The sequence below is a fragment of the Streptomyces sp. NPDC001407 genome (genome assembly GCF_042895325.1).
Taxonomy (GTDB): Bacteria; Actinomycetota; Actinomycetes; order Streptomycetales; family Streptomycetaceae; genus Streptomyces.
The window spans coordinates 410,565-522,749 of the sequence record NZ_JBIAWF010000001.1; the positions used below are offsets into that span (position 1 = coordinate 410,565).

Annotated in this window: 102 protein-coding genes, 2 tRNA genes and 1 pseudogene (2 of these 105 running past the window's edge); 39 read left to right on the forward strand and 66 right to left on the reverse strand. The window is 72.6% G+C overall.

Annotated elements, in window-relative coordinates; genetic code table 11:
- The 3 genes from aroA to ACFY1P_RS01860 all read left to right on the forward strand — a co-directional run.
- Positions 1–779: the 3' portion of a 3-phosphoshikimate 1-carboxyvinyltransferase gene (gene aroA, locus ACFY1P_RS01850; RefSeq protein WP_361531834.1), read on the forward strand. Its footprint begins 580 nt before the window's first position; 779 of the gene's 1,359 nt are visible here — the last part of the coding sequence; its start codon lies off the left edge, out of view; it ends in the stop codon at positions 777–779.
- A gap of 18 nt (positions 780–797) precedes the next feature.
- Positions 798–1,802 (forward strand): ribosome small subunit-dependent GTPase A, encoded by a 1,005-nt coding sequence (gene rsgA / locus ACFY1P_RS01855; RefSeq protein ID WP_361531831.1) that lies wholly within the window; start codon positions 798–800, stop codon positions 1,800–1,802.
- An 87-nt stretch (positions 1,803–1,889) separates the two neighbouring features.
- Complete coding sequence (locus ACFY1P_RS01860) at positions 1,890–2,213, forward strand: multidrug efflux SMR transporter (RefSeq protein ID WP_361531828.1); 324 nt, start codon at positions 1,890–1,892, stop codon at positions 2,211–2,213.
- Positions 2,214–2,368: 155 nt separating this feature from the next.
- On the opposite strand, the gene ACFY1P_RS01865 is transcribed toward ACFY1P_RS01860, so the two are convergent.
- The 3 genes from ACFY1P_RS01865 to ACFY1P_RS01875 are packed head-to-tail and all read right to left on the reverse strand — an operon-like array spanning position 2,369 to position 6,405.
- The gene (locus ACFY1P_RS01865) at positions 2,369–4,474 is read right to left on the reverse strand and encodes a dipeptide ABC transporter ATP-binding protein (protein WP_390749343.1); all 2,106 of its coding nucleotides are present in this window, start codon (positions 4,472–4,474) and stop codon (positions 2,369–2,371) included.
- Positions 4,455–5,414: an ABC transporter permease gene (locus tag ACFY1P_RS01870; protein ID WP_390749344.1), complete on the reverse strand. Its 960-nt coding sequence runs from the start codon at positions 5,412–5,414 to the stop codon at positions 4,455–4,457. The genes ACFY1P_RS01865 and ACFY1P_RS01870 overlap by 20 nt, the downstream gene beginning before the upstream one ends.
- A 7-nt stretch (positions 5,415–5,421) precedes the next feature.
- Positions 5,422–6,405 carry an ABC transporter permease gene (locus ACFY1P_RS01875; RefSeq protein ID WP_390749345.1) on the reverse strand — a complete coding sequence of 328 codons (984 nt, stop codon included), beginning with the start codon at positions 6,403–6,405 and terminating at the stop codon, positions 5,422–5,424.
- A 191-nt stretch (positions 6,406–6,596) separates the two neighbouring features.
- Between ACFY1P_RS01875 and ACFY1P_RS01880 the strand changes: the two genes are divergently transcribed.
- Positions 6,597–8,300: an ABC transporter family substrate-binding protein gene (locus tag ACFY1P_RS01880; RefSeq protein ID WP_390749346.1), complete on the forward strand. Its 1,704-nt coding sequence runs from the start codon at positions 6,597–6,599 to the stop codon at positions 8,298–8,300.
- On the opposite strand, the gene ACFY1P_RS01885 is transcribed toward ACFY1P_RS01880, so the two are convergent.
- Positions 8,293–8,952: a TetR/AcrR family transcriptional regulator gene (locus ACFY1P_RS01885; protein ID WP_390749347.1), complete on the reverse strand. Its 660-nt coding sequence runs from the start codon at positions 8,950–8,952 to the stop codon at positions 8,293–8,295. The two genes, ACFY1P_RS01880 and ACFY1P_RS01885, sit on opposite strands and share 8 nt — an antisense overlap.
- A 126-nt stretch (positions 8,953–9,078) precedes the next feature.
- On the opposite strand from ACFY1P_RS01885, the gene hisN reads away from it, so the two are divergent.
- Entirely contained in the window at positions 9,079–9,873 is a 795-nt protein-coding gene (gene hisN, locus ACFY1P_RS01890; protein WP_361535274.1) for a histidinol-phosphatase, read from the forward strand.
- A 186-nt stretch (positions 9,874–10,059) separates the two neighbouring features.
- Complete coding sequence (locus ACFY1P_RS01895; RefSeq protein ID WP_361535277.1) at positions 10,060–10,461, forward strand: CBS domain-containing protein; 402 nt, start codon at positions 10,060–10,062, stop codon at positions 10,459–10,461.
- Positions 10,462–10,604: 143 nt separating this feature from the next.
- Here ACFY1P_RS01895 and ACFY1P_RS01900 read toward each other — a convergent pair whose 3' ends face one another.
- A complete protein-coding gene (locus ACFY1P_RS01900; RefSeq protein ID WP_361535280.1) occupies positions 10,605–12,080 on the reverse strand; it encodes a catalase in 1,476 nt (491 codons plus the stop codon).
- 159 nt (positions 12,081–12,239) lie between these two features.
- Here ACFY1P_RS01900 and ACFY1P_RS01905 point away from each other — a divergent pair, with 159 nt between their 5' ends.
- A complete protein-coding gene (locus ACFY1P_RS01905; protein WP_361535283.1) occupies positions 12,240–12,662 on the forward strand; it encodes a Fur family transcriptional regulator in 423 nt (140 codons plus the stop codon).
- An 85-nt stretch (positions 12,663–12,747) separates the two neighbouring features.
- On the opposite strand, the gene ACFY1P_RS01910 is transcribed toward ACFY1P_RS01905, so the two are convergent.
- The 4 genes from ACFY1P_RS01910 to ACFY1P_RS01925 all read right to left on the reverse strand — a co-directional run bounded on the left by ACFY1P_RS01910 (position 12,748) and on the right by ACFY1P_RS01925 (position 18,045).
- Positions 12,748–12,821, reverse strand: a tRNA-Met gene (locus ACFY1P_RS01910).
- A 91-nt stretch (positions 12,822–12,912) separates the two neighbouring features.
- A complete protein-coding gene (locus tag ACFY1P_RS01915) occupies positions 12,913–14,802 on the reverse strand; it encodes a tetratricopeptide repeat protein (RefSeq protein ID WP_390749348.1) in 1,890 nt (629 codons plus the stop codon).
- 238 nt (positions 14,803–15,040) lie between these two features.
- Positions 15,041–15,114: transfer RNA gene (locus ACFY1P_RS01920), tRNA-Met, on the reverse strand.
- Positions 15,115–15,168: 54 nt separating this feature from the next.
- Positions 15,169–18,045: a UPF0182 family protein gene (locus ACFY1P_RS01925; protein ID WP_361527157.1), complete on the reverse strand. Its 2,877-nt coding sequence runs from the start codon at positions 18,043–18,045 to the stop codon at positions 15,169–15,171.
- Positions 18,046–18,190: 145 nt separating this feature from the next.
- Here ACFY1P_RS01925 and ACFY1P_RS01930 point away from each other — a divergent pair, with 145 nt between their 5' ends.
- Positions 18,191–18,781, forward strand: a complete 591-nt coding sequence (locus ACFY1P_RS01930) for a PPA1309 family protein (RefSeq protein ID WP_390749349.1) — start codon at positions 18,191–18,193, stop codon at positions 18,779–18,781.
- Between the two features lie 102 nt (positions 18,782–18,883).
- Here ACFY1P_RS01930 and ACFY1P_RS01935 read toward each other — a convergent pair whose 3' ends face one another.
- The 4 genes from ACFY1P_RS01935 to ACFY1P_RS01950 form a co-directional block, all read right to left on the reverse strand.
- On the reverse strand, positions 18,884–19,975 hold the full coding sequence (locus ACFY1P_RS01935) for a PDZ domain-containing protein (protein WP_361527120.1): 1,092 nt from the start codon (positions 19,973–19,975) through the stop codon (positions 18,884–18,886).
- A gap of 123 nt (positions 19,976–20,098) precedes the next feature.
- A complete protein-coding gene (locus tag ACFY1P_RS01940; protein ID WP_116215901.1) occupies positions 20,099–20,278 on the reverse strand; it encodes a hypothetical protein in 180 nt (59 codons plus the stop codon).
- Positions 20,279–20,520: 242 nt separating this feature from the next.
- Positions 20,521–20,988, reverse strand: a complete 468-nt coding sequence (locus ACFY1P_RS01945; protein ID WP_390749350.1) for a molybdenum cofactor biosynthesis protein MoaE — start codon at positions 20,986–20,988, stop codon at positions 20,521–20,523.
- A 127-nt stretch (positions 20,989–21,115) separates the two neighbouring features.
- Positions 21,116–22,243: an SDR family oxidoreductase gene (locus tag ACFY1P_RS01950; RefSeq protein ID WP_361527125.1), complete on the reverse strand. Its 1,128-nt coding sequence runs from the start codon at positions 22,241–22,243 to the stop codon at positions 21,116–21,118.
- Between the two features lie 195 nt (positions 22,244–22,438).
- On the opposite strand from ACFY1P_RS01950, the gene ACFY1P_RS01955 reads away from it, so the two are divergent.
- Positions 22,439–23,890 (forward strand): zinc-dependent metalloprotease, encoded by a 1,452-nt coding sequence (locus tag ACFY1P_RS01955; protein ID WP_361527127.1) that lies wholly within the window; start codon positions 22,439–22,441, stop codon positions 23,888–23,890.
- Positions 23,887–24,411 carry an NUDIX hydrolase gene (locus tag ACFY1P_RS01960; protein ID WP_390749351.1) on the forward strand — a complete coding sequence of 175 codons (525 nt, stop codon included), beginning with the start codon at positions 23,887–23,889 and terminating at the stop codon, positions 24,409–24,411. Before ACFY1P_RS01955 ends, ACFY1P_RS01960 begins: the two co-directional genes overlap by 4 nt.
- Positions 24,412–24,485: 74 nt before the next feature.
- Here the strand turns inward: ACFY1P_RS01960 and ACFY1P_RS01965 are convergent, their stop codons facing one another.
- The 4 genes and pseudogenes from ACFY1P_RS01965 to ACFY1P_RS01980 all read right to left on the reverse strand — a co-directional run bounded on the left by ACFY1P_RS01965 (position 24,486) and on the right by ACFY1P_RS01980 (position 28,456).
- The gene (locus ACFY1P_RS01965; protein ID WP_361527131.1) at positions 24,486–25,247 is read right to left on the reverse strand and encodes an AIM24 family protein; all 762 of its coding nucleotides are present in this window, start codon (positions 25,245–25,247) and stop codon (positions 24,486–24,488) included.
- Positions 25,248–25,264: 17 nt separating this feature from the next.
- A complete protein-coding gene (locus ACFY1P_RS01970; protein ID WP_361527161.1) occupies positions 25,265–25,948 on the reverse strand; it encodes an AIM24 family protein in 684 nt (227 codons plus the stop codon).
- A 17-nt stretch (positions 25,949–25,965) separates the two neighbouring features.
- Positions 25,966–27,743: pseudogene (locus ACFY1P_RS01975) on the reverse strand (TerD family protein).
- Positions 27,744–27,859: 116 nt separating this feature from the next.
- A complete protein-coding gene (locus ACFY1P_RS01980) occupies positions 27,860–28,456 on the reverse strand; it encodes a M48 family metallopeptidase (protein ID WP_361527135.1) in 597 nt (198 codons plus the stop codon).
- 377 nt (positions 28,457–28,833) lie between these two features.
- On the opposite strand from ACFY1P_RS01980, the gene ACFY1P_RS01985 reads away from it, so the two are divergent.
- Both ACFY1P_RS01985 and ACFY1P_RS01990 read left to right on the forward strand, forming a co-directional pair.
- Positions 28,834–29,958, forward strand: a complete 1,125-nt coding sequence (locus ACFY1P_RS01985) for a ThiF family adenylyltransferase (protein WP_361527137.1) — start codon at positions 28,834–28,836, stop codon at positions 29,956–29,958.
- Positions 29,959–30,000: 42 nt separating this feature from the next.
- Positions 30,001–31,365, forward strand: a complete 1,365-nt coding sequence (locus tag ACFY1P_RS01990; RefSeq protein WP_361527139.1) for an AarF/ABC1/UbiB kinase family protein — start codon at positions 30,001–30,003, stop codon at positions 31,363–31,365.
- Between the two features lie 18 nt (positions 31,366–31,383).
- Here the strand turns inward: ACFY1P_RS01990 and ACFY1P_RS01995 are convergent, their stop codons facing one another.
- The 5 genes from ACFY1P_RS01995 to ACFY1P_RS02015 form a co-directional block, all read right to left on the reverse strand.
- The gene (locus ACFY1P_RS01995) at positions 31,384–31,599 is read right to left on the reverse strand and encodes a hypothetical protein (RefSeq protein ID WP_390749352.1); all 216 of its coding nucleotides are present in this window, start codon (positions 31,597–31,599) and stop codon (positions 31,384–31,386) included.
- Between the two features lie 134 nt (positions 31,600–31,733).
- Positions 31,734–32,060 (reverse strand): hypothetical protein, encoded by a 327-nt coding sequence (locus ACFY1P_RS02000; RefSeq protein WP_361527141.1) that lies wholly within the window; start codon positions 32,058–32,060, stop codon positions 31,734–31,736.
- Positions 32,057–32,419: a WhiB family transcriptional regulator gene (locus tag ACFY1P_RS02005; protein ID WP_116213773.1), complete on the reverse strand. Its 363-nt coding sequence runs from the start codon at positions 32,417–32,419 to the stop codon at positions 32,057–32,059. The genes ACFY1P_RS02000 and ACFY1P_RS02005 overlap by 4 nt, the downstream gene beginning before the upstream one ends.
- A 136-nt stretch (positions 32,420–32,555) precedes the next feature.
- On the reverse strand, positions 32,556–32,852 hold the full coding sequence (locus ACFY1P_RS02010; protein ID WP_390749353.1) for a hypothetical protein: 297 nt from the start codon (positions 32,850–32,852) through the stop codon (positions 32,556–32,558).
- Between the two features lie 142 nt (positions 32,853–32,994).
- On the reverse strand, positions 32,995–35,184 hold the full coding sequence (locus tag ACFY1P_RS02015) for an ATP-dependent DNA helicase UvrD2 (protein WP_361527145.1): 2,190 nt from the start codon (positions 35,182–35,184) through the stop codon (positions 32,995–32,997).
- A gap of 227 nt (positions 35,185–35,411) precedes the next feature.
- On the opposite strand from ACFY1P_RS02015, the gene ACFY1P_RS02020 reads away from it, so the two are divergent.
- Positions 35,412–35,669 carry a mycoredoxin gene (locus tag ACFY1P_RS02020; protein WP_361527147.1) on the forward strand — a complete coding sequence of 86 codons (258 nt, stop codon included), beginning with the start codon at positions 35,412–35,414 and terminating at the stop codon, positions 35,667–35,669.
- Between the two features lie 66 nt (positions 35,670–35,735).
- On the opposite strand, the gene nudC is transcribed toward ACFY1P_RS02020, so the two are convergent.
- The 5 genes from nudC to ACFY1P_RS02045 all read right to left on the reverse strand — a co-directional run bounded on the left by nudC (position 35,736) and on the right by ACFY1P_RS02045 (position 45,936).
- The gene (nudC, locus tag ACFY1P_RS02025; RefSeq protein WP_361527149.1) at positions 35,736–36,683 is read right to left on the reverse strand and encodes an NAD(+) diphosphatase; all 948 of its coding nucleotides are present in this window, start codon (positions 36,681–36,683) and stop codon (positions 35,736–35,738) included.
- 50 nt (positions 36,684–36,733) lie between these two features.
- Positions 36,734–38,128 carry a dipeptidase gene (locus ACFY1P_RS02030; RefSeq protein WP_361527151.1) on the reverse strand — a complete coding sequence of 465 codons (1,395 nt, stop codon included), beginning with the start codon at positions 38,126–38,128 and terminating at the stop codon, positions 36,734–36,736.
- A 47-nt stretch (positions 38,129–38,175) separates the two neighbouring features.
- Positions 38,176–41,913 (reverse strand): UvrD-helicase domain-containing protein, encoded by a 3,738-nt coding sequence (locus ACFY1P_RS02035; RefSeq protein ID WP_390749354.1) that lies wholly within the window; start codon positions 41,911–41,913, stop codon positions 38,176–38,178.
- 70 nt (positions 41,914–41,983) lie between these two features.
- Positions 41,984–45,217 (reverse strand): ATP-dependent helicase, encoded by a 3,234-nt coding sequence (locus ACFY1P_RS02040; protein WP_390749545.1) that lies wholly within the window; start codon positions 45,215–45,217, stop codon positions 41,984–41,986.
- A gap of 314 nt (positions 45,218–45,531) precedes the next feature.
- Positions 45,532–45,936 carry an MGMT family protein gene (locus ACFY1P_RS02045; protein ID WP_361530992.1) on the reverse strand — a complete coding sequence of 135 codons (405 nt, stop codon included), beginning with the start codon at positions 45,934–45,936 and terminating at the stop codon, positions 45,532–45,534.
- A 188-nt stretch (positions 45,937–46,124) separates the two neighbouring features.
- Here ACFY1P_RS02045 and ACFY1P_RS02050 point away from each other — a divergent pair, with 188 nt between their 5' ends.
- The 7 genes from ACFY1P_RS02050 (at position 46,125) to ACFY1P_RS02080 (ending at position 56,721) form a co-directional block, all read left to right on the forward strand.
- Entirely contained in the window at positions 46,125–48,905 is a 2,781-nt protein-coding gene (locus ACFY1P_RS02050; RefSeq protein WP_361530990.1) for a lysylphosphatidylglycerol synthase transmembrane domain-containing protein, read from the forward strand.
- A 243-nt stretch (positions 48,906–49,148) separates the two neighbouring features.
- On the forward strand, positions 49,149–49,544 hold the full coding sequence (locus ACFY1P_RS02055) for a molybdopterin-binding protein (RefSeq protein WP_390749355.1): 396 nt from the start codon (positions 49,149–49,151) through the stop codon (positions 49,542–49,544).
- Positions 49,545–49,564: 20 nt separating this feature from the next.
- Complete coding sequence (modA, locus tag ACFY1P_RS02060; RefSeq protein ID WP_390749356.1) at positions 49,565–50,329, forward strand: molybdate ABC transporter substrate-binding protein; 765 nt, start codon at positions 49,565–49,567, stop codon at positions 50,327–50,329.
- A complete protein-coding gene (locus tag ACFY1P_RS02065) occupies positions 50,326–52,266 on the forward strand; it encodes an ABC transporter permease (protein ID WP_390749357.1) in 1,941 nt (646 codons plus the stop codon). Before modA ends, ACFY1P_RS02065 begins: the two co-directional genes overlap by 4 nt.
- Positions 52,267–52,358: 92 nt before the next feature.
- Positions 52,359–53,924 (forward strand): alpha/beta hydrolase, encoded by a 1,566-nt coding sequence (locus tag ACFY1P_RS02070; RefSeq protein WP_390749358.1) that lies wholly within the window; start codon positions 52,359–52,361, stop codon positions 53,922–53,924.
- 107 nt (positions 53,925–54,031) lie between these two features.
- The gene (locus tag ACFY1P_RS02075) at positions 54,032–55,117 is read left to right on the forward strand and encodes a hypothetical protein (protein ID WP_361530979.1); all 1,086 of its coding nucleotides are present in this window, start codon (positions 54,032–54,034) and stop codon (positions 55,115–55,117) included.
- A gap of 53 nt (positions 55,118–55,170) precedes the next feature.
- Positions 55,171–56,721 carry an alpha/beta hydrolase gene (locus ACFY1P_RS02080; protein ID WP_390749359.1) on the forward strand — a complete coding sequence of 517 codons (1,551 nt, stop codon included), beginning with the start codon at positions 55,171–55,173 and terminating at the stop codon, positions 56,719–56,721.
- 127 nt (positions 56,722–56,848) lie between these two features.
- On the opposite strand, the gene moeZ is transcribed toward ACFY1P_RS02080, so the two are convergent.
- The 12 genes from moeZ to ACFY1P_RS02140 form a co-directional block, all read right to left on the reverse strand.
- On the reverse strand, positions 56,849–58,027 hold the full coding sequence (gene moeZ, locus ACFY1P_RS02085; protein WP_361530973.1) for an adenylyltransferase/sulfurtransferase MoeZ: 1,179 nt from the start codon (positions 58,025–58,027) through the stop codon (positions 56,849–56,851).
- A 79-nt stretch (positions 58,028–58,106) separates the two neighbouring features.
- On the reverse strand, positions 58,107–58,886 hold the full coding sequence (locus tag ACFY1P_RS02090; protein ID WP_390749360.1) for a spherulation-specific family 4 protein: 780 nt from the start codon (positions 58,884–58,886) through the stop codon (positions 58,107–58,109).
- The gene (locus ACFY1P_RS02095; protein ID WP_366002751.1) at positions 58,874–59,788 is read right to left on the reverse strand and encodes an NAD-dependent epimerase/dehydratase family protein; all 915 of its coding nucleotides are present in this window, start codon (positions 59,786–59,788) and stop codon (positions 58,874–58,876) included. The genes ACFY1P_RS02090 and ACFY1P_RS02095 overlap by 13 nt, the downstream gene beginning before the upstream one ends.
- Positions 59,789–59,834: 46 nt before the next feature.
- The gene (locus ACFY1P_RS02100; RefSeq protein ID WP_390749361.1) at positions 59,835–60,962 is read right to left on the reverse strand and encodes a hypothetical protein; all 1,128 of its coding nucleotides are present in this window, start codon (positions 60,960–60,962) and stop codon (positions 59,835–59,837) included.
- Positions 60,959–62,548, reverse strand: a complete 1,590-nt coding sequence (locus ACFY1P_RS02105) for a DUF3492 domain-containing protein (RefSeq protein ID WP_390749362.1) — start codon at positions 62,546–62,548, stop codon at positions 60,959–60,961. The genes ACFY1P_RS02100 and ACFY1P_RS02105 overlap by 4 nt, the downstream gene beginning before the upstream one ends.
- A 168-nt stretch (positions 62,549–62,716) precedes the next feature.
- Positions 62,717–64,330 (reverse strand): ABC transporter ATP-binding protein, encoded by a 1,614-nt coding sequence (locus ACFY1P_RS02110; RefSeq protein WP_390749363.1) that lies wholly within the window; start codon positions 64,328–64,330, stop codon positions 62,717–62,719.
- Positions 64,327–65,316 carry an ABC transporter permease gene (locus ACFY1P_RS02115; RefSeq protein WP_361533524.1) on the reverse strand — a complete coding sequence of 330 codons (990 nt, stop codon included), beginning with the start codon at positions 65,314–65,316 and terminating at the stop codon, positions 64,327–64,329. The genes ACFY1P_RS02110 and ACFY1P_RS02115 overlap by 4 nt, the downstream gene beginning before the upstream one ends.
- The gene (locus ACFY1P_RS02120; RefSeq protein ID WP_390749364.1) at positions 65,313–66,338 is read right to left on the reverse strand and encodes an ABC transporter permease; all 1,026 of its coding nucleotides are present in this window, start codon (positions 66,336–66,338) and stop codon (positions 65,313–65,315) included. The genes ACFY1P_RS02115 and ACFY1P_RS02120 overlap by 4 nt, the downstream gene beginning before the upstream one ends.
- Positions 66,335–68,053, reverse strand: a complete 1,719-nt coding sequence (locus tag ACFY1P_RS02125) for an ABC transporter substrate-binding protein (protein ID WP_390749365.1) — start codon at positions 68,051–68,053, stop codon at positions 66,335–66,337. Before ACFY1P_RS02125 ends, ACFY1P_RS02120 begins: the two co-directional genes overlap by 4 nt.
- A 163-nt stretch (positions 68,054–68,216) precedes the next feature.
- Positions 68,217–68,309: an Ms4533A family Cys-rich leader peptide gene (locus tag ACFY1P_RS02130; RefSeq protein ID WP_311775550.1), complete on the reverse strand. Its 93-nt coding sequence runs from the start codon at positions 68,307–68,309 to the stop codon at positions 68,217–68,219.
- Positions 68,310–68,465: 156 nt separating this feature from the next.
- Positions 68,466–69,779, reverse strand: a complete 1,314-nt coding sequence (locus ACFY1P_RS02135; RefSeq protein ID WP_390749366.1) for a DUF3152 domain-containing protein — start codon at positions 69,777–69,779, stop codon at positions 68,466–68,468.
- Positions 69,772–70,758: an alpha/beta hydrolase gene (locus ACFY1P_RS02140; protein WP_361534603.1), complete on the reverse strand. Its 987-nt coding sequence runs from the start codon at positions 70,756–70,758 to the stop codon at positions 69,772–69,774. Before ACFY1P_RS02140 ends, ACFY1P_RS02135 begins: the two co-directional genes overlap by 8 nt.
- A gap of 143 nt (positions 70,759–70,901) precedes the next feature.
- On the opposite strand from ACFY1P_RS02140, the gene ACFY1P_RS02145 reads away from it, so the two are divergent.
- From ACFY1P_RS02145 to ACFY1P_RS02160, 4 genes are all read left to right on the forward strand, one after another.
- Positions 70,902–71,120, forward strand: coding sequence for a hypothetical protein (locus ACFY1P_RS02145; protein ID WP_361534606.1), 219 nt, complete (start codon positions 70,902–70,904; stop codon positions 71,118–71,120).
- A gap of 199 nt (positions 71,121–71,319) precedes the next feature.
- Positions 71,320–71,955 carry a TetR/AcrR family transcriptional regulator gene (locus ACFY1P_RS02150; RefSeq protein WP_361534609.1) on the forward strand — a complete coding sequence of 212 codons (636 nt, stop codon included), beginning with the start codon at positions 71,320–71,322 and terminating at the stop codon, positions 71,953–71,955.
- A gap of 119 nt (positions 71,956–72,074) precedes the next feature.
- Entirely contained in the window at positions 72,075–72,302 is a 228-nt protein-coding gene (locus tag ACFY1P_RS02155; RefSeq protein WP_215083509.1) for a DUF3107 domain-containing protein, read from the forward strand.
- A 198-nt stretch (positions 72,303–72,500) separates the two neighbouring features.
- The gene (locus ACFY1P_RS02160) at positions 72,501–72,779 is read left to right on the forward strand and encodes a hypothetical protein (protein ID WP_361534612.1); all 279 of its coding nucleotides are present in this window, start codon (positions 72,501–72,503) and stop codon (positions 72,777–72,779) included.
- Positions 72,780–72,842: 63 nt separating this feature from the next.
- On the opposite strand, the gene ACFY1P_RS02165 is transcribed toward ACFY1P_RS02160, so the two are convergent.
- Positions 72,843–73,589 (reverse strand): ferritin-like fold-containing protein, encoded by a 747-nt coding sequence (locus ACFY1P_RS02165; RefSeq protein WP_361534615.1) that lies wholly within the window; start codon positions 73,587–73,589, stop codon positions 72,843–72,845.
- A 516-nt stretch (positions 73,590–74,105) separates the two neighbouring features.
- Here ACFY1P_RS02165 and ACFY1P_RS02170 point away from each other — a divergent pair.
- The gene (locus ACFY1P_RS02170) at positions 74,106–76,322 is read left to right on the forward strand and encodes a DEAD/DEAH box helicase (RefSeq protein WP_390749367.1); all 2,217 of its coding nucleotides are present in this window, start codon (positions 74,106–74,108) and stop codon (positions 76,320–76,322) included.
- 534 nt (positions 76,323–76,856) lie between these two features.
- Positions 76,857–77,717 carry an alpha/beta fold hydrolase gene (locus tag ACFY1P_RS02175; RefSeq protein ID WP_390749368.1) on the forward strand — a complete coding sequence of 287 codons (861 nt, stop codon included), beginning with the start codon at positions 76,857–76,859 and terminating at the stop codon, positions 77,715–77,717.
- A 48-nt stretch (positions 77,718–77,765) separates the two neighbouring features.
- On the opposite strand, the gene ACFY1P_RS02180 is transcribed toward ACFY1P_RS02175, so the two are convergent.
- On the reverse strand, positions 77,766–78,557 hold the full coding sequence (locus tag ACFY1P_RS02180; protein ID WP_361525185.1) for a VOC family protein: 792 nt from the start codon (positions 78,555–78,557) through the stop codon (positions 77,766–77,768).
- Positions 78,558–78,729: 172 nt separating this feature from the next.
- Positions 78,730–79,677: an NYN domain-containing protein gene (locus ACFY1P_RS02185; protein WP_361525183.1), complete on the reverse strand. Its 948-nt coding sequence runs from the start codon at positions 79,675–79,677 to the stop codon at positions 78,730–78,732.
- A 160-nt stretch (positions 79,678–79,837) separates the two neighbouring features.
- On the opposite strand from ACFY1P_RS02185, the gene ACFY1P_RS02190 reads away from it, so the two are divergent.
- Positions 79,838–79,990, forward strand: coding sequence for a hypothetical protein (locus ACFY1P_RS02190; protein ID WP_162890354.1), 153 nt, complete (start codon positions 79,838–79,840; stop codon positions 79,988–79,990).
- A 96-nt stretch (positions 79,991–80,086) separates the two neighbouring features.
- Here the strand turns inward: ACFY1P_RS02190 and ACFY1P_RS02195 are convergent, their stop codons facing one another.
- The 4 genes from ACFY1P_RS02195 to ACFY1P_RS02210 form a co-directional block, all read right to left on the reverse strand.
- Complete coding sequence (locus ACFY1P_RS02195; protein ID WP_301892603.1) at positions 80,087–80,692, reverse strand: MarC family protein; 606 nt, start codon at positions 80,690–80,692, stop codon at positions 80,087–80,089.
- A gap of 198 nt (positions 80,693–80,890) precedes the next feature.
- Positions 80,891–81,754 carry a PHP domain-containing protein gene (locus tag ACFY1P_RS02200; protein WP_361525179.1) on the reverse strand — a complete coding sequence of 288 codons (864 nt, stop codon included), beginning with the start codon at positions 81,752–81,754 and terminating at the stop codon, positions 80,891–80,893.
- 94 nt (positions 81,755–81,848) lie between these two features.
- Positions 81,849–82,490 carry a DUF6758 family protein gene (locus tag ACFY1P_RS02205; RefSeq protein ID WP_366002772.1) on the reverse strand — a complete coding sequence of 214 codons (642 nt, stop codon included), beginning with the start codon at positions 82,488–82,490 and terminating at the stop codon, positions 81,849–81,851.
- A gap of 74 nt (positions 82,491–82,564) precedes the next feature.
- A complete protein-coding gene (locus ACFY1P_RS02210) occupies positions 82,565–83,149 on the reverse strand; it encodes a suppressor of fused domain protein (RefSeq protein WP_390749369.1) in 585 nt (194 codons plus the stop codon).
- Between the two features lie 478 nt (positions 83,150–83,627).
- Here ACFY1P_RS02210 and ACFY1P_RS02215 point away from each other — a divergent pair, with 478 nt between their 5' ends.
- Positions 83,628–84,734 (forward strand): magnesium and cobalt transport protein CorA, encoded by a 1,107-nt coding sequence (locus ACFY1P_RS02215; protein ID WP_390749370.1) that lies wholly within the window; start codon positions 83,628–83,630, stop codon positions 84,732–84,734.
- Positions 84,735–84,739: 5 nt separating this feature from the next.
- Here ACFY1P_RS02215 and ACFY1P_RS02220 read toward each other — a convergent pair whose 3' ends face one another.
- Entirely contained in the window at positions 84,740–85,681 is a 942-nt protein-coding gene (locus ACFY1P_RS02220) for a DMT family transporter (protein WP_390749371.1), read from the reverse strand.
- Between the two features lie 34 nt (positions 85,682–85,715).
- Between ACFY1P_RS02220 and ACFY1P_RS02225 the strand changes: the two genes are divergently transcribed.
- Positions 85,716–86,228, forward strand: coding sequence for a hypothetical protein (locus ACFY1P_RS02225; RefSeq protein ID WP_361525165.1), 513 nt, complete (start codon positions 85,716–85,718; stop codon positions 86,226–86,228).
- Between the two features lie 10 nt (positions 86,229–86,238).
- Here the strand turns inward: ACFY1P_RS02225 and ACFY1P_RS02230 are convergent, their stop codons facing one another.
- Complete coding sequence (locus ACFY1P_RS02230) at positions 86,239–87,084, reverse strand: hypothetical protein (RefSeq protein WP_390749372.1); 846 nt, start codon at positions 87,082–87,084, stop codon at positions 86,239–86,241.
- A gap of 183 nt (positions 87,085–87,267) precedes the next feature.
- On the opposite strand from ACFY1P_RS02230, the gene ACFY1P_RS02235 reads away from it, so the two are divergent.
- From ACFY1P_RS02235 to ACFY1P_RS02245, 3 genes are read left to right on the forward strand one after another with little or no spacing between them, the layout of a single operon-like run.
- Entirely contained in the window at positions 87,268–88,563 is a 1,296-nt protein-coding gene (locus tag ACFY1P_RS02235) for a magnesium transporter MgtE N-terminal domain-containing protein (RefSeq protein ID WP_361525160.1), read from the forward strand.
- Positions 88,553–89,104 (forward strand): DUF1003 domain-containing protein, encoded by a 552-nt coding sequence (locus tag ACFY1P_RS02240; RefSeq protein WP_361525157.1) that lies wholly within the window; start codon positions 88,553–88,555, stop codon positions 89,102–89,104. The genes ACFY1P_RS02235 and ACFY1P_RS02240 overlap by 11 nt, the downstream gene beginning before the upstream one ends.
- A 44-nt stretch (positions 89,105–89,148) precedes the next feature.
- The gene (locus ACFY1P_RS02245; protein ID WP_390749373.1) at positions 89,149–90,309 is read left to right on the forward strand and encodes an Mrp/NBP35 family ATP-binding protein; all 1,161 of its coding nucleotides are present in this window, start codon (positions 89,149–89,151) and stop codon (positions 90,307–90,309) included.
- A gap of 78 nt (positions 90,310–90,387) precedes the next feature.
- On the opposite strand, the gene ACFY1P_RS02250 is transcribed toward ACFY1P_RS02245, so the two are convergent.
- The 6 genes from ACFY1P_RS02250 to sigE form a co-directional block, all read right to left on the reverse strand.
- On the reverse strand, positions 90,388–90,579 hold the full coding sequence (locus tag ACFY1P_RS02250; protein WP_361525151.1) for a YegP family protein: 192 nt from the start codon (positions 90,577–90,579) through the stop codon (positions 90,388–90,390).
- A gap of 90 nt (positions 90,580–90,669) precedes the next feature.
- Positions 90,670–91,359: a hypothetical protein gene (locus ACFY1P_RS02255; protein ID WP_361525148.1), complete on the reverse strand. Its 690-nt coding sequence runs from the start codon at positions 91,357–91,359 to the stop codon at positions 90,670–90,672.
- A gap of 117 nt (positions 91,360–91,476) precedes the next feature.
- The gene (locus tag ACFY1P_RS02260; protein WP_361525145.1) at positions 91,477–91,932 is read right to left on the reverse strand and encodes a sec-independent translocase; all 456 of its coding nucleotides are present in this window, start codon (positions 91,930–91,932) and stop codon (positions 91,477–91,479) included.
- A gap of 106 nt (positions 91,933–92,038) precedes the next feature.
- Positions 92,039–93,532 carry a trypsin-like peptidase domain-containing protein gene (locus ACFY1P_RS02265; protein WP_390749374.1) on the reverse strand — a complete coding sequence of 498 codons (1,494 nt, stop codon included), beginning with the start codon at positions 93,530–93,532 and terminating at the stop codon, positions 92,039–92,041.
- Between the two features lie 154 nt (positions 93,533–93,686).
- Positions 93,687–94,496, reverse strand: a complete 810-nt coding sequence (locus tag ACFY1P_RS02270) for a zf-HC2 domain-containing protein (protein WP_361525140.1) — start codon at positions 94,494–94,496, stop codon at positions 93,687–93,689.
- On the reverse strand, positions 94,493–95,275 hold the full coding sequence (gene sigE, locus ACFY1P_RS02275; protein ID WP_361525137.1) for an RNA polymerase sigma factor SigE: 783 nt from the start codon (positions 95,273–95,275) through the stop codon (positions 94,493–94,495). Before sigE ends, ACFY1P_RS02270 begins: the two co-directional genes overlap by 4 nt.
- A 163-nt stretch (positions 95,276–95,438) precedes the next feature.
- Between sigE and ACFY1P_RS02280 the strand changes: the two genes are divergently transcribed.
- Entirely contained in the window at positions 95,439–96,104 is a 666-nt protein-coding gene (locus ACFY1P_RS02280; RefSeq protein WP_361525134.1) for a class I SAM-dependent methyltransferase, read from the forward strand.
- A gap of 115 nt (positions 96,105–96,219) precedes the next feature.
- Here ACFY1P_RS02280 and ACFY1P_RS02285 read toward each other — a convergent pair whose 3' ends face one another.
- On the reverse strand, positions 96,220–96,387 hold the full coding sequence (locus ACFY1P_RS02285) for a DUF3117 domain-containing protein (RefSeq protein ID WP_003985072.1): 168 nt from the start codon (positions 96,385–96,387) through the stop codon (positions 96,220–96,222).
- Between the two features lie 309 nt (positions 96,388–96,696).
- On the opposite strand from ACFY1P_RS02285, the gene ACFY1P_RS02290 reads away from it, so the two are divergent.
- Complete coding sequence (locus ACFY1P_RS02290) at positions 96,697–97,482, forward strand: enoyl-CoA hydratase-related protein (RefSeq protein ID WP_361525132.1); 786 nt, start codon at positions 96,697–96,699, stop codon at positions 97,480–97,482.
- A gap of 12 nt (positions 97,483–97,494) precedes the next feature.
- On the opposite strand, the gene ACFY1P_RS02295 is transcribed toward ACFY1P_RS02290, so the two are convergent.
- On the reverse strand, positions 97,495–98,085 hold the full coding sequence (locus ACFY1P_RS02295; protein ID WP_361525129.1) for a DNA-3-methyladenine glycosylase I: 591 nt from the start codon (positions 98,083–98,085) through the stop codon (positions 97,495–97,497).
- Positions 98,082–98,480, reverse strand: coding sequence for a DivIVA domain-containing protein (locus ACFY1P_RS02300; RefSeq protein WP_390749375.1), 399 nt, complete (start codon positions 98,478–98,480; stop codon positions 98,082–98,084). Before ACFY1P_RS02300 ends, ACFY1P_RS02295 begins: the two co-directional genes overlap by 4 nt.
- A 106-nt stretch (positions 98,481–98,586) precedes the next feature.
- Here ACFY1P_RS02300 and folP point away from each other — a divergent pair, with 106 nt between their 5' ends.
- Positions 98,587–99,447, forward strand: a complete 861-nt coding sequence (folP, locus tag ACFY1P_RS02305; protein ID WP_390749376.1) for a dihydropteroate synthase — start codon at positions 98,587–98,589, stop codon at positions 99,445–99,447.
- Between the two features lie 79 nt (positions 99,448–99,526).
- Here folP and ACFY1P_RS02310 read toward each other — a convergent pair whose 3' ends face one another.
- Complete coding sequence (locus ACFY1P_RS02310; RefSeq protein WP_361525122.1) at positions 99,527–100,276, reverse strand: TIGR00730 family Rossman fold protein; 750 nt, start codon at positions 100,274–100,276, stop codon at positions 99,527–99,529.
- 66 nt (positions 100,277–100,342) lie between these two features.
- Entirely contained in the window at positions 100,343–101,422 is a 1,080-nt protein-coding gene (dapE, locus tag ACFY1P_RS02315) for a succinyl-diaminopimelate desuccinylase (protein ID WP_361525119.1), read from the reverse strand.
- Between the two features lie 136 nt (positions 101,423–101,558).
- Here dapE and ACFY1P_RS02320 point away from each other — a divergent pair, with 136 nt between their 5' ends.
- Both ACFY1P_RS02320 and ACFY1P_RS02325 read left to right on the forward strand, forming a co-directional pair.
- The gene (locus tag ACFY1P_RS02320) at positions 101,559–102,485 is read left to right on the forward strand and encodes a hypothetical protein (RefSeq protein WP_361525116.1); all 927 of its coding nucleotides are present in this window, start codon (positions 101,559–101,561) and stop codon (positions 102,483–102,485) included.
- 288 nt (positions 102,486–102,773) lie between these two features.
- On the forward strand, positions 102,774–103,187 hold the full coding sequence (locus ACFY1P_RS02325) for an ATP-binding protein (RefSeq protein WP_361525113.1): 414 nt from the start codon (positions 102,774–102,776) through the stop codon (positions 103,185–103,187).
- A gap of 263 nt (positions 103,188–103,450) precedes the next feature.
- On the opposite strand, the gene dapC is transcribed toward ACFY1P_RS02325, so the two are convergent.
- Together dapC and fdxA are read right to left on the reverse strand one after the other, a co-directional pair.
- Positions 103,451–104,548 (reverse strand): succinyldiaminopimelate transaminase, encoded by a 1,098-nt coding sequence (gene dapC, locus ACFY1P_RS02330; protein ID WP_361525111.1) that lies wholly within the window; start codon positions 104,546–104,548, stop codon positions 103,451–103,453.
- A gap of 100 nt (positions 104,549–104,648) precedes the next feature.
- Positions 104,649–104,978 (reverse strand): ferredoxin, encoded by a 330-nt coding sequence (gene fdxA, locus ACFY1P_RS02335; RefSeq protein ID WP_030366150.1) that lies wholly within the window; start codon positions 104,976–104,978, stop codon positions 104,649–104,651.
- Positions 104,979–105,092: 114 nt separating this feature from the next.
- On the opposite strand from fdxA, the gene ACFY1P_RS02340 reads away from it, so the two are divergent.
- Together ACFY1P_RS02340 and ACFY1P_RS02345 are read left to right on the forward strand one after the other, a co-directional pair.
- On the forward strand, positions 105,093–106,091 hold the full coding sequence (locus ACFY1P_RS02340) for a GNAT family N-acetyltransferase (protein ID WP_361525107.1): 999 nt from the start codon (positions 105,093–105,095) through the stop codon (positions 106,089–106,091).
- A 71-nt stretch (positions 106,092–106,162) separates the two neighbouring features.
- Positions 106,163–107,008 carry a transglutaminase-like domain-containing protein gene (locus ACFY1P_RS02345; protein ID WP_390749377.1) on the forward strand — a complete coding sequence of 282 codons (846 nt, stop codon included), beginning with the start codon at positions 106,163–106,165 and terminating at the stop codon, positions 107,006–107,008.
- 463 nt (positions 107,009–107,471) lie between these two features.
- Here the strand turns inward: ACFY1P_RS02345 and ACFY1P_RS02350 are convergent, their stop codons facing one another.
- The 5 genes from ACFY1P_RS02350 to ACFY1P_RS02370 form a co-directional block, all read right to left on the reverse strand.
- Positions 107,472–108,569 (reverse strand): PP2C family protein-serine/threonine phosphatase, encoded by a 1,098-nt coding sequence (locus tag ACFY1P_RS02350; protein ID WP_390749378.1) that lies wholly within the window; start codon positions 108,567–108,569, stop codon positions 107,472–107,474.
- A gap of 99 nt (positions 108,570–108,668) precedes the next feature.
- Positions 108,669–109,310 carry a response regulator transcription factor gene (locus ACFY1P_RS02355; protein WP_361525099.1) on the reverse strand — a complete coding sequence of 214 codons (642 nt, stop codon included), beginning with the start codon at positions 109,308–109,310 and terminating at the stop codon, positions 108,669–108,671.
- Between the two features lie 334 nt (positions 109,311–109,644).
- Positions 109,645–110,853, reverse strand: a complete 1,209-nt coding sequence (locus ACFY1P_RS02360) for a sensor histidine kinase (RefSeq protein WP_390749379.1) — start codon at positions 110,851–110,853, stop codon at positions 109,645–109,647.
- A 36-nt stretch (positions 110,854–110,889) separates the two neighbouring features.
- On the reverse strand, positions 110,890–111,633 hold the full coding sequence (locus ACFY1P_RS02365) for an ABC transporter permease (RefSeq protein ID WP_361525096.1): 744 nt from the start codon (positions 111,631–111,633) through the stop codon (positions 110,890–110,892).
- Positions 111,630–112,185: the 3' portion of an ABC transporter ATP-binding protein gene (locus ACFY1P_RS02370; protein ID WP_361525093.1), read on the reverse strand. 398 nt of this gene lie beyond the right edge of the window; 556 of the gene's 954 nt are visible here — the last part of the coding sequence; the start codon falls outside the window, past its right edge; it ends in the stop codon at positions 111,630–111,632. The genes ACFY1P_RS02365 and ACFY1P_RS02370 overlap by 4 nt, the downstream gene beginning before the upstream one ends.

Below are 112,185 nucleotides of genomic sequence, written 5' to 3' on the forward strand. Positions count from 1 at the left end.
CGCGCTTCAACCAGGGCGTCGAGGTGCGGCACACCGGTGCCGTCCTGCCGTCGATGCCGCACATCCGGATGACCGTGGACATGCTGCGCATGGCGGGCGCCCAGGTCGACACCCCGGAGTCGGGCGGCGAGGCCGATGTCTGGCGGGTCTCCCCCAGCGCGCTGCTGGGCCGCGACCTCGTCGTGGAGCCCGATCTGTCCAACGCGGCGCCGTTCCTGGCGGCGGCCCTGGTCACCGGCGGCCGGGTCACCATCCCCGACTGGCCCGAGCGCACCACCCAGCCCGGTGACGCGCTGCGCGAGATCTTCACCGCCATGGGCGGCGGCTGCGAGCTGTCCGACGCGGGCCTGACCTTCACCGGCACCGGCCGCATCACCGGCATCGAGGCCGACCTGCACGAGGTCGGCGAGCTGACCCCGGTGATCGCGGCGGTCGCGGCGCTCGCCGACTCCGAGTCCGTCCTGAGCGGCATCGCGCACCTGCGGCTGCACGAGACGGACCGGCTGGCCGCGCTCGCCAAGGAGATCAACGAGCTCGGCGGCGACGTCACCGAGACCGAGGACGGCCTGCGCATCCGCCCGCGCCCGCTGCACGGCGGTGTCTTCCACACCTACGAGGACCACCGGCTGGCCACCGCGGCGGCCGTGATCGGCCTCGCCGTCGACGGCGTCCAGGTGGAGAACGTCGCGACGACCGCCAAGACCCTGCCGGACTTCCCGGAGCTGTGGGCCGGGATGCTGGGGCCCGTCGCGGGGGCGACGACGGTGTCGAGAGTCTGAGAAGAGCGGAAGAGCACCATGCGCCGCTACGGCAAGAACCCCGACGAGGACGACATCCGCGTCCGCCCCAACCGCAAGGGCAACCGGCCCCGCACCAACATCCGCCCGAAGCACGAGGACGCCGCCGAGGGCTTCGTCCTCACCGTCGACCGGGGCCGGCTCCACGTCCTCGTCGAGGACCGCACCATCATCGCGATGAAGGCGCGTGAGCTGGGGCGCAAGGGGGCCGTGGTCGGGGACCGCGTCGCGGTGGTCGGTGACCTCAGCGGCGCCAAGGACACCCTCGCGCGGATCGTCCGGGTCGAGGAGCGCTCCTCGGTGCTGCGGCGCACGGCCGACGACGACGATCCCTTCGAGCGGGTCGTCGTCGCCAACGCCGACCAGCTCGCGATCGTCACCGCACTCGCCGACCCCGAGCCGCGCCCCCGCCTGATCGACCGCTGCCTGGTCGCGGCGTACGACGCGGGCCTGGAGCCGCTGCTCGTCCTGACGAAGTCGGACCTGGCCTCGCCGGACAAGCTGCTGGAGTCGTACGGCGCGCTGGGCGTGCCCCATGTGGTCACCAGCCGCGAGGAGCTGGCGAGCGGCGGGGCCGCCGAGCGGGTCCGGGAGCGGCTGACGGACCGGGTCACCGCCTTCGTCGGTCACTCCGGGGTCGGCAAGACCACGCTCGTCAACGCCCTGGTCGAACGGCAGCGGGCCACCGGTCACGTCAACGCCGTCACCGGCCGCGGCCGGCACACCACCACCTCGGCGCTGGCCCTGCCGCTGCCCGACGGCACCGGCTGGGTCATCGACACCCCGGGCGTGCGGTCCTTCGGCCTGCACCACGTGGACCCCTCCCGCGTCATCCTCGCCTTCCCCGACCTGGTGCCGGGCACCGAGGACTGCCCGCGCGCGTGCAGCCACGACGAGCCGGACTGCGCACTGGACCAATGGGTCGAGGACGGACACGCCGATCCGCAGCGCCTCTACTCCTTGCGACGGCTGCTTGCCACGAGGGAGCGGCGCGAAGGCGATTGATCGCCTACGTTTGCGAGTGACCGCCGATGGCAAGTGCAACAAGCACACCGGTACGGACGGCGGTCACGGAGACTCGGGAGGCAACTGATGGCGTGGCTGCTGGTCGTGGTCGCGGGCCTGCTGGAGACCGGCTTCGCCGTCTGTCTCAAGCTCTCGCACGGTTTCACGCGGCTGTGGCCGACGATCGCGTTCGCGTGCTTCGCACTCGGCAGCTTCGGGCTGCTGACCCTGTCCCTGAAGAAGCTCGACGTGGGCCCGGCGTACGCGGTGTGGACGGGCATCGGCGCGGCCGGCACGGCGATCTACGGCATGATCTTCCTCGGCGACCTGGTCTCGACGCTGAAGCTCGTGTCGATCGGCTTGGTGATCCTGGGCGTGATGGGCCTCCAGCTCTCCGGTTCGGCGCATTGAGCAGTCTGCTGCCCCTTACGCCGGGGTCCTCACCGTTGCCGAGTGCGGCTCTTGAACACCCTTCGGGTGTGTCCTCAATCTCCGGACGGGCTGATTCGCGCGCCCCGAAGCCGGGGCTTTGCCCCAGACCCCGCAACACGCTTCGCGCGTCGTCCTCAAGCTCCCCCAGCTACCTCCCCCAGACTCCGTCCGGGGGTCTGGGGGCTTGCCCCCAGTTCCGGGAAGGGGCGGGGCTGGGGAAAATGACACGCCACCTCCCCCACCGGCCGTTCCCCCTCGCACCGCGCACGCGCCCCCTCATCCAGCCCCGCGTACACCGGGCACCGCCCACGGAAAGCGCACCCGTCGAGTCGCAGCACAGGACTCGGCGGGTCCCCCGCCAGCAGAAGGCGCTCCCGGGACCGCTCCACCGCGGGGTCCGGCACCGGCACCGCCGACAGCAGCGCCTGCGTATAGGGGTGCCGGGGCCGCGCGAAGACCTCCTCCACGGGGCCCGATTCGACCGTGCGGCCGAGGTACATCACGCTGACCCGGTCCGCGATGTGCCGTACGACGGACAGGTCGTGGGAGACGAAGAGATAGGCGAGCCCGAGCTCGTCCTTGAGCGTGCGCAGCAGGTTGAGGACGCCCGCCTGCACGGACACGTCCAGCGCGGACACCGGCTCGTCCAGGACCAGCAGGCGCGGTTCCACGGCGAGGGCGCGCGCGATGCCGATCCGCTGCCGCTGGCCGCCCGAGAACTCGTGCGGGAAGCGCGCCGCGTGTGCTGCCTCCAGGCCGACCAGGCGCAGGAGTCCGGGGATCCGGCGGGCCACCGCGCCCCGGCCCACGCCCTGCGCGCGCAGGGGTTCGGCGACGATCTCGCCGACGGGCAGCCGGGGGTCGATGCTGGCCATGGGGTCCTGGAAGACGATCTGCACGGAGCCGCGCAGCTCCTTGACCTGACGCTTCGTCAAGTCCCGGGTGTTCCGCCCCAGCACCTCGATCTCGCCCGCCTCGGGGGCCGCCAGCCGGAGGATCTCCAGCAGGGTGGTGGACTTGCCGGACCCGGACTCGCCCACCAGCCCCAGCGTCTCGCCGCGCCGGATGTCGAGGTCCACCCCGTCGACCGCGTGGACGCTGCCGGCTCGCCGCCTGAACGCGGCTCCCTTGAGCAGGGGGAAGGTCTTGGTGAGGCCCTCGACGCGCAGGACGGCGGGGAGTTCGTCGCGGGGCGCCGTGGTGCGTGCGGGCGCGGGCCCGTCCACGGCGTAGACGTCGGTGGCGGTCAGGCCGCGGGCGGCGATCTCCGGGGCCTTCACGCAGGCCGCGCGGTGTTCCGGCGGGCCCGTGAGGGCGGGTTCGGCCGCCCGGCAGGTGTCGTCGGCGAGCGGGCAGCGGGGCGCGAACGCGCAGCCGCGCGGCAGCAGCCCCGGCTCGGGCGGCGCGCCCGGGACCGGGGTGAGCACCTGGGCGCCGGGCCGGGGCACGGCGCCCAGGAGTCCCATGGTGTACGGCATGCGGGGCGCGCCGAAGAGCTGGGCCGCGGGCGCGCTTTCCACGATCCGGCCCGCATACATCACGGCGACCCGGTCGGCCATGCCCGCGATCACGCCGAGGTCGTGGCTGACGAGCAGCAGGGCGGCGCCCGTCTCGCGCTGGGCGGTCCGCAGGACCTCCAGGATCTGTGCCTGCACGGTGACGTCGAGGGCGGTGGTGGGCTCGTCGGCGAGGATGACGTCGGGGTCGTTGGCGATGGCCATGGCGATCATCGCGCGCTGGCGCATGCCGCCGGAGAACTCGTGGGGGTAGGCGCGGGAGCGGTGTTCCGGGTCGGGGATGCCGACCAGGTCGAGGAGTTCGACGGCGCGGCGCCGGGCGTGCGCGCGGCCGACGTCCTGGTGGGTGCGTACGGCCTCGGCGATCTGGTCGCCGACGCGGTGGACCGGGGTGAGCGCGGAGAGCGGGTCCTGGAAGACCATGGCCATGCGGCGGCCGCGCAGCGCGGACAGCTCGCGGTCCCCCGCCCCGATCAGCTCGGTGCCGCCGGCCCGTACCGAGCCGCGGACGCGTGCCGTGCGGGGCAGCAGGCCCATGGCGGCGAGGGCGACGGTGGACTTGCCGGAGCCCGACTCGCCGACCAGGCCGAGGACTTCGCCGCGGCGCAGCGTGAGGTCGACGCCGCGCACGGCGGGCAGTTCCCCCGCGGGTCCTTCGAAGTCGACTCGCAGGTTCTCGACGGCGAGTGCGGGGGCTTCCGCGTCAGCGTGCGGCGCGGTCATGGGTGGTTCCCTTCCGGCGCCGGCGGCGCCTGTGCTGTCCCGAGGTGGGGTCCAGTGCGTCGCGCAGCCCGTCGCCGAGGAAGTTCACGGCGAGGACGAAGAGGACGAGCAGTCCCGCCGCGAAGAAGAACATCCACGGGTAGGTGACCGCCGCGTCGGAGCCGTCGGCGATGAGCGTGCCGAGGGAGACGTCGGGCGGCTGGACCCCGAACCCGAAGTACGACAGGCCGGTCTCACTCATCACCGCTCCGCCGACGGCGATGGTCGCGTCGACGATCAGGAAGGACGATACGTTCGGCAGGATGTGCCGGAAGATGATGCGCAGCGGGTGTACGCCCATGAGTTCGGCGGCGCGGACGAAGTCGCGCTCCTTGAGGGAGCGGGTCATCGACCGGACGACGCGGGCGGTGATCATCCAGCCGAAGACGGCGAGGAGCCCGACGAAGGCGAGCCAGCCGGTGTCGCGCAGCCGGGGCGAGACGATGGCGATGATCAGGAACGCGGGGAAGACCAGCAGCAGGTCGACGAAGAAGGTGACGAGCCGGTCGGTCCAGCCGCCGAAGTAGCCGGCGCAGGCGCCGACCAGGGAGGCGAGGACGGTCGCGAAGAGCGCCACCAGCAGCCCGATGAGCAGGGATTTCCGCAGTCCGTGCAGCACTTGGGCGTAGACGTCCTGCCCGATGCGGTTGGTGCCCCACCAGTGGTCCGCCGAGGGTGGCTGCCGCAGTGCGCTGTAGTCGATGTCCGTGTGGCTCCAGTGGGTGAGGTGGGGGCCGCCGAAGGCGAGCAGGAAGAGCAGCAGGAGGACGGCCGCGCCGATGACGGCGTTGCTGCTCGCGGCGAAGCGGCGCAGGGCGACGCGGGTCCGGCCGGCGGGTGCGGGTGCAGGTGCGGGCTCCGGCCGGACGGTGGCGTCGGGCGGGGTGGCGGTGGTCGTCATGGTGTTCCTAAGCGGTCCGGACGCGGGGGTCGAGCGCGGCGTGGAGCACGTCGGCCAGGAAGCCGGAGAGCAGCACCATCACGGCGGCGAACACGTTGACCGCGACCACGGAGTTGACGTCGCTCTTGCCGATGGCGTCGATGAACCAGGAGCCCATGCCGTGCCAGCCGAAGATCTTCTCCGTGAAGGCGGCGCCGGTGAACAGCGCGAGGAAGCCGTAGGCGAAGAACGTCGACATGGGGACGAGCGCCGTGCGCAGCCCGTGCTTGAGGACCGCCTTGCCGCGCGTCAGACCCTTGGCGCGGGCGGTGCGCAGGAAGTCGGAGCCGAGGACGTCGAGCATCGTGCCGCGCTGGTAGCGGCTGTACGCGGCGGCGGTGCCCAGGGCGATGGACAGGGTGGGCAGCAGCAGGTGGACGGCGCGGTCGCCGAGCAGGGTGGTGGTGGAGCCGGTGAGTCCGGGGGTCTTCTCGCCGGTGAAGGAGATGAGTTCGCTGCCCGCGCTCTGGTTGAGCTTCATCGCGCCGGTCTTGAGCAGTACGGCGAGGAGGAAGGTGGGCGTGGAGAGCAGCAGGAACGCGAAGAGGGTGACCGCCCGGTCGGAGAAGCGGTATTGCCGTACGGCTCCCCAGGCGCCCGCCAGGACGCCGGCCAGGGTGCCGAGTACGGTGCCCGCGAGGAGCAGCCGCAGGCTCACGCCGATCCGGCGCGCGAACTCCTCGCCCACGCTGCCGCTGTCGATGGTGCGGCCGAGGTCGCCGCGCACGGCGTGGGAGGCCCAGGTGGCGAAGCGGTCCATCAGCGGCGTGTGGTCGTTGATGCCGAGCGCGGTCAGCTGGGCCTCCACCGGCGAGGCGGGCGGCGGCGGTTGACGGCCCTCGAAGTAACCGCGCGGGGACAGCGCGAGCGAGGAGAGGACGTACGACAGGAAGACTGCCACGGCCAGGAGAACGGCGTAGTAGCCCAGCCGTTTGGTCAGGTAGGCGAGCACGGTGCGTGACGCTATCCGGCGGATTCGACGGCTCCGTTGCCCCGCGTGGCAGCAATGTGTCGGGTGGGATAAATGCACTGGCCCGGGGCTTCGCGGGCCTGTCGGCGGCTTCGCGACGTGCTTACGGTGACCGGACTCCGCCCAGCCGCCGTCCGCACCGCGCCGTGCGTACCGACGAGAGGAATTCCGTCATGCTCAAGGCCGTCAGAGCCGCCGCCGTCGCCGCCGCGACCGTCTCCGCCGCCCTGGTGCTCAGCTCCTGTGGCAGCGGTGGGGACGGCTCCTCCGACGACGACGGCGCGCGGGCGAAGGCGGCCCCCGCGGCCGGTGCGCAGGACCTCAATCCGCACCCGGTGGGCGACCTGAAGCAGGGCGGCGTCCACAAGGTGTCGATCGAGCAGTGGATCAATCAGTTCAACTCCAACCAGACGGACGGCACCCAGGGCGACGCCGCGTCGATCACCCAGCTCGTGGAGCCCGACCTCTTCACCCTCGACGCCAAGGGGGTGCCGCGGGCCAACCCGGATTTCCTGGAATCGGCCGAGGTGACCTCCACCGGCCCGCAGGTCGTCACCTACCGGCTGAACCCGAAGGCCAGGTGGTCCGACGGAAAGCCCTTGGGCGCCGATGACTTCGAGGCGCAGTGGAAGGCGCTCAACGGCACGGACGACCGCTTCCAGGTGGCGAGCACCAGCGGCTACGACCAGATCGGCAAGGTCGAGCGGGGCAAGGACGAGCACGAAGTGCGCGTCACCTTCAACACCCCGTTCGCCGACTGGCAGAGCCTCTTCGACCCGCTGCTGCCCGCCTCGCTCAACGCCACGCCGGACAGCTTCAACAAGGGCTGGACGGGCCGGATCCCGGTGACCGCGAACGCCTGGAGGATCGGCGGGTACGACAGGACGGCGAAGACCATCACCGCCGTGCCGGACCCGGCCTGGTGGGGCGAGAAGCCCAGGCTGGACAAGTACATCTTCTGGGCCATGGACGGCACCGCCAAGGTCGACGCCTACCTCAACAAGGAGATCGACGACACCAGCGCCGCGGCCCCCGAGGCGTACCAGCGGCTGAAGCGGGACAAGGACACCGACTTCCGCGTCGGCGCCCGCTGGGACCAGGTCACCCTCAGCCTCAACGGCGGCCGGGGCCCGCTCCAGGACATCAGGGTCCGCCAGGCAGTCACGCTCGGCGTGGACCGCGAGGCGCTCGCGAAGGTCGCGGGCAAGGACCTCCCCTTCCGCCCGCAGGTGGTCGGCAACCACTTCTTCATGCCGAACCAGGAGGGCTACCAGGACAACGCGGGCACCTTCGCCAAGCGCGACGTGGAGCGCGCGAAAAAGCTCCTGGAGGAGGCCGGCTGGCACCAGGAGGGCACCGCGGGTCCGCGTGCCAAGGACGGCAAGCCGCTGTCCCTGGAGTACGTCATGCCGGCCGACGCCGCCGGCCTCGCCGAGGACCAGGCCAAGCTCACCCAGCAGATGCTCGGCGAGATCGGCGTCAAGGTCGAGCTGCGCAAGGTGCCCGGTGACGACTACTTCGACAAGTACGTCCACCGCGGCAACTACGACCTGACGCAGTTCCGGCAGGTCGACCGGATCTACCGCTCCAGCTCCTACCAGGACTACCGCCTGCCGCAGGGCGCGAACTCCTTCGGCAACTACGGCCGCGTCAGCTCGCCCGAGGTCGACAGGCTGCTCGTGGAGGCGTCCCGGACCACCGACGCGAAGCGGCAGATCGCGCTCTACAACCAGGCCGACGCCAAGGTGTGGGAGCTCGGCCACTCCCTGCCGCTCTACCAGCGCCCGCAGATCATCGCCGTCCGCAAGGGTCTGGCCAACACCGGCGCGCCCGGCCTCGGCGACGAGAACCCCGCCCTCATCGGATGGCTCAAATAGTGCGCTCACCCTCCGTGGTGCGTTCCCCGTAGCTCAGAAGGGCGCGGACCAGACGGGCGACTTGTCCGGCCGCCTCCTCGTGCGAGGCGGCCGGGGCGAGCACGTAGGACAGCGTCAGCCGGACGGCCGCCTCGCAGGCCCACAGCACCGTCTCCGCACCGGGCCCCTGCCCCGCCCGCCCCAGGTCCGCCGTGACCGCGTGGGCCGTACGGTCGCGGATCCCGTCGGCCAGCGCCCAGGGCGTGGGGGTGCCGCGCGCCGGTGCGGGCCCGGACGGGCCGCGCGGGGCGGGCACCGCGGGGGCCGCGACGGCGGGCAGCCGCTCGCCGCGGCAGCCGGTCAGCGCGGCCCGTACGAGGGGGTTGGCGCGGGCCGTGCGCAGGATCCAGCCGGTCGCCGCGGCGCAGCGGTCACCGGCGTCGGCGGTGGGGCCCGCGTCGGCCAGGGCGCGCTCGACACCGGCGAGCAGGGCGTCCGCCTCGCGGCGCACCAGGGCGCGCGCGAGGCCGGCCTTGCTGCCGAATTCGTTGTAGAGCGTCTGCCGGGACACCCCGGCCGCGGCCGCGACGTCGACCATCCGGACCCCGCTCCAGGGCCGTCGGTCGAGCGCCGCGTAGGCCGCGTCCAGCAGGAGTTCTCGTGCCGCGGGCATCGTCGCCTCCCCGGCCGTGCGGCCGCACGGCGGTCGTGGCCACAGAATTGACGCGCGTCCGGACGGTGTCAAGAGCCCCGGGCGGGCCGTCGAGGTACTGAGGGCGCCCACAGGTACTGTTCAGCCATGTCCGACTACCACGATGATCTGCGCCTGGCCCACGTCCTGGCGGACGCCGCCGACGCGGCGACCATGGACCGGTTCAAGGCCCTCGACCTGAAGGTCGAGACGAAACCGGACATGACTCCGGTGAGCGAGGCGGACAAGGGCGCCGAGGAGCTGATCCGCGGTCAGCTCCAGCGCGCGCGGCCGCGCGACGCCGTGCTGGGCGAGGAGTTCGGCAGCGAGGGCACGGGCCCGCGCCGCTGGGTGATCGACCCCATCGACGGCACCAAGAACTATGTGCGCGGGGTGCCGGTCTGGGCCACGCTGATCTCCCTGATGGTGCAGGTCGAGGGCGGCTTCGAGCCAGTCGTCGGGGTGGTCTCGGCGCCCGCGCTGGGCCGCCGCTGGTGGGCGGCGAAGGGCTCGGGCGCCTTCACCGGGCGCAGCCTGCTCTCGGCGAGCCGGCTCCAGGTCTCGCGGGTCGGCCGGATCGAGGACGCGTCGTTCGCGTACTCCTCGCTGACCGGCTGGGAGGAGCGCGGCCTGCTGCCCGGCTTCCTGGACCTGACGCGCGACTGCTGGCGGACGCGCGGCTACGGCGACTTCTGGCCGTACATGATGGTGGCCGAGGGCTCGGTGGACATCTGCGCCGAGCCGGAGCTGTCCCTGTGGGACATGGCGGCGAACGTGGTGATCGTCGAGGAGGCGGGCGGCCGCTTCACCGGCCTGGACGGCCGGCCGGGCCCGCACAGCGGTGACGCGGCGGCGTCGAACGGACTGCTGCACGACGAGCTGCTGGGCTATCTGCGTACGTAGGCCGCACCCGCCCGGTTCAAACACGGGCGCGGGAGCGAGGCGAAGCGGAGTTCCGGCTCCGCGCGCCTCTTGTTGTGTCCGCGCGGACGTGTGACGATGAGGAGCCCCACGCTTGTGAATTTGTGAATGCCTTCTCGAGGGAAGGGTGTTCACCGTTCACAGTCGCCTAGGAGGTGGCTTTCGACCATGCTCGTCCGCGACGCCATGAGCACGGTGGTCCTCACCATCGGCCCCGCGCACACCCTTCGGCAGGCCGCGCGGCTGATGTCCGCGCGCAGGATCGGCGCGGCAGTCGTGCTCGACCCCGACACCTGCGGGCTCGGCATCCTCACCGAGCGCGACATCCTCAACTCCGTCGGCGCGGGCCAGGACCCGGACCGCGAGACCGCCCACGCCCACACCACCACCGACGTCGTCTTCGCGGCCCCCGAGTGGACGCTGGACGAGGCCGCGGCCGCGATGGCGCGCGGCGGCTTCCGGCACCTGATCGTCCTCGACGGCCAGGGCCCGGTCGGCGTGGTGTCGGTGCGCGACATCATCCGCTGCTGGGCACCCGCCCGGGACCGGGCGGGCGCCCTGGCGCACTGACGGCCCGCCAGACCCCCGCGCGCGGACAGCCGGAGAGGCCGGAGCCCATTGGCGTCCGGCCTCTCCGGTTCTTTCGGCAAGCCGCTGGTGGGACGACCCCGGCCGGTGCACCGCCGTGACGGCGGATCAGCCGGCCGACGGGGTCAGCCGCGCAGGGCCTGGACCGCGGCTTCCAGCCGCTTGCCGAAGTCGGGATCCGCCTGACGGAAGTTGTTGACCGCCCGCTCGACGATGTCCTCGCGCGACACCTTGGCGATGAAGCCCGCGAGGTTGTCGACGAGGCGGCCCTTCTCCGCTTCCGACATCAGCCGGTAGAGGTTGCCCGCCTGGACGAAGTCGTTGTCCTCGGCGTGCGAGGGGGTCTCGATGTTGCCCGTGGCGCCGGTGACGGGCAGCGGCTGCCACAGCGGACGGCCGGTCTGCGCCGGACCGCCGAAGCTGTTGGGCTCGTAGTTCTTGGCGCGGCCGTGGCGGCCGTCGTAGGCATAGCCGTCGCGGCCGTACGTGCGCGCCTCGGTGGCGTGCGGGCGGTTCACCGGCAGGTGGTCGGCGTTGATGCCGACGCGGTAGCGGTGGGCGTCGCCGTAGGCGAAGAGACGGCCCTGGAGCATCTTGTCGGGCGACGGGCCGATGCCGGGGACGAAGTGCGCCGGGGAGAAGATGGACTGCTCGACCTCGGCGAAGATGTTCTCCGGGTTGCGGTTGAGCTCCAGCTTGCCGATCTCGATCGGCGGGTAGTCCTCGTGCGGCCACACCTTGGTGAGGTCGAACGGGTTGAAGCGGTACGTCGCCGCTTCGGCCGCGGGCATGATCTGCACCTGCACGGTCCAGGACGGGAAGTCACCGCGCTCGATGGCCTCGCGCAGGTCGCGCTGATGGCTGTCGGGGTCCTCACCGGCGAGCTTGTTGGCCTCGTCCTGGGTGAGGTTCTTGATGCCCTGGTCGGTCTTGAAGTGGTACTTGACCCAGAAGACCTCGCCGGCCTCGTTGTTCCACTGGTAGGTGTGCGAGCCGTAGCCGTTCATGTGGCGCAGCGTGGCGGGGATGCCGCGGTCGCCGAACAGCCAGGTCACCTGGTGCGTGGACTCCGGCGACAGGCCCCAGAAGTCCCAGACGTTGTCCGCCTCCTGCGAGCCGGTGTACGGGTCGCGCTTCTGGGTGTGGATGAAGTCGGGGAACTTGATGGCGTCCCGGATGAAGAAGACCGGGGTGTTGTTGCCGACGAGGTCGTAGTTCCCCTCTTCGGTGTAGAACTTCAGCGCGAAACCGCGGGGGTCGCGCACCGCGTCGGCCGAACCGAGGTTGCCGGCGACGGTGGAGAACCGCAGGAACGTCTCCGTCTGCTTGCCGACCTCGGAGAGGAACTTCGCCCGCGTCCACTGCGAGACGTCGCGGGTGAGCGTGAAGGTGCCGTACGCGCCGGCGCCGCGGGCGTGCACGATGCGCTCCGGGATCCGCTCGCGGTTGAAGTGCGCGAGCTTCTCCAGCAGCAGCTGGTCCTGGATCAGGACCGGGCCGCCGATGCCTGCGGTCTCGCTGTTCTGGTTGTCCGCGACCGGAGCTCCGGACTCCGTGGTCAGCGGGCCCGCATTCGTCCTGGCCTCGCCCTGAACCGACACGTTCGCCTCCGTCTGATCGTCCTGCCACCTTGGCCTGAGCCGAGATCGATCCTACATTGGACTCTGTCTAAGTCAAGATGCTTCCCATGGCGATATCGGATCCAGGGGTGGACGAGGGCCGCTGCTACGCTGGTCCTATCTGACTGATAGGTGAATGGCATGAGTGACCTGCTGGAACGGCTCCGAGGACGCGGCTGGCGGCTGACCGCGCAGCGACGCGTCGTCGCCGAGGTCCTCGACGGGGACCACGTGCACTACACGGCGGACGAAGTGCACGCCAAGGCGGCGCACCTGCTGCCGGAGATCTCGCGCGCGACGGTGTACAACACCCTCGGGGAGCTGGTCTCCCTGGGCGAGGTCCTGGAGGTGAGCACGGACGGCCGCGCCAAGCGCTACGACCCGAACGCCCACCACGCGCACCAGCACCTGGTGTGCTCCCGCTGCGGCACGATCCGCGACGTCCACCCCTCGGGCGACCTGCTCGCGGAGCTCCCGCAGGAGGAGCGCTTCGGCTTCCAGGTCGCGGCGGTCGAGGTCACCTACCGCGGCATCTGCCCGAACTGCACGTCCGCCGCCGGGTGAGGGCGGCGGGGTGAACCGGGTGAGGGCGGCCGGGTGAACACGACAAAGGCCCGGATCCTCGAGGATCCGGGCCTTTGCCCTTGAGTAGCGGGGACAGGATTTGAACCTGCGACCTCTGGGTTATGAGCCCAGCGAGCTACCGAGCTGCTCCACCCCGCGTCGGTAAACCAACCTTAACCCGCCCGGCGCAGCAGAAGCAAACGGCTCTGCTGCCGCCGGCCGGAGGGCGAGGCGCCCCGGCCGGCGGCCCTCAAGCGGTCAGCTCCTGCTGGAGCGCGTCCCGCAGCCGCGCGGCCCGCTCCGCGACCTCCGCGGGCCCCAGCCGCACGGCGCAGTCGCACCAGTGCCGCCCCTCGGTCAGGTCGCCGCGCCGCGCCGCCAGCAGGGCCAGCCGCAGCGCCGCGCGCCCGTGCCCGGCCTCCGCCGCCCGCGCCCACCAGAGCGCCGCCTCCGGCTCGCTGCCCTCGCGGGCGAGCAGCAGCCCGAGGTTGAAGGCGCCGTTGCGGCTGCCCGCCTCGGCCGCCTCGCGGTACCAGTGCGCGGCCTCGACCACGTCGCCCCGTTCGGCGACGAGCATGCCGAGCCGCACCTGGGCGCGCCGGTGCCCCTGCCGGGCGGCCCGGCCGTACCACTCCTCGCACTCCTCGTGCGCGTGGTCGTCGCGGTCGAGCAGCGAGCCGAGCCGGAAGGCCGCCTCGGCGCTGCCGCCGCGCACGGCGACTCTCAGGTGGCGCTCCGCGGCCTCCTCGTCACCGTCCCGCAGGAGGGCGATGGCGACCTGGAGGGCGGCTTCGGTGTGCCCGGCGGTGGCCGCCCGCTCGTACCACTGGAGGGCCATCCGCTCCTCGTCGCGCCCGGCGTAGAGGATGCCCAGATTGAACGCGGCGTCGACGCTGCCCGCCTCGGCCGCCTTGGAGAACCACGGCTCGGCACCGGCCGCGTCGCCGCCCTGGAGCAGCAGCACGGCCAGCGCGTTGGCCGCCTCGCGGTGCCCGGCGTAGGCGGCGCGGCGGTACCACTGCTCGGCCTGTGCGGTGCGGCCCTGCTCGGCGCAGAGCAGCCCGAGGTTGTACGCGCCGTTGACGTCACCGTGGTCGAGCGCCGTGCGGTACCAGCGCTCGGCCTCGCCGGACTCGCCGCGGTCGGCGTGCATGGCGCCCAGCGCGTTGGCGGCGTTGCCGTCGCCGTCCTGGGCGGCGCGGCGCCACCAGACGGCGGCGCTCTCGCAGTCACCGGCGTCGCGCAGCAGGAAGCCGAGCGCGCACGCGGCACGCGACTCGCCGTCCTTGGCGGAGGTCAGATACCAGCGCGCGGCCTCCTGGGTCTCGCCGCGGCCCTCCAGCAGCGTGCCGAGGTGCAGGGCGGCGCGGCGGTGGCCGCGGGCGGCTGCCTGCCGGTACCACTGCTCGGCCTCGCGGGCGGGCCCGCCGTCACGGCTGTCCGCCGCGGCGGCGCGCAGCTCGCGGACGGAGGTCTCCACACCGCCGGGGCCGGGGCCGAGGCCGCCCGCGAGCCCGCCGGCGCGGGCACGGGGCGCCCTGCCGTCCAGGATGCGGGCCAGGCGGTACGCGGCCTCACGGTGACCCCGCTCGGCGGCGGCGCGGAACCAGCGCTCGGCACCGACGTCGCTGCGGTGCTCCAGCAGGTCGGCCAGGGCGTAGGCCCCGAGCGCGTGCCCGGATTCAGCCGACTGGCGCAGCCAGTATTCGGCGGCGGGCTCGTCGCCGCGCTCGCGGTGATAGCGGCCGAGAGCGTGCGCGGCGGCGGCGGAGCCGGCGACGGCGGCGATCCGCCACCAGCCGGCGGCCTCGTCGCCGTAGCCGCGCTGGTGCAGCAGCACGCCGAGGTTGTTGGCGGCGGAGCGGTCCCCGTCGGCGGTGGCGGCCCGCAGGTGGCGCTCGGCGCCGTCGAGGTCGCCACGGCGCAGCAGGAGCGCGCCGAGCATGCTCAGGGCGGCCGGGTCACCGGCCTCCGCGGCCCGGCGGCGCGCGGTCTCCAGCTCGAGGTCGGCGGGGTCGCCCGCCTCAGCGGTCGCCGCCTGCGGCCCGTACGCCGTCAGATCCCGCTCGCTCCCGTCACCGGGAGCCTCTACAAGCCGACGTGTCTCCCACAGCCTCGTCCTGTCCCCCATAAGCCCCATCGTCGCACCACCCGCAACCCGCGTACACCTGGTATGCCGCAGCCAGTGAGGTCACTTCAGCGTTTTGTCGACTTCCCGACTTCCCGACACGACGGGGCTCCAAACTCTCCACAGAAGCCCCGCACACAACCCGCACACACCGCGCCCTCCCGGACACCTCGCGGTACTACTGACCGCTCGGACCCGGGCACACGACAAGGCCCGGAGTCCGAGGAGGACTCCGGGCCTTGTCTTTGAGTAGCGGGGACAGGATTTGAACCTGCGACCTCTGGGTTATGAGCCCAGCGAGCTACCGAGCTGCTCCACCCCGCGCCGTTGTGTGACAACCGTACCACGACGGCGCGGGGTGGATCTCCCGAAAGGGCGTCAGCTGCCCGGCTTGCCGTTCTTGTCGGAGCCGCCGGTCTCCGCCTTGGCGATCCGGTCGAGGGCGTCCTTCAGGTCCTTCTGCGCCTTGCCGTACGCACCCCAGTCCTTGTCCCCGAGCGCCTTCTGACCGGCGTCGTAGGCGTCCTGGGCGTCCTTCACAGCCTGCTTGACCGTCTGGTTCGCGGGCGGCTGGCCGGACGGCTGGCTCGGCGGCTGCTTGGTGCCGTTGTCCGGGGCCTTCCCGCCGAAGACCTCGTCGAGGGCCTCGTCGAGGGTGTCCTTGAAGGCGATCTTGTCGCCGTAGTTCACCAGCACCTTCTTGAGCAGCGGGTAATTCGTGCCCGCGCCGCGCAGATAGACCGGCTCGACGTACAGCAGCCCGCCGTCCAGTGGCACGGTCAGCAGATTGCCGTACTCGACCTCGGAATCGCCCTTCTTCCAGATGTTGATGGCATTGGCGACGGCGGCGTCACTGTTGAATTTGCTCTGCGCCTGCTGCGGACCCCAGACCGTGGTCTCGGACGGCAGCTTCAGCACTCTGATGGCGCCGTAGTCCGGGCTCTTCGCGTCGGCGTCGACGGCCATGAACGCGCCGAGGTTCGGCCGGCTCTTCGGCGTGAAGGTCGTCGTCAGCGAGAAGGTCTGCTTCTGCTGGTCCGGCATCTTCATGCTGAGGTAGTACGGCGGGACCGCGTTGCCTTCCTTGGTGGTCGGGTCGTCCGGCACCTGCCAGCGCTCGCTGCCGGTGTAGAAGGTGCCGGGGTCGGTCACGTGATAGCGGGTCAGCAGCTCACGCTGCACCTTGAAGAGGTCCTGCGGATAACGCAGGTGGTCCATCAGGTCGGAGCTGATCTCGCTCTTGGACTTCACCGTGCCCGGGAACGACTTCATCCAGGTCTTCAGCACCGGGTCCTTGGTGTCCCACTGGTACAGGCTGACCGTGCCGTCGTAGGCGTCGACGGTCGCCTTGACGGAATTGCGGATGTAGTTGACCTGGTTCTGCTGGGCCACCACCGAACGCTGTCCGGTCGTCAGCGAGTCCGCCGTGGTGTCACCGAGCGTGGTGCGCGAGGCGTACGGATAGCCGTTGGTCGTGGTGTACGCGTCCACGATCCACTGGATACGGCCGTCCACGACCGCCGGATAGGCGTCGCCGTCGATGGTCAGCCAGGGGGCGACCGCCTCGACGCGCTCCTTGGGCGTGCGGTTGTAGAGAATCCGCGAATTCTTGCCGATGGCGCCGGAGTAGAGCATCTTCGGCTCGCCGAAGGCCACGGCGTAGGCGGCGCGGTTGACCGGGTTCGAGAGGTTCACACCGCTCTTGCCCTGATAGGTGTAGCCCTTCTCGCCCTGGTCGCTGGAGTAGTCCAGCTCTGCCTGGGGGCCGCCCACGATCGAATACTGCGTGGTCTTCTCGCCGTAGTAGATCCGCTGCTCGTACTTCTTGAGCATGCCCTCGGTCGGCAGGTTCTTCTCGGTGAAGTCGGGCTCGCCCTCACCGGTGATGGAGGTGCCGTTCGCGGTGATGGCGCCGTAGCCGTGGGTGTACTTGAAGTGGTCGTTGATCCAGTTGCGCTCGGGAATTCCCTTGATGTTCAGCTCGCGCAGACCGATGACCGTGTCCTGCTCCTTGCCGTCCTTCTTGTAGCGGTCGACGTCGAGCGTGGACGGGAACTGGTAATAGCCACGCACCTGCTGTTGCTGCTGGAACGTGGGCGAGACGATATTCGGGTCCAGGAGACGCAGGCTGGCCGTGTCGTTCACGGCCGCGCGCAGCTTGTCCTTGTCCTTCGGGTCGCTCTTGCCCGCGTAGTCCTTCACATCGGTGCCGTCGATCCCGTACGCCTCGCGGGTCGCCGTGATGTTCTTCTTGATGTACGGCGCTTCCTTGGCCTGCTCATTGGGCTGGACCTGGAACTTCTGCACGATCGCCGGATAGAGCCCGCCGATCAGCACCGCGGAGAGCACCATCAGACCGAATCCGATGACCGGCAGCTGCCAGGTGCGGCGCCACAGCGTCGCGAAGAACAGCACGGCGCAGATCAGCGCGATGATGAAGAGGATCGTCTTGGCCGGCAGATAGGCATTGGCGTCGACATAGCGCAGGCCGGTCCAGCCGTCGGTCGACTTCAGCCCGCTGGACTTCACGGCCAGGCCGTAGCGGTCCAGCCAGTACGCGATGGCCTTCAGGCCCACGAAAAGACCGAGCAGCACGGAAAGATGCCCGGTGGCCGCCGAAGTGGCCCTGCCGCCGGGGCTGGTGAGCCGCAGCCCGCCGTAGAGGTAGTGCACCAGGGCGGAGGCGATCAGCGAGAGGACGACGGCCGCGAAGCCGAAGCTCAGCAGAAAGCGGTACCACGGCAGGTCGAAGGTGTAGAAGGCGATGTCCTTGTGGAACTGCGGGTCCTTCTGACCGAAGGGCACACCGTTGATCCACAGGAGCCAGGTGCGCCACTGCCCGGCCGCGGAGGCGCCCGCCACGAGCCCCACGAGCGTGGAGACCGCCAGCAGCGCCCACTTCTTGTACGGCGCGATGCTCATCCGGTAGCGGTCGAGGTTCTGCTGCTCCATCGACATCGCGCTCAGCGGCGGCCGCAGCCGGTGCGCCAGCCAGATGTTGATCCCCACCGCGAGCGTCATCAGCACGCCGAAGACGGCGAAGAGGCCGACCTTGGTGCCGAGGGTGGTGGTGAAGACGGAGGAGTACCGCACCGAGCGGTACCAGAGCCAGTCCGTCCAGAACCCGGCGAACATCACGAAGAGCATGACCAGCGCGGCCAGTACGCCCAACGTCATCAGCAGGGTCCGGATCCGCCGGGACGGGCGGCCGACTCTGATCCGTGGCCCTGTCGGGCCTCCGCCGCGGTCCGGCATCTGGAAAGCCAAGGTGCGCACCTCGAAGTTCGCTGTCAGTGGAGCTTGTCGATCAGGGCCCAGCGATCCTAGGGCCCAGTGTGGCAACTTACCGAGGCTTTACTCAGTTCCCATTTTTGGTCACTCTCAGGGCACGATATTGAGCATGTCCAGCACTTCCAGCATTCCCGACCCCGCCGACTCCTCCGAGCCCGCGCTGCCCAATACCCCCATGGCGGCCAGCCCGCTCACCCGTGCCGTGCTCGAGATCGACGAGTACGCCTCCACCCTGGGCTGGGATCAGCCCGCCCGGCTCTTCGCCCTGGTCGACACCGCCAAGCTGCGCGCCCAGGAGCCCGGCCTGGCCTCCCAGCTCGGTCTCGACGAGACCGCGCAGTCCTCGCTCACCCCGATCGAGCAGGACGAGGTGCCGGCCGGCACGGCCCTGGACAAGTTCCTCGGCACCATCGCCTGGCCGGACGCCGTGACCGGCTGCGCCCTGACCGTGGAGCGCCTGATGCTCCCGCCGTCGGCGGAAGGCACCGTGCCCAACGGGCTGAACGAGAAGCAGCTCGCCAAGTGGGTCGCCGCGCACCCGGAGCGCCAGGAGGTCCGGATGACGGTCGCGGTGCTGCGCGACGGCGCCCGCGAGTCTGCCGTGCGGCTGCGGGAGAAGGACTCCCCCACCGAGGTCCTCACCGGTGCCGACCTGGTCCCGGGCCTCGCGGAGGCCCTGGCGGCCACCTTCGAGGACTAGCCCTCGCGGCTCCGCCGCCGGGCGGGCCCGGTCACCGGGTCCGTCCGGCGGGAGGGAACTTCACGTCCGGCGGACGGAGCGCCCGGCGGGAGGGAGCGTCCGCTACTTGCCCGCCGTGCACTGCGTCAGGCCGGCCGTGTCACCCTTGCGGATCTTCTGCAGGGCGCCGAGGGCGTCCTTCATCGTGTCGACCTTGACCAGGGTGAGCCCCGAGGGCTTGTCCTTCGCGGCGGCCGCGCAGTTGTCCTTCGGCGTCAGGAAATACTGAGCGCCCTTGGAGCGCGCACCCACCGTCTTCATCTCCACGCCGCCGATCGGCCCGACCTTGCCGTTGTCGTCGATCGTGCCCGTACCGGCGACGAACTTCCCACCGGTCAGGTCGTCCGGGGTGAGCTTGTCGACTATCCCGAGGGCGAACATCAGCCCGGCGCTCGGCCCGCCGACGTCCGCCAGCTTGATGTCGATCGGGAAGGGGAAAGTGTGGTCGGTCGCGGCCTGGATGCCCACGACGGCCCTCTTGTCGTCGGTGGCCTTGGTCGTGGTGAGGGCGACGGTGTCCTCACCCTTGGGCTGCCGCTTCTCCTTCTCCGCCGCGGCCGCTTCCTTGGCCGGGACGATCAGGAAGGTGACCTTCTCGCCGGGCTGGTGCTTGGTGACCAGCTTGGCGACGTCGCCGGGCTGCTTGATCTCCGTACCGTCGACGGACTTGATCACGTCACCGGCGTGCAGCTTGCCCTCCGCCGGGCTGCCCTTGACGACGGACGACACCACGACGCGGCTGCCGACCGGGATGTCCAGCTGCTTCAGGGCAGCGACCTTGGCGCTCTCCTGAGACTGGCTGAACTCCTCGGCCGTCTCCTGGTTGAGCTCGTCGGGGCTCTTGTCGTCGGGGTAGAGCGTGCTGTGGGGGACCACCAGATTGTCGTGCCCGAGCCAGCCGGTGATCGCCTCGACCAGATTCATCCGGTACTGCGAGCCGGTCACCCGGACCGTCGTCATGTTGAGGTTGCCGGTGGTCGGATAGGTCTTGTGCCCGGAGATCTGGAGCACCGGCTCGCCGTCGTGCTCACCCAGCGTGTTGACCGTGGGGCCCGGGGACATCTCCGCGTACGGCACGGGGATCAGCACACCCACGCAGAGCAGCGCGATGAGCGTCAGGAGGGAGGCGAGCATCGTCGCAGTGCGGCGGGGCATGGAACGACAGTACGGGACGGGTCCGACAGTCCACCTTCGGGGCGGTCCGTACGGGGAAGCAGTGCGGGGCGCACCTCACGCGCGGGGGCGCCCGGGGTCATCCGAGCGCGGTTCCGGACGGCGCTAGGAGACGCCGCTGCCGGTGTCCGAGCGCTCCATCGCCTCCCGGAAGCGCGCATACCCCGCGAGCTCCGCGACATCGCCGGATTTGCGGTTGCGGGCCGCCCAAGCTGCCCAGCTTCCCCACATGACGGCGACGATGACCGCGGCGACGGGAATCAGCAACCACACGAGCGCTGCCATGCCACCCTCCCGGCCCCATGCACCACCATGACTGACTGATGAGCAGATTAATCGTCCGTTCCCTCAACGCTCACGTCAGGGGGCCGGTTACGCAACCGGGGGCGGTCCGTGAGGGGTTGACGCGAGTGACGGGAGGGGACTGTGCCACCAGTTCTTCCAGCTCGACGGCGCTACGAGCTACCTCCCCCGGACTCCGTCCGGGGGTGCCCCCAGAGGTGCCCCAGCGCTCCTGCTCGACGGCGCTACGCCCCTACCCACTCGTCCGTCCCGTCCGCGAACGTCTGGTGCTTCCAGATCGGCACCTCGCGCTTGAGGTCGTCGATCAGCCGGCGGCACGCCTCGAACGCCTCCGCCCGGTGCGGGCACGACACCGCCACCACGACGGCCAGGTCGCCCACCGACAGCTCGCCGACCCGGTGCACCGCGGCGAGAGCCCGCACCGGGAAGTCCGCGGCGACCTTCTCGGCGATCCGGCGCAGCTCCGCCTCCGCGGACGGATGCGCGGAATAGCCGAGTCCGGTGACATCCGTACCGCCGTCGTGGTCACGCACCGTGCCCACGAACAGCGCGGTGCCGCCCGCCGCGGCGTCGCCGGCGGCCGCGAAGACCTCGTCCACGGACAGCGGGGTGTCGCGGATCGCCAGCAGGCGGATCGGGTCGGTGGCGGCGAGCTCGCCGGGGTGCTCGTAGATCGGTGCCATACGGTCCATCGTGCCGCACCCGGGCGAGCGCCCGGGCATGGGTGTTCGACAGACCGCGTGCGCGCTCCACTGGAGGCTCCTCCAGCCGTACGCGGGGTGTGCACCCCGCGGGCTCCCGCTCGGCCCGCACGCGGCGCTACAGCCTGCGGCGTGCCTTGCGGGCGCGGCGCACCAGGGCGGCGGTGCCCAGCAGTGCCACGGTCGCCCCCGCGGCGCCCGCGGCGGTGGCGTCCTTGCGGCCGAGCCTGCGGCCCGCGACCGTATGGCGCCCGGCGACCTCCTCCAGCAGCTCCGCGAGGACCTCTTCGTTCGTCCAGCGCGGCCGCCAGCCCGCGTCGTGCAGCCTGCTGCCGCTGACGACCCACGGGTGCATCGTGTATTCCAGGTCGCCCGCCGGGGAGGGCGTCAGCCCCAGGCGGTGCAGCCGGGAGGCCGCGCCGAGCGCGACGGCCGAGGGCAGCTCCATGCGCCGGATGCCGGTGAGCTCCTCGACCTCCTCCTGTTCCAGCCAGCCGTCGCAGCCCACCGCGAGCTCGCCCTCGGCCTTCTCCAGGGCGGCGAACTCCAGCGCGCTCACGAGGTCCTCCACGTGGCAGAACTGCCACGTCGGCCGGGACCCGGCGACGACCAGGAGGCGGGGCGATTCGAAGTAACGCGTCAGGGCCGTGTCGGTGCCGCCGACGAGGACGGCGGGACGCAGCACCGTGACGTTCAGCCCGGGGTGCGCGCGGGGCGCCCGCCGGGCGAGCCGCTCTATCTCCAGCAGGTCGCCCACACCCGTGGCCTCCGCGGTCGCGCGCAGCTCCGCGTCCTCGGCGAGCGGCACGTCGTTGTCCGGCAGCGCGCCGTAGACCATCGCGGAGGTGCACAGCACCACGCGGTGCACTCCGGCGGCCGCGGCGGCGGTCAGCACGGTCTGGGTGCCCCGCACGTTGTAGGCGGTGCGGGCCGCCGGGTCGCCCTCCAGGTCGAGGTCGAGCGCGAGGTGCACCACGACGTCGGCGCCGCGCAGCTTCTCGGCGATCACCGGGTCCCGTACGTCCAGGACGTGCCACTGCGCCTCGGAGACGTCGCCCCGGCGCTCGTCGATGGCGACGACCTGCTTGATCTCCTCGGAGGCGGCGAGCCGCTGCGTGAGCAGCGCGCCGACGCCGCGGGCGGCACCGGTGACCGCGACGACCGGCCGACGGCGGGCATGCGGGCTCGTACTGTCACGCGCGGAACCGTTTCGCGCTGCGCGAACTTCTCGGTCAGGGGAACTCACCGGGCATCTCCAGCGGTTGTCTTCAGTACGTACGGGTCATGACACGTACGTACCAGGTGACGTCCATCCTGCCGCAGGCCCAGGGTCGGCGAAGCACCAAGCCCGGATACGGGCGGGGGTGTCTACGCTGGGTGGTGTTGTCGGGCATTCGCCGCCGGTCCTGAGAGCCGGCGGCCCTACGAGCCGAGGAAACCCGTGAGTGACACCCCATTCGGATTCGGTCTGCCGCCGGAGGAGCCGGAGAACGGCGGCGACGGCAAGAAGAAGGGCGAAGGCCAGGGCGGCCAGGGACCCGCGAATCCGTTCGGGTTCGGCGGCCCCGCGGGCGCTGGGGACAACCCCTTCGCCGCGATGTTCGGTTCCCTGAACCCGAACGACCTGGGCGCGGCCTTCCAGCAGCTCGGGCAGATGCTCTCCTACGAGGGCGGCCCGGTGAACTGGGACATGGCCAAGGACATCGCCCGGCAGACCGTCGCGCAGGGCACCGCCGACGGCGGCAAGGATGCCAGCGTCACCTCCGGTGAGCGGGCGGCGGTCGAGGAGGCCGTGCGCCTGGCGGATCTCTGGCTGGACGGCGTGACGTCGCTGCCGTCGGGTTCGGGCACGGCCGTGGCCTGGAGCCGCGCCGAGTGGGTCGAGGCGACCCTGCCGGTGTGGAAGGACCTGGTCGACCCGGTCGCCGAGCGCGTCGGCGCGGCCATGGGCGATGTGCTGCCCGAGGAGATGCAGGCCATGGCGGGCCCGCTGCTCGGCATGATGCGGTCCATGGGCGGCGCCATGTTCGGCACGCAGATCGGCCAGGCCGTGGGCGTGCTCGCGGGCGAGGTCGTCGGTTCCACCGACATCGGCCTGCCGCTCGGCCCCGCGGGCAAGGCCGCGCTGCTGCCGGTGAACATCGCGGCCTTCGGCTCGGGCCTCGGTGTGCCGCAGGAGGAGGTGCGGCTGTATCTGGCGCTGCGCGAGGCCGCGCACCAGCGTCTGTTCGCCCACGTGCCGTGGCTGCGCTCGCACCTCTTCGGTGCGGTCGAGGGCTACGCCCGGGGCATCAAGGTCGACACCTCCAAGCTGGAGGACGTGGTCGGCCAGCTCGACCCCTCGCACCCCGAGCAGCTGCAGGACGCCCTCCAGCAGGGCATGTTCCAGCCGCAGGACACCCCCGAGCAGAAGGCCGCCCTGGCCCGTCTGGAGACGGCCCTCGCGCTGGTCGAGGGCTGGGTGGACGCGGTCGTGCACGCGGCCGCCGCCCCGCACCTGCCGTCGGCGGGCGCGCTGCGCGAGACCCTCCGCAGGCGCCGGGCCACCGGCGGTCCGGCGGAGCAGACCTTCGCCACGCTGATCGGCCTGGAGCTGCGCCCGCGCCGGCTGCGCGACGCCTCCCGGCTGTGGGCCTCGCTGACGGACGCGCGCGGTCTGGAGGGCCGTGACGGCCTCTGGGAGCACCCGGACATGCTGCCGACGGCGGCCGACCTGGACGACCCGGACGGCTTCGTCCACCGCGAGCACCTGGACTTCTCCGAGCTCGACAAGATGCTGGGCGAGGCGGCCGGCGGCTCGGCCAAGCCGGACCTGAAGAAGGACTCCGGCACGGAGCCCGGCGAGGGCGAGGGTTCCGCCGACGGTTCCGGCGAGGGCGACGACAAGAAGTGAGCCTGCACGAGAACGCCGTCCTCGTCCTGAAGGAGTACGAGGACCAGCAGGAGCTGCGCGGGCTCTATCTGGACCACCTCGCCGCGCACCCGGACGGCATGTGGAAGGCGTGCGGTGCCGGGCACATCACGGCGAGCGCGCTGGTGATCGACCCGGCGGGCGGGCGCGTGCTGCTCACGCTGCACCGCAAGCTGCGGATGTGGCTCCAGATGGGCGGCCACTGCGAGCCGGGCGACAGCACGCTCACGGAGGCGGCGCTGCGGGAGGCCACGGAGGAGTCCGGCATCGCGGGTCTGACGCTGCTGCCGGGCGGCCCCGTGCGGCTCGACCGGCACCCGATCCCGGCGCCCTGCCACTGGCATCTGGACGTGCAGTACGCGGCGCTGGTCCCCGAGGGCGCCGCCCCGGCCATCAGCGACGAGTCGCTGGACCTGCGGTGGTTCGCGTACGACGAGGTGGCCGCCGTCGCGGACGCCTCGGTCGTCCAGCTGCTGGAGCGGACGCTGGCGCGGCTGGCCTAGCGGGCCGAGACATGTGTAAGGGGCGGTCGCCATTTGCGACCGCCCCTTACACATGCCGCCACTTGCAGACGGGCTCAGCGGTTGGACCAGATGTTGCCCTGGTTCTGGCCGTGCGCGCCCTGCTGGCCGATGCCGTACTGCGCCATCAGCCCCTGACCGATCTCCGCGCCCTGCGGCGGGAGCAGCTCACTGGGCTGGACGAGCGCGTGGCCATGGCCCTGGAAGTTCAGCTCCCAGCCCTCCCCCGTGCTGCCCCGGCGCCGCCAGACGCTCGACGAGGAGGTGGGCGCCTGCATCTGGACGACCAGGGAGGTCGACCAGGCGACGACGGCGTCCGCGTCGGCGTTGACGTACTTGTCCGGGGTGACCTGGAGCATCAGCGGCTGGCCGGAGGTCATCAGGGCGACCTTGCCCTGTCCGCTGATGACGAGGTTGTACGCGCCGGTGCCGGAGATCCCGAACTGGCTGTCCACCGCGATGGTGTCCCAGTGCAGGGTGGAGTCCAGCGCGAGGACGTAGGCGCTGTCGACGGTGAGGCCGTTGTGGTCCACGTCGACCACATGGATGTGCTGGGCGAGGTTGGCGAAGTAGACCGTGCCCTGCCCCGAGCAGCGCATCAGGTCCAGGCCCTCGCCCGTGTGCGCCTGAGTGGTGCGCTGACCGCGGGACTGGTATTCGCCGTCGAACTCCATCATGCCCTGGTAGGCGACCATGGAGCCCTTCCGGGCGAGGACGTCGTCGTGGCCGGTGAGGGAGACCCGCAGCAACTGCGGGTTCTGCAGGGCGTAGCGCTCCTGCGTCTGTGCTTCGGTGTGGCCGAAAAGCGGGCTCTGCATGCTGTCTTCGCTTCCCCTCAGCCCCGCGCCCGGAGCCGGTCGGTGCTGTCCTCGCTGGGCTGTACGACCACGAATCCCTGGCCCGAGAAGCCCAGTTGATAGGCTTCCCCGCTGCCCCGGCCGATCATGGAGGAGGCCTTGAAGCTGCGCTTCCCCTTCATCTTGAGGCCGGTGGACCAGGCGACGAGCGCGTCCGGGTCCACATAGGTCTCGTCGTCCCCGCGGCCGCAGTCGACGACGATGGGGGTGCCGCGGGAGGTGAGCGCCACCCACCCGGTGCCGGAGATGGCCACGTTGAACAGGCCCTGACCGGCGAACTTCGCCATCCCCTTCACCCGCTGCACGCCCCACTGCAAGTGGGCGTCGAAGGCGAGGATGTTGGTGCCGTTGACGGAGAGCGAGTCGCCGTCGAGCTGGAGGCAGACGACGTTCGCGCCGTAGTCGGCGAGGTAGAGCAGCCCGTCGCCGTGGCACTTCATCAGCGGCATGCCCTCTCCGGTGAGCCACTGGGAGGCCATCTGCCGGAGGGCGGGCGGGTTCGCCTCGTACTGGACGTAGCCCTCGTACGCGATCATCGAGCCCGTCCGGGCGAACAGGTCCTGGCCGGACCGCATGGCGACCTTCAGCATGCTGCTGCCGTGGTTCTCCATGCGTGCCGCGGCGGGGGTCGGGGCGTAGCCCGCGAACGGGGTCTGGTTCATGGTCATTTCGGGCTCCCTCAGACCTCGTAGGGCTGGACGACGATGAAATTGCCGGGCGCGCCGCGGAATTGGAGATTCACGGTCTCGCCACTGTGGCCCGGGTAGGCGTTGCGGCGCAGCCGCACCTGGCTGGAAATGATCACCTGTGCGGCGGCGGACCAGGCGACGATGGCGTTGCTGTCCGCGTACGTCGTGGGGGTGACCGGCAGCACCACGGGAACACCGTGGGTCTTGACGACGACGGTGCCGTGGCCCTGGAACTGCATGGTGAACAGGGCGCCGCCGGGGATGCCGTGGCCCTCGATCCGGCGGACCTCGTGCTGGAGCGACTCGTCGAAGGCGAGCACCGAGTCCGCGGAGACGCAGATGGCGTCGCCCTGGAGCTCGATGGGGTGCACGTGGGAGGCGTTCTCGGCCAGGAACACCTGTCCGCGGCCGTGCAGCGCATCAGCTGCATCTCCTGGCCCGTGACGCCGCCCATGATGCGCCCGGCGAAGCCCGCGCCCTTGTAACCGAAGTCGACCTTGCCCTGGTAGAGCACCATGCTGCCCTGCCGGGCGAGCACGGGCTGCTGGTCGACACCGAGGTCGACGCGGATGAGCTTGGGGTTCTGGAGCGTCCACCGCTGACCGGTGGGCACTTCGCGGTACTTCTCGAGAGCCGCCTGGACCCCGCCCGACGCGGCGGCGCCGGGCACGCCCTGGGCGTACGGCGCGGGCTGGCCGGGGTAGGGCGCGCCCTGGTGCGGCGCCTGCGGCGGGCCGCCGTAGGGCTGCTGCGGCGGGCCGGGATAGCCGTACCCGCCGGGCGGCAGGCCGTGGGGAGCGTGCTGGCCGGGTACGCCCGGGGGACCGGGCGGCGGCGGGAGCTGGCCGGCGTGGCCGCCGCTGTGCCCGCTTCCGTGCCCGCTTCCGTGCTCCGCGAAGTATCCGGGCGGGGCGATCGGCGCGGCGAGCGTGGGTGCCGCGTGCATCTGCTGGGGCGTCGGCGGCGGGGTGCTGCCCGGCGGAGGCGGGAAGCCCTGGTGGGGCGGCGGGGTCTGCTGCCGGTACGCGGGCGCGGGCGCCGGAGGCGGCGGGGTCTGGAAGGGCGCCTGCGGCACGCTCGGGGCCGGGCCCTGCGGGGCCGGGGCCTGCTGGGCGGATGCCTGCTGGGCGGATGCCTGCTGGGCCGGAGGGGCGAAGGCGGGGGGCGCGGTGGCCTGTGCCGGGGGCGCGAAGGCGGGGGCGGCCGCCTGGGGCGCCGCCGGGGCGGGCTCGGGCTCCTCCTCCAGCACCTCGCCGCCGAAGTTCCTGAGGAGCGCTTCCAGTCCGCCGTCGAAGCCCTGGCCCACGGCGGCGAACCGCCAGACGTCCTTCATATAGAAGTCGCCGAGCATGACCGCGCGTTCGGTGCTGAATTCCGCACCGGTGAAGGAGTAGCGCGCGACTTCCTCGCCGCCCGCGACGACACGGAGATAGCCGGGGCCGATCTGGGACATCTGCCCGGCGCCGTCGATGGTGGCCGTGAAACTCAGCTTCCGCACCTGCGCGGGAATCCGGTCGAGGGTGACGCGGAAGGATTCCGTGTCACCGGCCTGTGCGCCGAGTTGCGAAATCGCGCCCTCGGGCGACGCCGGCTGGTTGAAGAAGACGAAGTACCGGTCGTCGGACAGCCGCTCCTGGGCGTCGAGGCCGAAGCAGCTGATGTCGAAGGTCAGACCGGGACCGGCGATCTGCACACCCACGTACAGATCGGTCCCCGCCGTCAGGTCACTGATCTTGGCCTTGTGGCCGCGCTGGAATTCCCTGGCCATGCGTAACGACCGTCCCCCATCCGAACGTGTGATGAATGCGTCGCGTCAGGCTAACGGCTCGGCCCGGCCCTTACGGCTCCGGGCCGTTCGCGCCCGGACCCCGAACGCCGTCCGCGCTATTCGCTGCGCGCCGCGGGAAGATGGGGCAACCGGTCGGCGGCGACCACACCTTCGAGGTATCCACGGGCGCGCTCGGTCCGCGGATATGCCTCCAGGAGCCGCCAGAATCCGGGCCCGTGGCCGGGGACGAGCAGATGTGCCAACTCATGGAGCAGCACATAATCCACGACGTACTCCGGCATGCCCTGCAAACGGTGCGAGAGGCGGATGCTGCCCTCGGCCGGGGTGCAGGAACCCCATCGGGTGTTCTGGTTCGTCACCCAGCGGACCGTCTCCGGCCGAGCCCGGCCACCGAGATACTGCGCCGAGAGCCGCCCCGCCCGGTCGGCGAGCTCGGCGTCGCCGAGCACCCGCTTGCTCTCCTGGGCGGCGAGCTTGTCGAGCATCACCGTCACCCAGCGCTGCTCCTCCGCCTCAGACATCCGGGCGGGGATCAGCACCACCGTACGGTCGCCCTCGCGGTACGCGGAGACCGTTCTCCGGCGGCGCGCGCTCCGTCTGACCTCGACCGCACTGGTCTCCGGTCCGCCGGTGAGCGGGCTCGGAATGCTGCGCGGTGGTCTTGCGGCACTGTGCAGAGGATCGACGGGCACGCCCCGACGTTACCCGCTGGCGGCGCGTGAAGTCCCGCCCATCGCTCCTTGTCGGGGGAAAGACACCGGAGAGTGCACGGCTTGTACGACAATCACCCCGCTCCTGTGGATAACTTCGCACGGCCCACCGCCCGGCGGCCCATTCTGGAGGCCGACGGAGGGGGAAGACCATGCGGACGAACGCAACGACGGGCGCGGAGACGGGTGCGGAAGCGACGCGAGACGGCGCCGTGGGCGGGGCCGCGGCGGGCGGCGGCCCCGCGCGGAGGGCCACGGGGGCCCGGGGTGGCCTTGAGCGACGGTCGTCCTCACCCCCGGGCCCCGCTCCAAGAGCCCTCACCCCGCCGGCTCCCGCCCAGCCGGACTCCGCGCATCCGATGCTCAAGCCCGCGCTGCGGCGGAGCTGGCGCAATCGGGACACGGTGCAGTTCGGCGTGGCGCCCGCGCACGCGGTGGCGGTCGGCCCGGTGGACACGGCGACGAGCAGCTTCCTGCCCCTGCTGGACGGCACGCGCGGCATGCCGTTGCTCAGGGAGGAGGCCAGGGCCGTCGGACTGCCCGAGGGCCGGGCGGACGCCCTGGTCGAGAGGCTGACACGGGCCGGGCTGCTCGACGACCCACGGGCCGGTGGCGAAGGTGCCGCCGCGCTGCGCGACCAGGGTCCGGCGCTGGAGCGGCTGCGACCGGACCTCGCTTCCTTGTCGGTGCTCCACGCCGGCGCGGGGGCGGCGATGGGGATCATGGCCGCCCGCCGGGCACTGCGGGTTCAGGTGCGCGGCGCCGGGCGAGTGGGGTCGGCTGTGGCCGCGCTCTTGTCGGCGTCCGGGGTCGGCCAGGTCGACGTCCAGGACGGCGGCTGTGTGGAGCCTTGGGACGCAGGGCCGGGCGGCGTGGGGCCCGAGCGGATCGGGGAGCGCCGCGACGGCGCCGCCAAGCAGGTGGTCCGGCAGGCCGCGCCCGCGCCCCGGCCACGGGCCCGGGGAGGAGCTGGTGCCGAGCCCCCGCTGGCGCTGGTGGTGTTCGCCCCGCGCGACGGGCTCGCCGCCTACGCCCCCGACCCGGCGGCCGCGGAGGAGCTCATCCTGTCCGGAACTCCCCATATGTACGCGGGCGTCCTGGAAGCCACCGGAGTGGTGGGGCCGTTGGTGCTGCCCGGCGGGTCGGCATGCGCGGGCTGTGTGGAGCTCGGGCGGTCCGAACGGGATCCGGCCTGGCCCCGAATGCTCGCCCAGTGGCGGTCCGGCCGTGTCGCGGGGGTACCGTCGTGCGACATGGCACTGGCCACGGTTGTGGCGGGGCTGACCGTGGGGCGGGCGCTGTCCTTTCTCGACGGTGGGTCCCCGGCGAGCGCGGGGGTGCGGCTGGAGCTGGCCCTGCCGGGCCCGGCCTGGTCCCCACGGCCCGTCGAGCCGCATCCGCGGTGCCCGTGCGGCGCGGCGGGATCTTCGGATCCCGGATATGCCTCGGCCGCCGGGGTGCCGCACGGGACAATGAGCAGGTAACCGCCGTCCGCGGCGTGGCTGTTCGGCTAGTTGGAGGGGCGCATGTCTGATCTACCCCGCAAGGCGGTCACTCGTACCGCCAAGTTGGCGGCGCTGCCATTGGGGTTCGCGGGGCGCACGGCGCTCGGGCTCGGCAAACGCATCGGCGGCCGGCCCGCGGAGCTGATCGCCACGGAGTTGCAGCAGCGCACGGCCGAGCAGTTGTTCGCGACCCTGGGGCAGCTCAAGGGGGGTGCGATGAAGCTGGGCCAGGCGCTGTCCGTCTTCGAGTCGGCGCTCCCCGAGCAGGTGGCGGGCCCGTACCGGGCGGCGCTGACCAAGCTTCAGGAGGCGGCCCCTCCGATGCCGACGAAGTCGGTGCACGCGGCGCTGGCGGAGCGGCTCGGGCCGGACTGGCGGGATCTGTTCGAGGAGTTCGAGGACCAGCCGGCGGCGGCCGCGTCGATCGGGCAGGTGCACCGGGCGGTCTGGCACGACGGGCGCGAGGTCGCCGTGAAGGTGCAGTATCCGGGCGCGGGCCAGGCGCTGCTCTCCGACCTCACCCAATTGGGGCGCTTCGCCCGGCTGCTGGGCCCGCTGATCCCCGGCATGGACATCAAGCCGCTGATCGCCGAGCTCCGCGACCGGGTGGCGGAGGAGCTGGACTACGAGCTGGAGGCCCGTGCGCAGGCAGAGCACGCGCGGGAGTTCGCGGGCGATCCGGATGTGACCGTTCCGCAGGTGGTGCACCAGAGCGATCAGGTGCTGGTGACCGAGTGGATGGAGGGGGTGCCACTGTCCGAGGTGATAGCGGAGGGCACCCAGGAGCAGCGGGACCGGGCCGGTCAGCTGCTGGCGCGCTTCCTCTTCTCGGGCGCGGCGCGCACCGGACTGCTGCACGCCGATCCCCATCCGGGCAACTTCCGGCTGCTGACCGGTGACGCCCCCGACGGCCCGCCGGAGAAGTGGCGGCTGGGCGTGCTGGACTTCGGCACGGTGGACCGGCTGCCGCAGGGGCTGCCGCCGACGATCGGCACGGCCCTGCGGCTGACGCTGGACGGCGAGGCGGAGGCGATCCACGAGCTGCTGCGGGACGAGGGGTTCGTCAAGCCGGAGATCGAGCTGGATCCCGGGGCGGTCATGGACTATCTGCTGCCGATCATCGAGCCCGCGCAGGTGCCGGAGTTCACCTTCACCCGGGGCTGGATGCGCGCGCAGGCGACGCGGATCGCCGATCCGCGCTCGCCCGCCTATCAGCTGGGGCGGCAGCTCAATCTGCCGCCGGCGTATCTGCTCATACACCGCGTGACGACCAGCACCATCGGGGTGCTCTGCCAGCTGGGTGCGACGGTGCGGCTGAGAGACGAGATGGAGGCGTGGGTGCCCGGCTTCGCGGCGGCCGACGAGAGTCAGGAGACACCCGCCTGACGGGCCGGAGGCAGGCCCTCACCACCAGGACGAGTCGAGCCGGCTCTCGATCGCTCTGAGGTTGGCGCGGGCGCAGTCGTCGCAGAAATAGCGGCGGCTGCCGTTCTCGACGGAGCAGGTCCAGGTCGGCGGCGTACCGTCGGCGGCGGTGCCACAGCGAGCGCACGTCACGGGCGTGGCGTTCTCGGTGGCCTCAGGGTCCAACTGCACTGATTCATGCGTCTTCTGGTCCACTCCCAGACGATATCCCCGTGGACGCGCCGCGAGGGGACAACGCACCCAACGCCCCGCGGGGCCGGTCCGTTCGGACCGGCCCCGCGGGGATCGGGATGAGCTCCGGGTGAGCCCTGGGCCTTGGCCGGGCACGCTCAGTGCATCACGGCCATGGCCAGCGCGCGGCGGGCGCGCAGCGAGGCGCGCTCGGCGCGGCGCTGCATCCGGCGGGCGCTGACCAGCCGGACGGCCCTGCGTTCGGATTCGGCGGCCCGGAGGCGTTCGTGCATATGGGCACGGGCCAGGGCTTCTGGGATGAGTTGCATTTCGAGGTTCCTGTTCTGGCGCGAGGCGGTCGCGCCGGAGATGTCACGGGTGGGGGCTTCGGAGCCGAACGGCTCGGTGGCGGGGCGGTGCATGGTCGGATCCTGCTTCTTGGGGTCGTGCGTGGTGGGGCGGTCGATGGTGCCGAAGACGTTCATGCGGCGACCGGGTTCTTGCGCGGACGGCCACGGGGCCGCTTGCGGGCCACCACGACGCCCTGGACGAAGAGCTCGCCACCCCAGACGCCCCACGGCTCACGCCGGTCCAGAGCACCGGCCAGGCATGCCTCGCGGAGCGGGCAGGTCTGGCAGAGCGACTTGGCGTACTCCACGTCGGCCGGGGTCTCGGCGAAGAAGACCTCGGGGTCGTAGCTGCGGCAGGGGACGGGCGTGCCCAGGTTCTCGATGGCGTCGTCGAGGTCGGTGAGGGCGGTGAGGGGGGTCAAGGAGTCCTCCGTGGGGACAGGCGGGGGGATCAGGTCGGTCGCTACTGACGGGGTGTGTGCCTTGAGTTGCACGGTGTTTGTTCCTCGTCTTGTCTTCCGGCTTGTGGCCGGGCTGGTTCCCCCCGCACGGGCGAGGGGGCAAACAAAAGGGCCGCGGATCCCGGTGTGGGTTCCGCGGCCCTGGAAGGTGCCGACCTGATCATGCCGATCAGGCTGGATCTCTCCAGGGTTCGAGCCCACGGAAGGCCCACATCGTGAGGTGCTGCTGCGCGTTCAGGGATCCGGCGCCGTTGGTCGTCGCCTCAATGGCATAGGCCTGAGCCTGTGCCGCTGCTGCTGCCCTTACCGCGGACGCCTTGATCGGTCGCTCATTGACCGGGGCAAAGCCTGCGTGGAACAGACCGGTGCCCTGGAACAGGGAGAGGGAGCCGACAGTGGTGCCGAGGGAACGGGTGGCGACGACCGGGCGATCGGTCATTTTGTTGCTGGTCTTGAAGCTGATCATTGGTCTCCGCCTCCTCTCGGCGTCTAAGGGGACTGGTCGAAACCAGTCCGGACGGTTCAGTACAGCACGGATCCACCGGAACTCGAAAGAGCCGCTGTCTCCGTGCTCGGAAGGCTATGGGTATGCCGTCCGCGTGCGCAAACTATTTTTCCGGAGTTTCTTCCGAGGCGTCTTCGCAGGTCGCCTCCCCGCCCGCGCACAGGGCCAGGACGTCCGCGCCGAACCTCTCGAGCTTCCGCCTTCCGACCCCTGAGATGCCCGCGAGCTCCGATTCGTCTCCCGGCACGGCCTCGGCGATCGCCAGCAGCGTCTTGTCGGTGAAGACGCAGTAGGCGGGCTGGCCCAGCAGGCCCGCCTGCCCGGCCCGCCAGTCGCGCAGCCGCTCGTACAGCGCCTCGTCCAGCTCGACGGGGCAGTCCTCGCAGCGCATCAGCTTGATCTCGCCCGCGTCCGTCAGGGTCTTGCCGCAGACCCTGCACCGCGCGGGCCCCCGGCGCCTGCGCCGGTCGGCGCGCTCGACGCCCGCGCCGCCGCCCGTGAAGGCGGCGGGGCCTCCCCCGCCGGAGCGGGCGACGGAGCCGGGGCGCAGCCCGGTCAGGAAGCGGGTGGGGCGGCGGGTCGCCCGGCCGCCCGGGGTGCGGGACAGCGCCCACGACAGGGAGAGATCGCGGCGGGCCCGGGTGACCCCCACATAGAGGAGGCGGCGCTCCTCCTCGACCTGTTCGTCGGTCTTGGCGTAAGTGATCGGCATCATGCCCTCGGCGAGCCCGACGAGGAAAACGGCGTCCCACTCCAGGCCCTTGGCCGCGTGAAGTGAGGCGAGAGTCACACCTTCGACGGTCGGCGCGTGCTGGGCGGCGGCCCGCTCGTCGAGTTCGGCGACGAGGTCGGACAAGGTGGCCGCCGGTCTGGCCCGTACGAAGTCCTCCGCGAGCCGCACCAGGGCCGCCAGCGACTCCCAGCGGTCCCGGACCGCCCCCGAGCCCGCGGGGGGCTCAGCGGTCCAGCCACGGGTGCCGAGCACGGCCCGCACCTGGGAGGGGACGTCGTCGGCGTCGGCGAGCTGGGGGTCCGAGTGCCCTCCGGCGCGGGCGGCGCCGCGCAGCAGCAGCGCGGCCTCGCGGACCTCCGGGCGCTCGAAGAACCGCTCGGCGCCGCGCAGCTGATAGGGCACCCCGACGTCGGCGAGGGCCTGTTCATAGACCTCGGACTGGGCGTTGATGCGATAGAGGATCGCGATCTCGCTGGCCGCGACCCCGGAGTCGATCAGCTCGCGGATCCGGCGCGCGGTGCCCTCGGCCTCGGCGGGCTCGTCCGCGAACTCCGTATAGCGGGGCTCGGGGCCCGCGGGGCGCTGCGAGACCAGCTCCAGCCGGTGCTCGGCGGCCCGGCCACGGGCCTGCGAGAGGAGGCCGTTGGCGAGGTGGACCACCTGGGGGGTGGAGCGGTAGTCCCGGACGAGCTTGACGACCGTCGCGCGCGGGTGGCGGGTGCGGAAGTTCAGCAGGTGGTCGGGGGTGGCGCCGGTGAAGGAGTAGATGGTCTGGCTGGCATCGCCGACCACGCAGAGATTGTCACGGTCGCCCAGCCACAGCTCCAGGAGCCGCTGCTGGAGCGGGCTGACGTCCTGGTACTCGTCGACCACGAAGTGCTGGTACTGACGGCGCACGGTCTCCGCGATGTCGTGCCGGTCCTGGAGGACGCCCACGGTGAGCAGCAGGACGTCCTCGAAGTCGATCACGCCGCGGTCGCGCTTGAGCTGCTCGTACGTCCCGTAGATCCGGCCGATCTCGGCGGGGTCCCGGGGGGCCTCGCGGCCGGCCTTGGCGGCGGCGGGGGCATAGTCCTCGGGAACGGTCTGGGTGACCTTGGACCACTCGATCTCGCCCGTGACGTCCCGCAGTTCATTGCGGTCGAGCCGGACGCGGCAGCGGGCCGCGGCCTCCGCGACGAGCTGGACCTTCCTCTCGAGCAGGCGCGGCACCTCGCCGCCCACGGCCTTCGGCCAGAAATACTGGAGCTGGCGCAGCGCCGCCGAGTGGAACGTGCGCGCCTGGACGCCGCCCGCGCCGAGCTGGCGGAGCCGGCCGCGCATCTCCCCGGCGGCGCGGTTGGTGAAGGTGACGGCGAGCACACTGGCGGGCTGGAGCACCCCGGAGCGAACGCCGTAGGCGATCCGGTGGGTGATCGCGCGCGTCTTGCCAGTGCCCGCTCCGGCCAGCACGCACACCGGACCGCTGAGCGCCGTGGCCACCGCGCGCTGCTCGGGATCGAGCCCGTCGAGCACGGCGTCGGCAGAGTCCGGGACCTGCGGGAAGAGGGTTGCTGTCACCCCGCCATGCTGCCAGGTCGGCAGGGGCGACCGGGAACGTCGTCCACAGGGCCGGCCCTCCGGTCATATCAATGGCCGGAGTCGTCCGGAGTGACGGACAGGACCGTCTCGCGGGTACCGGGCGGCATGGTGCCCGGCGAGGCGCGGGATTCACCGGGGAATGGTCCCGCACAGGTGCGCGTTCTACGACTGGCACCACACCCACCACCGAAGGAGCACGAGGACGCATGTCGGGCACCGTGACGATGTACAGCACCACCTGGTGCGGCTACTGCCGCCGGCTGAAGAGCCAGCTGGACCGCGAGGGAATCGCGTACAACGAGATCAACATCGAGCACGACGCCGAATCCGCGGCCTTCGTGGAAAAGGCGAACGACGGCAACCAGACCGTCCCGACCGTCCTGGTCGTTCCCGAGGGCGGCGGCGTTCCGGTCACCATGACCAACCCGTCGCTCGCCCAGGTCAAGCAGGCACTGGCCTCCTGACCCGGGCCCGGCCGCGGGGCACCGGCTCCAGGGAGCCGGTGCCCCGGCCGGCTCAGCTCCACCGGCTCAGCTCCAGGCGGGGCCCTGCGGCAGCGGCTCGCCGTACCAGAGCTCCAGCAGGCGGGCCGCGATGGAGATGCCGGTGGGCGGCAGCACCTCGCCGGAGGCGAAGCCCGCCCGCAGCTCCTCCCGCGAGAACCAGCGGGCCTCGTGGATCTCCTCGCCGTCCACCTGGATGTCCGCGGACGTGGCCCGCGCCATGAAGCCCAGCATCAGGCTGGACGGGAAGGGCCAGGGCTGGCTGGCGACGTACTCCACGTCACCGACGACCACGCCCGCTTCCTCGGCGACCTCCCGCCGCACCGCCTGCTCGATGGACTCGCCCGGCTCGACGAAGCCCGCGAGCGTCGAGAAGCGGCCCTCCGGCCAGTGCATCTGCCGGCCCAGCAGCGCCCGGTCCTGCTTGTCCGTGACGAGCATGATGACGGCCGGGTCGGTGCGGGGGTAGTGCTCCGCGCCGCAGGCGGGGCAGCGGCGGATGTGGCCCGCGGCCGCCACCACCGTGCGCTCGCCGCAGCGCGAGCAGAAGCGGTGCAGGCGCTGCCAGTTCTCCAGGGCCACCGCGTGCACCAGCAGTCCCGCGTCGCGCGGCGAGAGCAGCAGCCCGGCCTCGCGCAGCCCGGCGGGGCGCGCCGACTGGTCCATGCGCCCCGGCAGCGCGTCCTTCTGGAGGGCGAAGTAGGCGATGCCCTTCTCGTCCTGGCCGAGGAAATAGCGGTGCGTCTCGGTGACCGGCGCCTCGAACGCCGGGGTCATCACCAGCTCGGTGCGGCCGTCGGGGGTGTCGTCGACCAGCACCTGCCCGCCGGAGACCACGAAGACTCTCGTCGAAGGGTGACTCCACGCCGCGGCAAGCCATGCCTCGTCGAGGCGGTGGTGCGCGGCGCGGTCGATGCCGCTGTCCCCACTGAGCGTGATGGGCCGGGCGGCTGACAGATCGGTCCAGGTGGTCACGGCTGCTTCCAACTCCCCCTGCGGATGGTGGTGTACGTCAAGAGCGCGAGCTACCGGTCGCTTCCGGCCAGGTCGGACCAGAGGTAGGCACTGGTCTCGACGCCCTTCATGAGGAGGTCCAGCTCGACCTTCTCGTTGGGCGCGTGCCAGCCGTCCGACGGCACCGAGATGCCGAGGAAGAGCACCGGCACCCCGAGCACGTCCTGGAGGTCGGCGGCCGGGCCCGAGCCTCCCTCGCGCGTGAAGCGGATCTTCTGCCCGAAGGCGCGGCCCATGGCCCGGACGACCGACTGGAGGTACGGGTGGTCGAGCGGGGTCAGGCAGGGGCGGGTCACGCCCCAGAAGTTGATCTCGTGGCGGATGCCGTCCGGCAGGGTGTCGGCCACCCACTGGCGTACGGCCTGCTGCACGCCGTCGGTGTCCTGTCCCGCGACGAGCCGGAAGGACAGCTTCAGCTGCGCGGTGGACGGCACGATCGTCTTGCCGCCGGGGCCCTGGTAACCGCCGCCCATGCCGTTGACCTCGGCGGTGGGGCGGGCCCAGATCCGCTCCAGGGTGGTGTAGCCCTTCTCGCCGAGGGACGCGTGGGAGTGCGCGATGCGCAGCCACTGCTTCTCGTCGAAGGGCAGCTCGGCGAAGAGCTCGCGCTCGCGGTCGGTGAGCTCCACGATGCCGTCGTAGAAGCCGGGGATCGCGACCTTGCGGTCCTCGTCGTGCAGGGCGGCGGCCAGGCGTGCCGCCTCGGTGGCCGGGTTGGGCACGGCGCCGCCGAAGGAGCCCGAGTGGATGTCCTGCTCCGGGCCGTACAGGTCGATCTGGCAGTCCGTGAGGCCACGCATGCCCGTGCAGACGGTCGGGGTGTCCTCGGACCACATGCCGGTGTCCGAGACGATCACCGTGTCGCACGCGAGGCGGTCGGCGTGGGCGCGCACGAGGGCCGGGAAGTGCGGCGAGCCGGACTCCTCCTCGCCCTCGACGATCAGCTTGAGGTTGACCGCCGGTGCGGTGCGGCCGGTCGCGGCGAGGTGGGCCCGCAGGCCGAGGGTGTGGAAGAAGACCTGGCCCTTGTCGTCCGCGGCACCGCGGGCGTGGAGCCGGCCGTCCTTGACGACGGGCTCGAAGGGCTCGGTGTGCCAGCCGTCCTCGCGGGCGGCGGGCTGCACGTCGTGGTGGCCGTAGACCAGCACGGTCGGGGCGTCCGCGTCGCCGGAGGGCCACTCGGCGAACACGGCCGGAGCGCCGTCGGTCTCCCAGACCTCGACGGTCGGGAAGCCGGTCGCGGTGAGCTTCCCGGCCAGCCAGTCGGCGCTGCGGCGCACATCGGAGGCGCGGCCGGGGTCGGCCGACACGGAGGGGATGCGGAGCCACTCGACGAGGTCGTCGAGGAAGGCGTCGCGGTGCTCGTCGATATACGCGCGGACAGCGCTGTCCGGGGTGTCGCTCATGACATCGAGCCTATCCGGCCACGCGGCGTGACCATGACCGGGCTTGTTCACGCGCGCTCCCCGAGCAGGAGCTCTTCGAGCCCGGCGCGGTCCGGCAGGCCCTCGGGGCGGACGGTCTCGCCGTCGCGCACGTACACGAAGGCGGCCGTGACGGCGGACAGCGGCAGGCCGTGCTGTTCCGCCCAGGCGACGCGGTAGATCGCGAGCTGGAGGGGGTCCGCGTCGTGGGCGCGGCTCGTCTTCCAGTCGACGATCTCGTAGGTGTCGCCCTCGGGGCCGCGCTCGCGGTAGACGGCGTCAATACGGCCGCGGATCACTCGGCCCGAGAGGGTGAGCTGGACCGGTGCCTCGACGCGGTACGGAGTGCGGTGGGCGTACGGGGTGCGCTCGAAGGCCTCCTTGAGCGCGGCGAGGTCGCGTTCGTCGGCGATCTCCGGCGCCTCGGCGCCGTCCTCCGTGGCGCCGGGCAGCTCGTCGGGCCCCAGCATGGGCAGGGGCAGCTCCTCGAACCGGGACTCGATCCAGGCGTGGAAGCGGGTGCCCCGGCGGGCCGCGGGCTGCGGCGGACGCGGCATCGGCCGGGCCAGCTCGTGGGCGAACCCGTCCGGGTCGGCCGCGAGCCGCACCAGCTGCGAGGCGCTCAGGGCGCCGGGCAGGACGACCTCGCGCACGCTCGCGCGTGCCCGGCGCAGCTCTCCGGCGAGCGCGTCCAGGTCGCGGTCCCACGACCCGACGAGCCGGGCTTCCTCGGGCGCGAGCGCGTGCCGGGCGGGCGGCTCGCCGAGGTGGTCCCGCGGGTGGTCGCCGCCGTCTTCCGGCCGTACGCGCGCGGGGGCGCCGTCCAGGTGGTCCGTTCCCCCATGGCCGGCGGTACCGGCCGGCCGCGCGGGGCCGTCCTCCGCGCGCACACGCTCCTCGCGTGCGCGCGCGTGCCCGTGCCCGGCGGGCAGCTCGCCGGGGCGGTCCTGCGCGTGGTCGTGGCCGTCTTCCGGCCGCACGCGCTCGTGGGGCGCCGGGCCGTCGTCTGCCCGCGCGTCCTCCTCGCGTAGGCGCGCGTGCTCCGCCGTCCCGTCCTCGTCCGGCGACTGTCGGGGGGCGGGCAGGGTGGTCTCCGGGCGTGTGGTCGGCAGCGCGTCCCAGTCGGTGAGGTCCTCGTCGGCCGGCGGGCCGGGATGCTCCTCGTAGAGGTCTTCCTCCGGCGGCGGCCAGTCCGGGTCGTGGACCGGCTCCGGCTCGGGGTGAGGGGCGGGCTCGTCGGCGCGGGCCGCCATGCGGGCCAGGTGGGCCAGGACGGCGTCCGCCGCCGCGCGGCGGCGGGCCAGCGAGGCGGGGTCGAGGGGCAGGGGCCAGGAGTGGTCGGTCTCCGGCTCGGCGAGGGCGGGGTTCTCCGCGCCCTCCTCGGGCTCCGCCGCCCAGACCTCGATCTCGCCGTGGCCCGCCTCGCAGTGCTCGCGCAGGGCCTGGAGGAAGTCGGAGGGGCCGCGCGGCTGCTTCTGGCTGGGGCCCCACCAGTGGCCGGAGCCGAGGAGCAGGGAGCGGGGGCGGGTGAAGGTGACGTAGCCGAGGCGGAGTTCCTCGGTGCGCTGGTGCTCCTTCATGGCGGCCTTGAAGGCGGCCAGGCCCTTGCTGTCCCACGCCCCGACGTCGGGCAGGGTGTCGGCGTCGCCGCGCAGGGCGTGCGGCAGGACCTTCGCCTGGGCGGTCCACGACTCGCGGGACTGCTCGCTGGGGAAGGTCTTGGTGACGAGCCCGGGGACGGCGACCACGTCCCACTCCAGGCCCTTGGACTTGTGGGCGGTGAGGACCTTGACGGTGTTCTCCCCGCCGGGCAGGGAGCTGTCGAGGCCCTTCTCGTACTGCGCGGCGGTGCGCAGGAAGCCGAGGAAGGCGAGCAGATGGGCCTCGCCGTCGACGGAGGCGAAGCCCGCGGCGATGTCCAGGAAGTGCGAGAGCGTCTCGCGCCTGCGGGCGGCCAGCGCGTGCGGGGAGGCGGACAGCTCGACCTCCAGGCCGGTGGTGGCGAGCACCCGGTGGAGGACGTCCATGAGCGGGTCCGCCAGCGAGCGGCGCAGGTCGCGCAGTTCGGCGGCGAGGCGGGCGAAGCGGACGCGGGCCTCGGACGAGAAGGGCAGGCCGGCGTCCTGGCCCGCCCCCGGCTCCTGCCGGGAGGGGCCACCGGCCGTCAGGAAGGAGTCGAGGGCGTCCGCGAGGGAGATGACCTCGGCCGGGTCGACGCCCTCGACGGCCTCGGCGAGCCTGCGCTCGGGGTCCTCTCCGGCGCCGCCGTAGGGCACGAGCGTGCGGGCGAGGCGGCCGAGCAGCGCGAGGTCGCGCGGGCCGATGCGCCAGCGCGGGCCGATCAGCAGCCGCACGAGCGAGGCGTTGGCGGTGGGGTCCTGGAGGACCTCGCAGACGGCCACGAGGTCGGCGATCTCGGGCAGGTGCAGCAGCCCGGACAGGCCGACGACCTCCACGGGGACGTCCCGTGCGACGAGCGCGCCCTGGATCTGCGCGAAGTCGGTGGCGGTGCGGCACAGGACGGCGATGTCGCCCGGCCGGGTGCCCGTGCGCACCAGATGGGCGAGGGAGTCGGCGAGCCACTCCAGCTCCTCCGCGTGGGTGGGCAGCAGGGCGCAGCGCACCACGCCCTCCCGCTCGGCGCCGGGCGCGGGCCGCAGAGCCTCCACGCCCGCGTGGCGGGCGCGCAGCGGGGCGGCCAGGCCGTTGGCGAGGTCGAGGAGGCGCCCGCCGCTGCGCCGGTTCTCGCTGAGCGCGAAGCGGCGGGCGGGGGTGCCGTCGGCGTGCGGGAAGTGGAGCGGGAAGTCGTCCAGGTTGGCCACGGAGGCGCCGCGCCAGCCGTAGATCGCCTGGCAGGGGTCGCCCACGGCGGTGACGGCGTGGCCGGTGCCGCCGCCGAAGAGGCCGGACAGCAGGAGGCGCTGGGCGACGGAGGTGTCCTGATATTCGTCGAGGAGGACGACCGCGAACTGCTCGCGCATGATCTGCCCCACCTCCGGCCTGCTGCGGGCCAGCTCGGCGGAGAGGGCGATCTGGTCGCCGAAGTCGAGGAGGTCGCGCTTGCGCTTCTCCTCGCGGTACGCCTCGACGAGGTGGAGGAGTTCGAGCCGGGCGCGGGCGGTGTCGGGCACCCGCCGCAGGTCGGCGTTGGAGAGCTTGGCGCCCTCCAGGGTGCTCAGCAGCTCCGTGTCGAACGCCCGGAGCTCCGCCGCCCGCACGAGGTGCTCGGCGAGCTCGCCGTCGAGGGCCAGCAGGTCGGAGACGAGGTCGCCGAAGGAGCGGGTGAGGGCGGGATACGGGCCCGGGGAGGTGCGCAGGACGCGGGCGGCGAGCTGGAAGCGGGTGGCGTCGGCGAGCAGCCGCGCGCTGGGCTCCAGGCCGATGCGCAGGCCGTGCTCCTTCAGGAGGCGGCCGGCGAAGGCGTGGTAGGTGGAAATCTGCGGCTCGCCCGGGGCCTGGTCGAGGTCGCCGGGCGTGGGGTCGGGGTCGGTGACGCCGGCCTCGACGAGAGCCTTGCGCACGCGCTCGGACAGCTCGCCCGCCGCCTTGTTGGTGAACGTGAGGCCGAGGACCTGCTCGGGGGCGACCTGCCCGGTGCCGACGAGCCAGACGACGCGGGCGGCCATGACGGTGGTCTTGCCGGACCCGGCACCGGCCACGATGACCTGCGGGGCGGGCGGCGCGGTGATGCAAGCCGTCTGCTCCGGGGTGAACGGAATGCCGAGCAGCTCCTTGAGCTGCTCGGGGTCGGTCAGGCGCGGGGTCACACGAAAACGCTAACCGGGGCCACTGACAATCCGGCACCGCCGCAGGTCAGGGCCGGTGGCCGCCGCTCGTTCACTCCACCACCTGCCGGCCCTCCGGCCGCGCCGTGCAGGACGCCCGGAACGAGCAGTGGGTGCAGTGCGCGCCCGGCCGTGGGGCGAAGCGCTCCTCCAGGACCCGGCCCGCCGCCTCGGCGAGCAGGTCACCGATCCACGCGCCGCCGTCCAGCGGGCCCTGCGCCTGCACCTTGGGGACGGCCTCCCCGCCGTTCTTCTTGGCCGCTCCCTGCCGCAGCTGTACGAGTTCGGCGCCGCCCGCGACGGGCCGCTCGCCGTCGAAGAGGCCGTCGACGGCGCCCTGTTCGACCGCGAGCTGGTAGACGGCGAGCTGCGGGTGGCGGGCGACGTCGTCCGCGGAGACCGTGCCCTTGCCGGTCTTGAAGTCGACGACGTAGGCGCGGCCGTGGGCGTCGGCCTCCACGCGGTCCATGGAGCCGCGGATGCGCACCAGGTGACCGGCGGCCTTGAGGGTGACGTCGAAGGGGTGCTCCGTGGCGACGGGGCCGCGCCCGCCGCGCTCCATCACGTGCCAGCGCAGGAAGCGTTCCAGGGCCGCGCGGGCGTTCTCCTTCTCCTGCACCGACTTCCAGGGCGCGTCGAAAGCCAGCGCGTCCCACACGGAGTCGAGGCGCTCCATGAGGACGGCGAGGTCGGCGGGGGTGCGCCCGGCGGCGACCTCGTCGGCGAGGACGTGCACGACGTTGCCGAAGCCCTGGGCGGCGGTGGCGGGGGCGTCCGCCTTGACCTCCCGGCCGAGGAACCACTGGAGCGAGCAGGTCGCCGCCGTACCCGCCAGCTGTCCGACGGCCGAGCCGGACAGCGCGACGGGCAGCGTGCGGTCGCGCAGCGGCACCTCGCTGTGCGTCGTGTCGTGCAGGCCCCACCAGCGGTACGGGTGGGCGGCGGGGACGAGCGGCTGGCCCTCGTCGTCGTGGAGGGCCGCGAGCCGGGCGAGGCGCTCCGCGGCGGCCGCCCGCAGCGCGTCCGACGCCCGCGGGTCGACGGTGGTGGCGCGCAGCTCGGCGACCAGCGCGGCGACGGCCAGCGGGCGGCGCGGGCGCTGGCTGACATCCACGGGCTCGACGCCCAGCTCGGCCAGGAAGCGGGAGGGCTGGTCGCCGTCCTCGGCCGCCGCCTTGACGGCGGTGACGACCAGACGCTCGCGCGCGCGCGTGGCGGCCACGTAGAACAGGCGGCGCTCCTCCGCCAGCAGGGCGCCGGGGCTGAGCGGTTCGGCCAGTCCGTCGCGTCCGATGCGGTCGGCCTCCAGGAGCGAGCCGCGGCGCCGCAGGTCGGGCCAGAGGCCCTCCTGGACGCCCGCGACGACCACGAGCCGCCACTCCAGGCCCTTGGAGCGGTGCGCGGTCATCAGGCGTACGGCGTCAGGGCGCACGGCCTTGCGGGTGAGGGTGTCCGCGGCGATGTCCTGGGCCTCAAGCTCGTCCAGGAAGTTCAGGGCGCCCCGGCCGCCGGTGCGTTCCTCCGCGCGTGCGGCGGTCTCGAAGAGCGCGCAGACGGCGTCCAGGTCGCGGTCGGCGTTCCGCCCGGCCGCGCCGCCGCGGCGGGCCGCGCGCTCCAGCCGCTGCGGCCAGGGGGTGCCGCTCCACAGCTCCCACAGGGCCTGTTCGGCGGTGCCGCCGGCCGCGAGGAGTTCGCGGGCGGTGCGCAGGAGCGCGCCCAGGCGCTGCGCGCCCCTGGCGTACGCCGTGTCGTGGGTGACGAGGCGTTCGGGCCGGTCGAGGGCCTCGGCGATCAGGTCGTCCGAGGGCCTGGGCACGGTGCGGCCCGCGGCCCGCTCCTCGTCCCTGAGCGCGCGGCCCAGGCGGCGGAGGTCGGCGGCGTCCATGCCGCCGAGCGGGGACGTGAGGAGGGTGAGGGCGGTCTCGGCGTCGAGCCGGGGCTGTTCGTCGCCGTTCTCGTCCCGTGCCGCCGGTTCGGCCACCGCCCGCAGCGCGGTCAGCAGCGGAGCCACCGCCGGTTCGTGGCGCAGCGGGACGTCGTCACCGTCTATCTCCACCGGAACGCCCGCGGAGGTGAGGGCGCGCCGCAGGCTCGGCAGGGAGCGGGAGCCCGCGCGCACCAGGACGGCCATCTCGCGCCAGGGGACGCCGTCCTCCAGGTGCGCCCGGCGCAGGATGTCGGCGATGTTGTCGGTCTCGGCGCCCGCGGTCGGGTAGGTGTACGCCTCGACCCGGCCGCCGTCGCGCACGGCGGCGAGCTCCCGGTGCGCGCGTACGGCCTGTGCCGGAAGGCGGGTCAGCGGCATCCGGCGGGTGAGCAGCCGGGTGGCCGCGAGGAGGCCGGCGGCGGAGCGGCGCGAGGTGGTGAGCACCTCGACGGGTGCCGGTGTGCCGTCCCGTCGGGGGAAGGCGTCCGGGAAGTCGAGGATGCCGTTGATGTCGGCGCCCCGGAAGGCGTAGATCGACTGGTCGGGGTCGCCGAAGGCGACCAGCGTCCGGCCGCCGCCCGCGAGGGCGCGCAGCAGCCGCACCTGGGCCACGTCGGTGTCCTGGTACTCGTCCACGAAGACGGCGTCGTAGCGCTGCGCGAGCCCGGCGCCGGTCCCGGGCCGCTCGGCGAGCAGCACGGCGCGGTGGACGAGCTCGGCGTAGTCGAGCACGCCCCGCATGTCGAGCAGGTCGAGGTATTCGGCGAGGAAGGAGGCGGCCGCGCTCCAGTCGGGGCGCCCGGTGCGGGCGGCGAAGGCGCCGAGCGCGTCCGGGCCGAGCCCGAGTTCGCGGCTGCGGGCGAGCACCGCGCGCACCTCGTCGGCGAAGCCGCGCGTGGTCAGGCAGGCGCGCAGTTCGTCGGGCCAGCGCACCGCGCCGCGCCCCTCGCGCTCCAGCTCGGCCTGTCCGGCGAGCAGTTCACGCACGACGGCGTCCTGCTCGGGGCCGGACAGCAGGCGCAGCGGGTCGACGAACAGGTCGGCGTCCTGGTGGGCGCGGACCAGGGCGTAGCAGTACGAGTGGAAGGTCGTGGCCTGCGGCCCGCGGGCGGTGCCGCCGAGCCGGGCGGCCATCCGGTCGCGGAGCTCGACGGCGGCCTTGCGGCTGAACGTCAGGACGAGGACGCGCTCCGGGTCGGTGCCCCGCCGCACCCGGTCCGCGACGGCCTCGACCAGGGTGGTCGTCTTGCCCGTGCCCGGGCCCGCGAGGACCAGCAGCGGCCCTTCCCGGTGGTCAACCACGGCGCGCTGACGTGCGTCCAGCTCAGGAGGGGCCGTGGGGCCCGGCCGGGTCCGCACGAGGCGGTAGGCGCCCTGGGCGGGCCGCTGTGCCGGTCGCGGGCGGACGGCACCGGCCGTGCCTGGCGAAGACGGGGAGGAGCTCACGTGGGTTGCCGGTCCTGGTGGGGGTGCGGGGTCGTGCGGCGGGGTGCGCCGGGCGGCCGGGAAGGGGGCCCGGCGTGACGGCGGTTGTCGACGCTACGCCAGACGGCACCCGAGGCGCAGGGCGTACCGCGGGCCGGCGCACGGCCGCACGCCCCTCACCCGTTCGGGTCAGCCCTTGGGCGCACTGGCCACGGTGTGGTCCGGGGGCACCCGGGCGGCCGATGCTGTCAGGTGTGAGGAGTCACATCGGCGGGGCCGTCGCCCTCGGGGAGGCCGTCCCAGCGCGCCCGTGCCATGGCGAGCCGGGGCACGTGTCCCTGCGCGGAGCGGCCGGCCTCCCGCAGCGGGGTGCCCTCCTCGCGGTAGTGGGCGAGCGCGCGCAGCTCGTGGCCGGGCAGCAGGGCGCCGTCCGAGCGGACGACGCGCCACCAGGGCACCGCGCCGCCGTAGAGCGCCATGACGCGCCCCACCTGACGGGGCCCGCCCTCCCCCAGCCACTCGGCGACGTCGCCGTAGGTCATCACCCGGCCGGGCGGAATCCGCTCCGCGACGGCCAGCACCCGTTCCGCGTACTCGGGAAGCTCGGCGGTCTCTCCCCGGCCCGTGTGTACGTCCTCGCTCACCCGGCCCATCCTGCCGCACCCCGCCGGTGGCCGGTCCGCCACCCGCCCTCTGGCAGTCCCGCCCGCGCATACGGCAAGATCACCCAGAGTGCGTATCCGTACTACGGGGCGTACGATCCGGAGTCCGCGCCCCCGAAATACACCCTGATGCCCCCTCGCCCGGCGGGGCCATGCCACCATCTTCCGGGCGGTGACTGGTGATACGAGACCAAGACGAGAAGACGGAGCGACAGCAGGGCGCGGAGCCTCGAGGAGGCGACCGCGCCCCCGAAGCGCTGTCCGGCTCCGGTGACCCCGCGGCCGAGCCTCCCGTCGAACAGGCGGCACCGGCGTCCCCCGAGGGGGCTCGCGGCGGTTACGACTGCGATGACGGCGAGGCGCACATCGACCAGGTGTCGGGTGACGAGCCGCTGCTGCCCGCCCGCGTCCACCGCCCGGCGGACCTGGTGCGGCTGTTCCTCGGCATCGTCGGCATCGCCCTGGTCCTCGCCCTCGCGGCCTTCGCCCACGGCACCACGCAGGGCCTGGAGAAGGACATCGGCGACAGCACCGGCCGGGCGCCGCAGCTGCTGGCGAACTTCGCCGGGCTCGCCGCCAACATCGCCATCTTCATCGTCCCGGTGGCGTTCGCCATCGAGCGGCTCATCAAACGCGACGGGCTGCGCATCGCCGACGGCGTCCTCGCCGCCGTCCTGGCGCACGGCGTGTCCCTCGCCACCGATCTCTGGGTGGCCGACACGGCACCGGCGTCGATCCGTGACGCGCTGACCCAGCAGGCGCCCACCGGCGGCCTCACCGATCCGGTGCACGGCTATCTGGCCCCCGTCATCGCCTATATGACGGCCGTCGGAATGTCGCGACGGCCGCGCTGGCGGGTCGCGATGTGGGCCGTGCTGCTGCTGGACGCCTTCGCGGTGCTGGTGAACGGCTACACCACACCGTTCTCGATCGTCACCACCGTGCTGATCGGATGGACCGTCGCCTACGGCACGCTCTACGCCGTCGGCTCGCCGAACGTCCGGCCCACCGGCCGCCACCTCCTCGCCGGGCTGCGCCGCGTCGGCTTCAAGCCGGTCACCGCGCTGCGCGCGGAGGAGAGCGCCGACGCCGTCGGCACCGAGCACTCGTACCCGCACGACCGGGGCCGCCGCTACATCGTCACCCTGGAGGACGGCCCGCCGCTCGACGTCACGGTCGTCGACCGCGAACAGCAGGCGCAGGGCTTCTTCTACCGCCTCTGGCAGCGGCTGGCGCTGCGCGGCATCACCCAGCCGCGCAGCCTCCAGTCCCTCCGGCAGGCCCTCGAACAGGAGGCGCTGCTCGCCTACGCGGCCATCGCCGCGGGCGCCAACGCCCCGAAGCTGATCGCCACCTCCGAGCTCGGCCCGGATGCCGTGATGCTCGTCTACGAGCACATCGGCGGCCGCACCCTCGGCGCGGTCCCCACCGAGGAGATCACCGACGAGCTGATGGCCGGTGCCTGGCGTCAGGTGCACGCCCTCCAGTCGCGGCGGATCGCCCACCGCAGGCTCGACGGCGACGCCCTTCTGGTGGATCGTTCCGGCAACGTCGTCCTGACCGACCTGCGCGGCGGGGAGATCGCGGCGGGCGACCTGGTGCTGCGCATGGACGTCGCCCAGTTGCTGGTGACCCTCGGGCTGCGGGTCGGCGCCGAGCGCGCCGTGGCCACGGGCGTGGACGTGCTCGGCCCGGACGCCATCGCCGACAGCCTGCCGCTGCTCCAGCCGCTGGCGCTCACCCGCATCAGCCGCGCGACCCTGCGCCAGCTCGCCCGGGAACGCGCGCAGCGGGAGCGTGACACCGTCCTGGAGGCGGCGCGCGCCGCCAAGGAGGCCAAGGAGGCGCGGGCCGCCGAGCCGGGCTCGCAGGAGCTGCCCGCCGAGGACCGCAAGGCGCTCAAGGCCGAGCGGCAGGCCGAGAAGAAGGCCATGGAAGAGGCCCTGGAGGAAGCGCGCGAGGAGGACCTGCTCGCGCAGATCCGCCGCCAGGTGCTGCTGATCCGGCCGCAGGCCCCGATAGAGCCGGTGCGGCTGGAGCGCATCAAGCTGCGCACGCTGCTCAGCTTCGTGGCCGGTGCCTTCGCCGCGTACTTCCTGCTGTCGCAGTTCACCCACGTCCAGTTCGGCGACCTCGTCGACCGGGCGAACTGGGCCTGGGTCGCGGTCGCCGTGGCCTTCCAGGTGCTGACGTACGTCGCCGCCACGATGAGCCTGCTGGGCTTCGTGCCGGAGAAGGTCGCGTTCGGACGCGCGGTGCTCGCGCAGGTCGCGGGCTCCTTCGTGAAGGTCGTCGCCCCGGCGGCGGTCGGCGGCGTGGCGCTGAACACGCGCTTCCTCCAGCGCGCGGGCATCCGGCCCGGCCTGGCCGTGGCGAGCGTGGGCGCGTCCCAGCTCTTCGGCCTGGCCTGCCACATCCTGCTGCTGCTGTCCTTCGGCTATGTGACCGGTACGGAGCGCAGCTCGTCGCTCGGCCCCTCGCGGACGATCATCGGCGGGCTGCTGACGGCGGCCGTGCTCGTGCTCGTCGTGGCGGCGGTACCGGTGCTGCGGAAGTTCGTCTCCACGCGCGTGCGGTCGCTGTTCGCGGGCGTCATCCCGCGCATGCTGGACGTGCTCCAGCGGCCGCAGAAGCTCTTCGCGGGCATCGGCGGCATGCTGCTGCTGACGGCGGCGAACGTGATGTGCCTCGACGCCTCGATCCGCGCGTTCGGCGGCGACCTGAGCTACGCCAGCATCGCGGTGGTCTTCCTGACGGCCAACGCGCTGGGGTCGGCCGCGCCGACACCCGGCGGTGTGGGCGCCGTCGAGATCGCGCTGACCGGTGTGCTGACGATCGCCGGACTGCCGGCGGAGCAGGCCACTCCGGCGGTGATCCTCTTCCGCCTGATGACGCTGTGGCTGCCGGTGCTGCCGGGCTGGGTCTCGTTCAGCTATCTGACCCGCAAGGGAGCGATCTAGCCGACCGGGGTGGGGTGCCCGCCGTTGCCGGGGCTCCGCCCCGGATCCCGGTCGCGGGCCGGACCGGCCGACGGGCGCCGCAAGCGAGAGCAGGCCTGTACCGGTCGGGCCCCCGGACGAGTGCCGTCGCGCCCTGCCGATGCGCACTGCCCACCCCAAAATCCCGACGCCCCCATCGCATCTGCCAGGCGATCCCCCACATCGGCCTTGCACATGCGACCCACCGGCCCATACCGTGCGCTCATGCAGACCTACACCATCGGCCGGGCCGCCAGGCTCCTCGGAGTCAGTCCCGACACCGTGCGGCGGTGGGCCGATGCCGGGCGGGTGCCCACCTCGCGGGACGACGCCGGGAAGCGGCACATCCGCGGGTCCGACCTCGCGGCCTTCTCGGTGACGCTCGCGGCCGAGGCGGGCGAGGACGAGGAAGCGGCCTACACCACCGCCCGCAACGCCTTCCCGGGCATCATCACCGCCGTCAAGCTCGGCGACGTCGCCGCCCAGGTCGAGATCCAGGCCGGCCCGCACCGCCTCGTCTCGCTGCTGACGCGGGAGGCCGTGGAGGAGCTGGGCCTGGCCGTCGGGATGGAGGCCGTGGCCCGGGTGAAGGCCACCAACGTGCACATCGACCGCGCTTGACCCGGCACCTGGAGAACCCGATGCACCGCACTCCCCTGCGCGCCGCCCTGGCCGCCGCGCTCCTCCTCCCGCTCGTGGCCGCCTGCGGCAGCGACGGGGACAAGAAGGACGCCAAGTCCTCCACGACCCTCACCGTGCTCGCCGCGGCGTCCCTGACGGACGTCTTCAAGCAGGCCGGGGCGGCGTACGAGAAGGACCACCCGGGCACCAAGGTGAACTTCTCCTTCGCCGGCTCGCAGGAGCTCGCCGCGCAGGTGCGCCAGGGCGTGCCCGCCGACGCGCTGGTCACCGCCGACACCACGACCATGGACGGCCTCAAGGCCGACACCGGCAAGCCGGCCGTCATCGCGAAGAACCGGCTCACCATCGCCACCGCCCAGGGCGACCCGAAGGGCGTCAAGGGGCTCTCCGACCTCTCCCGGAGCGACCTCAAGGTCGTGCTGGCCGCCCCCCAGGTGCCGGTGGGCCGCTACAGCCGGAAGGTGCTCGACCAGCAGCACGTCAAGGTCAAGCCGGTGTCCCAGGAACCGAACGTCCGGGCCGTCCTCAGCAAGGTCTCGCTCGGCGAGGCCGACGCGGGCATCGTCTATCTCACGGACGTGGCGGCGGCCAAGGGCAAGGTCTCCACGGTCACCGTCCCGGACGCGCAGAACGCCGTCGCCTCCTACCCCGCCGCGACCCTCAAGAGCTCGAAGCACACCGAGGAGGCCGCCGACTTCGTGAAGTGGCTCGGCTCCGACGAGGCGCAGAAGCTGCTGCGCGCGGCGGGCTTCCAGCAGCCGTGACCGGCAGGACGCGCCGGGGGCGCACGCCCTGGGCTCTCGGGCTGCCCGCCGCGCTGGCGGTGGGCTTCCTGCTCCTGCCGCTGGCGGGCATCCTGGCCCGTACGCCCTGGGCCACCCTTCCCTCGCGCCTCGGCTCGCACGAGGTCACCGAGGCGCTGGGGCTGTCCCTCCTGGTCTCCGGCTGGGCCCTGTCGCTGTCCCTCCTGCTCGGCGTCCCGCTCGCGTGGCTGCTCGCCCGCGTGGACTTCCCCGGCAAGGCGCTGGTGCGCTGCCTGGTGATGCTGCCGATGGTGCTGCCCCCGACGGTCGCGGGTGTGGCCCTGCTCCAGGGTTACGGCCGCAGAGGTTTGCTGGGCCCCTGGCTGGAGTCCTGGTTCGGCGTCACGCTGCCGTTCTCGACAGCGGGCGCGGTGCTGGCCTCCGCCTTCGTGGCGATGCCGTTCCTGGTGATCAGCCTGGAGGGCGCGCTGGCGGGCCTCCACCCCCGTTACGAGGAGACGGCGACGTCCCTGGGGGCGACCCCGCTGCGGGTCTTTTGCACCGTCACCCTCCCCATGGTCATGCCGGGCCTCGTCGCGGGCGCGGCGCTGAGCTGGGCGCGGGCGCTGGGCGAGTTCGGCGCGACGATCACCTTCGCGGGCAACCTCCCGGGCACCACGCAGACGCTCCCCCTCCAGGTCTATCTGCTGCTCCAGGACGACCCGGAGAGCGCGACGGCGGTGTCCCTCCTGCTGCTGGTCATCGCCACAGCGGTGCTTCTCTCCTTGCGCGGACGCTGGCTGACGGCCAGGAAACCGTCCGCGCGGCAGCAGCCGGCGGACGCGCCGCAGCCTCCCGGGCAGGCGATACGGACGACCGAGGCCGTACAGCAGGCGGCCCCGGCGGACCCGGACCGCGCCACGCACCCCCTGCGCGCCACGGTGACGGGCGCGACGACGGCGGAGCTCAGCGCGGAGCCCGGCACCACCATCGCTCTCGTCGGCCCGAACGGCGCCGGCAAGACCACCCTCCTCCGCGCCCTCCTGTCGCTCACGGCCAGAGCCGAGGCCGCCCCTCTGACCATTGGCGGCACGGACGTCTCCAAACTTCCCCCGCACAAGCGGCGCATCGCCTGGGTCCCCCAGGACAACGCACTCTTCCCCCACCTCACCGCCCTCGCCAACACGGCGTACGGCCTGCGCGCCCAGGGCGTACCGAAGGCGGAGGCGCACCACGCGGCCCGGCACTGGCTGGACCGCCTCGGTGTGGGCGGCCTGGCCCACCGCCGCCCCGGTGAACTCAGCGGCGGCCAGGCCCAGCGCGTGGCCCTGGCCAGGGCTCTCGCCGCGCGCCCCCGCCTCCTGCTGCTGGACGAACCGCTGGCCGCGCTGGACCAGGCGACGCGCACCCAGGTGCGGCACACGCTGCGCACCCACCTGGCGGACTTCCCGGGTGTCTGCCTGATCGTCACCCACGACCCCGTGGAGGCCGTGTCACTGGCCGACCGGGTCCTCGTCCTGGAGGGCGGCCGTACGGTGCAGTACGCGTCGCCGGTGGAGCTGACCCGGCACCCCCGTTCGCCCTGGGTGGCGCGGATGCTGGGGCGCAACGCCTGGCAGGGCACGTCCACGGCGGAGCGCACGCTGCTCCTCGACGGCGGTGCGAGCCTCGTCGCCGCGGATCCGCTGCCGGGGGAGGCCACGAGCGGGCTCGCCGTCGTGGGCCCGGAGGCGGTGTCCCTGCACGTCGAGCAGCCGGGCGGCAGCCCCAGGAACGTCTGGCCGGGCACGGTCCGCGAGATCACGGCGCAGGGCGGGCGGTTGCGCGTCCTGGTGACGGGTGAACCGGACGTGGTCGCCGAGATCACGCCGTCCGCCGCGGCGGAGCTCGCGCTGAAGGAGGGCCTGCCGGTGTGGGTGAGCGTCAAGGCCACCGAGGTCACGTTCGTGGCCCTGTGAGCCTGACGGCGCCACGCGGGGCGGTCGCCCCGGTGGCCCACTACTAACCCGTACGCCCGCACCGCGCGCGCCCCTCACCGGCCGCCCGGACGATGGCAGTCCAACGCCTGCCGTCGACCCCCGGGAGTGCCGCTGTGTCCAGACCGTTCAGGGCCGGGGGCCTGCTCACCACCGTGTTGCTGACCATGGCGGCGGTCACCACGGCCGCCGGTTGCGGCGGGAGCGACGACAAGCCGGTGGCGAACGTCTCGGACGGCCAGAAGCCGGCGTGGAAGGCGTGCCCCGCACCGAGCGGCAGCCAGGGCGGCACGACGAACAAGGCGCCCGGCGGCGAATGGGAGTGCGCGACCCTGAAGGCACCGCTCGACTACGCGGCCCCCAAGGGCGAGACGATCGACATCGCGATGATCCGCGCGAAGGCCACGGACCCGGCCCACCGGATCGGCTCGCTGGTCTTCAACTTCGGTGGCCCCGGCGGCTCCGGGGTGACCACACTCCCGGCGTTCGCCGACGACTACAAGAAGCTGCGCACGCGCTACGACCTCGTGAGCTTCGACCCGCGCGGGGTGGGCCGCAGCAGCGGGGTCACCTGTCTGAGCGACAAGGAACTCGACGCCTACTACGCGGCCGACGTCACCCCGGACACCAAGCAGAAGGAGAAGGCCCTCGTGGACCGGGTGGCGGGTTACGCCGCCGCGTGCGCGAAGCACTCGGGGAAGGTCCTGCCCTACGTGGGGACGACGAACGCCGCCCGCGACATGGACCTGATGCGCCAGGCGCTGGGCGAGGAGAAGCTGCACTACTTCGGAGTGTCGTACGGCACCGAACTCGGCGGCGTCTACGCGCACTTGTTTCCGGCCAGGGTGGGCCGCGCCCTCTTCGACGGCGTCGTGGACCCGACGAGCGACCCCGTGCAGGGCGCCCTCGGCCAGGCGAAGGGCTTCCAGCTCGCGCTGGGCAACTACATGGAAGCCTGCGTGAAGACATCCGACAACTGCCCCACCGAGCAGCAGATCAGCGACCTGCTGAACCAGCTGGACAGGAAGCCGATCCCCGGCGCGGGCGGCCGCATGCTGACGCGTTCCCTCGCCACCGGCGGGATCGCCCAGGCGCTCTACTCCAAGGACTTCTGGGACTACCTCACCGAGGGCCTGGAGGACGCCGGGAACGGCGACGGCAGACTGCTGCTCTCGCTGTCGGACTCCATGAACGGGCGCGGCCAGGACGGGCGTTACAGCTCGCTCCAGTCCTCCCTCAACGCCATCACGTGTGCCGACTCCGCGCAGCGCTACACCGCGACTGAGATCGAGGGCAAGGTGCCGGAGTTCCGCAAGGCGTCCGCCGTCTTCGGCGACTTCATGGCCTGGAGCCTCACACAGTGCACCGGCTGGCCCGTCAAGGGCGAGTGGCAGACGCCCGACGTGAGCGCGCCGGGCGCGGCACCCGTCCTCGTCGTCGGCAACACCGGTGACCCCGCGACTCCTTACGAGGGAGCGCACCGGATGGCGCAGCAGCTCGGGAAGGGCGTCGGGGTGGAGCTGACCTTCCGCGGCCAGGGGCACGGCGCCTACGACAGCGGCAACGCGTGCGTCAAGGGGGCTGTGGACGCCTACCTGTTGGAAGGTACGGTTCCCCAAGCCGGTAAGATCTGCTCATAGCACACATAGCACTATCACCCGTGGCCCGAACGACATGGATCGAATGTCAGTGGCCCGCACTACGATCGCCCGCACAGCAGTTCCGTGACGGACGGTCGGGGGACAAGGTGTCGTACAGCACGCTTCGCGACGGCGGCCGCAGCGGCCGCAAGGGCCGGGTCCTGACCGGTCTCCTGGCCATCGCCGCGCTGGTGGCCGCCCTCGTGGCGCTCTGGCAGACCCAGTCCACCCCGCTCGCCCGGCGCTCGTACTGCTGGGGCGCCTGGTCCGAGGACGGCGGCCTCTTCCACCGCGGCGACCACGACCGCGTCGCCTCGGAGAGCGCGCCCGCGCCCGGCCGCCCCACCGGCGTGTGCACGCTGCGCTGGCGCGGCGGCCAGGGCGCCGGGGCGTACGAGCAGCGGGTCGAGCTCCGCCTGGGCACCGGGCCCGACGAGGCCGTGGCGCGCCGCGCCTGGCTCGACGGCCTCTTCGAAGGAGGCGACACCGCGCTCCCCGGCCGGCTGCCCGGCTTCACGGCGGCGGGCTCCGGCGCCCTGGTGCTGCCCGCGAGCTGCGACGTGCGCGGCAGACCGTCCGTCGTGACCTTCACCAGCTCCTACACGGGCACGGCCGGGCGTGCCACCCGCCCCGGATTCCCCGACGGCGCGTCCCCGGCGAACACGGGGGCGTTATTGGTGAGCGCCGCCAACCGGGCAGCCAAGGCGTCGGGTTGCTCGTCGGCGCCACCCATGCGGCTGCACGCGCGGGCGACGACGACCAGGCCCGTACGGGTGAAACCCAGCGCGTCGCCGGGGCGTTGTGCCATCCCCGGTCTCGGGGACGCGAGCACCCCGGACGACCGGCTGACCGACACCGTGGGCAGTGTCCACGACGACTTCCAGACCTGCGGGGTCTTGGGCGACGGCCAGTGGGCCGCCCGCTTCACCATGGTCGGCAGGCCCAGGATCGTCGCCCTCTTCGACGGCCTCACCGGCGACAGCCCGCCCGGCCCCGGCTGGCGGGCGCACGGCCGGATCGACGCGACCGGCGCGCTGATACGTGCCGACTGCGACGGCCGCGCCACGGTCTTCACCATGCGCACGGGCCCCGGCCGCACCCACACCGGCCTGGACGACCCCCGCCGGTCGTTCCCGGCCTTCGTCGACGCGGTGGGCGAGCGCATAGGGTGTGCGCGCCTGCGCGCCCGCTGAGCGCTCCCCCCGCCACGAGGACGGCGGGCCCCTCGCCTCGTAGAGTCGGTGGAATGACTCCCCTGCGGCCACGGGCCGGCGCCCTCCTTCCCACCGCGCTCGCGGTCCTCCTCGCCACCGCCGGGTGCGGTGGCGGTGGCGGCGGCGGGTCGGACACCACGGACGCCAAGGGCACCGGCGCACCCTCGGGCACCCAGGCGGCCCCGCGCTGGTCGGCGTGTGCCGCGCCCACCGACGCCCAGGGCGGTGACGGCAAGGCGCCCGGCAAGGAGTGGGAGTGCGGCAAGCTCGCCGTCCCCCTGGACTACGCCAAGCCGGACGGCGAGAAGATCGACCTGGCACTCATCCGGGTGAAGGCACGCGACCAAAATCACCGGATCGGCTCCCTGGTGTTCAACTTCGGCGGACCGGGCGGCTCCGGGGTGACGACCCTGCCGGGCCTGGCAGCCAGCTACGAGAAGCTGCGGGAGCGCTACGACCTCGTGAGCTTCGACCCGCGCGGCGTGGGCGACAGCGCGGGCGTCAAGTGCCAGAGCGACCAGGAGCTCGACGCCGCCGCCCAGATCGACGCCACCCCGGACGACGACGCGGAGCTCCGCACGACCCTGGCGGCCAACAAGGCCTACGTGGACGCGTGCGCGAAGAACTCCGCCAAGCTGCTCCCCCACGTGGGCACCGTGAACGCCGCCCGCGACATGGACCGGCTACGTGCCGCCCTGGGCGACGACAAGCTGCACTACTTCGGCATCTCGTACGGCACCGAACTGGGCGGCGTCTACGCCCACTTGTTCCCCAAGAACGTGGGCCGGGCGGTCCTCGACGCCGTCGTCGACCCGACGCAGGACCCCGTGCAGGGCAGCCTCGGGCAGACCAAGGGCTTCCAGCTCGCCCTCGACGACTACCTCAAGGACTGCGCCACCCGCACCCCGCAGGCCGGCTGCGTCCCGCAGGAGCGCATCACCGCCCTGCTGAAGGACCTCGACGCGAACCCGCTGCCCACCACGCAGGGGCGCAAGCTCACCCAGGACGAGGCCGTCAACGGCATCGCGTCCGCGCTCTACTCCAAGGACACCTGGCGCTATCTGACCTCCGGCCTCCGGGAGGCCACCACCAAGGGCACCGGCAACACCCTGCTGGTGCTCTTCGACGCCCTCAACGGCCGCAACCCCGACGGCCACTACAGCAACCTCCAGGCGGCCAACCGGGCCATCTCCTGCGTCGACGCCGAACAGCGCTACACGGTCGACGACGTGAAGAAGTACCTCCCGCAGTTCCGGGCCGCCTCACCGGTCTTCGGGGAGAGCGCCGCCTGGTCCCTGCTCGGCTGCACCGGCTGGCCGGTCAAGGGCAGCTGGAAGACGCCGGACGTGAGCGCCCGGGGCGCGGCGCCGATCGTCGTCGTCGGCAACACCGGTGACCCGGCGACGCCTTACGCCGGTGCGCAGCAGATGGCCCGTCAGCTCGGCAAGGGCGTGGGTGTCGAGGTGACGTACAAGGGCGAGGGGCACGGGGCGTACAACAGCGGCAACCCGTGCATGGTCGACGCGGTCAACGGCTATCTCCTGGACGGCAAGGTCCCGTCCGAGGGGACCACCTGTTCGTGACAGGAAACCGCGAAACGCCGGACAGGCGACCAACAAGCCCGTCCGGCGTTCGAGGACTCCGCCGCGAAGCGGTGGTGCGGGAACGACGGCCCGCGGAGGACCACCCGCACCAGCCGAAAACCCCGGACTAATACACCGGCTTCTCCGGCTCGATCTGGTTCACCCAGCCGATGACGCCGCCGCCCACGTGCACCGCGTCCGAGAAGCCCGCGGACTTCAGGACGGCCAGCACCTCCGCGGAGCGGACACCCGTCTTGCAGTGCAGGACGATCTTCTTGTCCTGCGGCAGGTCCTGGAGGGCGTTGCCCATCAGGAACTCGTTCTTCGGGATCAGCCGGGCGCCCGGGATGGAGACGATCTCGTACTCGTTGGGCTCGCGGACGTCGATGATGTCGATGGTCTCGCCGCCGTCGATCCACTCCTTGAGCTGCTTGGGAGTGATCGTCGAGCCCATGGCCGCTTCCTGGGCCTCCTCGGAGACGACGCCGCAGAACGCCTCGTAGTCGATGAGCTCGGTGACCGTCGGGTTCTCCCCGCAGACCGCGCAGCCGGGGTCCTTGCGGACCTTGACCTGGCGGTAGGTCATCTCCAGGGCGTCGTAGATCATCAGTCGGCCCACCAGCGGCTCGCCTATCCCGGCCAGCAGCTTGATCGCCTCGTTGACCTGGATCGAGCCGATCGAGGCGCACAGCACGCCCAGGACGCCGCCCTCGGCGCAGGAGGGCACCATGCCCGGCGGCGGGGGCTCGGGGTAGAGGCAGCGGTAGCAGGGGCCGTGCTCGGACCAGAAGACCGACGCCTGGCCGTCGAAGCGGTAGATCGAACCCCAGACGTACGGCTTGTTCAGCAGGACGCAGGCGTCATTGACGAGATAGCGGGTGGCGAAGTTGTCGGTGCCGTCCACGATCAGGTCGTACTGGGAGAAGATCTCCTTGACGTTCTCCGCCTCCAGGCGCTCCTGGTGGAGGACGACGTTCACATAGGGGTTGATCCCCTTCACCGAGTCGCGGGCGGACTCCGCCTTGGAGCGCCCGATGTCGGCCTGGCTGTGGATGATCTGCCGCTGGAGGTTGGACTCGTCGACCTCGTCGAACTCCACGATGCCGAGCGTGCCCACGCCCGCCGCCGCCAGATACATCAGCGCCGGCGACCCCAGACCGCCCGCACCCACACAGAGCACCTTGGCGTTCTTCAGCCGCTTCTGCCCGTCCATCCCCACGTCCGGGATGATCAGGTGGCGGGAGTACCTGCGAACCTCGTCAACGGTGAGCTCGGCAGCCGGTTCGACTAGGGGTGGCAGCGACACGGGGTCTCCGTAGGTCGGACGGAAGGGTCGTCCCCGCAGGTGCGGGGTGCTCTTCGGCGTAACACTGCCACGCCCCGCCTCATTCCGAGACACCAGGTCCGATGCGCGAGACGAGATCGTCCCAGTAGCCGGGCATCACCTCCCAGGGGTCCGATTCGTCCTGATCCGAGCGGTCGGTGAGGTAGACCGTGCCCGCGCCCTGCCCGCGGGCGGTGCGCAGGGCCTCGTCCAGGTGCTGCCGGGGCACGCCGTGCACGAGGTGGCAGAAGCGCTCCGGCGGGTGGGCGGCCGTCCAGTCGGGCACCCGCGAGCGGCGGTACGCGGACCACGGCCCCCGGAAGGTCACCAACTGGTCGGCGAGACCGGCGTAGGCGGGGCAGGGGTGGGTGCCGTGCTGGAGCACGACATAGGCGCGCTCCAGCAGCGTGCGCAGGCCCGCGACGGTGCGCCGGGTACCGGGGAGCGCGGCCGGGTCCGTGGGCGCGGCGTCCACCGAGAAGCCGTCCACCTTGTACCAGTTGAGGTAGCGCTGGGCCTCCGACAGCAGCTCCGCGAAGGGCCGCTCCCCGAAGGCCGCGTCCAGGTGTCCCAGAATGCGGACGCCCGCCTCGCGCAGCCGGCCGGCGGCGGCGAGGCAGTGCGGGTCCGGGCGGGTGCCGGGGCCGCCCGACGCCTTGCCGCACTCCCCCAGCGCCCCGGTCCCGAACACCACCCAGTCCACGGGCACATCGGGGCGCACGAGCTCGCCCCACTCGGCGGGCGCGAGCAGCGGGTGGGCAAAGCCGGGTACGCCGAAGCGCAGCGGCCGGGCGGCTGCGTGCGCGGCACGCCGGTGGCCCGAGGGGCTCAGATGCGACACGCCGCCTCCATCCAGATGTCGGCCAGTGATTCCTCCAGCCCGATTCTGGGGCGCCAGCCGAGCCGGTCGCGGGCGGTACGGACGTCGGCCTGCTGCCAGCTGCCGCAGCCGTCCGGATAGGGGTACGCGGGCGGGGAGCCCAGGTGCGGGTCGTCCAGCTCGTGCAGGGCGCCGCCGAAGCCCGCGACCCTGGCCAGCAGGGACGCCGCGTCCCGCAGGCGCACCGCGCGGCCGGTGCCGATGTTGACGGCGCCCTGGGCGGCGGACAGGGAGGCGGCGTGCACGGCGCGGGCGACGTCCCGCACGTCGACGAAGTCCCGCTGCACGCCGAGGCCGCTGAGCTTCAGCTCGCTGTCGCCGCTCTGCATGGCGCGCCGCATGGCGTCGGCGAGCCGGCCGAGCGGCGACCCGGCGGGCGTGCCGGGTCCGACGGGCGAGAAGACCCGCAGGACGATGGCGTCGAGCCCGGAGCCCAGCACGAGTTCGGTGGCGGCGAGCTTGCTGACGCCGTACGGGCCGCCGGGGCGCGGCACGGCGTCCTCGGCGGTGGAGGAGCCGGGCTGCGAGGGGCCGTACTCGGAGGAGCAGCCCACCTGGACCAGGCGGGCGCCGCAGCCGCTGCGGCGCAGCGACTCGCAGACGGTGGCGACCGCGACGGTGTTGTGCCGGGTGAGGTCGCGGGCGCCGCCGCGGGTGGCGCCCGCGCAGTTGATCACGACGCCGGGGTGGACGGCGTTGAGGAAGCGGGTGAGTGCTCCGGGGCTGCCGCTGGCGAGGTCGAAGCGGACGTCCGCGTCGTCGCCGCGGCCGAGGGCGGTGAGCTGGACGGCGGGGTCGGCGAGCAGCCGGTCGGCCACGTAGCGGCCGAGGTAGCCGTTGGCGCCGAGCAACAGGACCCTCATCGGTCGCGCCCTCGCTCTCGCCCGGCGGTGCGGGTGGGGTGAACGGTCATCTTGCTTGCTCCTCTGACGGGGTGTGCGGCTCGGGGTGCGGTGGCCGGGCCGGGGCCCCCGGTGCCTGCGGCAGGGGGGAGGTGCCCGGGTCGGCGGGGTCGGTGAGGCCGGTGGCCGCGGTCGCGGCCCGCCGGTGGGCGGAGGCCCGGGACAGCGCGGGGAGGGCGTGGCCCAGCAGGACGAGCGCGGGCGCGGCGCAGGCCACGAGGGGTATGACGGCGGGGCCGTGGGCGCAGGCGGCTCTGGCGAGCGCCCCCGCGGGCCCGCCGCCGCCCGGCAGCCAGGCCCCGAGCAGGGGCACGGCTTCGGCGGCGCAGGCGGTGAGGACGGCGAGGGCGGCCGCTCTGGCGCAGCCGCGCACGGCCGCCAGCCGGGCGAGGAAGAGCAGCCCGCCGAGTGCCGTGGTGGCGGCGGGCGTGGCCGCGGGATACGGGAGGGCGTGCCGGTCCAGTGCGGCGTGCAGGGCCCACAGGAGCGCGAGCAGCGCGCCGAGGAACAGCCCGGTCGCGGTCACGAGGACGGGCCAGGCGCGCGTACGGAACGCCCCGAGGGTGCGGCTGACCGTCAGGGCGTGGCACACGCGCACGGCGTACCAGCGCGCGCACCAGGCGGCCAGCGCGACGGCGCAGGCCAGTGCGACGGCGGTGGGGGCGGCGGCCGCCAGCGCGCGCGGCAGGTCGAGCCGGACGGCCGGGTGGCCGTCGAGCAGCACGGTGAGCAGGGGGTCGCCGAGGAGTGCGTAGGCCACCAGCCAGAGGGCCGCGCACCGCCCGGCGGTCCACCAGCCGTCCGGGCCCGGAGGGGGCGCGGGGGCGGCTCGCCCGGGTGCCGCGGGTCCGCCGGAGCTCCATGCGGCCGGTGCCGGGTCGCGGCGCACGCGCGCGTAGAGCTCTTCGGCGAGGGAGAAGACGTCACGGTGCCGGCAGTCCGCGGCCACGCGTTCGGCGATGCCCCGGGCCTCCAGGACCGCCGCGATCTCCAGCGGGTCGACCGCCCGGACGCACAGTTCGCGGTGGCGGTGCAGGAGCGCCTTCACCGGGTCGGCGGGTGCCGCGGTGGTGGTGCCGGCGGAGGGTATGCCGGCGGCCGTCGGTGCGCTGCTGTCGCGCAGGGGTGTGCTCATCGGCGGCCCGCCCAGGTGGGTGCCTGGCGCGGGGACCAAGAGAGCGGGGGGTGCGCTCCGGCGGCGTGGGCGAAGGGGACCGCCGGGTCGGCGGGGGCGTCCTGCCGCACCGGTGCGTGGGAGATGAGTTCGAGGTAGATGCCGCCGAAGGCCGTCACGTGCCGTTCGACGGTGAAGAGTTCGAGGGCCCGGGCGCGCGCGGCCGCGCCGAGGCGGGCGCGCCGCTCGGGGTCGCGCAGGAGGGCGAGGCAGGCGTCGGCGAGCTCGCGGGGGGCGCGCGGCGGGACGACCAGGCCGGTGCCGCCGATGACTTCGCGGACGGTGCCGGCGTCCGGTGAGACGGTGGCGCGCCCGCAGAACATCGCCTCCACCAGCGGCAGCGGGAAGCCGTCCGCGGCCCCGGCGAGTACGACGCTGCCCGCCGCGTACGTCTCCGGGCTCGCGGCCTCCTCGAAGCGGACGCCGTCGGGCGGCTGGTTGCCGGGCAGCGGGCTGCCGACGACCCGCAGCCGGACGCCGGGCTCGACCTCGCGCACTATGTCGAGGGCCTCCCACAGATACGGCTCGGTGCGCCCGCCCGCCCACACGAGCGTGCGCCCGTCGTCGACGACCGTGCCTTCGGCGCCCTCGCCGACCTCCTCGAAGGGCCGCTCGTCGACTCCGGGCGGCACGGTGCGCAGCCGTTCGCGGTCGGCTCCGCAGCGCTCCTGCCAGCGCCGCACCTGGGCGTCGCCGGGGGTGACGAGGTCGGCCTGGCGGTAGACCTCGGCGGTCAGCAGCCGGTGGAAGGCGGCGAGCAGGGTGCGTACGGGCAGGGAGAGGCCCGCGGCGCTGGCGGCGCTGTTGAGGTAGTAGGCGCGGAGCCGGACCTCGTACTCGGTGACGAGGAGCGGGGTACCGAAGAAGCGCTTGGCCAGCAGGCCCGGGAGTGCGGCGGGCCCGGCGGAGGTGGCGTGGCAGAGGTCGACGGCGGCGAGCCCCCGGTCGCCTTCGGTGGCGCCGTACCAGTCGAGGGAGAGCGGCCGCAGCGCGCGCTCCAGCAGCGCGGAGGCGGCGAGCAGATCGGCGACGCGGGTGCCGTAGACCGCGGGGTGTGCGCCGGGCGCGCGGCAGGCCGACTCCAGTGCGCGCAGGGCCTGTTCGGAGCGGAGGGCCGGGCCGAGTCCTCCGGCGTCGTACGCCAGGTCGGCGAGGCCGTGGAGAGCGTCGGCGAAACGGTACGCCTGATCGCTGGAGCAGCCGGTGGGACCCGAGTCGTCGGCCGGGTCGGAGAGGGGCGCACCGACCGAACCGACGGCCGCCGCGAGCTCCGCGAAGTGCTCGCCGAACCGGCGCCGTTCGCGCTTGCCGTACGCCCCTCCCGGCGCCCCCTCCAGGGCCTCCGGCGGGTCGCCCCACAGGGGGGCCGTGCGCACCCGCCGGACCTGCTCCGGCAGGCCGTACCACCCGCAGCGCTCCTGGCGGGCGCCCCGGCTCAGCGCATAGATCTCGAACTCGTGCCCGGCCAGCCCGCGCACCAGTTGGTCGCACCACTGACCGCCCTCACCCGCGGCATACGGATACCCACCCTCCGTGAGGAGTCCCACACGCACGCACGCACCCCCGTCTGTCCACTGTGGCCACGCCGGCCGCTGCCGTACGGCAGCGGGAGCACGCTATGCGCGCCGCCACGGGGCGCGACGGACGGTTGTCCGTCGCGCCACCGGAAGGGGTGAACAGAGGTGACTTTCCCGGAGATGGGACGTTGCTTCGCGCTATGCGGCGGCTTCCTCCTGTTCGAGCCGCGGCACGGCCGCCAGGAGGCCCTGAGTATAGGGGTGCCGGGGGTTCTCGTAGACGGTGTCCGCCGGTCCCTCCTCCACGATCCGCCCGCCGCGCATCACGATCAGCCGGTCGCTGACCTGGCGCACGACGGCGAGGTCGTGGGCGATGAAGACGAGGGCAAGCCCGAGGTCGCGCTGGAGCTCCCCGAGCAGCTTCACGACCTGCGCCTGGGTGGTGACGTCGAGGGCGGACACCGGCTCGTCGCAGACGATGAGCTTGGGCTCGGGCGCGAGCGCCCGCGCGATGCCGACCCGCTGCCGCTGGCCGCCGCTGAACTCGTGCGGATAGCGGTCGTAGGCGCCGGGGTCGAGCCCGACCCGCTCCAGCAGTTCGCGCACCCGGGCGACGATCTCGGCGTCCGTGAGCTTCCCGGCCACGCGCAGCGGGTCGGCGATGGACTCGCCGATGCTGCGGCGCGGGTTGAGCGAGGAGACGGGGTCCTGGAAGACCATCTGAAGCTCGGAGCGGAAGGGCCGCAGCCGGCCCGTACCGAGCCCGCCGATGTCCCGCCCCTGGTAGCGCAGTTCACCGCCGGTGGGCTCCAGCAGCCGTACGAGCATCCGTCCCAGTGTCGTCTTGCCGCTGCCGGACTCCCCCACGACGCCGACGGTCTCCCCGGCACGCACGGTCAGCGAGACCTGGTCGACGGCGGTGACGGCCCGCTTGCCGCGCCCGAACTCCCGGGTCAGGCCGGTGGCTTCGAGCAGGACCGCGTCGTCGGTCTCCGTCGGGCGTACACCTGGACGGCGGACGTTTATCCGCGGGACGGCCGTCAACAGGTCACGTGTGTAGTCCTCGCCGGGCGCGTCGAGGATCTCGCGGACCGCGCCGCGCTCGACGGCCCGGCCGTCCTTCATCACCAGCAGTTCGTCGACACTGTCGGCGGCCACGCCCAGATCGTGGGTGACGAGGATCAGACCCATGCCTGTCTCGGCGCGCAGTTCGCGCAGCAGGCCGAGGATCTGCGCCTGCACGGTCACGTCGAGAGCGGTGGTGGGTTCGTCGGCCACCAGGAGGCGGGGCTCGCAGGCGAGCGCCATCGCGATGAGGGCGCGCTGGCGCATGCCGCCGCTGAACTCGTGCGGGCGCGAGCGCGAGCGCCGGTGCGCGTCCGGGATGCCCACCCGGTCGAGCACCTCGACGGCGCGGGCGCGGGCGGCGCGCCGGCTCGTGCCGCGCCGGTGGACGCGGTGGACCTCGGCGATCTGGTCGCCGATGGCCTGATAGGGGTCGAGCGAGGAGAGCGGGTCCTGGAAGACCATGGCCGCCACCCCGCCGCGCACCTCCCGCAGTTCGGCCTCGCCGGCGGTGAGCAGGTCGTGGCCCGCCACCCGTACGTCACCGGTGACGCGGGCGCCGGTGGAGCGGTGGAGCCCGAGCAGCCCGTACGCCACGGTGCTCTTGCCGGAGCCGGACTCGCCGACGAGGGCGAGCGCCCCGCCCTGGGCGAGCTCGAAGGAGAGCCCGTCCACGGCGCGTACGAAGCCGTCGCCCGTGGGGAAGGAGACGGCGAGGTCGGTGACCTTCACCAGGGGTTCGGTCATCGCAGGGCCACCCTTCGGTCGGCGACGGCGTAGAGCAGGTCGCCGACGATGTTGGCGATCACCACGGCGGCGCCGATGAGCATGACGAGGGCGACGACGACCGGCAGGTCGACGGTCTGCACCGCGCGCACGAGGAGTTGTCCGATGCCGGGCAGGCCGAACATCGTCTCGGTGAGCATCGCGCCGCCCAGCATCGACCCGAAGTCGACGGCCGACATCGCGATGACGGGCGCGATCGCACCACGCAGCGCGTGCTTGCCGATGATCGCGCGCTCGGTGACGCCGTAGGCGCGGAAGGTGCGCACGTGGTCCTCGGCGAGGGTCTCCAGCATGGCGCTCCGCGTCATCCGGGCGTACTTCGCGGATTCGAGCAGGGCGAGCGCGACCCAGGGCAGCAGCATGTTCCAGGCCCACTGCTCGGGGTCGTCGGTCAGCGCCACGTAGGACGGGAAGGGCAGCCACTCCAGATACGCGCAGAAGACCATCAGCAGCGCGAGGCCGCTGATGAAGACCGGGGTCGCGATGCCGGCGAGGGTGAACCAGGTGAGCAGGCGCTCGACGATTCCGCCGCGCCGGGCGACGGACAGCAGGCCGGTGCCGACGCCCAGCAGCAGCCACAGCACCATCGCGCCGGACGCGAGGGAGAGGGTGGCGGGCAGGCGCTGCGCGATCAGATCGGTGACCTGCTGGTCGTTCTGGTACGACAGGCCGAGGCAGGGCGCCTCGCAGTGGGTCACGCCGGTGCCGGTGGAGTAGTCGTGCCCAACGAAGATGCTCTGGAGAAAGTGCCAGTACTGCACGTACACCGGGTCGTCGAGGCTGAGTTGGTCCCTCACCTGGCGCAGCTGTTCGGGGCTGCAGCGCGGTCCGCACGCGAGCTTCGCGGGGTCGCCGGGGGCGACGTAGAAGGTCGCGTAGATGACCACGGAGATCACCAGGAGCACGAGGACGGCGCCGAGCGCGCGGCGCAGGAAGTAGAGGGTCATGCCGTCCCTCCCGCCGCGGGGCCGGCGGCCTCGCGCTTCCTGGCACGGCCGACCCGCAGCCGGGAGGCCTCGCGCGGGTCGAGCGCGACGCGCACGGCGTCACCGAGGACGGTGAAGGCGAGCGTGGTGACGAACAGCAGCAGCGCCGGGAGCACCACGTACATGGGGTCCGCGCGGAACCACGTCGTGGCCGACGAGAGCATCTGCCCCCAGGAGGGGGTCGGAGGCTTGACGCCGACGCCGAGGAACGACATGGACGCCTCCAGGACGATGTTGGACGGGAGCAGGTAGACCGCGTAGGTGATCACGGGTGCGGCCAGTCCGGGCAGCAGTTCGCGCCGGGCGATGCGCCAGGTCGAGCCGCCGGCGAGCCACGCGGCCGACACGTAGTCGAGCTTCTTCAGGCTGAGCGCCTGGGCGCGGACGACCCGCGCGAGGCCGCCCCAGGCGATCAGGCCGATCACGAGGATGAGCAGGACGGGCCGGGGGAAGTCGGTGGGGACCACGGCCGTCAGCGCGATCGCGAAGACCAGCAGCGGCAGCGCGATCATCACCTCGGTGATCCGGCTGAGCAGGCTGTCCACGAAGCGGTTGCCGAGCGCGGCGGCGATCCCCACAGTGACGGCGACGAGCACCTGCACCAGGGTCGCGCCGACGGCGACCATGAGCGAGACCCGGGCGCCGTACAGGAGCCGGACGAACAGGTCGCGTCCGGTGCCCGGTTCGACGCCGAGCCAGTGGTCGGCGCTGACGCCGCCGAAGGAGCCCAGCGGGACGCCGCCGCGCGCGGAGTCGACCAGGGTGTCGTGGTAGGCGTTGACGTCCTGGCCCTCCAGCGCGGCCAGCAGGGGCGCGCCGAGGGCGAGGAGGACGAGCAGGCCCAGCAGGGCGGCGGCGACCAGCGCGGACTTACGTGCGCGCAGCCGCCGCCACACCTGCCGGGCGCCGGAGGCGGCAGCCCCTGCGGGGGTCACCGCGGGAGTCACCGCCCCCGGCTCCGTGGTGCCGACGATGTCCGTCACTTGACCGCGACCTGCGAGATGTCGAGGACGCCGGTCCAGTCGCTGATGACGACGTTCTTGACGTCCTTACCGAAGAGGCGCTTGTAGACGGGGTGGAAGAGCGGCACGGTCAGGGCCTGCTCACCGATCGCCTTGTCGAGCGCGCCCCAGCGCTTCGCGGCGGCGCCGAGGTCGGTGATCTTGTTGATGCCGTCGATCTCGTCGTTGACCTTGGAGTCGTCGAGCTGGGCCGAGTTGTAGTTCGAGCCGTCCTTGACGATCTGCCGGCCGTCGAAGATGGGGGCGAGGAAGGGACCGCCGGACGGCCAGTCGGCGCCCCAGTGGCCGAGGAAGAGGTCCGGCTGCGTCGCGACCTTGTGGACCTTCTCGTCGTAGTCGTTGAACTCCAGGCCCTGGAGCTTGACCGTGATGCCGGCCTGCTTGAGCGCCGCCTGGACCGCCGTGGCGATCTCGGGGCTGGTCTCGAAGTCCTGTGCGGTGGAGTGCGTGAGCGTGATCTCCAGGCCGTTGTCGTAACCGGCCTCCTTCAGCAGCTCCTTGGCCTTCTCCGGGTTGCCCGTGGCGCCCGCCGGGAAGGGGTCGTAGGGCGTGTAGCCGAAGGACTTCTGGTTGGGCAGGAAGGTCGTCGCCGGCTCGGCGAGCGAGGAGCCGCCCGCCGCGTTCACCACGCTGGTGCGGTTGATCGCGTAGGCGATCGCCTGGCGGACCTTGGGGTTGTCGAACGGCTTCGCCTTGGGGTTGAAGGCGAGGTAGTTGGTGTAGCCGAAGTGGCCGGTGCCGACCCGGTCGGCGAGCTTCTTGTCGCCGGTGACCTGCGCGAGTTCGGCCGGACCGAGGTTGTTGTCCGTGGTGATGGCGGCGGCGTCCGCGCCCTGGCCGCTGGCGAGCCGCTGGTTGATGACCGCGGAGTTCAGGCCCGCCTGCACGTCGATCGTGTCGGGGTAGGCGTGGCGCTCCTTGTCGGTGTCCTCCGACCAGTTGGTGTTGCGCTCCAGCACCAGGTGCTCGCCGTCGCCCGTGTTCTTGACGACCTTGTACGGGCCGGAGGAGACCGGGTGTTCGGCGTACTTCGCACCGGCGTCCTTGGCCTTGGGCACGGGGGCGAACTGGGTCTGGGTGGCGACGAAGGGGAAGTCGCCCTCGGACTTGCGCAGGTGGAAGACGATGGTCCGGGCGTCCGGGGTCTCGATGGAGTCGAGGCCCTTGGGGTTCTTGTAGACGCCCTGGTAGTCCTCGCCGCCGACCAGCCAGTCGCGCAGGTAGGGGGCGCCGCCGGAGAGTTCGGGGGCGAAGGAGCGCTCGATGCCGTACTTGATGTCGGCGGTGGTGATGGGCGAGCCGTCCTCGTACTTCAAGCCGTCCTTGAGCCGGAACGTCCAGACCTTGGCGTCGTCGCTGGGCGTGCCGGTGTCGGTGGCGAGGTCGGGCACGACCTTGGTGCCCTCGGCGCCGTTCGCGCGGTGGCGGGTGGTGAGCGTGCGGAAGACGAGCGAGGGGACGTTGCCGCCGCCGGAGGTGTAGAGCCGGGCGGGGTCGAACTGCTTCTGCGGCTGTCTGTTGAGGACGGTCAGGGTGCCGCCCTTCTGCGGCGTGCCGCCGGCGCCGCCCTTGGCGTCGCCGCTCTTCTCCGGACCGCACGCCGCCGCGCCTCCGAGCAGGGCCACACTGACGGCTGCCGCGGCGACGCGGCGGGATATGGCGGGAAGTTGACGCATGACGAGGAGAGCCTTTCGCGGGACACGAGGGGACGAATGCGAGCGGAATGCACCCACGGAAGGCGGTTGAGGAGCGCGCGGACGAACGCGGGACCGCCCCCGGCGGACGCGACGCTAATGCGCGAGGGCGCAACGCGGAAGTACGCGGGGGAAAAGAGCGGTCTCAGCGACAGAGAATGTCGGCGACTGCGTGCGCGGCCACGCCGATCAGCGCCAGCTCGAAGCCGGCGTTCTCGGAGGCGTGGTGGTGCGACATGCGTAGAAGATTGAACGAATTTTCGCCCGGCAGCAAAGGTGTCTCAGCAACAGAGATGAAACGTCTCGGGCAACGAGACATTGGATCATGACATGCCGGACATGGCAGGAGCCGGGACGGATGCGGGCCGGTTCATGGAACCGGCCCGTCCGCCGCTCATGCCGTGGGGAAGGGCCAGGGGTTCGGCCGGCAGGTCAGCCCGTTCTCCGACTTCAGGAACTTCGTCTGCTGCATCATCACCGGCGCGAGGGCGCCCTCCTTGGTGCAGCCCTCGTGGTCGTGCCCGAGCCGGTGCCCGACCTCGTGGTTGATCAGCATCTGCCGGTACATGAGCATCTTGTCGCCGTACGTCTGGGCGCCCTGCGCCCACCGATAGGCGTTGATCATGACCCGGTCGGTGGCCGCGGAGTCGCAGGAGACGTTGTCCTCCGTGGTGTCCAGGCCCGACTTGGCGCACCATGCCGCCGTCGTGCCGGGGCTGGCGAGGGTGATGACGAAGTCGGCGTGCCCGGAGGAGACGCGTTCGAAGGTGCGGGTGCCGCCGTGGCCCCAGCTGCGGTCGTCGTTCAGCGTCCGCTGGACGGCCTCCGCGAAGAGCGCGCCGTCGAGCGGAAGGCCCTTTTCCACGTCAACGCGATACCGCAGCACTTCACCCTTACCAGGGGCCTTGTCGTGGCCGCCCACGGTCTCGAAATCACCCGATCCGTGGGCCTTCTCGTCGAGCGGGTACTTCCGGGCCATCTGCTCGTCGTAGCCGGCCCGCGCCACGGCGCCGCCGTCGGGCGTCGGCCTGCTGTCGGAGCGGGAGGCCGCGTCCGGGCTGCTCCGCTCGACGTCCGCGGACCGCGCCTGCGCCTTGCTGTCCGTGCTGTCGTCCACCTGACCTGCGACGATCACCGCCAGCACGGCCGTCACCAGGGCGGCGGCGACGCCGGTGGCGGTCCGCGCCACGCCCTGGCCCGACTTCTCGGGGGTGGCCCGGCGCCGTGAGGCCACGCCGCTCGCCTCGGGCCGCGGCGCGGGCACGCGCGCGGGGACCACGGTGGCGGCGGGTGCGGCGGGATCCGGGGCCGGGGCGGCGGGCGCCGCGGGCGGGCCGCCCTGCCAGTAGGCCGCGGAGGCATACCCCGAGGGCTGCTGGGCAGACTCCGTCAGGGGCTCGTACTCAGTGGCGTATCCCGGGGTCCAGGAGGCTCCGTAGCCTGCCGGCCGGCCCGCGCCCTGGCCGCGCTGCACGCCGATGACGCCCCAGCCGACACCCTGCGCCCGCGTCTCGGGATGACCCCCGGCCGCGGACGGCTCTCCGGACGGGGTGCGCGCCCCGTCCGTACTGACGCCCTCCGGGGAGGGCTCCTCGGCGGCGTCGGCCCCCTCGGCAGGCGGGGCCGATCGGCGTCCCGTCCCCCCCTCGGCCCCGGCGGCCGGGAGCCGGCGGGTGGGATGGGAGGCGCGTGCGCTGTGCTTACCCACGAGGCGTAGCGCTCCGTTCAGCAGTGGCGGCGGTGTCCGTGAGGAGGTCGCGGAAGGCACGAGCCACCGCGTCCGGGTCCTCCATCATGGCGACATGTCCTGATTCCAGGAGCGTCAGCAACCGCGAGTCGCGGAAAGTCTTGCTCGCGCGGTGTGCCATGCGGAAGGAGACGAGGTGGTCGCGCTTTCCGTAGACGAGCAGCGTAGGGGCAAGCACCCGCTCAGCCTGACGCCACAGCGAATGCTGGCCACCGAGTGTGTACGAATCGACTATGCCGCGCGCGGCCCGCGCCATGACGTCCCAGAAGTAGGGCAGCTCCAGCCGCCGCTCGAATTCCGCGACGGCACGTTCGAACTCCTCCGGTGTCACTCGTCCGGGGTCCCCGTAACAGAGCGCGAGCACCTCGCGGGTGCGCCTCTCGGGTGTCCAGTCCTTGGTCGCGCGGGCGAAGAGGGAGACGATCCCCGGCACGGCGAGCAGTCCGGTGGGCACCGCCGTGCGCTGCGGGCGCAGCTCGGGGAGGGCGGGCGAGATCAGGGTGAGCGTGCGGACCAGGTCGGGGCGTACGGCGGCGACGCGCGTGGCCACCGCGCCGCCCATCGAATTGCCGAAGAGGTGCACGGGTCCGCGCCCGGCGGCGTCCAGATACCGGATGACCACGCGGGCGCAGCCGGTGATGGACAGGTCCCGGTCGTCCGGTGGCGGTGAGTCACCGAAGCCCGGCAGGTCGAGGGCCTCGCCGTCGACGTGGCCGGAGAGCCGGTCCATGAGCCCGGACCAGTTCTGCGAGGAGCCGCCGAGCCCGTGCACGTAGAGCGCGGGCGGCAGCCCCTCCTGCGCGGGCTTCCGGGAGCGCACCGCCAGGGTGACGCCCGGCAGCGTCACCGTGCGGACCTCCTCGCCCCGGCTGACCCACGAGGGCCGCCCGGGCGGCACCACGGGAACGGCGCGGGCATCCGGCGACTCGGTCGAAGACATGCCGGCAATGTTACGAGACGATCACGCCGGGACTCCTGTGGCGGGCGTCACAGATCACCTGGCGTCGCGGGGCCGCCTCTCCTAGGCTCGTACCACGCAGTAAGAGGGCTTCCTCCCTGAACCTCCCTGAGAAGGGGTACCGCATGACCGTTGATCCGTCCGATCCGGACACGTTCGAGGAAGAGACCGACACCTCGGAGTTCGATGTCGAGGCTCCGGAGGCGGACGCCGCCGAGCAGCACGCCGACATCACCCCGCACCGGGACGACCCGCTGTCCCACATCGACCCGGGGGCCGCGAACGAGGCCGACCGCGCCGAGCAGGCCCGGGTGGTGGAGCTGGACGAGGACGACTACCGCTGAGGCGCAGCCCGGAGCGTCCCCTTCCGGGCGATACCGGGGGACGCGGGAGTGACGTGCGCGTCAATTGTCGGGATTTTGTTGACTTCCCACAGCGTCCGGTACATGAAATTCTCCGCTCCGACCACGCACGGCCCGGTTACCCAAAAGTACGATGGCGGGCGCGGTGCACACCGTGCAGGGAAAAATCATGGGAGGCGGCGTGACAGCCATCGAGCAGACCGAGGCGCGGCCGCGTGGCACGCGTCTGCCGCGCCGAGCCCGACGCAACCAGCTGCTGGGCGCGGCCCAGGAAGTCTTTGTCGCACAGGGTTACCACGCCGCGGCGATGGACGACATCGCCGAGCGCGCCGGTGTCAGCAAGCCGGTCCTCTACCAGCACTTCCCCGGCAAGCTGGACCTCTATCTGGCCCTGCTGGACCAGCACTGCGAGGCCCTGCTGACCGCGGTCCGCACCGCGCTCGCCTCGACCACCGACAACAAGCTGCGCGTGGCGGCCACCATGGACGCCTATTTCGCGTACGTGGAGGACGAGGGCGGCGCCTTCCGGCTGGTCTTCGAGTCGGACCTCACCAACGAGCCGGCCGTGCGCGAGCGCGTCGACAAGGTGTCGCTGGAGTGCGCGCAGGAGATCAGCGACGTCATCGCCGAGGACACCGGCCTCTCGAAGGACGAGGCGATGCTGCTGGCCGTCGGGCTGGGCGGCGTCTCCCAGGTCGTGGCCCGCTACTGGCTCTCCAGCGAGAGCTGCGTGCCGCGCGACACCGCGGTGCAGCTGCTGACGTCGCTGGCGTGGCGCGGCATCGCGGGCTTCCCGAAGAACCCCGCCGAGCACTGAGCGGCCCTCCCCGCCGGGCGGTGTTCGCTGCCAGCGTGGACGCACCCGCTCGGCTCGCGTCCGTACCGGGCTAGTGTGTGGAACGTACGGGACCCCAAACCTTCGGAGGGACATAAGCCGTGGAGGTCAAGATCGGCGTGCAGCACGCGCCCCGCGAGATCGTTCTCGAGAGCGGGCAGTCTGCCGAAGAGGTCGAGCGCGCGGTTGCCGACGCGCTCGGCGGCAAGGCGCAGCTGCTGAGCCTGGTGGACGACCACGGCCGCAAGGTCCTGGTTCCGGCCGACCGCCTGGCCTATGTGGAGATCGGCGAGCCGACCGCCCGTAAGGTCGGTTTCAGCGCGCTCTGAGCGAGCGCGCACGCGCGTGCGAACGGCGGGGCCCCGGTGGGGAATTCACCGGGGCCCCGCCGTTGTCATAGCCGATGTCACAGCCGACAGGAGCGGCCCCGCGGAGGGTTGCCGGGCCCGTCCGGGGGGTAGTACGGCTTCGACCGATTTGCACCTGCTCCTCGATCTCGCACGATCTCGGCACGGGAGGAAGTGACCATGATCCTCTGGGAAGCGCTCGGCTCGGTCCTCATCGGCCTCGCCGTCTCCTACGGAGCCCTGCGCTGGCTGCCCGCGCGGTACGGGCAGTTCCGCCCGCGGAGCCTGGCGCTGGCCACGGGTCCGGTCGCGGCGCTCTTCGGCGCCCTGATCGCCCACTCCGTGCTGGGCCCCGGTCACACCCCGGCCGTCCTCGCCGTCTCGCTCGGCGTGTCCGTCGCGCTGCTGTCCCTGCTGGTGCGGCAGGGCGAGCAGCCCCGCCGGTCAGCCACCGCCTGACCCGGGCCCGCCCGGCTCCGGGGGCGCGTCGTGCGCCGCGTGCGGCCGGACGGGCGAGGCGGATCAGGCGGCCAGGCCCAGCGCGGCCATCCGCTTGGTGTGCGCCTCGGTGATCCGGGAGAACATCTTGCCGACCTCGGCGAGGTCGAAGCCGTCGGCCACGCCGCCCACCAGCATCGTCGACAGCGCGTCACGGTCGGCCACCACGCGCTGCGCCTGCGAGAGCGCCTCGCCCATCAGCCGCCGCGCCCACAGCGCGAGCCTGCCGCCCACGCGGGGCTCCGCCTCGATCGCAGCGCGGACCTTCTCGACCGCGAAGCTCGCGTGGCCGGTGTCGTCCAGCACGGTCAGCACCAGGGCGCGGGTGTCGGAGTCCAGGCGGGCGGCGACCTCACGGTAGAAGTCACTGGCGATCGAGTCGCCGACATACGCCTTGACCAGGCCCTCCAGCCAGTCCGAGGGCGCCGTCTGGCGGTGGAACTCGTCCAGCGCCGCCGCGAAGGGCTGCATCGCGCCGGTCGGGTCCACGTCGATGGCCGTCAGGCGGTCGCGCAGCCGCTGGAAGTGCTGGAACTCCGCCGCGGCCATCTTCGCCAGCTCAGCCTTGTCGTCCAGCGTCGGCGCCAGCTTGGCGTCCTCCGCGAGCCGTTCGAAGGCGGCCAGCTCGCCGTAGGCGAGGGCGCCCAGCAGATCCACCACCGCCGCCCGGTACTGCGGGTCGGCGGCGGCCCGGGACCAGTCCTGGGCGGCGATTCCGGTGTGGGCGGCTGCGGGCTCGGTGGCGTTCTCAGCGTTGTCGGGCGTCTCCATGGAGCGCACAATAGCTCGCCCGACAGCAGGGGGAAGGCCCTGGTCAGCCAGTTCCTCCTCATCTGTCCGAAGGATTGTCCGGACACACATGCGTGTTTCCGGGGTACAGTGGTAATGCGCCTGCCGAGTATTCGGCGGGCTGTCCCATGCTGTGTCTTCCGGTGGCGTCACTCGCCCGGCCCCCGGATCTCCAGCGGATGCCCGGTCGGTGGCCCGATCGGCTTCCAAAACCGACCGCCCTCCGTGCGGCACATGCGAGACGCATGCGCCTGGAGGGATCCGCTCGCGGCACGTGTGCAAGAGCGAAGGCAGTGGTCCCGCGCGTCACCCGGCTTCCCCAGGCCGGACAGTAACCCGGCGCGGTACGTACGACCCCCTTCGCCGCCTCGCGCCGCGTCTCACAGAAGAGGCAAGATCCTGTCTACTCTCTCCACCTTCCGAGAAATCGGGATTCTTCCCGAGACCGCCGAAGCCCTTGAAGCCGTCGGCATCGTCCATCCCTTCCCCATCCAGGAGATGACGCTCCCCGTGGCCCTGTCGGGCTCGGACGTCATCGGCCAGGCCAAGACCGGCACCGGAAAGACGCTGGGCTTCGGCCTCCCCCTGCTGGAGCGCGTCGTCGTCCCCGCGGACGTCGAGGCCGGCCGGGCGAAGCCCGAGCAGCTCACCGACGCCCCGCAGGCGCTCGTGGTCGTCCCCACCCGCGAGCTGTGCCAGCAGGTCACCAACGACCTCCTCACCGCCGGCAAGGTCCGCAACGTCCGCGTGCTCGCGATCTACGGCGGCCGTGCCTACGAGCCGCAGGTCGAGGCGCTCAAGAAGGGCGTCGACGTCATCGTCGGCACCCCCGGCCGCCTGCTCGACCTCGCCGGCCAGAAGAAGCTGGACCTCTCGCACGTCAAGGCCCTCGTCCTGGACGAGGCCGACGAGATGCTCGACCTGGGCTTCCTGCCCGACGTCGAGCGGATCATGATGATGCTGCCGGCCAAGCGTCAGACGATGCTCTTCTCGGCCACCATGCCGGGCGCCGTCATCAACCTCGCGCGGCGCTACATGTCGCAGCCCACGCACATCCGCGCCACCGCGCCGGACGACGAGGGCCAGACCGTCGCCAACATCACGCAGCACGTCTTCCGCGCGCACAACATGGACAAGCCGGAGCTGGTCGCCCGCATCCTCCAGGCCGAGGAGCGCGCCCTCGCGATGGTCTTCTGCCGTACGAAGCGCACGGCCGCCGACATCGCCGACCAGCTGGCCCGCCGCGGCTTCGCCTCCGGCGCGGTCCACGGCGACCTCGGCCAGGGCGCCCGCGAGCAGGCGCTGCGCGCCTTCCGCAACGGCAAGGTCGACGTGCTGGTCTGCACCGACGTCGCCGCCCGCGGCATCGACGTCGACAACGTCACGCACGTCATCAACTACCAGTCCCCCGAGGACGAGAAGACCTACCTGCACCGCATCGGCCGTACGGGCCGCGCGGGCAAGTCGGGTACGGCCGTCACCCTCGTCGACTGGGACGACATCCCGCGCTGGAAGCTGATCAACAAGGCGCTGGACCTGCCGTTCGACGAGCCGGAGGAGACGTACTCCACCTCCCCGCACCTCTACGAACTGCTGAACATCCCCGCGGGGACCAAGGGCATACTGCCGCGCTCCGAGCGGACCCGTGCCGGGCTCGCGGCGGAGGAGATCGAGGACCTCGGCGAGACGGGCGGCCGCGGTGCCCGTGGCCGCGGCCCGAAGCAGGCCGCCGCCGCGGTGGAGGAGGAGCGCCCCGCGCGCACCCGCACCCCGCGCCAGCGCCGCCGCACGCGTGGCGGTGCGACGGCGGGCGCGGAGGCGCCGGCCGCCGCCGTCGCCGCGACGCCCGTGGCCGAGCGCCCCGCCGCACAGCCGGTGGCCGAGGGTGCTCCCGAGACGCCCTCGAAGCCGCGCCGCCGTCGCCGTACGCGCCACAGCGCGTCGTCGGCCGCCGCCCCCACGACGACGACCGCGGCCGCTCCGGCTCCGGCTCCCGTCGCGGCTGCCGCTGCCGAGCCCGAGCAGCCGCGCCGCCGTCGCCCGCGCATGGTGAAGCCGCTGTCCACGGACGCGTCCGAGCCCGGTTTCCAGACCGTCGAGACGGCGGCCAGGGCCCTGGCCGCCGCTTCCACCACGGCCACGGCCACGATCCCGTCCCAGGCGACGGAGCCGGCTCCGGCCGAGCGGAAGCGCGTCCGCAAGACGGCTGCGCCGAAGGCCGAGGCTGTCGAGGTCGCCGAGGTCGAGGAGAAGCCGAAGCGGACCCGCAAGGCAGCCGCACCCAAGGCCGAGGCCGTTGAGGTCGAGGAGAAGCCGAAGCGCACGCGTAAGGCGGCTGCGCCGAAGGCCGACGCCGTCGAGGCCGAGGACAAGCCGAAGCGGACCCGCAAGGCGGCTGCGCCGAAGGCCGACGCCGTCGAGTCGGAAGAGAAGCCCAAGCGCACCCGCAAGGCGGCTGCGCCGAAGGCCGACGCCGTCGAGGCAGAGGAGAAGCCCAAGCGGACCCGCAAGGCAGCCGCACCCAAGGCCGAGGCCGTTGAGGCTGAGGAGAAGCCGAAGCGGACCCGCAAGGCAGCTGCACCCAAGGCTGACGCCGTCGAGGCCGAAGAGAAGCCGAAGCGCACGCGCAAGGCGGCTGCGCCGAAGGTGGATGGGGCGGAGGCTCCTGTGAAGCGGACGCGTAAGGCGGCGGCGCCGAAGGTTGCCGCGAGCTGACGCTCTGCTTCTGACGACGGCCGGTCCCCTGTGGGGACCGGCCGTCGCGTTTTCCGGGTGCGGGTCCGCTGCGCTTGCGGCGGGCTTTGTTCCCCCACCCCGCCCCTTCCCGAAACTGGGGCGCTGCCCCAGACCCCGAACTGGGGGTCCGTTGCCTCCCCCAGCTACCTCCCCCAGACTCCGTCCGGGGGAGGTAGCTGGGGGAGTTTGAGGACACCGCGCGGAGCGCGGTCAGGGGTCTGGGGCGAAGCCCCAGTTTCGGGAAGGGGCGGGGTAGGGGAAGAACGCGCAGGCGAAGCCCCCCACGCGGCGGAGCCGCACATCAGATGCAGCCGGGAAGGGGCGGGGTAGGGGCACAAAGCGCCGCAGGCACCAGCCGGGGCACGCGCCCCCACGCGGCGGACCCGTACATCAGACGCAGCCGGGAAGAGGCACCGGCTGAGGAACAAGCCCGCCCCAAGCGCAGCGGACCCGCACCGAGAACCACCCCACCCCCCAACCCCACCGCCCCCACCCCACCGCTAGCCTCACCCCATGAGTCGCCCACCCTTCCTCACCCTGCCCCCGCAAGCGGAAGCGCGCGCCCTCTCCACCCCCCGTGGCGAGTTCGCGACGCACGACGCCGGGCGCGCGAGCCGCGGCACCGTCCTGCTCGTACCCGGGTTCACCGGGAGCAAGGAGGACTTCATCGCGCTGCTGGAGCCGATCGCGGCGGCCGGTTACCGGGCGGTGGCCGTGGACGGGCGCGGGCAGCACGAGAGCGCGGGGCCGAGGGAGGCCGCGGCGTACGTGCAGGAGGAGCTGGCCCGGGACGTGCTCGCCCAGGCGGAGGCCCTCGGTGGCGGGGTGCACCTGCTGGGGCACTCGTTCGGCGGGCTGGTCTCACGCGCCGCGGTGCTGCTGGACGCGTCCCCCTTCCGCTCGCTCACGATGATGAGCTGCGGCCCGGGAGCGATCGCGGCGGAGCAGCAGGCGCGCACCCGGCTGCTGATCGAGGCCCTGGGGCAGCTGGACAAGGAAGCGGTCTGGCAGGAGATGCGCAAGCAGGAGCCCCAGGAGCCGAGGACGGCGGAGGAACCCTCGGATCTGGACGAGTTCCTGCACCGCCGCTGGACGGGCACGGCCAAGGAGCAACTCCTCACCGCCGGGCGGCAGTTGACCGTGGAGCCGGACCGTACGGCGGAGCTGGCGGCGGTCCCGCTGCCCAAACACGTCCTCTCCGGCCGGCTGGACTACGCCTGGCCGGTGCCGTCGATCGACGCGATGGCGAAGGAGCTGTCGGCGGTCCGTACGGTCATCGAGGGCGCGGGCCACTCCCCCAACGCGGAACGCCCGGCGGAGACGGCCGAGGCGCTCGTCCGCTTCTGGGGCCGGGCGGGAGAGGCTGCCGTCTGAGCAGGCTCGGCGAATCCGGTACGGAACCGCGTCCCGTAAGCGGAGCGCTCAGCCGCCCGCCTCGCTCGCCGTCACGGTGAAGAGCCCGCCCTGGGGGTCGCGGAGCGTCGCCTCGCGGCCCACCGGGGAACGGCCCGGTTCGGCGGCGACCGTACCGCCTGCGGCGAGGGCGGTCTCGACGGCCTTCTCGACGTCGTCGACGCAGAAGTAGACGTGCCAGCGGGGCCTGATCCGCGGGTCGGGCGCCGCTTCGACCGCGCCGCCGCGCAGGCAGGCGACGGTGTGCCCGGCGGAGCGGACCATCACGGCGTCGTCCTCGTAGCGCACCTCGCAGCGGTCGGGGCGGCCGGTGGCCCACTCGAAGACCTCGCCGTAGAAGATGGCGGCGGCGAAGGCGTCGCGGGTGCGCAGCTCCAGCCAGGCGGGCGCGCCCTCCCGGCCGACGCGCCACTCGCGGAGCGTGCGGCCCTCCCAGAAGCCGAAGACGGCCCCCGCGGAGTCGGCGGCGAGGGCGGCGCGGCCGTGTCCGACGGCGAGCGGCCCGACGGCGACGGTGCCGCCGCGCTCGCGGATGCGGGAGGCCACCGTGTCGGCGTCCTCGACGGCGAAGTAGGAGGTCCAGGAGACGGCGACGCCCATGGTGCGGGCGACGTTGCCGATGCCCGCGACGGGCTTGCCGTCGGCGAGCGCCACGACGAAGTTCTCGCCCAGCCTCCCGGACCGGAAGGTCCAGCCCATCACCGGTCCGTAGAAGTCCTCCGCGGCGGCCAGGTCATGGGTCAGCAGGGACACCCAGCACGGCGCGCCCGGCACGGCAAGGTCAAGGGACGACGACGCCATGACGGACCGCCTCGATTCTGTTCGGGGTCTCTTCCGGGGCTTGTGGACTGCCGGACGACGGCAGCACTCCGCAGTGGCCGCGCCCTGGGGCACGACCACCCGAAGCCAGGGTTCCACTCACGGTGCCCGCGCGCATTCCGGCACGCGCACCCGTCACGCTGCTTCCGTACGTTCAGTACTGGGTGCCCAGGTGGTCCCAGAATCCGTCGCGCAGCGCGCGGCGCAGGTCGGCGTGGCCGCGGAGGGAGAGGCCGAGCAGCGCCTCGGCCTCCACCAGGAGTTCCTGGTCGACGGCGCCGGGGAGATAGGGGTGGCCGGGCAGCAGTTCGGCGAGGGTGTCGCGGCCGCGGGAGCCCAGCCACTGGGCGGCGACCTGGGCGCCGACGAAGCGCACGTCGTCGCGGCTGGGGGCGGGCGTCTGATGGGCGGCGGCCTCGCCGTAGGGCTCGGGGAGGGTGCGGCGGCTGACGTAGGGCTTGCAGAAGTCGAGGTCGAAGGTGCGCTGGCTGTCGACCTCCCAGAGCAGGGGTTCGGCCTGGTTGCGGCCGGTGACGGCCTCGATGCCCCAGAGGTGGACGCGGGCGCCGTAGCCCTGCGCGGCCTCGACCGCCGAGACGAGGTCCTCGTCGCCGCCGATGAGCGCGGCGTCGCTGATGGCGCGGTGCCGGGCGAGGGATTCGAGGTCGCTGCGGATGAGGGAGTCGACGCCCTTCTGCTGGTTGTTGGCGTTGAGGTTGCCCAGGCGCACCTTGACGTCGGGCAGTTCGGCGATGCTCTGCTGCTCGGCGGTGTGGATGCGGCGCCGGGCGCCGTCGTACCAGTAGACCCGCAGCAGTCTGCTGTCGGGGAAGATCATGCGGGCCTTGTCGATGAACGCCTCGATCAGCCCTTCGGCGTCGAGGTCGAAGGTCCGGCGGTCCTCGGTCCCGGCGACGAGCCGGCCCGCGGCGGCGTAGACGTAGCCGGCGTCCACGAAGATCGCGTGGGTGGAGGGGGTGGTGGCGACCTCCGCGAGGACGCGGGTGAGCAGCTCATTGGTGCGCTCGATGCCCGCGGCGACCGCGGCGAGGTCCGGGGGCCGGGGCGGGAGCGTGGGGTGCGCGGCGGGGTGGTGGGTCATGTGCGAGCTCTCGGTAATTAGTCACGTTAAAAATTTCCTTAGCGTAGGGAATGTTTGAAGTGATCACCTCGTTGGACACTTATGTAACGGGTCGCACCGTCGCGACACCGTCACCCACTCATGGAGTTCTCCTCAGGAGGATCAGACGAAGGGAGAAGCCTTGCGCTTCGAAATCATGCGCCTGGACGACATCGACGGCTCGGCCGTCGACAGCACCGTCGTGGACGCCGCCTCCGTCAACAGGATCGTGCAGCAGGCCGCATCCACAGGCCAGCGCATCTACATCCGCCCGGCCCACACAGCGGCCCGGTAGTGCGTAAGCGCTCCCACGTGCCGACGCCCCCGTACGGACCGTACGGGGGCGTCGTGCGTTCTCGGGTGTGCCGCGCCGGGCGCGGGGCCCGCGCGGTCAGCGGTTGGCGATGACCTGCGTGATGCCGTTGATGATCTGCTGGACGGCCAGCGCCGAGAGCATCATGCCCGCGAGCCGCGTCACCAGCACCACGCCGCCGTCCTTGATGACCCGGATGATCAGCAGCGAATAGCGCATCACCAGCCACAGCACGACGTGCATCGCGGCGATGGCCACCCACACCGAGATCTGGGCGCTGACGGAGTCCGCGTGCTGGACGGCGAGGATCACCGAGACGATCGCACCGGGCCCGGCCAGCAGCGGCATGCCGAGCGGGACGAGCGCGACATTGACGTCCTTGGTCTGGGTGGGCTCCTCGGACTTGCCGGTCAGCAGGTCCAGCGCGATCAGCAGCAGGAGCAGACCACCCGCGATCATCAGCGCGGGCGTGGTGATGTGCAGATAGTCCAGGATCTGCTGGCCGCAGATGCCGAAGACGGCGATGACGCCGAAGGCGACCGCGGCGGCCTGCCAGGCCATCCGCCGCTGGACCTTGGCCGGACGGCCTGAGGTGAGCGCGAGGAAGATCGGGGTGATCCCCGGCGGGTCCATGATCACAAAAAGCGTGAGAAAGAGGGATCCGAAGACAGCGAAGTCGAACACAGTGTGGCCTTGCGAGAGTGGTGCGAGCAGGAGCTGGGTGAGGAGGCGGGCGCGGGGCAGCGCACGGAGGTGGGAGGAGGAGTGCGTACGGCAGTACGCGCCGGTCGTACGGCCGGATGCTCGGGGCGTACGGAAGCCAGGTCACGCGCGGACGTGGGGCACGCGCGCGACCCGGAGGAACCGGGTTCGAGGGAGGGGTCAGCCGCCCGCGCCCGGGACGGGGAAGGCGCCCGTCGCCCGGCGGGTGATCTCGCCGTAGATCTCCGGGTCGGTGGTGAACTCACCGAGTCGGCAGGTCTTGCGGCTGCCGTGGTAGTCGCTGGAGCCGGTGGTCAGCAGGGAGAGGTCGGCGGCCAGGCCGCGCAGGCGGGCGCGCGTGGACGCGTCGTGGTCCATGTGGTCCACCTCGACGCCGTCGAGCCCGGCCGAGGCCAGCTCGGCTATGCCGCTCTCGGATACGCAGTTGCCCCGCTTGAGCGCGAAGGGGTGCGCGAGGACGGTGACTCCGCCCGCCGCCTTGACCAGGCGGATCGCGTCGAAGGGGTCGAGCTCGTGCTTCTCGACGTAGGCGCGGCCGTCACCGGCCAGCCACTCGGAAGTGAAGGCGTCGGAGACGCTGTCGATCACGCCGAGCTCGACCATGGCGCTGGCCACGTGCGGCCGGCCCACGGCACCGCCCGCGGCGATCTCCGTGACCCGCTCCCAGGTGACGGGCACGCCCAGCTCGTTGAGCTTGGCGACCATGCCGCGCGCGCGGGGCACCCGGTCGTCGCGCACGAGCTCCCGCTCGCGGGCGAGCTCCGGCTCCAGCGGGTCGAAGAGGTAGGCCAGCATGTGCACGCTGAAGCCGTCCGGGCCCGCGAAGCGGCAGGAGAGCTCGGCGCCGGTCACCAGGGTGAGCCCGGCGGGCAGCGCGGCGATGGCCTCGGCATGGCCGCCGACCCCGTCGTGGTCGGTCAGCGCGACGACGTCCAGCCCGGCGGCGGCCGCGTTGCGGACCAGCTCGGCGGGGGTGTCCGTGCCGTCCGAGGCCGTGGAGTGGGTGTGCAAGTCGATGCGCACGACACGGCTCCTGGCGGTGGGACGGTAGGGGACCGGTTCAGGATAACCGGCGCCGCCGCCGGCACCGCCACCAACCGGCGCCCCGGAGACCGTCCTACGGGGAGAGCAGGCGCGGGGACAGCGCGCCGCACGGCAGGAGTTCCACCTCGGCGCCCGCTTCGCGCAGATCCGTGAGCACCAGCTCGTCGTACATCAGCAGCCCCGAGCGCTCCGGCCAGACGACCGCCCACAGCCACAGCCCGCGCGCCTCGCCGGCGAAGACCGCGCGGTCGTCGGGCGCGCCGTCGACGTGCCAGAGGGGGGTGGGGCGGCCCGCGGCGTGCACCTTGGCGTGGGGCGAGCGGTCGACGCACATGTGGGGGCCGGGGTCGGGGCCGTCGATCCCGGCGTAGCGGGCGCCGAGGCCGACGCCGAGCTCCTCGGCGACGAGCAGCAGCTCACCGGGGCCGCCGAGCGGGCTCGGGCCGGAGCAGGCGACGGCGGTGGCCCGGCCGCCGCTGCGGTCGTCGCCCGCGCACACCACGCCCGTGAAGAGCCAGCCGACGGGCAGCGGCCAGGGCATCCACACCGGCACCCGGGCGCGGTTGACGACGACGGCCAGCGCCTCGACGCTCGGCGGGACGACCGGCTGCAAGGGGTGCACCGGACCGTGCGCGGAGCACTGCCAGGAGTCGGCGAAGAGACCGGGCGCGCGCACCCGGCCTCCGCACTTCGGGCAACTGGGTTCGCCCCTCATAAGGCCCAACGGTCCTCCGCGCCCGCCGCCGCGTCAAGGACGATCACCCGTCCGGACGCCGACATCCCGGAGCGTCACCCCAGGGGCACCCCGGGCCTCAGTGGGTCACGCAGATCGGTGCCGTGCGCGAGCCACCGCTCCTCCAGCGCGGCCGCTCCCTGGACCCGCTTCCACGCCGCCTCGTTCGGCGTCATCGGCAGCAGCGGCAGGAAGCGGACGGGCTCCATGGGCTCGTCCAGTTCGAGGTCCTCGACCAGCCCGCCGGACTCCGCGACGAGCACGGAGGTGAAGGGCGCCCCCGGCCACAGCGGCTCGCCCGTGTCCAGCGAGGCACCGGGCGCCACGACGAGCCCCTCCACCTGCGGGGAGGCGGCGAGCACGGCCAGCGGCCGGAGCACCTTGTCGGTGTCGGCGCGGCCCGCGCGCACGGAGAGGACCAGCTCGGCGCGCGGCCCGCGGAGCGGATCGGCGACGACGGCGGTGGGATCGGACATCGGCCGGGCGGACATGCCGAGGGTGGCGTAGCGGACGACGCCTCCGTCGAGAAAGCGGAGAACTTCGATCCGGTCGGTGCCGAGGAAGGTCACCGCGGCGCGCGCGTCCGGTTCGCCCAGGGCTGTCCGCAGCCGGGCCTCGACCAGTGCGAGAACGTCTGACATGCAGTGAGCATAGAACGCGTATCGAACGGGCAAAGGAGGGTATTGACGGGTTCAGTGGCTGCTAGCCTTGACCTCTGGTCAGGGAGTTACGTTCGTCCCTCAGCGGGGACCGGCCGGAGGAGGTGGGGCTGCGGTGGATCCTAGTCGACCGTGCAGTACCGATAGTTCTCCCGTCCCTCCGCTCCGGGCGCGCTCCTTGTGATCTGAAAGTCTTCCCGTACCGGCCGTTCTCGCCGGATACCACCGGGATTCCTCCTGGAAGTCCTTTCGCGCCCGCAGCACTTGACGGAAGAGCGCCTTCGTCTCGCTTTGTTCCGTGTTCTCCGCGAAGTTCTTGCGCACTGCCGTCAGTCCACCGCACCGCGCGAAGCGCCGCCCGATTTGCGGACGTATTTCTCCCGACCGGGGTACGTCCACGTTCCGGGCAGCGTTGCGCCGCTCCCCCGAGACTGACGGCCGGCCCGTGAAGGAGCCTGCCATGTCGATGATCCGCGACCTGCGTGCCGCCGTCCGCCCCGCTCTCCGCCGGGGCACCACTCCTTATGAGTACGACTCCACGCGGGACCCGTCCGTCAGCAGCGCGGTGGTCGACTGTGCGGTCTACCGCGACGGCAAGCGCTCCAGCGACCACGTCAGCCCGGCCGAGGCCATGCGGCGCGTGCGGGCCGACGGCGGCTTCGCGTGGATAGGGCTGCACGAGCCGACGGAGCGTGAGTTCTCCGGCATCGCCAAGGAGTTCGGGCTGCACCCGCTCGCCGTGGAGGACGCTGTCCACGCCCACCAGCGGCCCAAGCTGGAGCGCTACGACGACACACTCTTCACCGTCTTCAAGACCATCCACTACGTCGAGCACACCGAACTCACCGCCACCAGCGAGGTCGTGGAGACCGGCGAGGTGATGTGCTTCACCGGTCCGGACTTCATCATCACCGTCCGGCACGGCGGGCAGGGCTCGTTGCGCGCGCTGCGCCACCGCCTCCAGGACGACCCGGAGCTGCTGGCCAAGGGCCCCTCGGCCGTCCTGCACGCCATCGCCGACCAGGTCGTCGACGGCTACATCGCGGTCGCCGACGCGGTGCAGGACGACATCGACGAGGTCGAGATCGACGTCTTCTCCGCGCCCAGCAAGGGCTCTTCGCGCGGTGGTGACGCGGGCCGGATCTACCAGCTCAAGCGCGAGGTGCTGGAGTTCAAGCGAGCGGTCTCGCCGCTGATGCGGCCGATGCAGCAGCTCAGCGAGCGGCCGATGCGACTGGTCGACCCGGACATCCAGAAGTATTTCCGCGATGTCGCCGACCACCTCGCGCGCGTGCACGAGCAGGTCGTCTCCTTCGACGACCTGCTCAACTCCATCCTCCAGGCCAACCTCGCGCAGGCGTCGGTCGCCCAGAACGAGGACATGCGGAAGATCACCTCCTGGGCGGCGATCTGCGCGGTGCCGACGATGATCGCCGGGGTCTACGGCATGAACTTCAAGTACATGCCGGAGCTCCAGTGGAAGTACGGCTACCCCACGGTGATGGTCGTGACGGTGGCGATCTGTGTCGCCATCCACCGGGGCTTCAAGCGCAACGGCTGGCTGTAACGGGGTCAGCCCGCCGCCCGGTCGCCCCTGATCACCAGGGCCAGGCCCGCCAGGATCACCAGGAGCGCGGGATACGCCGCGGCCGGGGGGAGCTGGTGCAGCCACAGGGCCGCGATCAGCGCGGCTCCCGGCGTCTCCAGCAGGATCGCCGTCGAGGTGACCGACGGCCCGAGGCCCTTGACCACGCGGTTGATCAGCGAGTGCCCGAGCAGCTGCGCGGTGACCGTGAGCAGGGCCAGCTTCAGCCACGTCGCCCCGCTGTAGCCGCCGAGCGGGGCGCCGGACACCAGACAGGTGCCGAGCAGCAGCACCGTGGTCGTGGCGTACAGGACGTAGGTGTACGCCACGGTGCCCACCGTCCGCCGCACCTCCGCCCCCAGCAGGACGTATCCGGCGGCCGCGATGCCGCCTGCGAGCGCGAGCGCGTCCCCAGCGAGAGCGCGGGGCGATACCGCGAAGTCGACGCCCGTCAGAATCACGACACCGAGGAAGGCGAGAGCCGTGCCCGCCCAGACGAGCGCCGGGCGGCGGTGTCCGCCCAGGCGCAGCAGGAGCGTCGTCCAGATCGGGGTCGTGGTGACGAGCGCGGTCGAGGACGCGACCGAGGTCATCCGCAGGCTCGGCAGCCACACCGCGAAGTGCACGGCCAGCAGCACGCCCGCGGCCACGGACAGCAGCAGGGCCCGGCGCCCGATGCCGCGCAGCTCGGCGCGGTGCCGGACGAGCGCGAGCGGGGTGAGGGCGCCGACGGCCATGGCGTTGCGCCAGAAGGCGATGGCCAGGGCGGGTGCCGCGATGGTCGCGGTGAGCGGCGCGGAGAGCGAGATCCCGGCGATGGCCACGGCGAGCAGGACGATGTCCGTACGGACCGGTGCCGCGGGGGCCGTCGGCGGGGTGGTGGGGCCCGTACGGGCGGCTCGGGCGGTCCTGGTGGTCCGGGCAGTCATCACCCGTCCAGCGTATGCGGCATAAAGTGAGCGCATGACGCAGACGCTGGCGCTGATCGAAGAGGCCACCAAGAAGTCCGGCCTGATCTGGGTGCAGGGGCCGACGGGCCCGAGCCGTGCGCTGTGGCACGTGTGGCACGAGGGCGCCGCCCACCTCGTCGGCGGGCCCGGCGAGCAGCCGCTGGCGGACCTCGGGCTCGCGGACGGCGCGCGGGCGGCCGTGACGGTGCGCAGCAAGGACAAGGGCGGCCGCCTGGTGACCTGGCACGCGCGCGTGAGCGAGCTCGCGGCGCGCGGCGAGGAGTGGAGCGCGGCCGTCGCCGAGCTCAAGGGCAAGCGGCTCAACGCGCCGGACGCGGAGCGGATCGAGGAGCGGTGGGCCACGGAGTGCCGGGTGCTCCGCCTGGAGCCGGAGGGTTCGACGGTGGAGCTCCCGTCGGGGGCGCTGACGGCTCAGCCCCTGCCGACGCCGGCCGTCACGCGGATGCCCATGCCGGCGGCCCTGCCCCGCCTGCTCCGGGGCCGCCGCCGGGGCCGGCAGGGCTGACCCGCGGGGCTCAGGACGTACCCGGGGAGAGGTCCTTGCCCGTGGCGGAATCCTTGCCCGAGGACCCTGAGGACCCTGAGGACCCTGAGGACCCCGAGGACCCCGTGGACCCAGTCTTGCCCGCGGACGGGTCGGCGCCCGTCGGGATGTTCTTGCCGTAGTCGACCGTGGCGCTCTTGTCCGGGACGGAGAGGGCGAAGTCCTTGCCCCAGTCGGCCAGTTCCAGCTGGCCCGCCCCGCCCGCCCGCTGCACCCGCACCGGATACGGCGTGCCCGTCAGGGAGACGTCGAGCGTGCCGCCGCTGCCCTTGTCGCCGCCGGTGACGCGGATCGTGCGGACACCGGCGACCGTCCCGTGGTCACCGCGCGCGAGCTTGCCGTGCAGCACGAGGAGGCCGTCCAGCAGGACGTTCTTGTCGGTGAAGCCCTTGAACTGCTGGTAGGACGGGTCGTTGGAGGGGACCTTCACATACTTCTTCTCCAGCTTGCCGCCCGCCGCGCCGCCGCCGTCCCCGTGCGACCAGAACGCCGCCGGCGCCTTGAGGTAGAGCTCGTCGCCGACCCGCAGCAGCTCGAACGCGCCGGCGCCGGTCGCGACCTGGCCGGTGCCGCCGTCCTTCTTCAGCCGCATGTCGAGCTTGTACGTGTGCCCCTGGCTGACGACGCTGCCGGACAGGTGGACCGCGTCCGCGCCGCGGGCGGCCTCGGTGGCCTTGTCCTGGATCTTCGCGGCGTCGAGCTTGCCCACGCCGTTGGTGCCCGCGTCGGGGTCCTCGCCACCGCCGCCGCAGCCCGTGAGCACGGCGGACAGGCCGACGCACAGCGCTCCGACGAGTGCCGCCTTCGGGGTTCGCACGTCTGCTCATGCCTCCTGACACCGATGGCCGTCACCGCTGGAGTACGGCAGCGTACCCGGGCCGAACGGGGGCGGAAGCGGGGAGTCCGTACGGCCGTCTCTCCCGCGCCGGGAAGAAGCCGGGCACGTAGCCTGAAACCTGGACATCACCCCTTCGGGAACCCGGAGAAGGAGGACGCGGCCATGGCGGGAGGCGTCCACCGGGTGTTCGTCTCGCACCTCTCCGGGGTGGCCGTCTTCGACCCCAACGGCGACCAGGTGGGCCGGGTGCAGGACCTCGTCGCGATGCTGCGCGTCGGCGGGCGGCCGCCGCGCGTGCTGGGCCTGGTCGTGGAGGTCGTCAGCCGCCGCCGGATCTTCCTGCCGATGACCCGGGTGACGGGCGTGGAGTCCGGGCAGGTCATCACCACCGGCGTGATCAACCTGCGGCGCTTCGAGCAGCGGCCCACGGAGACGCTGGTCGTCGGCGAGCTGCTGGACCGCCGGGTGCGCCTGGTCGACGGGGGCGAGGAGGTCACCGTCCTCGACGTGGCGGTCACCCAGCTGCCGGCCCGCCGCGACTGGGAGATCGACAAGGTCTTCGTCCGCAAGGGCAAGGGCGGGGCCCTGCGCCGCAAGGGCGAGACGCTGACGGTGGAGTGGTCGGCGGTGACCGGCTTCTCGCTGGAGGAGCACGGGCAGGGCGCCGCGAACCTCCTGGCCACCTTCGAGCGGCTGCGCCCGGCCGACCTCGCCAGCGTGCTGCACCACCTGTCGCCGAAGCGGCGCGCGGAGGTGGCGGCCGCCCTCGACGACGACCGGCTCGCCGACGTCCTGGAGGAGCTGCCGGAGGACGACCAGATCGAGATCCTCGGCAAGCTCCAGGAGGAGCGGGCGGCCGACGTCCTGGAGGCCATGGACCCGGACGACGCCGCCGACCTGCTGTCGGAGCTGCCCGAGGACGACATGGAGCGGCTGCTGACGCTGATGCAGCCGGACGACGCGGCGGACGTGCGGCGCCTGATGGCCTACGAGGACCGGACGGCGGGCGGCCTGATGACCACGGAGCCGATCGTGCTCCGCCCGGACGCCACGGTCGCCGACGCCCTCGCGCGGGTGCGCAACCCCGACCTCTCCCCCGCGCTGGCCGCGCAGGTCTACGTGTGCCGGCCGCCGGACGAGACCCCGACGGGCAAGTACCTGGGCACGGTGCACTTCCAGCGGCTGCTGCGGGACCCGCCGTTCACGCTCGTCGGGTCGATCGCCGACACCGACCTGCGGCCGCTGCCGCCGGACACCCCCCTGCCCGCCGTCACCAGCTATCTGGCGACCTACAACATGGTCTCCGCGCCCGTGGTGGACGACAGCGGCTCGCTGCTGGGCGCGGTGACCGTCGACGACGTCCTGGACCACCTGCTCCCGGACGACTGGCGGGAGACCGAGCTGCACTCGGGTGCACTGGGCATGAGCGATCTGCCGGAGGCCGCCGATGGGCACTGAACGCAACCGCGAGGAACGGGCCAAGGAGCGGGTCGCGCACCAGCCGCGGGTGCGGCTGGACCTGCCGAGGGTGCGGCGCCGCAGCTGGCTGCGCAGCTACGACCCGGAGGCGTTCGGGCGCACCTCGGAGCGGATCGCGCGGTTCCTGGGGACGGGCCGGTTCATCGTCTGGATGACGGTCGTCATCGTGCTGTGGGTGCTGTGGAACACCTCGGTGCCGGGGCATCTGCGGTTCGACAACTACCCGTTCATCTTCCTGACCCTGGTGCTCTCGCTCCAGGCGTCCTACGCGGCGCCGCTGATCCTCCTCGCGCAGAACCGGCAGGACGACCGCGACCGGGTCAATCTGGAGCAGGACCGCAAGCAGAACGAGCGGTCCATCGCGGACACGGAGTATCTGACGCGGGAGATCGCGGCGCTGCGGATGGGCCTGGGCGAGGTCGCGACGCGGGACTGGATCCGCTCTGAGTTCCAGGATCTGGTGAAGGAGCTGGAAGTGCGGCGGGTATTCCCGTACGAGAGTGAGGAACGCGACCGCTGAAGGGCCTTTCCGGAGGCCCCCTCACGCGCCGTACCATCGTGCTTATGGCTACCGACACGAACGGCACGTCTGTGAGCGAGGACGCGATCCGCGCCGCGCTCGCGACGGTGAACGACCCCGAGATCCACCGTCCGATCACCGATCTGGGCATGGTCAAATCGGTGGAGATCGGCGCGGACGGCTCGGTCGCGGTAGCGGTCTATCTGACGGTCCAGGGCTGCCCGATGCGCGAGACCATCACGAGCAACGTGCGCAACGCCGTGGCGGCCGTCGAGGGCGTCACGGACGTCACCGTCGAGCTCGACGTGATGAGCGACGAGCAGCGCAAGGAGCTGGCGTCCTCGCTGCGCGGGGGCACGGCCGAGCGCGAGGTGCCCTTCGCCAAGCCGGGCTCGCTGACCCGGGTCTACGCGGTGGCGTCCGGCAAGGGCGGCGTCGGCAAGTCCTCGGTGACGGTCAACCTCGCGGCGGCGATGGCGGCCGACGGCCTGAAGGTCGGCGTCGTGGACGCGGACATCTACGGCCACTCGGTGCCCCGCATGCTGGGCGCGGGCGACAGCAGGCCCACCCAGGTCGAGAACATGATCATGCCGCCGTCGGCGAACGGCGTGAAGGTCATCTCGATCGGGATGTTCACGCCGGGCAACGCCCCGGTGGTCTGGCGCGGCCCGATGCTGCACCGCGCGCTCCAGCAGTTCCTGGCGGATGTCTACTGGGGCGACCTCGACGTCCTCCTGCTCGACCTCCCGCCGGGCACCGGTGACATCGCGATCTCCGTCGCGCAGCTCGTCCCGAACGCCGAGATCCTGGTGGTGACGACCCCTCAGCAGGCCGCCGCCGAGGTCGCCGAGCGCGCCGGGTCGATCGCCGTGCAGACGCACCAGAAGATCGTCGGGGTCGTGGAGAACATGTCCGGGCTGCCCTGCCCGCACTGCGACGAGATGGTCGACGTCTTCGGCACGGGCGGCGGCCAGACGGTCGCCGACGGCCTGACGCGGACGACCGGCGCGAACGTGCCCGTGCTGGGCGCGATCCCGATCGACGTCCGGCTGCGCGAGGGCGGCGACGACGGCAGGCCCGTGGTCCTGACGGACCCGGAGTCCCCGGCGGGCGCCGCGCTGCGGGCGATCGCGGGCAAGCTCGGCGGCCGCCAGCGCGGCCTGTCCGGGATGTCCCTGGGGATCACCCCGCGCAACAAGTTCTGACACCGCCGCCCGCGCGGCAGGCGCGGCGAACGGTAAGGGGCGGTCTCCATGGAGGCCGCCCCTTACCGTCTTTGCCGGCTACTGCTTCCCGGTCTCCAGGTCCTTGACCGGTGCGTCGGGGGCGTTGTTCTTCACGGACGCGATGCCCTTCTCGGCCGCGGCCTTGCTGTTGTACGCCTCGCCGACGGCGATGATCTCGCCGTTCCCGGCCTTGAGGCGGAACCGGTGCTGGCCGGCCTTGTCCTTGTAGAGCTCGAACGAACCACCCATGTGCCTCACCTCTCCGAGTGCGTCCCCTGCCAGGCATTCAAGCCCGGCACCGGGACCCCCGCAGCCCGGGTGGCCCGTTCGGTGACCGCCTCAGCCCCCGTAGGCGGCGAGGTCCTTGATCACCGAGAAGCCCATGCCGTACGCGCTCATGCCCCGCCCGTACGCGCCCAGGTGGACGCCCTCGGCCGAACCCGCGAGCACCCAGCCGTACTCGGACTCGCGGTAGCGGAAGTCGGTGGGCACCCCGTCGACCGGGAGCGACAGCGTCGACCAGGCGGGCTCCTCCAGATGGTCGGCGAGCTCCCAGGCGAGGGCGGTCTGCTGGTCCAGCCAGTCCTGCCGCAGGGCGCGCTCCATCTGTGCGGGCCAGGTGGACGACAGCAGCCCCGAGCCGGCCAGCCAGGCGGCGGAGGAGACCGAGGTGGCCTCCAGCACGCCCGTGCCGTCGGCGCTGCGCCGGACGGGGCGGCTCGCGACGGTGACCACGACGGCGAAGCGCTGCTTGCCCTCGGCGGGGGCGGTCTTCTCGCCCCGCAGCGAGGGCTCCTCGCCATGGCCCGTGGAACCGTGCTCCACGGTCCCGTCGGCGGCGGAGCCGACCTGCATCAGCCAGCGCGGCCCGCTGTACGCCTCGTCCAGGCCGTACCACGGGAACGAGGCCAGCAGATAGCCGTCGACGGACCGCCGGGTACCGGGGCCGCTCTGTGCCGCATCCTGTGCGGCGGACGCACCGGCCTCACCGGCCGGTCCCTGCGCCCCTACCCGACTCGTCGTCTCCATCTGCGCGGCGCCTCCTCGTTGCCCGACGGTCCTGGGTGAGCCCGTCCCCGAGGACGGCTTCACCCCAAACACAGGGAGGATAGCCACCCCCGTCAATGGCGCCGGGGACGCGCGGGCTCAGGTGGCGTCGGAATCGAAGGGCGGACGCTCGCCCGGATGCAGCCCCTCGCGCTTTTTGAGCAGGTCAGGGCCACCGGAGGGGGACGCCGAGCCGGGGGCGGCCGGGTCGGAGGAAGGAGCCGGGGCACTGCTGCGCCCGTGGACCGCGTCGGCCACGTCGCCCATCTCCGACTTGAAGTCGAAGCCGTTGCGGATCTCCTTCAGGCCCAGCTCGTCCTTGTCGAGCACGTGCTTGCGGACGAAGGTCTTGGGGTTCAGGTCCTCGAACTCGAAGTCCTTGAACTCCGGGCCCAGCTCGGAGCGGATGTCCTGCTTGGCGTTCTCCGAGAACTGACGGATCTTGCGCAACGTCCGCGACACATCCTGGATCATCTTCGGCAGCTTGTCCGGGCCGAAGATGAGCACCGCGATCACCACGAGCGCGACCAGCTCGAGGGGTCCTATGTCGAGCACGTTGCAGCTCCTTGATGCGTCAGTGGCCGGGGGTCGCGGCCACCTATCACGGTACCTGGCCCGGGGACCCCCCAGGGCGTCGCCCGGGCCAACATCAGGCCAAAGGTCACCGCGCTGCCGCCGAGCCCAGGGTCAGCTCCACGGTCCGCTCGCTTCCGGCGTGCTCCACGGTCAGGGAGAGCCGGTCACCCGGACGGTGGCTGCGGACCTTGACGATCAGTTCCTGGCCACTGTGCACCGGGGCCCCGTCGACCTTCTTGATCACGTCCTGGTCCCGGATGCCGGCCTTGTCGCCGGGCCCGCCGGGGGTGACGGCCGGGCCGTCGGCGCCCTTGGAGTTCACCCGGGCGCCGTCGCCCGCGTACGTCATGTCCAGGGTCACGCCGATGACGGGGTGGGTGGCCCGGCCGGTATTGATGAGCTCCTCGGCGACGCGCTTGGCCTGGTTGACCGGTATGGCGAAGCCGAGGCCGATGCTGCCGCCCTGGCCGCCGCCGAGCTCGGAGCCGTCACCCGCGGACCGGATCGCGCTGTTGATGCCGATCACACGGGCCTGCGCGTCCATCAGCGGCCCGCCCGAGTTGCCCGGGTTGATCGGGGCGTCGGTCTGGAGCGCGTCCACGTAGCTGACGTCGCTGCCGTCCTGCTTCTGGCCGCCCGCGGTGATCGGGCGCTCCTTGGCGCTGATGATCCCGGTGGTGACGGTGCCCGCGAGGTCGAAGGGCGCGCCGATGGCGACCACGGAGTCGCCGACGCGGACGGAGTCGGAGTTGCCGAGGGCGAGCGGGGTCAGCCCGGTCACGCCGGAGACCTTGATCACGGCCAGGTCGTAGCCGCTGTCCCGGCCGACGACGGTGGCCTTCGCCGTCTGGCCGCTGTTGAAGGTCACCGATATGTCGCCGCCGGAGGCCGCGGGCTCCACGACGTGGTTGTTGGTGAGGATGCGGCCTTCCTTGTCCAGCACGAAGCCGGTGCCGGTGCCCTGGTCGCTGCCGCCGCGCACATGGATCGTCACCACGCCGGGCAGGGCCCGCGCCGCGATCCCGGCGACGCTGTCCGGGGCACGCCCGGACCGGTCCACGGGCGCCTGCGGCAGCCGTACGTGGTGCCCCACGACGCCGTCCCGCTCCAGGAACGCCCCGACGCCCCCGCCGATGCCTCCGGAGACGAGCGCCACGATCACCGCTCCGACGACGATCCGCCCGCGCCGCCGCGTGGCCTTCCCCGCGGGCGGGGTCCCGGGGTGACCCGCGGGCGAGACGGCCCAGGGGTCGTACTGCCAGGGCGGCCCGTACGGGGAGGGCGGCGGGAAGGGCGGGGCGGGCGGCATGCCCGGCGGGAGCTGGGTGCCATGGGCGGGGGTGACCGGGCGCTGGACGGGCGGCGCGGGCGCCCACGGGCCGGGGCGGCCGTAGGGCGGTGTGGTGTACGGATCGGGCGCGTGCCGGGGCGCCGGGGCGTCGTACGGGGAAGCGGGGACCGTGCCCTCGTCGCCCCGGTCCTCCGGGGCGGGCGACGCCGCGTCAGGCGGTGTCGTACGCCGGGGACGGCCCCACCAGTGCGGCTTGGGGCCCATGGGCCGCGCCTTCCCCTCGTCCATCTTCTCCCCACCGTTCGCCGGAGGGCGCGCGGCATCGCCCGAGGGATCCGCGGCCCACCAGGAATTCAACCAGGTCCGCGCGGACCCGCGCAGAGGGCCGGGAGCCGCCGCCGGGATCCGGCGGGCGCGGCCACGGCGGCCACGACGGGAACGATCAGTGCCGGATCGGCGCGCTGTCCGCCGCCGAGAGGCCCGGGGCGGGAAGCGCGGCACGGATCAGCGGCGGGAGGGGCGCGGCGGAGGGCCGCAGCAGCGACACCCCCGTGGCCGGAGGCGCGGGTGCGGCCGGGGCGCCGGGCACCGTGGGAGCGTCCCGCCCGGCGAGCGTGAGGGCCAGGGAGCGACGGCTGTCGTCCGTGGTGGCACCCGGGCCCATGGACAGCGGCGTGGTGGCCACGTATGGATCCTCCGCGCGCGCGCCCGCGGTCTCGCCGACCGAGGCGAGCGGCTGGGCGCTGCCGAGCGCGAAGGCCGCGAGCGAGACCGCGCCGGCCGCCGCGAAGGCGAAGCGGCGCCCCCGGGAGGCGCCGCGGGAGGGGTCGGGCAGGTCGTGGATGCGGAAGCCGCGGTCGCGCTGCCAGGGCGCGACGGCGGGGAAGAGGGCAAAGGTTTCAGCCCGGGTGCCGGAGCCGCCTTTTCCCTGGACTCCGGTCCGCCCGCGGCCGTCCGGAGCGGGCCGCGCGGTCTCGCCGCGCGGCTTCTCGGCACCGTCACCTCCGGGGCCGGCACCCGGCAGGTTCTGCAGGCGGGCGAGCAGCGCGTCGGAGAGCGGCGGGGCGGCCGCCTCGGCGAACACGCTCTTGAGCCGACGCTGGGCGTCGGCTTCGGCTTTGCATTTCCAACAGGTCGCCAGGTGCGCGAGCACCCGCTCCCGAGAGTCGTGTCCCAACTCCCCGTCGACCAGGGCCGCGAGGCGGTCGCCGAGATGGTGCTCGGCGGGGGACTGACCGCCTGAACCGGTCACGCGATCCCTACCTCCCCACCCAGCGGAAAGCCGGTGCCCGCACCCGTGACGGCGACGGCGCGCTGCTCGGCCCGGGCGGCGGGCGAGCGGTGCTGAAGTGCCTTGCGCAGGTGGGAGCGGCCACGGTGGATGCGGCTGCGCACGGTGCCGAGCTTGACTCCGAGCGTCGCGGCGATCTCCTCGTAGGAGAGGCCCTCGATGTCGCACAGGACGACGGCGGCGCGGAACTCCGGGGCGAGGGTGTCCAGCGCCTGCTGGACGTCCGCGTCGAAGTGGGTGTCGTTGAAGTGCTGCTGGGGGGACGGCTCGCGGCTGGGCAGCCGCTCCGCGGCGTCCTCGCCGAGGGCGTCGAAGCGGATGCGCTGGCGGCGCCGGACCATGTCCAGGAAGAGGTTGGTGGTGATGCGGTGCAGCCACCCCTCGAACGTGCCCGGGGTGTACGTCGACAGCGAGCGGAAGACGCGGACGAACACCTCCTGCGTGAGGTCCTCGGCGTCGTGCTGATTGCCGGTGAGGCGGTAGGCGAGGCGGTAGACCCGTGCACTGTGCGTGCTGACGATCTCCTCCCAGGAGGGAGGGGCCCACGCCTGCGAATCCGCATCGGTGGCGAAGGTCGCGGTGGGTGCGGAGTCGGTAGTGCGCGAACGGTCAGCGGTCTTGGTCACGGATTTCGGCTCGCCGATGGACCTGCGAAAGCGCTTCAGCACTCCCCGACGGTCTCCGGCCGCAGCCGCACCTCCCCTGTCGGCTCTGGTGGTGTCCAGTGGAGCCCCTACCATATCCATCCCGCCCGTTAGCTCAGGATAAGGAATTTTGACCTTCATTTGGTCTTGGTCCCCCGTCCCCGACGTCTCCCCCCGGCTTCTCCCGCCGTAGCCTTCCGATTCTTCCCAACGCGCGGTCCCATCTGCGGGTTCCCGTGGTCAGCGGATACAGTCACGGTTGCGTCGACTACGGGGACAGGAGAGGGCCATTACCGGCAACCAGCAGACGAGCTGGGCGTTCGCCGATGCGTTCGTCGCCGAGGGAGAGGCGCTGCGGTGGGCCCGGGACCGGGCCCATGAGGCAGGTCTCCGCTCGGTGTCGTCCGGCACCGGCGCCGCGCTGCGCCTGCTCGCCGCGGCGGTGGACGCCAAGGCGGTGGCCGAGATCGGCACCGGCACCGGCGTCTCCGGCCTCCATCTCCTGCACGGCATGCGGCCCGACGGTGTGCTGACGACGGTGGACAGCGATCCCGAGTGCCAGCAGTTCGCCCGGCAGGCGTTCCGCGCCGCGGGCTTCGCGGGCAACCGCGCGCGCTTCATCCCGGGCCGCGCGCTGGAGGTGCTGCCGCGCCTCGCCGACGGCGGATACGACCTGGTGTTCTGCGACGGCGACCGGCTGGAGTGCCTCGACTATCTAGCCGAATCGTTGCGCCTGTTGCGGCCGGGCGGACTCGTCTGCTTCGAGGGCGTCTTCGCGGACGGCCGCACGGTCGACTCCGCGGCCCAGCCCGCCGAGGTGCAGCGGCTGCGCGAGTTGCTGCGCGCCGTCCGCGAGTCCACGGTGCTGCTGCCCTCGCTGCTGCCGGTCGGCGACGGACTGCTGTGCGCGGCCCGGCGCGGCTGACCCGGCGCGCGTGGCGTACGCCCGCCGGGGCGCGCGTGACGGGCGGTGGATACACCACTGCCCCGGAGCCAGGACGGGCCGGCTCCGGGGCAGCGTGAGATCCGCAGGCCGCGCGTCAGACGGTGACCTTCTCCAGGGCCTCGCCGAGAGCCTTGGCCTCGTCCGGGGTCAGCTCGACGACGAGACGACCGCCGCCCTCGAGCGGAACCCGCATGACGATGCCCCGCCCCTCCTTGGTCACCTCGAGCGGGCCATCGCCCGTCCGCGGCTTCATGGCCGCCATGCTCGTTCCCCTTCCTGAAACCAGCTCGCCGCAGCCGACAACCCAGGTGTCACCGGCATCGAACACATTGCTTCCAGGCCATTATCCCGCATCGCGTGACCCGATGACCAACATCAGTCCGCATCCGGTCGGCAACGCGCTCTCGCAAAACCACCCAATTCGGCGATCGGACTGCGATACTGCGCCGCCACTGTGCCGCCTCGATGGCCGGTTTCTTTGACGCAGGTCACATATCGGCGGCCGATGATCTCCGGCATGCTGAGCCCTGACGGCTGCCGACGCAGCCGCGACGAGGGAGGGAGCGGCTCCATGGCCGACACCGTGCTGTACGACGTGACGGACGGGCTCGCGACGGTCACACTCAACCGTCCCGACGCCATGAACGCGCTCGACATCGCGACGAAGATCGCGCTGCGCGACGTCCTGCTGGAGGCCGGCGCGGATTCCGCCGTGCGCGCCGTCCTGCTGACCGCCACGGGGCGCGCCTTCTGCGTCGGGCAGGACCTCAAGGAGCACGTCGAGCTGCTGGCGCGGGCCGAGTCGGTGATGACCACCGTCAAGGAGCACTACAACCCGATCGTCACCGCGATCACCGGGATGCGGAAGCCGGTCGTGGCCGGGGTCAACGGCGTCGCGGCGGGCGCGGGCGCGGGCTTCGCCTTCGCCGCGGACTACCGCGTGGTCGCGGACACCGCCTCATTCAACACGTCCTTCGCCGGGGTCGCGCTCACCGCGGACTCGGGCGTCTCCTGGACCCTCCCCCGCCTCGTCGGCCACAGCCGCGCATCCGATCTGCTGCTGTTCCCCCGCAATGTGCCCGCCCAGGAGGCGTACGAGCTGGGCATCGCGAACAAGGTCGTGCCCGCGGCCGAGCTCGCCGCCGAGGCGGCGGCGGTGGCCCGCCGCCTCGCGGAGGGGCCGACCGCCGCCTACGCCGCGCTCAAGGAGTCGCTGGCCTACGGCGCGGACCACTCGCTGGCCCAGTCGCTGGCCAAGGAGGACGAGCTCCAGGGCCGCGCCGGGGCCTCCGAGGACCACCGCATCGCGGTCGACGCGTTCCTCAAGAAGGAGAAGCCGCGCTTCGTGGGGCGCTGACCGGCCGGGGCGCTACGCGGCCCCGCGCGTATGGCAGTTGGCCAGGTGGTCGTTGACCAGGCCGCACGCCTGCATCAGGGCGTACGCCGTCGTGGGGCCGACGAAGCGGAAGCCCCGCTTCTTGAGCTCCTTCGCCAGCGCCGTGGACTCGGGGGTCGTCGCGGGCACGTCCGCCGCCGAGCGCGGCGCCCGGCGGGGCCCGTCCGGGGCGTAGGACCAGATGAAGGCGTCCAGCTCGCCGGGCGCCCACTCCGCCGCCACCCGGGCGTTGCCGATCGCCGCGGTGATCTTCGCGCGGTTGCGGATGATGCCCGGGTCGGCGAGCAGCCGCTCGGCGTCGGCCTCGGTGAAGGCGGCCACCTTGGCGATGGAGAAGTCCGCGAAGGCGGCGCGGAACCCCTCGCGGCGGCGCAGGATCGTCAGCCACGACAGGCCGGACTGGAACGCCTCCAGGCACATCCGCTCGTAGAGGGCGTCGTCGCCGTGCACCGGGCGGCCCCACTCGGTGTCGTGATAGCGGCGGTAGTCCTCCATGGACTCCGCTTCCAGGCCCCATGGACAGCGCGCCAGCCCGTCCGGGCCGATGACCGCTCCGGTGCTCATGCTTCCCCGCCCCCGCTCCGCTCGCCCGGCGCGGCGTCGTGCGGCGCCTGTCCGGGATGCTCCTCATGTCCCTCGGCCGGGCCCCGCGCCGCCGCCTGCGCCCGCGCGTCGGCGAGGGACCGCTCCAGATCGGCGATCCGCGCGTCGCGCTCGGCCAGTTCGGCGCCGAGCCGGTCCAGGACGTCATCGGTCTCCGTCATGCGATAGCCGCGCAGGGCGAGCGGCAGCCGCACCGCGTCGACGTCGGCCCGGCTCGTGGGCCGGTCCGCGGGCAGCGGCCAGGCGATCCGGTCCGGCTCGGCCTCGGGCAGCGAGACACCGCTCCCGCCGCCCACGACGAAGAGCGTGACCGCGGCCACCACCACGACCAGCGCGATGAGCAAGAACCAGAACACGACCATCTCCCAGGTGCGCCCGCCACACGAAACCGTCCTCCACGATCGTGCCATGCCCCACTGACAGTTAAGGTCGCTGGCGGACCACGCGAAGAGGAGTACGGAAATGCTGCGGCTGGGACGGCGCGAGTTCGACGCCCACGAACCGGTGATCATGGCGATCGTCAACCGGACGCCTGACTCCTTCTACGACCAGGGGGCCACCTTCCAGGACGCGGCCGCCCTGGCCCGGGTGGAGCAGGCGGTGGCGGAGGGCGCCGCCATCGTCGACATCGGCGGTGTGAAGGCGGGCCCCGGCGAGGAGGTCACCGCCGAGGAGGAGGCGCGGCGCACCGTCGGCTTCGTCGCCGAGGTCCGCCGGCGTCACCCGGACGTGGTGATCAGCGTGGACACCTGGCGGCACGACGTCGGCGAGGCGGTGTGCGAGGCGGGCGCCGACGTGCTCAACGACGCGTGGGGCGGCTTCGACCCCAAGCTGGCCGAGGTCGCGGCGCGTTACGGCGTGGGCCTGGTGTGCACGCACGCGGGCGAGGTGGAGCCCCGCACGCGGCCGCACCGCATCGCGTACGACGACGTGATGGCGGACATCCTGCGTGTGACGCTGGGGCTGGCCGAGCGGGCCGTCGCGCTCGGCGTCCGGCGCGACGCGATCATGATCGACCCGGGCCACGACTTCGGGAAGAACACCCGCCACTCGCTGGAGGCGACCCGGCGGCTGGGCGAGATGGCGGAGACGGGCTGGCCCGTGCTCGTCTCGCTGTCCAACAAGGACTTCGTCGGGGAGACGCTCGACAAGCCGGTGAAGGAACGGGTGCTGGGCACGCTCGCCACGACGGCCGTCTCCGCGTGGCTGGGGGCGCAGGTCTACCGTGTGCACGAGGTCGCGGAGACCAAGCAGGTGCTCGACATGGTGACGTCGATCGCGGGTCACCGGGCCCCGGCCGTGGCGCGCCGCGGGCTCGCGTAGCCGGCCCGGCGGGCGCCCCGCCGGGCCCGCGGACGGGCCGGCGGACCGGCCCGTCCGACGCCGGAGGGCGCCGTGCCGGTTACGCCCCGGCCTCCTTGGTGACCAGGCCGACCGCCTCGTCGACGTCGTCCGTGACATGGAACAGGTGCAGGTCGTGCAGGCCCGCCTTGCCCTCCGCGATCAGCGTGTCGCGGAACCAGTCGACCAGCCCGCGCCAGTAACCCGTGCCGAAGAGGACGATCGGGAAACGCGTGACCTTCTTGGTCTGCACCAGCGTCAGCGCCTCGAACAGCTCGTCCAGCGTGCCGAGTCCGCCCGGCAGCACGACGAACCCGCTCGCGTACTTCACGAACATCGTCTTGCGGACGAAGAAGTACCGGAAGTCCACACCGAGGTTGACGTAGGGATTGAGGCCCTGCTCGAAGGGCAGCTCGATGCCGAGGCCGACGGAGATGCCGCCCGCCTCCGTCGCGCCCTTGTTGGCGGCCTCCATCGCGCCGGGCCCGCCGCCGGTGATGACCGCGAAGCCGGCCTCGACCAGGCCGCGGCCGAGCGCCACCCCCGCCTCGTACTCCGGCGACCCCACCGGCGTGCGGGCCGAGCCGAAGACGCTGATGGCGGGCGGCAGTTCGGCGAGCGCGCCGAAGCCCTCGACGAACTCGGACTGGATGCGCATCACCCGGAAGGGATCCTCGTGCACCCAGTCCGCGGTGCCTCTGGTGTCCAGCAGATGCTGGTCGGTGGTGCCCTGCTGCATCTGGCCGTGCCTGCGCACGACCGGCCCGCGGCGCTGCTCCCGCTGTGCGCGGGTTCCTTCGGGATGTGCCATTCCGCTCTCCCTCCGCTGATCGTTGCTGTTCAGCGTAGGCCCCGGACGCCGCCGGGGGCGGTCCCGTCAGGAGGTGAGCCAGGCGCGCAGCCGCTCCTCGCACTCCGGGATCAGCGCCGCGCGCACCCGCTCGTCCCGCTTGTGCGCGACCATCGGGTCGCCGGGGCCGTAGTTGACGGCGGGCACGCCGAGCGCCGAGAAGCGCGAGACGTCCGTCCAGCCGAACTTGGGCTTCGGCGTCCCGCCGACGGCCTCGATGAAGGCCGCGGCCGCCGGGTGGGAGAGGCCGGGCAGCGCGCCGGGCGAGTGGTCGTCGACGACGAACTCGGCGACGCCGCAGTCCGCGAAGACCTCGAGGACGTGCGCCATCGCCTCCTCCTCGGTGCGGTCCGGCGCGTAGCGGAAGTTCACCGCCACGGTGCAGGCGTCGGGGATGACGTTGCCCGCGACGCCGCCCTCGATCCGTACGGCGTTGAGGCCCTCGTGGTACTCCAGGCCGTCGATGACCGGGCGGCGCGGCTCGTACGCGGCCAGCCGCGCGAGGATCGGGGCCGCCGCGTGAACGGCGTTGCTGCCCATCCAGCTGCGCGCGGAGTGGGCGCGCTCGCCCGTGGTGCGCAGCAGGACCCGCAGGGTGCCCTGGCAGCCGCCCTCGACCTGACCGTCGGTCGGTTCGAGGAGGACGGCGAAGTCGGCGGCGAGCCAGTCGGGGTGGGCGGCGGCGACGTGGCCGAGGCCGTTGAGGTGGGCGGCGACCTCTTCGTTGTCGTAGAAGACGAACGTCAGGTCGCGGTTGGGCTCGGGGACGGTCGCGGCGATGCGCAGCTGCACCGCGACGCCGGACTTCATGTCGCTGGTGCCGCAGCCCCACAGGAAGCCGTCGTCGTCCATGCGCGAGGGGACGTTGTCGGCGATGGGCACGGTGTCGATGTGCCCGGCGAGCACTACACGCTCGGCGCGGCCGAGGTTCGTGCGGGCGACGACGTTGTTGCCGTACCGGTCGACGCTCAGGTGCGGCAGTGCGCGCAGCGCGCTCTCCACGGCGTCGGCGAGCGGCTTCTCGTTCCCGCTCTCCGAGGGGATGTCGACGAGCCGGGCGGTGAGGGCGGCTGCGTCGAGGGACAGGTCGAGTACGGCGTCATCCATGCCCGCGACTCTAACCCGGCCCGGCGGGACCCGGACCCGGGCAGGAAGGCCTGGTGGACACCGCGCGCGAGGGCCCGGAGTCCGGCCGGGGACGCGGCCCTCATGATTCTCATATCTCTCCAGTAACGTTTGCCGCATGTCCCGGATCTTCGTCACCCGCCGTGGTCGCCTGCTGCGCATCGTGGCCGCCTGCGCCGTGCTGTTGGCGCTGATCGGTTACGGCGTGGCCCAGCTGGTGACGGGTGGCCCCGGTGCTCCCCGCTGCACCGTGCGGGCCAACGGCGCGTCGTACGCGATGGCGCCCGAGCAGGCGGTGAACGCCGCGACCATCTCGGCCGTGGGCGCCGCCCGCGGGCTGCCGGAGCGCGCGGTGACGATCGCGCTCGCGACGGCCATGCAGGAGTCCGGGCTGCGCAACATCCACCACGGCGACCGCGATTCGCTGGGCCTCTTCCAGCAGCGCCCGACGCAGGGCTGGGGCACGGCGGAGCAGATCACCGACCCGGTGTACGCGGCGGGCAAGTTCTACGACCACCTCGTGCAGGTGCCCGGCTATTCGCGGCTGCCGCTGACGGTCGCGGCGCAGAAGGTGCAGCGCAGCGGCTTCCCGCAGGCGTACGCCAAACACGAGCCGGACGCCTCGCTGCTGGCGTCGGGTCTGACGGGCCGGGCGGAGGCCGCCTTCAGCTGCACGACGAGCCCGGCGGACGGCCGGCACGGGGACCCGTCGGCGGTACGGACGAAGCTGCGGCGCGAGTTCGGCGCGACGGTGCTGCCGGCCACGGACGGCACCGGGGGTGCGGGCACCAACGGCGCGGCCGGGGCGGCCGCCCGCACGGTGACGGTGCCCGCGACGTCGACGACGGACGCGCCGGACGACGCGCCCACGCGGCGGGGCTGGCAGCTGGCGTCGTGGGCCATGGCCCACGCTTCCGAACTGCGGATCGAGCGCATCGCCTTCGGCGGCCGGGAGTGGACGGCCGAGGACTCCCGCGACGGCTGGCGCGCGACGAAGGACGCCGCCGCCTCCTCGTCCGAGGTCCGGATCACCACCGTTCAGTAGTACGACCCTCCCCTCCTGCGGGGTATCCACCCGAGGTGCGGAACGGAATTCCCGCATGCCCGGCGGAGCCTGTCCGGCTTCTCTCAAGTTCCTTGCGACTAAAGGCTTGTACGCCTTTAGGACAACGCCACGCCCTGTGCGTTTTGCCCGGGATTTCCCGAAACCGATAATGCGACGCATTGCCAAGGCTTTACCTTCGGGCACCGCAACCTTCGAGGCTCTCACGCGGTAGTCACTGCGTCCGCTCGCCGGACAGCTAACGTCCTCAACTCCGCCAAAAGGAGCATCATGTCCCTCCCCCTTTCGCGTCGGATCGCCCGGGTAGCCCTGCTGGTCGCCGCCGGTGCAGCACCCGTCATCGGCGCGGCAGGAGCAGCCAACGCCGCGGACTTCAAGGCCCCCGAGCTCGGCGGCCTGAGCACGGTGGACGGCGCGAGCCTGGGCAACAACATCGCGGCCACCTCCCACAAGGCCGGCGTCGCGACGGCCGAGGTCGGCCACAAGGCCGTCGACACCGCGGCCCCGGGCACCACGGACACGCTCGGCAAGACCGCCCAGAGCACCACCCCGGCCGCGCAGAAGGTGGCGGGCGACCTCGGTGGCTCGGCGGCGGGTGTCGTGGGCACCACGGCGGAGACCGCGACGAAGGGCGGCCTGCCGACGAAGGGGCTGCCGACCGGTGGCCTGCCGATCGGCGGCTGATCCATCGATCAACGGAGAGGGCCCGGGAGTGGTTCCCGGGCCCTCTCGTTTTGCCTTTGGGTGCGGTCTCGCTGCGCCTTCGGCGGGGACGCCCTTCGGGCGTTGTCCTCAACCGCCGGACGGGCTGGATTGGCCCGGTCGTATCGGTCCCCTCGCAGCCCGTTGCCGCCTGCGGCGGAACGCCCTTCGGGCGTGTCCTCAAGCGCCGGACAGGCTGGATGGGCGGACCGTGGCTCGTAGCCTGCGGCCCGCCGCTCCCTCGGTCAGGACGACAAGCGGCGGACCGCCTCCGCCACGCGTTCGTCCGTGGCTGTGAAGGCGACGCGGACGAAGCGTTCGCCCGCCGCTCCGTAGAAGTCGCCCGGCGCGACCAGGATGCCCCGCTTGGAGAGGTCCGACACCGTGTCCCAGCACGGCTCGTCCCGCGTGGCCCACAGGTACAGCGACGCCTCACTGTGCTCGATCCGGAAGCCCGCGCGCTCGAGCGCGGCGCGCAGGGCTTCGCGCCGGCGCGCGTAGCGCTCGCGCTGTTCGGCGACGTGCGCGGTGTCCCCCAGGGCGGCGACGGTGGCCGCCTGGACGGGAGCGGCGACCATCATGCCGCCGTGCTTGCGGATCTGGAGCAGCTCGCCCAGGACCGTCGCGTCACCGGCGAGGAACGCGGCGCGGTAGCCGGCCAGGTTGGAGCGCTTGGAGAGCGAGTGGACGGCGACGATCCCCTCGTACGAGCCGCCGCACACGTCCGGGTGCAGCACCGAGACCGGGTCCGCCTCCCAGCCCAGCTCCAGATAGCACTCGTCGCTGAAGAGCAGCACACCGTGCTCGCGCGCCCAGGCGACCGCCCGGCGCAGCTCGTCGGGGTCGAGGACCCGGCCGGTGGGGTTCGACGGGGAATTGAGCCACAGCAGCTTCACGCCGGCCGGGTCGAGGTCCCACGGGTCGTCGTAGACGACGGGCTCGGCGCCCGCGAGCCGCGCGCCGACCTCGTAGGTGGGGTAGGCGAGCCGCGGATAGGCGACCTTGTCGCCCGCGGTGAGCCCGAGCTGGGTCGGCAGCCAGGCCACCAGCTCCTTGGAGCCGACGACGGGCAGGACGTTGGCGTGCGTCACGTCCCGGGCGCCCAGGCGGCGCTCCACCCAGCCGGTGAGCGCGTCGCGCAGCGCGGCCGTGCCCCACACCGTCGGATAGCCGGGGCTGTCGGCGGCGTCGGTCAGGGCCCGCTGGATCAGCTCGGGCACGGGGTCCACGGGGGTGCCGACCGACAGGTCGACGATGCCGTCGGGGTGGGCGGCGGCCGTCGCCTTGTACGGGTCGAGCCGGTCCCACGGAAAGGCGGGAAGACGGGAAGAGACTGCGCCCACGGGTGCTCGCTCGCTCTCTTGCGGTTAGGTGCTCGGTGTCAAATGCCGCGGCCCCGCACGGCGCGAGGGCCGTACGGGGCCGTGGTGGCTGCCGCGAGAATCAGTGCTCGGGGTTGATGTCCGCCGGCAGCGCGGCGATGAAGGGGTGGTCACGCTCGATCAGACCGAGCTTGGAGGCACCACCGGGCGAGCCGAGCTCGTCGAAGAACTCGACGTTCGCCTTGTAGTAGTCCTTCCACTCCTCAGGAGTGTCGTCCTCGTAGAAAATCGCTTCGACCGGGCAGACCGGTTCACAGGCACCACAGTCGACGCATTCGTCCGGGTGGATGTACAAGGACCGGGAGCCCTCGTAGATGCAGTCGACGGGGCACTCCTCGATGCACGCCTTGTCCTTCACGTCGACACAAGGCTGCGCGATGACGTAGGTCACGCTGTCGTTCCTCCTCGGTAGGGCTCATCTCGCGCGGGAGCGCGGCGTCGTCGATGCCCACACCTAGTATCTCCGTTCCCGGGCACTTGACGAACAAGAGGGGCGAGGAGAGCTGTGGAATTCACCACGGGCGGACGGCTGGAAGTCCGGATCAGTACCGCTGATGTGGGAAAAAGGGTATCTGTCCGACGACTGAACGATCCGGGACGGTCTCCCGAGCGGTTCACGGACACCGTCGGGGTACTCGACTCCTGGGACGGAGGTGTGCTGCGGATCACACGGCGGACCGGTGAGACGGTGGAGATCGAGGAGTCCTCGCTCGTCGCGGGCAAGGTGATCCCGGCCGCTCCGGCGCGCAGGCGCGGACCGGCCACGACGGTGCGGGAGCTCCAGGAGATCGCGACGCGCGGCTGGCCCGCGCGGGAGACGGCGGCGCTGGGCGGCTGGACGCTGCGGGCCGCGGGCGGTTTCACCGCCCGTGCCAACTCTGTGCTGCCCCTCGGCGATTGCGGGATACCGCTGCCGCGCGCCCTGGAGCACGTCGTCGCCTGGTACGGCGAGCGCGGCCTGCCCGCCGTCGTGCAGGTCACCACCGGCGACGCGGCCGAGGACGAGCGGCTGGACGCCGAGCTGGCGCGGCGCGGCTGGACGGCCGAGCGGCACGCCGTGGTGCGCACGGCCGCGCTGGCACCCCTCGCCGACACCACCGCCGACACCGGCCGGGTGCTGCTCTCGCGGGAGCCGGACGAGGCGTGGCTGCGGGCGTACGGGCGCGAGTCCGCGTCCGACGCCGACGCCCTGGCGGTGCTGACGGGCGGGCCCTCCGTGTGGTTCGCGACCGTGCCGGGCGAGGAGCGGCCCGCGGCCATCGGGCGCTGTGTCGTCGACGGCCGGTGGGCGGGGTTCTCCGGGCTGGACGTGGACCCGGCCCGGCGCCGGGAGGGCCTGGGCACGCTGGTCATGGCCGCGCTGGCCGAGCGGGCGCTGAGCGAGGGGGCCTCGGCGGCGTACCTCCAGGTGATGACGGACAACGGCGGGGCGGACGCGCTCTACGACGGGCTCGGCTTCACCACGCACCACGCGTACCACTACCGTCGCGCGCCACAGGGGTAGGCGGACACAGGCGCACCATGGATACCGGCGGCGGGTCTTTCCCCACCGCCCCGAGCGGGGTACGAGGACGTATGGATGACACCGACGACACCACTGGCCGGCGGCGGCGGTTCGCCGAGGCGGCGCGGGAGGAGCGCCCCGACCTCGCGTTGCTCTGCCTCCTGATCGCGGCCGAGGCGAACCCGGAGGAGGGCGAGGCCGGCATCGACGCGGCGCAGATCGAACTGGACCGGCTGGCCGGCTCGCTCCCCGCCCTGGGGCGCGCCGCCGCGCCCCGGCAGTGGGCCGCGGCCCTCGCGGAACTGCTCGGGGAGCGCTGCGGCTTCCGCGGCTCCCCCGCCGACTACCGGCGGCTGGAGTCCTCGCTGCTCGGTGAGGTGCTGCGGCGGCGGCGCGGGCTGCCGATCCTGCTGTCCGTGGTGTGGATGGAGGTCGCCCGGCGGGCCGGAGCCCCCGTCTACGGGGTGGCGCTGCCCGGCCACTTCGTCGTGGGCTTCGGCGACCCGGACGGGGCGCACGTGCTGGCCGACCCCTTCGACGGCGGGCGCCCGCTGTCGGAGGACGAGGCCGGGCTGCTGGTGGCGGGCGCGACCGGTGCGCCGCTGACGCCGTCGATGTTCTCCCCGGCCGAACCCCTGGAGATCGTGCTGCGCGTCCTCAACAACATCCGCGCCTGGGCCGCGGCCCGCCCCGAGCGGAGCGAGGTGCAGCTGTGGGCGGTCGACCTCTCGCTCCTGCTGCCGAGCCATCCGGCGCGGCTGCGGTACGAGCGGGCGGAGCTGCTGGTGGAGCGCGGGGACTTCGTGGGCGGGGCGCGGGAGATGGAGGAGTACGCGGCGGTCATCGACGCGCTGGAGCCGACGGTGGCCCGGACGGTGCGGCGGGAGGCTCGGGCGGCGCGGGCGATGCTCAACTGAGTGCCGGGGGCTGTGGCGGGGGTTTGTTGTTCGGGTGCGGGTTGTGTGCGCCTGCGGCGGGCGGCCTCAAGCGCCGGCCGGGCTCTGGTGTGTGGTGGGTGCGGGGGCGGCGCCTCCGGGCTGGGGACCTGGAACGCGGTGCGGGCACCCTCGGGCGTATTGATTGCCGTGACGACGCACCGCGTTCCAGAACCCCACCCTCCGACCCCACCCCCTCCCACCGGTGGGCAACATCAGGTTTCGGGATGCGCTTTGCTTTTCGCCGGGTGCGCCACGCCTTTGTCTTTCAGCCCGTCCGGCGTTTGAGGACAACGCGCGAAGCGTGTTGCGGGGTCTGGGGCGCAGCCCCAGCTTCCGGGTGCGAAATCCAGCCCGTTGGGGGCACCTCCCAGCGGTAGCTGGGGGAGTTTGAGGACACCGCCGCACAGCGGTGGTGCGGGAACAGGACGGCCCGCAGAAGACGTCAAGGTCCGCCGCAGGCAGACGCGTCGCGGACGATCAGGACCGCCGCGTCGTCCTTGAGCTCGCCCTCCGTGAAGGTCTCCAGGTCCGCGCGGAGGGCACGGGCGAGGTCCGGTGGCGGGAGCTGGGCCCAGTGGGACAGGCGTTCGCGCAGGGGGTAGAAGCGGCCCTGCGGGTCGCGTGCCTCGGTGACGCCGTCCGTGCACAGCACCAGCCACTCCGACGAGGACGCCGAGTCGACGGCCCGGCGTGGTGCGCCGGTGAGCGGGCCGAGGCCCAGCGGCAGTCCGAAGTGCTCGGGGAGCCGCTCCTCGACCCGGTCGCCGCTGATGACGTAGTACGGGATGTGGCCGCAGGACAGCACCCGGATCGTGGTGCCCGGCGGACCGACCTCCAGCAGCAGCGCGGTGACGAAGCGTTCGTCCGTGCCGGTCAGCGACAGCGCGCTGTTGTGCCGCAGCAGCGCGCCCTCCATGTGGTCGGCGACGGCCTCCAGCGTGGCCTCGTGATAGGCCGCCTCCCGGAACGACGTGAGCACCGCGTGCCCCGCCCCGATCGCCGGCATGCCCTTGCCCTGGACGTCACCTATGAGGATGCGCTGCTGCCCGGCCGGGCTCTCCACCACCTCATAGATGTCGCCGCCGACCCGGGCGCCCTCCTGCGCGGAGATGTAGAACCCGGCGATCCGCAGCGGTCCGGCGGTGAGGGGCAACTCCCGCAGTATCGTGCGCTGCACGGCGTCGGCGACCATCCTCGTCCGGTCGTACGCCGCCTCACGCTCCAGCAGCGCCGCGCACAGGGCCACGGAGAAGCCCGCGACGAGGAGTGCGCCGAGGACCGCCACGAGCACGCCCGCCGTGTCCCAGCGCGGCATGATCACGCAGTGGGTCACCGCCTGGGCCACCGCGAAGACCGCGGCCACCACGACCGTGCGGCCCAGGGAGCAGAGCCGGGCGGCGATCAGGGGCATGACGCTCGCGACCAGGGCGAGCCGCAGCCGGGTGCCGGTCAGGCAGTCGAGGACGGCCAGCGCGGCGATCCCTGTGATGAGCAGGGCGGTGAGGACGCGGCCGCCGTCCGGAACGCGCTTGATGTGCACGGCGGCGTTCCCCTCCCCCTCGCGTCCTCATGTTCCGTAGGGACCCTACGACGGCCATATGACAGCCTTGCGACAGAGTGCCCGATTCTTGACGCGCCGCTACAGCCAGCCCTTGTCCCGGGCGATGCGGACGGCCTCGGCGCGGTTGCGGGCCCCGGTCTTCTGGATGGCCGTGGAGAGGTAGTTGCGGACCGTGCCGTGGGAGAGGTGCAGGGCCGCCGCCAGCTCCGCGTTGGTCGAGCCGTCGGCCGAGGCGCGGAGCACGGCGCGTTCGCGGTCGGTCAGCGGGTTCGCGCCCTCCGCGAGCGCGGCTGCGGCGAGGGTCGGGTCGATGACCCGCTCCCCGCGCAGCACCCTGCGCAGGGCGTCCGCGAGCTGGGCGGCGGGCGCGTCCTTGACGAGGAACGCCTCCGCGCCGGACTCCATCGCGCGGCGCAGATAGCCGGGGCGGCCGAAGGTCGTGAGGATGACCACCTTGAGCGCGGGCAGTTCGCGGCGGAGCAGCGCGGCGGCGTCGAGGCCGGTCATCCCGGGCATCTCGATGTCGAGCAGCGCGACGTCCGGGGCGTGCTCACGCGCGGCGGCGAGCACTTCGTCACCGCGGGCGACCTGGGAGACGACGTCGATGTCCCCCTCCAGCCCGAGCAGCGCGGCGAGGGCTTCTCGGACCATTGACTGGTCCTCGGCGAGGAGCACCTTGATGGTGCGGTCGGGTACGGCGGGGCGGGGCTGCTCGGTCACAGCGTCAGGGTAGGCGCTCGGAGAGACCGCCCGGACCGCTGTCCTGCCGCACGCGATGGATCCGTGGGGGCGCCCCCACCCCCGTCGGGGGCGCCCCCACGCGTTCTTTGCCGGCGGCGGGCCGTCCGCCGCGTGAAGGCGGGACCGGCCCGGCTCGCACAGCGCGCGTCAGCCACAGCCGGCCTGCCCGGCGCTTGAGGGCGAGTCCCGGCCCGAGCTCTGCGAGCCCGCATCAGCCCCATCCAGCCCGTCCGGCGCTTGAGGACGCCGCCGCGCAGCGGTGGTGCGGAGGAAACCACCCGCACCCGACCACTGACGCCAGCCACACACACCGCTACAAACTCACCGGCACGCTCCGCGAGAGCGGCACGCAAGCCCGCAGTCGGAAGCCGCCCTTGGGGCCCGGGCCCGTTTCGAGGCGGCCGTCCGCGAGGGCGAGCCGTTCCGTCAGGCCCGTCAGGCCGTTGCCGTGCGCGCCCTTCGGGCCCCGGCCGTCGTCCGTGACGGTCAGGCACAGCTCGTCCTCCACCTCCACCAGGGAGATCTCGCAGCGGCGTGCCCCGCTGTGCCGCACGACGTTGGTCACGGCCTCCCGGAGCGCCCAGGCCAGCGCGCCCTCCTCGTCCGGCGGCAGATCGGGATGCTCCGTGCCGGCCCGGTCGAGGTCGGCGCTGATGCCCGCGGCGGCGAGGGCCGTACGGGCTCCGGCGATCTCGGCGTCCAGAGTGGGGCGGCGAAAGCCGCTCACCGCCTCCCGTACGTCCACGAGTGCCTGGCGGCTGACCCTCTCGATGTCCGCGACCTGCTGCGCGGCCTGCTCGGGCTTGTCCGGCAGCATCCGTCCCGCCAGCTCGCTCTTGAGCGTGATGAGCGACAGCGAGTGGCCGAGGAGGTCGTGCAGATCGCGGGCGAGCCGCAGCCGCTCCTCGTTGGCGGCGAGGTGGGCGACGGTGGCCCGCGCCTCGCGCAGCGCCCTGGTCGTACGGGCCATCTGCCGCACCCCGACCATCGCGAAGCCGCCGAGCAGCGCCGGGAGGACGAGCACCGGCATGAACTCCTCGGCGCCCGGCGTGCAGAGCCCGACGGCGATCAGCGCGCCCAGGACCAGCAGGATCGCGACGCGCGAGATCTTCACCGGCAGGCCCGCGCCGCAGCCGACGCACACATAGACGAAGAGGACGAGCCAGGGCGTGCCGAGTGTCAGCGACAGCACGAGGGCCATCACGAGCAGCAGGCCGAGCATGTGGAGCACCCGGTCCTCCATCGGCCGCGAGGTCTGCCGGAGGACGAGGGAGACGTAGCAGAGGACGAACGCCAGCAGCCCCAGCCCGCCGAGGAGGTCGGCGATCATCGTGTGGTGGTCGCCGAGGATGTCCTCGGCCGGTGCCGCCAGATAGGCGAACCAGATCCCGACCCAGGCCAGCTTGACCAGCGCCTGGCGGCGGCTGTCGGGCCGGGATCCCATGCCGTTGTACTCCACCGGCTCGTCGTCGGCCGCGAGGGCGGCTCGCCACAGTTCCCCGCAGCGTACGAGCACGCTCATCGCTCTTCCTTTCTCGCGGCCAGCGGCATCGGTGCGTCAGGCCTTGTGGGTGTCCTTGCGGTACAGCCAGGCGGCCGCACCAGCGAAGATCACAAGGTAGGCGAACAGGATGGAGACGTCCTTCAGGTGCGGGGCGTCGCCCTGCTCGATGGCCTGGCCGAGCGCGGCGTAGGCGTGGGTGGGCACCCACTCCGTGATGTTCTGCAGCCACTTCGGGAAGGTCGCGGTCGGCATCCACAGGCCGCCCAGCACGGACAGGCCGAAGTAGATGATCATCGTGATGGGGCGCACGGCGTCACCGGTGGCGAGGTAGCCGACGGCCACGCCGAGCGCGGCGAAGACGATGCTGCCCGCCCAGATCGCGCCGGTCAGCGCGAACCACTGCCAGGCCGCGTCCATCCGCACGCCCTTGACGGCCGCGGCGATGGCGAAGACGACCACGATCGACGGGAGGGACACCACGGCGGCGGAGGCGACCTTCGCCGTCACATAGCCGCGGCCGGGCAGCGCGGTGAGCCGCAGCTGGCGCACCCAGCCCTTCTCGCGCTCCTTGGCTATGCGCTCGCTGTTGCCCACGAGCACGGCGGTGATCGCACCGAAGGAGGCCATGGAGACCATCATCAGCAGCGGCAGCGTCAGGTGCGTGCCCTGGACGATCTCGGTGGAGCTCGCGCCGCCCGCGATCAGCAGATAGAGGCCCGCGGGGTAGACCACGGAGAAGAACATGAACTTCTTGTTGCGCAGGGTGCGCGCGATTTCCAGCTTGATCAGGGTGTTCATCGGGCCGACTCCTCGGCGGTCGCGGCGTCGGTGATGGCGATGAAGGCCTGCTCCAGGCCGAGGCCCGCGACCTCCAGATTGCGCGGGTAGAGACCCAGGCCGTAGAGGGCGTGGACCGTGGCGTCGGCGTCGTGCGACTGGATGCGCACGGTGCGGCCGGACACCTCCAGGGAGGACAGGAACGGCAGCTCGCGCAGCGCGGCCTCGCCGATGTGCCCGTCCAGGTCGAAGACGATGCGCCGGGCGCCCGCCTTGGCCTTGATCTCGGCGGCCGAGCCGTCGGCGAGCACGCGCCCGCGGTGGAGCACGATCACCCGGTCGGCGATCGCGTCGGCCTCCTCCAGATAGTGCGTGGCGAAGAGGATCGCGCGGCCCTCGCGGGCCTGCTTGCGCATCACGCTCCAGAAGGCCTGACGGGCGGAGACGTCCATGCCGGTCGTCGGCTCGTCCAGCACGACGAGCTCATTGGCGCCGGCCGTCGCGAGGGCGAAGCGCACCCGCTGCTCCTGGCCGCCGGAGAGCTTGTTGACCATGCGGTCGGCGATGTCGGTG

Excerpts from the sequence above, each read along its gene's own strand:
- rsgA (WP_361531831.1), top strand. The coding sequence starts at position 798 with ATGCGCCGCTACGGCAAGAACCCCGACGAGGACGACATCCGCGTCCGC.
- ACFY1P_RS01860 (WP_361531828.1), top strand. The coding sequence starts at position 1,890 with ATGGCGTGGCTGCTGGTCGTGGTCGCGGGCCTGCTGGAGACCGGCTTC.
- ACFY1P_RS01865 (WP_390749343.1), bottom strand. The coding sequence starts at position 4,474 with ATGACCGCGCCGCACGCTGACGCGGAAGCCCCCGCACTCGCCGTCGAG.
- ACFY1P_RS01870 (WP_390749344.1), bottom strand. The coding sequence starts at position 5,414 with ATGACGACCACCGCCACCCCGCCCGACGCCACCGTCCGGCCGGAGCCC.
- ACFY1P_RS01880 (WP_390749346.1), top strand. The coding sequence starts at position 6,597 with ATGCTCAAGGCCGTCAGAGCCGCCGCCGTCGCCGCCGCGACCGTCTCC.
- ACFY1P_RS01885 (WP_390749347.1), bottom strand. The coding sequence starts at position 8,952 with ATGCCCGCGGCACGAGAACTCCTGCTGGACGCGGCCTACGCGGCGCTC.
- hisN (WP_361535274.1), top strand. The coding sequence starts at position 9,079 with ATGTCCGACTACCACGATGATCTGCGCCTGGCCCACGTCCTGGCGGAC.
- ACFY1P_RS01895 (WP_361535277.1), top strand. The coding sequence starts at position 10,060 with ATGCTCGTCCGCGACGCCATGAGCACGGTGGTCCTCACCATCGGCCCC.
- ACFY1P_RS01905 (WP_361535283.1), top strand. The coding sequence starts at position 12,240 with ATGAGTGACCTGCTGGAACGGCTCCGAGGACGCGGCTGGCGGCTGACC.
- ACFY1P_RS01915 (WP_390749348.1), bottom strand. The coding sequence starts at position 14,802 with ATGGGGCTTATGGGGGACAGGACGAGGCTGTGGGAGACACGTCGGCTT.
- ACFY1P_RS01925 (WP_361527157.1), bottom strand. The coding sequence starts at position 18,045 with ATGCCGGACCGCGGCGGAGGCCCGACAGGGCCACGGATCAGAGTCGGC.
- ACFY1P_RS01930 (WP_390749349.1), top strand. The coding sequence starts at position 18,191 with ATGTCCAGCACTTCCAGCATTCCCGACCCCGCCGACTCCTCCGAGCCC.
- ACFY1P_RS01935 (WP_361527120.1), bottom strand. The coding sequence starts at position 19,975 with ATGCCCCGCCGCACTGCGACGATGCTCGCCTCCCTCCTGACGCTCATC.
- ACFY1P_RS01940 (WP_116215901.1), bottom strand. The coding sequence starts at position 20,278 with ATGGCAGCGCTCGTGTGGTTGCTGATTCCCGTCGCCGCGGTCATCGTC.
- ACFY1P_RS01945 (WP_390749350.1), bottom strand. The coding sequence starts at position 20,988 with ATGGACCGTATGGCACCGATCTACGAGCACCCCGGCGAGCTCGCCGCC.
- ACFY1P_RS01965 (WP_361527131.1), bottom strand. The coding sequence starts at position 25,247 with ATGCAGAGCCCGCTTTTCGGCCACACCGAAGCACAGACGCAGGAGCGC.
- ACFY1P_RS01970 (WP_361527161.1), bottom strand. The coding sequence starts at position 25,948 with ATGAACCAGACCCCGTTCGCGGGCTACGCCCCGACCCCCGCCGCGGCA.
- ACFY1P_RS01985 (WP_361527137.1), top strand. The coding sequence starts at position 28,834 with ATGCTCAAGCCCGCGCTGCGGCGGAGCTGGCGCAATCGGGACACGGTG.
- ACFY1P_RS01990 (WP_361527139.1), top strand. The coding sequence starts at position 30,001 with ATGTCTGATCTACCCCGCAAGGCGGTCACTCGTACCGCCAAGTTGGCG.
- ACFY1P_RS02000 (WP_361527141.1), bottom strand. The coding sequence starts at position 32,060 with ATGAACGTCTTCGGCACCATCGACCGCCCCACCACGCACGACCCCAAG.
- ACFY1P_RS02010 (WP_390749353.1), bottom strand. The coding sequence starts at position 32,852 with ATGATCAGCTTCAAGACCAGCAACAAAATGACCGATCGCCCGGTCGTC.
- ACFY1P_RS02020 (WP_361527147.1), top strand. The coding sequence starts at position 35,412 with ATGTCGGGCACCGTGACGATGTACAGCACCACCTGGTGCGGCTACTGC.
- ACFY1P_RS02030 (WP_361527151.1), bottom strand. The coding sequence starts at position 38,128 with ATGAGCGACACCCCGGACAGCGCTGTCCGCGCGTATATCGACGAGCAC.
- ACFY1P_RS02045 (WP_361530992.1), bottom strand. The coding sequence starts at position 45,936 with ATGGGCCGGGTGAGCGAGGACGTACACACGGGCCGGGGAGAGACCGCC.
- ACFY1P_RS02055 (WP_390749355.1), top strand. The coding sequence starts at position 49,149 with ATGCAGACCTACACCATCGGCCGGGCCGCCAGGCTCCTCGGAGTCAGT.
- modA (WP_390749356.1), top strand. The coding sequence starts at position 49,565 with ATGCACCGCACTCCCCTGCGCGCCGCCCTGGCCGCCGCGCTCCTCCTC.
- ACFY1P_RS02070 (WP_390749358.1), top strand. The coding sequence starts at position 52,359 with ATGGCAGTCCAACGCCTGCCGTCGACCCCCGGGAGTGCCGCTGTGTCC.
- ACFY1P_RS02080 (WP_390749359.1), top strand. The coding sequence starts at position 55,171 with ATGACTCCCCTGCGGCCACGGGCCGGCGCCCTCCTTCCCACCGCGCTC.
- ACFY1P_RS02095 (WP_366002751.1), bottom strand. The coding sequence starts at position 59,788 with ATGAGGGTCCTGTTGCTCGGCGCCAACGGCTACCTCGGCCGCTACGTG.
- ACFY1P_RS02100 (WP_390749361.1), bottom strand. The coding sequence starts at position 60,962 with ATGAGCACACCCCTGCGCGACAGCAGCGCACCGACGGCCGCCGGCATA.
- ACFY1P_RS02110 (WP_390749363.1), bottom strand. The coding sequence starts at position 64,330 with ATGACCGAACCCCTGGTGAAGGTCACCGACCTCGCCGTCTCCTTCCCC.
- ACFY1P_RS02115 (WP_361533524.1), bottom strand. The coding sequence starts at position 65,316 with ATGACCCTCTACTTCCTGCGCCGCGCGCTCGGCGCCGTCCTCGTGCTC.
- ACFY1P_RS02125 (WP_390749365.1), bottom strand. The coding sequence starts at position 68,053 with ATGCGTCAACTTCCCGCCATATCCCGCCGCGTCGCCGCGGCAGCCGTC.
- ACFY1P_RS02130 (WP_311775550.1), bottom strand. The coding sequence starts at position 68,309 with ATGTCGCACCACCACGCCTCCGAGAACGCCGGCTTCGAGCTGGCGCTG.
- ACFY1P_RS02140 (WP_361534603.1), bottom strand. The coding sequence starts at position 70,758 with ATGTCTTCGACCGAGTCGCCGGATGCCCGCGCCGTTCCCGTGGTGCCG.
- ACFY1P_RS02145 (WP_361534606.1), top strand. The coding sequence starts at position 70,902 with ATGACCGTTGATCCGTCCGATCCGGACACGTTCGAGGAAGAGACCGAC.
- ACFY1P_RS02160 (WP_361534612.1), top strand. The coding sequence starts at position 72,501 with ATGATCCTCTGGGAAGCGCTCGGCTCGGTCCTCATCGGCCTCGCCGTC.
- ACFY1P_RS02165 (WP_361534615.1), bottom strand. The coding sequence starts at position 73,589 with ATGGAGACGCCCGACAACGCTGAGAACGCCACCGAGCCCGCAGCCGCC.
- ACFY1P_RS02170 (WP_390749367.1), top strand. The coding sequence starts at position 74,106 with ATGACGCTCCCCGTGGCCCTGTCGGGCTCGGACGTCATCGGCCAGGCC.
- ACFY1P_RS02175 (WP_390749368.1), top strand. The coding sequence starts at position 76,857 with ATGAGTCGCCCACCCTTCCTCACCCTGCCCCCGCAAGCGGAAGCGCGC.
- ACFY1P_RS02180 (WP_361525185.1), bottom strand. The coding sequence starts at position 78,557 with ATGGCGTCGTCGTCCCTTGACCTTGCCGTGCCGGGCGCGCCGTGCTGG.
- ACFY1P_RS02185 (WP_361525183.1), bottom strand. The coding sequence starts at position 79,677 with ATGACCCACCACCCCGCCGCGCACCCCACGCTCCCGCCCCGGCCCCCG.
- ACFY1P_RS02205 (WP_366002772.1), bottom strand. The coding sequence starts at position 82,490 with ATGAGGGGCGAACCCAGTTGCCCGAAGTGCGGAGGCCGGGTGCGCGCG.
- ACFY1P_RS02210 (WP_390749369.1), bottom strand. The coding sequence starts at position 83,149 with ATGTCAGACGTTCTCGCACTGGTCGAGGCCCGGCTGCGGACAGCCCTG.
- ACFY1P_RS02215 (WP_390749370.1), top strand. The coding sequence starts at position 83,628 with ATGTCGATGATCCGCGACCTGCGTGCCGCCGTCCGCCCCGCTCTCCGC.
- ACFY1P_RS02220 (WP_390749371.1), bottom strand. The coding sequence starts at position 85,681 with ATGACTGCCCGGACCACCAGGACCGCCCGAGCCGCCCGTACGGGCCCC.
- ACFY1P_RS02225 (WP_361525165.1), top strand. The coding sequence starts at position 85,716 with ATGACGCAGACGCTGGCGCTGATCGAAGAGGCCACCAAGAAGTCCGGC.
- ACFY1P_RS02235 (WP_361525160.1), top strand. The coding sequence starts at position 87,268 with ATGGCGGGAGGCGTCCACCGGGTGTTCGTCTCGCACCTCTCCGGGGTG.
- ACFY1P_RS02240 (WP_361525157.1), top strand. The coding sequence starts at position 88,553 with ATGGGCACTGAACGCAACCGCGAGGAACGGGCCAAGGAGCGGGTCGCG.
- ACFY1P_RS02245 (WP_390749373.1), top strand. The coding sequence starts at position 89,149 with ATGGCTACCGACACGAACGGCACGTCTGTGAGCGAGGACGCGATCCGC.
- ACFY1P_RS02250 (WP_361525151.1), bottom strand. The coding sequence starts at position 90,579 with ATGGGTGGTTCGTTCGAGCTCTACAAGGACAAGGCCGGCCAGCACCGG.
- ACFY1P_RS02255 (WP_361525148.1), bottom strand. The coding sequence starts at position 91,359 with ATGGAGACGACGAGTCGGGTAGGGGCGCAGGGACCGGCCGGTGAGGCC.
- ACFY1P_RS02265 (WP_390749374.1), bottom strand. The coding sequence starts at position 93,532 with ATGGACGAGGGGAAGGCGCGGCCCATGGGCCCCAAGCCGCACTGGTGG.
- sigE (WP_361525137.1), bottom strand. The coding sequence starts at position 95,275 with ATGGTAGGGGCTCCACTGGACACCACCAGAGCCGACAGGGGAGGTGCG.
- ACFY1P_RS02285 (WP_003985072.1), bottom strand. The coding sequence starts at position 96,387 with ATGGCGGCCATGAAGCCGCGGACGGGCGATGGCCCGCTCGAGGTGACC.
- ACFY1P_RS02290 (WP_361525132.1), top strand. The coding sequence starts at position 96,697 with ATGGCCGACACCGTGCTGTACGACGTGACGGACGGGCTCGCGACGGTC.
- ACFY1P_RS02295 (WP_361525129.1), bottom strand. The coding sequence starts at position 98,085 with ATGAGCACCGGAGCGGTCATCGGCCCGGACGGGCTGGCGCGCTGTCCA.
- folP (WP_390749376.1), top strand. The coding sequence starts at position 98,587 with ATGCTGCGGCTGGGACGGCGCGAGTTCGACGCCCACGAACCGGTGATC.
- ACFY1P_RS02310 (WP_361525122.1), bottom strand. The coding sequence starts at position 100,276 with ATGGCACATCCCGAAGGAACCCGCGCACAGCGGGAGCAGCGCCGCGGG.
- dapE (WP_361525119.1), bottom strand. The coding sequence starts at position 101,422 with ATGGATGACGCCGTACTCGACCTGTCCCTCGACGCAGCCGCCCTCACC.
- ACFY1P_RS02320 (WP_361525116.1), top strand. The coding sequence starts at position 101,559 with ATGTCCCGGATCTTCGTCACCCGCCGTGGTCGCCTGCTGCGCATCGTG.
- ACFY1P_RS02325 (WP_361525113.1), top strand. The coding sequence starts at position 102,774 with ATGTCCCTCCCCCTTTCGCGTCGGATCGCCCGGGTAGCCCTGCTGGTC.
- ACFY1P_RS02345 (WP_390749377.1), top strand. The coding sequence starts at position 106,163 with ATGGATGACACCGACGACACCACTGGCCGGCGGCGGCGGTTCGCCGAG.
- ACFY1P_RS02360 (WP_390749379.1), bottom strand. The coding sequence starts at position 110,853 with ATGAGCGTGCTCGTACGCTGCGGGGAACTGTGGCGAGCCGCCCTCGCG.
- ACFY1P_RS02365 (WP_361525096.1), bottom strand. The coding sequence starts at position 111,633 with ATGAACACCCTGATCAAGCTGGAAATCGCGCGCACCCTGCGCAACAAG.